The organism is Micromonospora sp. NPDC049891, from assembly GCF_040660295.1.
Classification (GTDB): domain Bacteria; phylum Actinomycetota; class Actinomycetes; order Mycobacteriales; family Micromonosporaceae; genus Micromonospora.
Genome location: NZ_JBFAML010000010.1, coordinates 56,518 through 157,815, shown reverse-complemented (window position 1 = coordinate 157,815; position 101,298 = coordinate 56,518). Strand labels below are relative to the sequence as shown.

162 protein-coding genes (2 of these 162 cut by a window edge) are annotated in these 101,298 nt (G+C 68.2%); 41 read left to right on the top strand and 121 right to left on the bottom strand.

The window, feature by feature from the left end; translation table 11 throughout:
- The 7 genes from AB0I71_RS15905 to AB0I71_RS15875 form a co-directional block, all read right to left on the bottom strand.
- Positions 1 to 105, bottom strand: partial view of a hypothetical protein gene (locus AB0I71_RS15905; RefSeq protein WP_357585135.1) — the 5' end (the start) only. Its footprint begins 240 nt before the window's first position; 105 of the gene's 345 nt are visible here — the first part of the coding sequence; the start codon lies at positions 103 to 105; its stop codon lies beyond the left edge, outside the window.
- Positions 102 to 389 (bottom strand): hypothetical protein, encoded by a 288-nt coding sequence (locus tag AB0I71_RS15900; protein WP_357585132.1) that lies wholly within the window; start codon positions 387 to 389, stop codon positions 102 to 104. Before AB0I71_RS15900 ends, AB0I71_RS15905 begins: the two co-directional genes overlap by 4 nt.
- Positions 390 to 411: 22 nt before the next feature.
- Entirely contained in the window at positions 412 to 939 is a 528-nt protein-coding gene (locus AB0I71_RS15895; protein ID WP_357585130.1) for a hypothetical protein, read from the bottom strand.
- Entirely contained in the window at positions 911 to 1,843 is a 933-nt protein-coding gene (locus tag AB0I71_RS15890; protein ID WP_357585128.1) for a hypothetical protein, read from the bottom strand. Before AB0I71_RS15890 ends, AB0I71_RS15895 begins: the two co-directional genes overlap by 29 nt.
- A gap of 39 nt (positions 1,844 to 1,882) precedes the next feature.
- A complete protein-coding gene (locus AB0I71_RS15885) occupies positions 1,883 to 3,223 on the bottom strand; it encodes a hypothetical protein (protein WP_357585126.1) in 1,341 nt (446 codons plus the stop codon).
- A gap of 228 nt (positions 3,224 to 3,451) precedes the next feature.
- Positions 3,452 to 4,066, bottom strand: a complete 615-nt coding sequence (locus AB0I71_RS15880) for a helix-turn-helix domain-containing protein (protein WP_357585124.1) — start codon at positions 4,064 to 4,066, stop codon at positions 3,452 to 3,454.
- A gap of 111 nt (positions 4,067 to 4,177) precedes the next feature.
- Positions 4,178 to 4,420, bottom strand: a complete 243-nt coding sequence (locus tag AB0I71_RS15875) for a hypothetical protein (protein ID WP_357585122.1) — start codon at positions 4,418 to 4,420, stop codon at positions 4,178 to 4,180.
- Between the two features lie 167 nt (positions 4,421 to 4,587).
- Here AB0I71_RS15875 and AB0I71_RS15870 point away from each other — a divergent pair, with 167 nt between their 5' ends.
- The 10 genes from AB0I71_RS15870 (at position 4,588) to AB0I71_RS15825 (ending at position 7,782) form a co-directional block, all read left to right on the top strand.
- Positions 4,588 to 5,100, top strand: coding sequence for a hypothetical protein (locus AB0I71_RS15870; RefSeq protein ID WP_357585120.1), 513 nt, complete (start codon positions 4,588 to 4,590; stop codon positions 5,098 to 5,100).
- On the top strand, positions 5,100 to 5,291 hold the full coding sequence (locus AB0I71_RS15865) for a hypothetical protein (protein WP_357585118.1): 192 nt from the start codon (positions 5,100 to 5,102) through the stop codon (positions 5,289 to 5,291). Before AB0I71_RS15870 ends, AB0I71_RS15865 begins: the two co-directional genes overlap by 1 nt.
- Before the next feature lie 203 nt (positions 5,292 to 5,494).
- A complete protein-coding gene (locus AB0I71_RS15860; protein ID WP_357585116.1) occupies positions 5,495 to 5,647 on the top strand; it encodes a hypothetical protein in 153 nt (50 codons plus the stop codon).
- Positions 5,647 to 5,904: a hypothetical protein gene (locus tag AB0I71_RS15855; RefSeq protein ID WP_357585114.1), complete on the top strand. Its 258-nt coding sequence runs from the start codon at positions 5,647 to 5,649 to the stop codon at positions 5,902 to 5,904. The genes AB0I71_RS15860 and AB0I71_RS15855 overlap by 1 nt, the downstream gene beginning before the upstream one ends.
- A gap of 91 nt (positions 5,905 to 5,995) precedes the next feature.
- The gene (locus AB0I71_RS15850; protein ID WP_357585112.1) at positions 5,996 to 6,187 is read left to right on the top strand and encodes a hypothetical protein; all 192 of its coding nucleotides are present in this window, start codon (positions 5,996 to 5,998) and stop codon (positions 6,185 to 6,187) included.
- Positions 6,188 to 6,287: 100 nt separating this feature from the next.
- Positions 6,288 to 6,662: a hypothetical protein gene (locus AB0I71_RS15845; protein ID WP_357585110.1), complete on the top strand. Its 375-nt coding sequence runs from the start codon at positions 6,288 to 6,290 to the stop codon at positions 6,660 to 6,662.
- Between the two features lie 128 nt (positions 6,663 to 6,790).
- A complete protein-coding gene (locus AB0I71_RS15840) occupies positions 6,791 to 6,991 on the top strand; it encodes a hypothetical protein (protein WP_357585108.1) in 201 nt (66 codons plus the stop codon).
- Positions 6,988 to 7,149, top strand: coding sequence for a hypothetical protein (locus AB0I71_RS15835; protein ID WP_357585106.1), 162 nt, complete (start codon positions 6,988 to 6,990; stop codon positions 7,147 to 7,149). Before AB0I71_RS15840 ends, AB0I71_RS15835 begins: the two co-directional genes overlap by 4 nt.
- Before the next feature lie 187 nt (positions 7,150 to 7,336).
- Complete coding sequence (locus AB0I71_RS15830) at positions 7,337 to 7,531, top strand: hypothetical protein (protein WP_357585104.1); 195 nt, start codon at positions 7,337 to 7,339, stop codon at positions 7,529 to 7,531.
- Positions 7,528 to 7,782 carry a hypothetical protein gene (locus AB0I71_RS15825; RefSeq protein ID WP_357585102.1) on the top strand — a complete coding sequence of 85 codons (255 nt, stop codon included), beginning with the start codon at positions 7,528 to 7,530 and terminating at the stop codon, positions 7,780 to 7,782. The genes AB0I71_RS15830 and AB0I71_RS15825 overlap by 4 nt, the downstream gene beginning before the upstream one ends.
- A gap of 64 nt (positions 7,783 to 7,846) precedes the next feature.
- Here AB0I71_RS15825 and AB0I71_RS15820 read toward each other — a convergent pair whose 3' ends face one another.
- The gene (locus tag AB0I71_RS15820) at positions 7,847 to 8,104 is read right to left on the bottom strand and encodes a hypothetical protein (protein WP_357585100.1); all 258 of its coding nucleotides are present in this window, start codon (positions 8,102 to 8,104) and stop codon (positions 7,847 to 7,849) included.
- Between the two features lie 101 nt (positions 8,105 to 8,205).
- Between AB0I71_RS15820 and AB0I71_RS15815 the strand changes: the two genes are divergently transcribed.
- The 11 genes from AB0I71_RS15815 to AB0I71_RS15765 all read left to right on the top strand — a co-directional run bounded on the left by AB0I71_RS15815 (position 8,206) and on the right by AB0I71_RS15765 (position 12,654).
- Positions 8,206 to 8,754: a hypothetical protein gene (locus tag AB0I71_RS15815; protein WP_357585098.1), complete on the top strand. Its 549-nt coding sequence runs from the start codon at positions 8,206 to 8,208 to the stop codon at positions 8,752 to 8,754.
- An 88-nt stretch (positions 8,755 to 8,842) separates the two neighbouring features.
- Positions 8,843 to 9,139, top strand: a complete 297-nt coding sequence (locus AB0I71_RS15810; RefSeq protein WP_357585095.1) for a hypothetical protein — start codon at positions 8,843 to 8,845, stop codon at positions 9,137 to 9,139.
- On the top strand, positions 9,132 to 9,491 hold the full coding sequence (locus AB0I71_RS15805; RefSeq protein ID WP_357585093.1) for a hypothetical protein: 360 nt from the start codon (positions 9,132 to 9,134) through the stop codon (positions 9,489 to 9,491). Before AB0I71_RS15810 ends, AB0I71_RS15805 begins: the two co-directional genes overlap by 8 nt.
- A 186-nt stretch (positions 9,492 to 9,677) precedes the next feature.
- Positions 9,678 to 10,364: a hypothetical protein gene (locus AB0I71_RS15800; protein WP_357585091.1), complete on the top strand. Its 687-nt coding sequence runs from the start codon at positions 9,678 to 9,680 to the stop codon at positions 10,362 to 10,364.
- Between the two features lie 124 nt (positions 10,365 to 10,488).
- Entirely contained in the window at positions 10,489 to 10,794 is a 306-nt protein-coding gene (locus AB0I71_RS15795) for a hypothetical protein (RefSeq protein ID WP_357585089.1), read from the top strand.
- Between the two features lie 2 nt (positions 10,795 to 10,796).
- Positions 10,797 to 11,168, top strand: coding sequence for a hypothetical protein (locus tag AB0I71_RS15790; protein WP_357585087.1), 372 nt, complete (start codon positions 10,797 to 10,799; stop codon positions 11,166 to 11,168).
- Positions 11,169 to 11,170: 2 nt separating this feature from the next.
- Positions 11,171 to 11,464 (top strand): hypothetical protein, encoded by a 294-nt coding sequence (locus AB0I71_RS15785; protein ID WP_357585085.1) that lies wholly within the window; start codon positions 11,171 to 11,173, stop codon positions 11,462 to 11,464.
- Between the two features lie 5 nt (positions 11,465 to 11,469).
- Positions 11,470 to 11,841 carry a hypothetical protein gene (locus AB0I71_RS15780; protein ID WP_357585083.1) on the top strand — a complete coding sequence of 124 codons (372 nt, stop codon included), beginning with the start codon at positions 11,470 to 11,472 and terminating at the stop codon, positions 11,839 to 11,841.
- A complete protein-coding gene (locus AB0I71_RS15775; RefSeq protein ID WP_357585081.1) occupies positions 11,838 to 12,095 on the top strand; it encodes a hypothetical protein in 258 nt (85 codons plus the stop codon). The genes AB0I71_RS15780 and AB0I71_RS15775 overlap by 4 nt, the downstream gene beginning before the upstream one ends.
- Positions 12,092 to 12,463 (top strand): hypothetical protein, encoded by a 372-nt coding sequence (locus AB0I71_RS15770; RefSeq protein WP_357585079.1) that lies wholly within the window; start codon positions 12,092 to 12,094, stop codon positions 12,461 to 12,463. The genes AB0I71_RS15775 and AB0I71_RS15770 overlap by 4 nt, the downstream gene beginning before the upstream one ends.
- 17 nt (positions 12,464 to 12,480) lie before the next feature.
- Positions 12,481 to 12,654, top strand: coding sequence for a hypothetical protein (locus AB0I71_RS15765; RefSeq protein WP_357585077.1), 174 nt, complete (start codon positions 12,481 to 12,483; stop codon positions 12,652 to 12,654).
- A gap of 112 nt (positions 12,655 to 12,766) precedes the next feature.
- On the opposite strand, the gene AB0I71_RS15760 is transcribed toward AB0I71_RS15765, so the two are convergent.
- The 4 genes from AB0I71_RS15760 to AB0I71_RS15745 form a co-directional block, all read right to left on the bottom strand.
- On the bottom strand, positions 12,767 to 13,582 hold the full coding sequence (locus AB0I71_RS15760) for a helix-turn-helix domain-containing protein (protein ID WP_357585075.1): 816 nt from the start codon (positions 13,580 to 13,582) through the stop codon (positions 12,767 to 12,769).
- A gap of 266 nt (positions 13,583 to 13,848) precedes the next feature.
- On the bottom strand, positions 13,849 to 14,025 hold the full coding sequence (locus AB0I71_RS15755) for a hypothetical protein (RefSeq protein ID WP_357585073.1): 177 nt from the start codon (positions 14,023 to 14,025) through the stop codon (positions 13,849 to 13,851).
- A 16-nt stretch (positions 14,026 to 14,041) separates the two neighbouring features.
- Positions 14,042 to 15,448, bottom strand: a complete 1,407-nt coding sequence (locus AB0I71_RS15750; protein WP_357585071.1) for a helix-turn-helix transcriptional regulator — start codon at positions 15,446 to 15,448, stop codon at positions 14,042 to 14,044.
- A 179-nt stretch (positions 15,449 to 15,627) separates the two neighbouring features.
- Positions 15,628 to 15,888 (bottom strand): hypothetical protein, encoded by a 261-nt coding sequence (locus tag AB0I71_RS15745; RefSeq protein WP_357585069.1) that lies wholly within the window; start codon positions 15,886 to 15,888, stop codon positions 15,628 to 15,630.
- A 195-nt stretch (positions 15,889 to 16,083) separates the two neighbouring features.
- Here AB0I71_RS15745 and AB0I71_RS15740 point away from each other — a divergent pair, with 195 nt between their 5' ends.
- The 10 genes from AB0I71_RS15740 to AB0I71_RS15695 all read left to right on the top strand — a co-directional run bounded on the left by AB0I71_RS15740 (position 16,084) and on the right by AB0I71_RS15695 (position 25,344).
- Positions 16,084 to 17,601 (top strand): hypothetical protein, encoded by a 1,518-nt coding sequence (locus tag AB0I71_RS15740; RefSeq protein WP_357585067.1) that lies wholly within the window; start codon positions 16,084 to 16,086, stop codon positions 17,599 to 17,601.
- On the top strand, positions 17,594 to 17,827 hold the full coding sequence (locus tag AB0I71_RS15735) for a hypothetical protein (protein WP_357585065.1): 234 nt from the start codon (positions 17,594 to 17,596) through the stop codon (positions 17,825 to 17,827). Before AB0I71_RS15740 ends, AB0I71_RS15735 begins: the two co-directional genes overlap by 8 nt.
- 3 nt (positions 17,828 to 17,830) lie before the next feature.
- Positions 17,831 to 18,016 (top strand): hypothetical protein, encoded by a 186-nt coding sequence (locus tag AB0I71_RS15730; protein ID WP_357585063.1) that lies wholly within the window; start codon positions 17,831 to 17,833, stop codon positions 18,014 to 18,016.
- Positions 18,017 to 18,092: 76 nt separating this feature from the next.
- Positions 18,093 to 18,305 (top strand): hypothetical protein, encoded by a 213-nt coding sequence (locus AB0I71_RS15725; protein ID WP_357585061.1) that lies wholly within the window; start codon positions 18,093 to 18,095, stop codon positions 18,303 to 18,305.
- 375 nt (positions 18,306 to 18,680) lie between these two features.
- Positions 18,681 to 18,938, top strand: coding sequence for a hypothetical protein (locus AB0I71_RS15720; protein ID WP_357585059.1), 258 nt, complete (start codon positions 18,681 to 18,683; stop codon positions 18,936 to 18,938).
- Positions 18,939 to 18,960: 22 nt separating this feature from the next.
- On the top strand, positions 18,961 to 19,341 hold the full coding sequence (locus AB0I71_RS15715; RefSeq protein ID WP_357585057.1) for a hypothetical protein: 381 nt from the start codon (positions 18,961 to 18,963) through the stop codon (positions 19,339 to 19,341).
- Between the two features lie 24 nt (positions 19,342 to 19,365).
- The gene (locus AB0I71_RS15710) at positions 19,366 to 21,207 is read left to right on the top strand and encodes a hypothetical protein (protein WP_357585055.1); all 1,842 of its coding nucleotides are present in this window, start codon (positions 19,366 to 19,368) and stop codon (positions 21,205 to 21,207) included.
- 244 nt (positions 21,208 to 21,451) lie between these two features.
- Complete coding sequence (locus AB0I71_RS15705) at positions 21,452 to 23,749, top strand: hypothetical protein (RefSeq protein ID WP_357585053.1); 2,298 nt, start codon at positions 21,452 to 21,454, stop codon at positions 23,747 to 23,749.
- The gene (locus AB0I71_RS15700; protein WP_357585050.1) at positions 23,746 to 24,483 is read left to right on the top strand and encodes a hypothetical protein; all 738 of its coding nucleotides are present in this window, start codon (positions 23,746 to 23,748) and stop codon (positions 24,481 to 24,483) included. Before AB0I71_RS15705 ends, AB0I71_RS15700 begins: the two co-directional genes overlap by 4 nt.
- A 654-nt stretch (positions 24,484 to 25,137) precedes the next feature.
- Positions 25,138 to 25,344 carry a hypothetical protein gene (locus AB0I71_RS15695; RefSeq protein ID WP_357585048.1) on the top strand — a complete coding sequence of 69 codons (207 nt, stop codon included), beginning with the start codon at positions 25,138 to 25,140 and terminating at the stop codon, positions 25,342 to 25,344.
- Positions 25,345 to 25,411: 67 nt separating this feature from the next.
- On the opposite strand, the gene AB0I71_RS15690 is transcribed toward AB0I71_RS15695, so the two are convergent.
- Positions 25,412 to 25,702 (bottom strand): hypothetical protein, encoded by a 291-nt coding sequence (locus tag AB0I71_RS15690; protein WP_357585046.1) that lies wholly within the window; start codon positions 25,700 to 25,702, stop codon positions 25,412 to 25,414.
- A complete protein-coding gene (locus AB0I71_RS15685) occupies positions 25,699 to 26,883 on the bottom strand; it encodes a helix-turn-helix transcriptional regulator (RefSeq protein WP_357585044.1) in 1,185 nt (394 codons plus the stop codon). Before AB0I71_RS15685 ends, AB0I71_RS15690 begins: the two co-directional genes overlap by 4 nt.
- 380 nt (positions 26,884 to 27,263) lie before the next feature.
- Here AB0I71_RS15685 and AB0I71_RS15680 point away from each other — a divergent pair, with 380 nt between their 5' ends.
- Entirely contained in the window at positions 27,264 to 27,524 is a 261-nt protein-coding gene (locus AB0I71_RS15680; RefSeq protein ID WP_357585042.1) for a hypothetical protein, read from the top strand.
- A 242-nt stretch (positions 27,525 to 27,766) separates the two neighbouring features.
- Entirely contained in the window at positions 27,767 to 27,964 is a 198-nt protein-coding gene (locus tag AB0I71_RS15675; RefSeq protein ID WP_357585040.1) for a DUF397 domain-containing protein, read from the top strand.
- Positions 27,965 to 28,210: 246 nt separating this feature from the next.
- Here the strand turns inward: AB0I71_RS15675 and AB0I71_RS15670 are convergent, their stop codons facing one another.
- The 3 genes from AB0I71_RS15670 to AB0I71_RS15660 form a co-directional block, all read right to left on the bottom strand.
- Positions 28,211 to 28,387, bottom strand: a complete 177-nt coding sequence (locus AB0I71_RS15670; RefSeq protein WP_357585038.1) for a hypothetical protein — start codon at positions 28,385 to 28,387, stop codon at positions 28,211 to 28,213.
- Between the two features lie 211 nt (positions 28,388 to 28,598).
- Positions 28,599 to 28,751 (bottom strand): hypothetical protein, encoded by a 153-nt coding sequence (locus AB0I71_RS15665; protein ID WP_357585036.1) that lies wholly within the window; start codon positions 28,749 to 28,751, stop codon positions 28,599 to 28,601.
- A 3-nt stretch (positions 28,752 to 28,754) separates the two neighbouring features.
- Entirely contained in the window at positions 28,755 to 29,138 is a 384-nt protein-coding gene (locus AB0I71_RS15660) for a hypothetical protein (protein WP_357585034.1), read from the bottom strand.
- Positions 29,139 to 29,235: 97 nt separating this feature from the next.
- On the opposite strand from AB0I71_RS15660, the gene AB0I71_RS15655 reads away from it, so the two are divergent.
- Positions 29,236 to 29,517, top strand: a complete 282-nt coding sequence (locus tag AB0I71_RS15655; protein WP_357585032.1) for a hypothetical protein — start codon at positions 29,236 to 29,238, stop codon at positions 29,515 to 29,517.
- On the opposite strand, the gene AB0I71_RS15650 is transcribed toward AB0I71_RS15655, so the two are convergent.
- From AB0I71_RS15650 to AB0I71_RS15370, 57 genes are all read right to left on the bottom strand, one after another.
- Complete coding sequence (locus AB0I71_RS15650; protein ID WP_357585030.1) at positions 29,514 to 29,921, bottom strand: hypothetical protein; 408 nt, start codon at positions 29,919 to 29,921, stop codon at positions 29,514 to 29,516. The genes AB0I71_RS15655 and AB0I71_RS15650 overlap by 4 nt on opposite strands.
- A complete protein-coding gene (locus tag AB0I71_RS15645; protein ID WP_357585028.1) occupies positions 29,900 to 30,277 on the bottom strand; it encodes a hypothetical protein in 378 nt (125 codons plus the stop codon). The genes AB0I71_RS15650 and AB0I71_RS15645 overlap by 22 nt, the downstream gene beginning before the upstream one ends.
- Positions 30,278 to 30,324: 47 nt before the next feature.
- Complete coding sequence (locus AB0I71_RS15640) at positions 30,325 to 31,431, bottom strand: hypothetical protein (protein ID WP_357585026.1); 1,107 nt, start codon at positions 31,429 to 31,431, stop codon at positions 30,325 to 30,327.
- On the bottom strand, positions 31,418 to 31,663 hold the full coding sequence (locus tag AB0I71_RS15635) for a hypothetical protein (protein ID WP_357585024.1): 246 nt from the start codon (positions 31,661 to 31,663) through the stop codon (positions 31,418 to 31,420). Before AB0I71_RS15635 ends, AB0I71_RS15640 begins: the two co-directional genes overlap by 14 nt.
- Entirely contained in the window at positions 31,660 to 31,971 is a 312-nt protein-coding gene (locus tag AB0I71_RS15630; RefSeq protein ID WP_357585022.1) for a hypothetical protein, read from the bottom strand. The genes AB0I71_RS15635 and AB0I71_RS15630 overlap by 4 nt, the downstream gene beginning before the upstream one ends.
- Positions 31,972 to 31,987: 16 nt before the next feature.
- The gene (locus AB0I71_RS15625; protein ID WP_357585020.1) at positions 31,988 to 33,919 is read right to left on the bottom strand and encodes an alkaline phosphatase D family protein; all 1,932 of its coding nucleotides are present in this window, start codon (positions 33,917 to 33,919) and stop codon (positions 31,988 to 31,990) included.
- Between the two features lie 18 nt (positions 33,920 to 33,937).
- Positions 33,938 to 34,621: a hypothetical protein gene (locus AB0I71_RS15620; RefSeq protein ID WP_357585018.1), complete on the bottom strand. Its 684-nt coding sequence runs from the start codon at positions 34,619 to 34,621 to the stop codon at positions 33,938 to 33,940.
- A 13-nt stretch (positions 34,622 to 34,634) separates the two neighbouring features.
- A complete protein-coding gene (locus AB0I71_RS15615) occupies positions 34,635 to 35,603 on the bottom strand; it encodes a hypothetical protein (RefSeq protein WP_357585016.1) in 969 nt (322 codons plus the stop codon).
- A 12-nt stretch (positions 35,604 to 35,615) separates the two neighbouring features.
- The gene (locus tag AB0I71_RS15610) at positions 35,616 to 36,806 is read right to left on the bottom strand and encodes a hypothetical protein (protein ID WP_357585014.1); all 1,191 of its coding nucleotides are present in this window, start codon (positions 36,804 to 36,806) and stop codon (positions 35,616 to 35,618) included.
- Between the two features lie 3 nt (positions 36,807 to 36,809).
- Positions 36,810 to 37,511 (bottom strand): hypothetical protein, encoded by a 702-nt coding sequence (locus AB0I71_RS15605; protein ID WP_357585012.1) that lies wholly within the window; start codon positions 37,509 to 37,511, stop codon positions 36,810 to 36,812.
- A gap of 289 nt (positions 37,512 to 37,800) precedes the next feature.
- Entirely contained in the window at positions 37,801 to 41,682 is a 3,882-nt protein-coding gene (locus AB0I71_RS15600) for a hypothetical protein (protein ID WP_357585010.1), read from the bottom strand.
- A gap of 21 nt (positions 41,683 to 41,703) precedes the next feature.
- On the bottom strand, positions 41,704 to 42,096 hold the full coding sequence (locus AB0I71_RS15595) for a hypothetical protein (RefSeq protein ID WP_357585008.1): 393 nt from the start codon (positions 42,094 to 42,096) through the stop codon (positions 41,704 to 41,706).
- A gap of 38 nt (positions 42,097 to 42,134) precedes the next feature.
- Positions 42,135 to 42,689: a hypothetical protein gene (locus AB0I71_RS15590; RefSeq protein ID WP_357585006.1), complete on the bottom strand. Its 555-nt coding sequence runs from the start codon at positions 42,687 to 42,689 to the stop codon at positions 42,135 to 42,137.
- 109 nt (positions 42,690 to 42,798) lie between these two features.
- Positions 42,799 to 43,314: a hypothetical protein gene (locus AB0I71_RS15585; protein ID WP_357585004.1), complete on the bottom strand. Its 516-nt coding sequence runs from the start codon at positions 43,312 to 43,314 to the stop codon at positions 42,799 to 42,801.
- Positions 43,311 to 43,631, bottom strand: coding sequence for a hypothetical protein (locus tag AB0I71_RS15580; RefSeq protein WP_357585002.1), 321 nt, complete (start codon positions 43,629 to 43,631; stop codon positions 43,311 to 43,313). Before AB0I71_RS15580 ends, AB0I71_RS15585 begins: the two co-directional genes overlap by 4 nt.
- A gap of 11 nt (positions 43,632 to 43,642) precedes the next feature.
- Positions 43,643 to 44,101, bottom strand: coding sequence for a hypothetical protein (locus tag AB0I71_RS15575; protein WP_357585000.1), 459 nt, complete (start codon positions 44,099 to 44,101; stop codon positions 43,643 to 43,645).
- 23 nt (positions 44,102 to 44,124) lie between these two features.
- A complete protein-coding gene (locus AB0I71_RS15570; RefSeq protein ID WP_357584998.1) occupies positions 44,125 to 44,499 on the bottom strand; it encodes an HK97-gp10 family putative phage morphogenesis protein in 375 nt (124 codons plus the stop codon).
- Positions 44,499 to 44,936, bottom strand: a complete 438-nt coding sequence (locus AB0I71_RS15565; RefSeq protein WP_357584996.1) for a DUF6093 family protein — start codon at positions 44,934 to 44,936, stop codon at positions 44,499 to 44,501. The genes AB0I71_RS15570 and AB0I71_RS15565 overlap by 1 nt, the downstream gene beginning before the upstream one ends.
- 6 nt (positions 44,937 to 44,942) lie before the next feature.
- The gene (locus tag AB0I71_RS15560) at positions 44,943 to 45,335 is read right to left on the bottom strand and encodes a hypothetical protein (RefSeq protein ID WP_357584994.1); all 393 of its coding nucleotides are present in this window, start codon (positions 45,333 to 45,335) and stop codon (positions 44,943 to 44,945) included.
- A gap of 174 nt (positions 45,336 to 45,509) precedes the next feature.
- Positions 45,510 to 47,081 (bottom strand): hypothetical protein, encoded by a 1,572-nt coding sequence (locus AB0I71_RS15555; RefSeq protein WP_357584992.1) that lies wholly within the window; start codon positions 47,079 to 47,081, stop codon positions 45,510 to 45,512.
- A 39-nt stretch (positions 47,082 to 47,120) separates the two neighbouring features.
- The gene (locus tag AB0I71_RS15550) at positions 47,121 to 47,543 is read right to left on the bottom strand and encodes a hypothetical protein (RefSeq protein WP_357584990.1); all 423 of its coding nucleotides are present in this window, start codon (positions 47,541 to 47,543) and stop codon (positions 47,121 to 47,123) included.
- Between the two features lie 20 nt (positions 47,544 to 47,563).
- On the bottom strand, positions 47,564 to 48,802 hold the full coding sequence (locus tag AB0I71_RS15545) for a Mu-like prophage major head subunit gpT family protein (RefSeq protein ID WP_357584988.1): 1,239 nt from the start codon (positions 48,800 to 48,802) through the stop codon (positions 47,564 to 47,566).
- 14 nt (positions 48,803 to 48,816) lie between these two features.
- Positions 48,817 to 49,173, bottom strand: coding sequence for a DUF2190 family protein (locus AB0I71_RS15540; RefSeq protein WP_357584986.1), 357 nt, complete (start codon positions 49,171 to 49,173; stop codon positions 48,817 to 48,819).
- A gap of 2 nt (positions 49,174 to 49,175) precedes the next feature.
- Positions 49,176 to 51,023, bottom strand: a complete 1,848-nt coding sequence (locus AB0I71_RS15535) for a hypothetical protein (protein ID WP_357584984.1) — start codon at positions 51,021 to 51,023, stop codon at positions 49,176 to 49,178.
- A gap of 92 nt (positions 51,024 to 51,115) precedes the next feature.
- Positions 51,116 to 52,066 carry a hypothetical protein gene (locus AB0I71_RS15530; RefSeq protein WP_357584982.1) on the bottom strand — a complete coding sequence of 317 codons (951 nt, stop codon included), beginning with the start codon at positions 52,064 to 52,066 and terminating at the stop codon, positions 51,116 to 51,118.
- A gap of 157 nt (positions 52,067 to 52,223) precedes the next feature.
- Entirely contained in the window at positions 52,224 to 52,457 is a 234-nt protein-coding gene (locus AB0I71_RS15525; protein WP_357584980.1) for a hypothetical protein, read from the bottom strand.
- A 193-nt stretch (positions 52,458 to 52,650) separates the two neighbouring features.
- Positions 52,651 to 53,058 (bottom strand): hypothetical protein, encoded by a 408-nt coding sequence (locus AB0I71_RS15520; RefSeq protein WP_357584977.1) that lies wholly within the window; start codon positions 53,056 to 53,058, stop codon positions 52,651 to 52,653.
- Between the two features lie 72 nt (positions 53,059 to 53,130).
- Positions 53,131 to 53,454: a hypothetical protein gene (locus AB0I71_RS15515; protein ID WP_357584975.1), complete on the bottom strand. Its 324-nt coding sequence runs from the start codon at positions 53,452 to 53,454 to the stop codon at positions 53,131 to 53,133.
- Between the two features lie 79 nt (positions 53,455 to 53,533).
- A complete protein-coding gene (locus AB0I71_RS15510; RefSeq protein ID WP_357584973.1) occupies positions 53,534 to 55,252 on the bottom strand; it encodes a hypothetical protein in 1,719 nt (572 codons plus the stop codon).
- A gap of 14 nt (positions 55,253 to 55,266) precedes the next feature.
- The gene (gene terL, locus AB0I71_RS15505) at positions 55,267 to 56,787 is read right to left on the bottom strand and encodes a phage terminase large subunit (RefSeq protein WP_357585249.1); all 1,521 of its coding nucleotides are present in this window, start codon (positions 56,785 to 56,787) and stop codon (positions 55,267 to 55,269) included.
- Positions 56,788 to 56,862: 75 nt separating this feature from the next.
- Entirely contained in the window at positions 56,863 to 57,330 is a 468-nt protein-coding gene (locus tag AB0I71_RS15500; protein WP_357584971.1) for a hypothetical protein, read from the bottom strand.
- A 187-nt stretch (positions 57,331 to 57,517) separates the two neighbouring features.
- Positions 57,518 to 57,742, bottom strand: coding sequence for a hypothetical protein (locus AB0I71_RS15495; protein WP_357584969.1), 225 nt, complete (start codon positions 57,740 to 57,742; stop codon positions 57,518 to 57,520).
- Entirely contained in the window at positions 57,739 to 57,912 is a 174-nt protein-coding gene (locus AB0I71_RS15490; protein WP_357584967.1) for a hypothetical protein, read from the bottom strand. The genes AB0I71_RS15495 and AB0I71_RS15490 overlap by 4 nt, the downstream gene beginning before the upstream one ends.
- A 113-nt stretch (positions 57,913 to 58,025) precedes the next feature.
- Entirely contained in the window at positions 58,026 to 58,418 is a 393-nt protein-coding gene (locus AB0I71_RS15485; RefSeq protein WP_357584966.1) for a hypothetical protein, read from the bottom strand.
- On the bottom strand, positions 58,415 to 59,152 hold the full coding sequence (locus AB0I71_RS15480) for a hypothetical protein (RefSeq protein WP_357584965.1): 738 nt from the start codon (positions 59,150 to 59,152) through the stop codon (positions 58,415 to 58,417). Before AB0I71_RS15480 ends, AB0I71_RS15485 begins: the two co-directional genes overlap by 4 nt.
- A gap of 114 nt (positions 59,153 to 59,266) precedes the next feature.
- Entirely contained in the window at positions 59,267 to 60,229 is a 963-nt protein-coding gene (locus AB0I71_RS15475) for a hypothetical protein (protein WP_357584964.1), read from the bottom strand.
- Entirely contained in the window at positions 60,226 to 60,435 is a 210-nt protein-coding gene (locus AB0I71_RS15470) for a hypothetical protein (protein WP_357584963.1), read from the bottom strand. The genes AB0I71_RS15475 and AB0I71_RS15470 overlap by 4 nt, the downstream gene beginning before the upstream one ends.
- Positions 60,435 to 60,632 carry a hypothetical protein gene (locus AB0I71_RS15465; protein ID WP_357584961.1) on the bottom strand — a complete coding sequence of 66 codons (198 nt, stop codon included), beginning with the start codon at positions 60,630 to 60,632 and terminating at the stop codon, positions 60,435 to 60,437. Before AB0I71_RS15465 ends, AB0I71_RS15470 begins: the two co-directional genes overlap by 1 nt.
- On the bottom strand, positions 60,629 to 60,976 hold the full coding sequence (locus AB0I71_RS15460; RefSeq protein WP_357584959.1) for a DUF6221 family protein: 348 nt from the start codon (positions 60,974 to 60,976) through the stop codon (positions 60,629 to 60,631). The genes AB0I71_RS15465 and AB0I71_RS15460 overlap by 4 nt, the downstream gene beginning before the upstream one ends.
- A complete protein-coding gene (locus AB0I71_RS15455; protein WP_357584957.1) occupies positions 60,973 to 61,257 on the bottom strand; it encodes a hypothetical protein in 285 nt (94 codons plus the stop codon). The genes AB0I71_RS15460 and AB0I71_RS15455 overlap by 4 nt, the downstream gene beginning before the upstream one ends.
- Complete coding sequence (locus AB0I71_RS15450; protein WP_357584955.1) at positions 61,254 to 61,511, bottom strand: hypothetical protein; 258 nt, start codon at positions 61,509 to 61,511, stop codon at positions 61,254 to 61,256. The genes AB0I71_RS15455 and AB0I71_RS15450 overlap by 4 nt, the downstream gene beginning before the upstream one ends.
- A 46-nt stretch (positions 61,512 to 61,557) precedes the next feature.
- A complete protein-coding gene (locus AB0I71_RS15445) occupies positions 61,558 to 61,800 on the bottom strand; it encodes a hypothetical protein (RefSeq protein ID WP_357584953.1) in 243 nt (80 codons plus the stop codon).
- A gap of 2 nt (positions 61,801 to 61,802) precedes the next feature.
- The gene (locus tag AB0I71_RS15440) at positions 61,803 to 62,048 is read right to left on the bottom strand and encodes a hypothetical protein (RefSeq protein ID WP_357584951.1); all 246 of its coding nucleotides are present in this window, start codon (positions 62,046 to 62,048) and stop codon (positions 61,803 to 61,805) included.
- On the bottom strand, positions 62,045 to 62,362 hold the full coding sequence (locus tag AB0I71_RS15435; protein WP_357584949.1) for a hypothetical protein: 318 nt from the start codon (positions 62,360 to 62,362) through the stop codon (positions 62,045 to 62,047). Before AB0I71_RS15435 ends, AB0I71_RS15440 begins: the two co-directional genes overlap by 4 nt.
- A gap of 14 nt (positions 62,363 to 62,376) precedes the next feature.
- Complete coding sequence (locus AB0I71_RS15430) at positions 62,377 to 62,562, bottom strand: hypothetical protein (protein WP_357584947.1); 186 nt, start codon at positions 62,560 to 62,562, stop codon at positions 62,377 to 62,379.
- Complete coding sequence (locus tag AB0I71_RS15425) at positions 62,559 to 62,765, bottom strand: hypothetical protein (RefSeq protein WP_357584945.1); 207 nt, start codon at positions 62,763 to 62,765, stop codon at positions 62,559 to 62,561. Before AB0I71_RS15425 ends, AB0I71_RS15430 begins: the two co-directional genes overlap by 4 nt.
- On the bottom strand, positions 62,762 to 63,199 hold the full coding sequence (locus AB0I71_RS15420) for a hypothetical protein (protein WP_357584943.1): 438 nt from the start codon (positions 63,197 to 63,199) through the stop codon (positions 62,762 to 62,764). The genes AB0I71_RS15425 and AB0I71_RS15420 overlap by 4 nt, the downstream gene beginning before the upstream one ends.
- Positions 63,196 to 63,447, bottom strand: coding sequence for a hypothetical protein (locus AB0I71_RS15415; RefSeq protein WP_357584941.1), 252 nt, complete (start codon positions 63,445 to 63,447; stop codon positions 63,196 to 63,198). The genes AB0I71_RS15420 and AB0I71_RS15415 overlap by 4 nt, the downstream gene beginning before the upstream one ends.
- A complete protein-coding gene (locus AB0I71_RS15410) occupies positions 63,444 to 63,806 on the bottom strand; it encodes a hypothetical protein (protein ID WP_357584939.1) in 363 nt (120 codons plus the stop codon). Before AB0I71_RS15410 ends, AB0I71_RS15415 begins: the two co-directional genes overlap by 4 nt.
- Positions 63,803 to 64,222 (bottom strand): hypothetical protein, encoded by a 420-nt coding sequence (locus tag AB0I71_RS15405; RefSeq protein WP_357584937.1) that lies wholly within the window; start codon positions 64,220 to 64,222, stop codon positions 63,803 to 63,805. The genes AB0I71_RS15410 and AB0I71_RS15405 overlap by 4 nt, the downstream gene beginning before the upstream one ends.
- Positions 64,223 to 64,232: 10 nt before the next feature.
- Complete coding sequence (locus AB0I71_RS15400) at positions 64,233 to 64,394, bottom strand: hypothetical protein (RefSeq protein ID WP_357584935.1); 162 nt, start codon at positions 64,392 to 64,394, stop codon at positions 64,233 to 64,235.
- A 234-nt stretch (positions 64,395 to 64,628) separates the two neighbouring features.
- Positions 64,629 to 65,018 carry a hypothetical protein gene (locus AB0I71_RS15395; RefSeq protein WP_357584933.1) on the bottom strand — a complete coding sequence of 130 codons (390 nt, stop codon included), beginning with the start codon at positions 65,016 to 65,018 and terminating at the stop codon, positions 64,629 to 64,631.
- A gap of 172 nt (positions 65,019 to 65,190) precedes the next feature.
- The gene (locus AB0I71_RS15390; protein WP_357584931.1) at positions 65,191 to 65,499 is read right to left on the bottom strand and encodes a hypothetical protein; all 309 of its coding nucleotides are present in this window, start codon (positions 65,497 to 65,499) and stop codon (positions 65,191 to 65,193) included.
- 205 nt (positions 65,500 to 65,704) lie between these two features.
- Positions 65,705 to 66,679 carry a site-specific DNA-methyltransferase gene (locus AB0I71_RS15385; RefSeq protein WP_357584929.1) on the bottom strand — a complete coding sequence of 325 codons (975 nt, stop codon included), beginning with the start codon at positions 66,677 to 66,679 and terminating at the stop codon, positions 65,705 to 65,707.
- Between the two features lie 254 nt (positions 66,680 to 66,933).
- On the bottom strand, positions 66,934 to 68,586 hold the full coding sequence (locus tag AB0I71_RS15380; protein ID WP_357584927.1) for an AAA family ATPase: 1,653 nt from the start codon (positions 68,584 to 68,586) through the stop codon (positions 66,934 to 66,936).
- The gene (locus AB0I71_RS15375; protein WP_357584925.1) at positions 68,586 to 69,449 is read right to left on the bottom strand and encodes a hypothetical protein; all 864 of its coding nucleotides are present in this window, start codon (positions 69,447 to 69,449) and stop codon (positions 68,586 to 68,588) included. Before AB0I71_RS15375 ends, AB0I71_RS15380 begins: the two co-directional genes overlap by 1 nt.
- A gap of 49 nt (positions 69,450 to 69,498) precedes the next feature.
- Positions 69,499 to 69,969: a hypothetical protein gene (locus AB0I71_RS15370; RefSeq protein ID WP_357584923.1), complete on the bottom strand. Its 471-nt coding sequence runs from the start codon at positions 69,967 to 69,969 to the stop codon at positions 69,499 to 69,501.
- 293 nt (positions 69,970 to 70,262) lie between these two features.
- On the opposite strand from AB0I71_RS15370, the gene AB0I71_RS15365 reads away from it, so the two are divergent.
- Positions 70,263 to 70,469, top strand: coding sequence for a hypothetical protein (locus AB0I71_RS15365; protein ID WP_357584921.1), 207 nt, complete (start codon positions 70,263 to 70,265; stop codon positions 70,467 to 70,469).
- A 331-nt stretch (positions 70,470 to 70,800) separates the two neighbouring features.
- Here AB0I71_RS15365 and AB0I71_RS15360 read toward each other — a convergent pair whose 3' ends face one another.
- The 27 genes from AB0I71_RS15360 to AB0I71_RS15230 form a co-directional block, all read right to left on the bottom strand.
- Positions 70,801 to 71,439 carry a WhiB family transcriptional regulator gene (locus AB0I71_RS15360; RefSeq protein ID WP_357584919.1) on the bottom strand — a complete coding sequence of 213 codons (639 nt, stop codon included), beginning with the start codon at positions 71,437 to 71,439 and terminating at the stop codon, positions 70,801 to 70,803.
- Positions 71,436 to 72,572: a DNA polymerase III subunit beta gene (gene dnaN / locus AB0I71_RS15355; RefSeq protein ID WP_357584917.1), complete on the bottom strand. Its 1,137-nt coding sequence runs from the start codon at positions 72,570 to 72,572 to the stop codon at positions 71,436 to 71,438. The genes AB0I71_RS15360 and dnaN overlap by 4 nt, the downstream gene beginning before the upstream one ends.
- Complete coding sequence (gene dcd / locus AB0I71_RS15350) at positions 72,569 to 73,183, bottom strand: dCTP deaminase (RefSeq protein ID WP_357584915.1); 615 nt, start codon at positions 73,181 to 73,183, stop codon at positions 72,569 to 72,571. The genes dnaN and dcd overlap by 4 nt, the downstream gene beginning before the upstream one ends.
- A complete protein-coding gene (gene thyX, locus AB0I71_RS15345; RefSeq protein WP_357584913.1) occupies positions 73,183 to 73,890 on the bottom strand; it encodes an FAD-dependent thymidylate synthase in 708 nt (235 codons plus the stop codon). The genes dcd and thyX overlap by 1 nt, the downstream gene beginning before the upstream one ends.
- On the bottom strand, positions 73,890 to 74,243 hold the full coding sequence (locus tag AB0I71_RS15340; protein WP_357584911.1) for a hypothetical protein: 354 nt from the start codon (positions 74,241 to 74,243) through the stop codon (positions 73,890 to 73,892). The genes thyX and AB0I71_RS15340 overlap by 1 nt, the downstream gene beginning before the upstream one ends.
- The gene (locus AB0I71_RS15335) at positions 74,240 to 74,536 is read right to left on the bottom strand and encodes a WhiB family transcriptional regulator (protein ID WP_357584909.1); all 297 of its coding nucleotides are present in this window, start codon (positions 74,534 to 74,536) and stop codon (positions 74,240 to 74,242) included. Before AB0I71_RS15335 ends, AB0I71_RS15340 begins: the two co-directional genes overlap by 4 nt.
- Positions 74,533 to 74,904, bottom strand: a complete 372-nt coding sequence (locus AB0I71_RS15330; RefSeq protein ID WP_357584907.1) for a DUF4326 domain-containing protein — start codon at positions 74,902 to 74,904, stop codon at positions 74,533 to 74,535. The genes AB0I71_RS15335 and AB0I71_RS15330 overlap by 4 nt, the downstream gene beginning before the upstream one ends.
- Positions 74,901 to 75,323, bottom strand: coding sequence for a hypothetical protein (locus AB0I71_RS15325; RefSeq protein WP_357584905.1), 423 nt, complete (start codon positions 75,321 to 75,323; stop codon positions 74,901 to 74,903). The genes AB0I71_RS15330 and AB0I71_RS15325 overlap by 4 nt, the downstream gene beginning before the upstream one ends.
- Positions 75,316 to 75,531, bottom strand: a complete 216-nt coding sequence (locus AB0I71_RS15320; protein ID WP_357584903.1) for a hypothetical protein — start codon at positions 75,529 to 75,531, stop codon at positions 75,316 to 75,318. The genes AB0I71_RS15325 and AB0I71_RS15320 overlap by 8 nt, the downstream gene beginning before the upstream one ends.
- Positions 75,532 to 75,538: 7 nt before the next feature.
- Entirely contained in the window at positions 75,539 to 75,733 is a 195-nt protein-coding gene (locus AB0I71_RS15315) for a hypothetical protein (RefSeq protein WP_357584901.1), read from the bottom strand.
- Positions 75,730 to 75,921, bottom strand: coding sequence for a hypothetical protein (locus AB0I71_RS15310; protein WP_357584899.1), 192 nt, complete (start codon positions 75,919 to 75,921; stop codon positions 75,730 to 75,732). Before AB0I71_RS15310 ends, AB0I71_RS15315 begins: the two co-directional genes overlap by 4 nt.
- The gene (locus AB0I71_RS15305; RefSeq protein WP_357584897.1) at positions 75,914 to 76,288 is read right to left on the bottom strand and encodes a hypothetical protein; all 375 of its coding nucleotides are present in this window, start codon (positions 76,286 to 76,288) and stop codon (positions 75,914 to 75,916) included. The genes AB0I71_RS15310 and AB0I71_RS15305 overlap by 8 nt, the downstream gene beginning before the upstream one ends.
- Positions 76,285 to 76,761, bottom strand: a complete 477-nt coding sequence (locus tag AB0I71_RS15300; RefSeq protein ID WP_357584895.1) for a hypothetical protein — start codon at positions 76,759 to 76,761, stop codon at positions 76,285 to 76,287. Before AB0I71_RS15300 ends, AB0I71_RS15305 begins: the two co-directional genes overlap by 4 nt.
- Complete coding sequence (locus AB0I71_RS15295; RefSeq protein WP_357584893.1) at positions 76,758 to 77,135, bottom strand: hypothetical protein; 378 nt, start codon at positions 77,133 to 77,135, stop codon at positions 76,758 to 76,760. Before AB0I71_RS15295 ends, AB0I71_RS15300 begins: the two co-directional genes overlap by 4 nt.
- Positions 77,132 to 77,362, bottom strand: coding sequence for a hypothetical protein (locus AB0I71_RS15290; RefSeq protein ID WP_357584891.1), 231 nt, complete (start codon positions 77,360 to 77,362; stop codon positions 77,132 to 77,134). Before AB0I71_RS15290 ends, AB0I71_RS15295 begins: the two co-directional genes overlap by 4 nt.
- On the bottom strand, positions 77,362 to 77,766 hold the full coding sequence (locus AB0I71_RS15285) for a hypothetical protein (protein ID WP_357584889.1): 405 nt from the start codon (positions 77,764 to 77,766) through the stop codon (positions 77,362 to 77,364). The genes AB0I71_RS15290 and AB0I71_RS15285 overlap by 1 nt, the downstream gene beginning before the upstream one ends.
- Complete coding sequence (locus AB0I71_RS15280) at positions 77,763 to 77,999, bottom strand: hypothetical protein (RefSeq protein ID WP_357584887.1); 237 nt, start codon at positions 77,997 to 77,999, stop codon at positions 77,763 to 77,765. The genes AB0I71_RS15285 and AB0I71_RS15280 overlap by 4 nt, the downstream gene beginning before the upstream one ends.
- Complete coding sequence (locus AB0I71_RS15275; protein ID WP_357584885.1) at positions 77,996 to 78,322, bottom strand: hypothetical protein; 327 nt, start codon at positions 78,320 to 78,322, stop codon at positions 77,996 to 77,998. The genes AB0I71_RS15280 and AB0I71_RS15275 overlap by 4 nt, the downstream gene beginning before the upstream one ends.
- A gap of 11 nt (positions 78,323 to 78,333) precedes the next feature.
- Positions 78,334 to 78,879, bottom strand: coding sequence for an HNH endonuclease (locus AB0I71_RS15270; protein WP_357584883.1), 546 nt, complete (start codon positions 78,877 to 78,879; stop codon positions 78,334 to 78,336).
- Positions 78,876 to 79,220 carry a hypothetical protein gene (locus AB0I71_RS15265; RefSeq protein WP_357584881.1) on the bottom strand — a complete coding sequence of 115 codons (345 nt, stop codon included), beginning with the start codon at positions 79,218 to 79,220 and terminating at the stop codon, positions 78,876 to 78,878. The genes AB0I71_RS15270 and AB0I71_RS15265 overlap by 4 nt, the downstream gene beginning before the upstream one ends.
- A 5-nt stretch (positions 79,221 to 79,225) precedes the next feature.
- Positions 79,226 to 80,107, bottom strand: a complete 882-nt coding sequence (locus tag AB0I71_RS15260) for an exonuclease domain-containing protein (RefSeq protein WP_357584879.1) — start codon at positions 80,105 to 80,107, stop codon at positions 79,226 to 79,228.
- Positions 80,104 to 81,195, bottom strand: a complete 1,092-nt coding sequence (locus AB0I71_RS15255) for a hypothetical protein (RefSeq protein ID WP_357584877.1) — start codon at positions 81,193 to 81,195, stop codon at positions 80,104 to 80,106. The genes AB0I71_RS15260 and AB0I71_RS15255 overlap by 4 nt, the downstream gene beginning before the upstream one ends.
- Complete coding sequence (locus AB0I71_RS15250) at positions 81,195 to 82,076, bottom strand: hypothetical protein (protein WP_357584875.1); 882 nt, start codon at positions 82,074 to 82,076, stop codon at positions 81,195 to 81,197. The genes AB0I71_RS15255 and AB0I71_RS15250 overlap by 1 nt, the downstream gene beginning before the upstream one ends.
- Positions 82,073 to 82,240: a hypothetical protein gene (locus AB0I71_RS15245; RefSeq protein WP_357584873.1), complete on the bottom strand. Its 168-nt coding sequence runs from the start codon at positions 82,238 to 82,240 to the stop codon at positions 82,073 to 82,075. Before AB0I71_RS15245 ends, AB0I71_RS15250 begins: the two co-directional genes overlap by 4 nt.
- A 103-nt stretch (positions 82,241 to 82,343) precedes the next feature.
- Positions 82,344 to 82,604: a hypothetical protein gene (locus AB0I71_RS15240; RefSeq protein ID WP_357584872.1), complete on the bottom strand. Its 261-nt coding sequence runs from the start codon at positions 82,602 to 82,604 to the stop codon at positions 82,344 to 82,346.
- A complete protein-coding gene (locus AB0I71_RS15235; RefSeq protein WP_357584870.1) occupies positions 82,604 to 82,867 on the bottom strand; it encodes a hypothetical protein in 264 nt (87 codons plus the stop codon). Before AB0I71_RS15235 ends, AB0I71_RS15240 begins: the two co-directional genes overlap by 1 nt.
- Positions 82,864 to 83,247: a hypothetical protein gene (locus AB0I71_RS15230; protein ID WP_357584868.1), complete on the bottom strand. Its 384-nt coding sequence runs from the start codon at positions 83,245 to 83,247 to the stop codon at positions 82,864 to 82,866. Before AB0I71_RS15230 ends, AB0I71_RS15235 begins: the two co-directional genes overlap by 4 nt.
- A 134-nt stretch (positions 83,248 to 83,381) precedes the next feature.
- On the opposite strand from AB0I71_RS15230, the gene AB0I71_RS15225 reads away from it, so the two are divergent.
- A complete protein-coding gene (locus tag AB0I71_RS15225) occupies positions 83,382 to 83,633 on the top strand; it encodes a DNA-binding protein (protein WP_357584866.1) in 252 nt (83 codons plus the stop codon).
- A 5-nt stretch (positions 83,634 to 83,638) separates the two neighbouring features.
- On the opposite strand, the gene AB0I71_RS15220 is transcribed toward AB0I71_RS15225, so the two are convergent.
- From AB0I71_RS15220 to AB0I71_RS15140, 17 genes are all read right to left on the bottom strand, one after another.
- Positions 83,639 to 83,908, bottom strand: coding sequence for a hypothetical protein (locus AB0I71_RS15220; protein WP_357584864.1), 270 nt, complete (start codon positions 83,906 to 83,908; stop codon positions 83,639 to 83,641).
- Positions 83,905 to 84,177, bottom strand: a complete 273-nt coding sequence (locus AB0I71_RS15215; RefSeq protein WP_357584862.1) for a hypothetical protein — start codon at positions 84,175 to 84,177, stop codon at positions 83,905 to 83,907. Before AB0I71_RS15215 ends, AB0I71_RS15220 begins: the two co-directional genes overlap by 4 nt.
- Positions 84,164 to 84,523: a hypothetical protein gene (locus AB0I71_RS15210; protein ID WP_357584860.1), complete on the bottom strand. Its 360-nt coding sequence runs from the start codon at positions 84,521 to 84,523 to the stop codon at positions 84,164 to 84,166. The genes AB0I71_RS15215 and AB0I71_RS15210 overlap by 14 nt, the downstream gene beginning before the upstream one ends.
- A gap of 34 nt (positions 84,524 to 84,557) precedes the next feature.
- Positions 84,558 to 84,833: a hypothetical protein gene (locus tag AB0I71_RS15205; protein ID WP_357584858.1), complete on the bottom strand. Its 276-nt coding sequence runs from the start codon at positions 84,831 to 84,833 to the stop codon at positions 84,558 to 84,560.
- The gene (locus AB0I71_RS15200) at positions 84,830 to 85,135 is read right to left on the bottom strand and encodes a hypothetical protein (RefSeq protein WP_357584856.1); all 306 of its coding nucleotides are present in this window, start codon (positions 85,133 to 85,135) and stop codon (positions 84,830 to 84,832) included. The genes AB0I71_RS15205 and AB0I71_RS15200 overlap by 4 nt, the downstream gene beginning before the upstream one ends.
- On the bottom strand, positions 85,122 to 85,508 hold the full coding sequence (locus AB0I71_RS15195; protein ID WP_357584854.1) for a hypothetical protein: 387 nt from the start codon (positions 85,506 to 85,508) through the stop codon (positions 85,122 to 85,124). Before AB0I71_RS15195 ends, AB0I71_RS15200 begins: the two co-directional genes overlap by 14 nt.
- A complete protein-coding gene (locus AB0I71_RS15190; RefSeq protein WP_357584852.1) occupies positions 85,505 to 86,008 on the bottom strand; it encodes a hypothetical protein in 504 nt (167 codons plus the stop codon). The genes AB0I71_RS15195 and AB0I71_RS15190 overlap by 4 nt, the downstream gene beginning before the upstream one ends.
- On the bottom strand, positions 86,005 to 86,283 hold the full coding sequence (locus AB0I71_RS15185) for a hypothetical protein (protein ID WP_357584850.1): 279 nt from the start codon (positions 86,281 to 86,283) through the stop codon (positions 86,005 to 86,007). Before AB0I71_RS15185 ends, AB0I71_RS15190 begins: the two co-directional genes overlap by 4 nt.
- A 49-nt stretch (positions 86,284 to 86,332) precedes the next feature.
- Complete coding sequence (locus AB0I71_RS15180) at positions 86,333 to 86,731, bottom strand: hypothetical protein (RefSeq protein ID WP_357584848.1); 399 nt, start codon at positions 86,729 to 86,731, stop codon at positions 86,333 to 86,335.
- A 229-nt stretch (positions 86,732 to 86,960) separates the two neighbouring features.
- Positions 86,961 to 87,140, bottom strand: a complete 180-nt coding sequence (locus AB0I71_RS15175) for a hypothetical protein (protein WP_357584846.1) — start codon at positions 87,138 to 87,140, stop codon at positions 86,961 to 86,963.
- Positions 87,137 to 88,180: a hypothetical protein gene (locus AB0I71_RS15170; RefSeq protein ID WP_357584844.1), complete on the bottom strand. Its 1,044-nt coding sequence runs from the start codon at positions 88,178 to 88,180 to the stop codon at positions 87,137 to 87,139. The genes AB0I71_RS15175 and AB0I71_RS15170 overlap by 4 nt, the downstream gene beginning before the upstream one ends.
- Positions 88,177 to 88,329, bottom strand: coding sequence for a hypothetical protein (locus tag AB0I71_RS15165; protein WP_357584842.1), 153 nt, complete (start codon positions 88,327 to 88,329; stop codon positions 88,177 to 88,179). Before AB0I71_RS15165 ends, AB0I71_RS15170 begins: the two co-directional genes overlap by 4 nt.
- Positions 88,326 to 88,622 (bottom strand): hypothetical protein, encoded by a 297-nt coding sequence (locus AB0I71_RS15160; RefSeq protein ID WP_357584840.1) that lies wholly within the window; start codon positions 88,620 to 88,622, stop codon positions 88,326 to 88,328. Before AB0I71_RS15160 ends, AB0I71_RS15165 begins: the two co-directional genes overlap by 4 nt.
- Positions 88,619 to 89,143: an HNH endonuclease signature motif containing protein gene (locus tag AB0I71_RS15155; RefSeq protein WP_357584838.1), complete on the bottom strand. Its 525-nt coding sequence runs from the start codon at positions 89,141 to 89,143 to the stop codon at positions 88,619 to 88,621. The genes AB0I71_RS15160 and AB0I71_RS15155 overlap by 4 nt, the downstream gene beginning before the upstream one ends.
- A 210-nt stretch (positions 89,144 to 89,353) precedes the next feature.
- Positions 89,354 to 89,542: a hypothetical protein gene (locus AB0I71_RS15150; RefSeq protein ID WP_357584836.1), complete on the bottom strand. Its 189-nt coding sequence runs from the start codon at positions 89,540 to 89,542 to the stop codon at positions 89,354 to 89,356.
- Positions 89,539 to 89,733, bottom strand: coding sequence for a hypothetical protein (locus AB0I71_RS15145; protein ID WP_357584834.1), 195 nt, complete (start codon positions 89,731 to 89,733; stop codon positions 89,539 to 89,541). The genes AB0I71_RS15150 and AB0I71_RS15145 overlap by 4 nt, the downstream gene beginning before the upstream one ends.
- On the bottom strand, positions 89,733 to 89,993 hold the full coding sequence (locus AB0I71_RS15140; protein ID WP_357584832.1) for a hypothetical protein: 261 nt from the start codon (positions 89,991 to 89,993) through the stop codon (positions 89,733 to 89,735). The genes AB0I71_RS15145 and AB0I71_RS15140 overlap by 1 nt, the downstream gene beginning before the upstream one ends.
- Positions 89,994 to 90,200: 207 nt before the next feature.
- Between AB0I71_RS15140 and AB0I71_RS15135 the strand changes: the two genes are divergently transcribed.
- The gene (locus AB0I71_RS15135) at positions 90,201 to 90,629 is read left to right on the top strand and encodes a helix-turn-helix domain-containing protein (RefSeq protein ID WP_357584830.1); all 429 of its coding nucleotides are present in this window, start codon (positions 90,201 to 90,203) and stop codon (positions 90,627 to 90,629) included.
- 12 nt (positions 90,630 to 90,641) lie between these two features.
- On the opposite strand, the gene AB0I71_RS15130 is transcribed toward AB0I71_RS15135, so the two are convergent.
- Both AB0I71_RS15130 and AB0I71_RS15125 read right to left on the bottom strand, forming a co-directional pair.
- Positions 90,642 to 91,292 carry an MBL fold metallo-hydrolase gene (locus AB0I71_RS15130; RefSeq protein WP_357584827.1) on the bottom strand — a complete coding sequence of 217 codons (651 nt, stop codon included), beginning with the start codon at positions 91,290 to 91,292 and terminating at the stop codon, positions 90,642 to 90,644.
- A 5-nt stretch (positions 91,293 to 91,297) separates the two neighbouring features.
- The gene (locus AB0I71_RS15125) at positions 91,298 to 92,014 is read right to left on the bottom strand and encodes a maleylpyruvate isomerase family mycothiol-dependent enzyme (protein WP_357584825.1); all 717 of its coding nucleotides are present in this window, start codon (positions 92,012 to 92,014) and stop codon (positions 91,298 to 91,300) included.
- Between the two features lie 257 nt (positions 92,015 to 92,271).
- Between AB0I71_RS15125 and rsgA the strand changes: the two genes are divergently transcribed.
- From rsgA to AB0I71_RS15110, 3 genes are all read left to right on the top strand, one after another.
- Positions 92,272 to 93,315, top strand: a complete 1,044-nt coding sequence (gene rsgA, locus AB0I71_RS15120; protein ID WP_357584823.1) for a ribosome small subunit-dependent GTPase A — start codon at positions 92,272 to 92,274, stop codon at positions 93,313 to 93,315.
- 328 nt (positions 93,316 to 93,643) lie between these two features.
- On the top strand, positions 93,644 to 96,583 hold the full coding sequence (gene uvrA, locus AB0I71_RS15115) for an excinuclease ABC subunit UvrA (protein WP_357584821.1): 2,940 nt from the start codon (positions 93,644 to 93,646) through the stop codon (positions 96,581 to 96,583).
- 140 nt (positions 96,584 to 96,723) lie between these two features.
- Positions 96,724 to 97,200: a Rieske (2Fe-2S) protein gene (locus tag AB0I71_RS15110; protein ID WP_357584819.1), complete on the top strand. Its 477-nt coding sequence runs from the start codon at positions 96,724 to 96,726 to the stop codon at positions 97,198 to 97,200.
- 103 nt (positions 97,201 to 97,303) lie between these two features.
- On the opposite strand, the gene AB0I71_RS15105 is transcribed toward AB0I71_RS15110, so the two are convergent.
- Complete coding sequence (locus AB0I71_RS15105; protein ID WP_357584817.1) at positions 97,304 to 100,552, bottom strand: penicillin acylase family protein; 3,249 nt, start codon at positions 100,550 to 100,552, stop codon at positions 97,304 to 97,306.
- A 192-nt stretch (positions 100,553 to 100,744) separates the two neighbouring features.
- Between AB0I71_RS15105 and uvrC the strand changes: the two genes are divergently transcribed.
- A protein-coding gene (gene uvrC / locus AB0I71_RS15100; protein WP_357584815.1) for an excinuclease ABC subunit UvrC crosses the window boundary here: on the top strand, positions 100,745 to 101,298 show its 5' portion. 1,525 nt of this gene lie beyond the right edge of the window; only the first 554 of its 2,079 coding nucleotides appear in the window; its start codon is at positions 100,745 to 100,747; its stop codon lies off the right edge, out of view.

The following is a 101,298-nucleotide window of genomic DNA, read 5'->3' as shown; positions in this document are numbered from 1 at the left end:
TGCTACGGCTCCGGTGATGTTGCCGTTTTGTCGGCATTCGTTGAGTGCGCTGTCGAGAAGTTCGCGGGTGCGGCTGGCTCGGGCTGCAAGCGTCGTGTCGGTCATGGTGTCCTCCGGCCGGGGTCGTCATCGAGCAGACTGAGCACCACATCCGACAGATGCTCCGTGGTGCCCGCGTGGCGGGCGATCTGCATCTCAGCCCAATCCAGCGCCGCGTACAGGCCGCCCTCCGACGGCAGGTCTTCGGTGTGTCCGGTGGCGGTGTTGCGGAGCACAAACAGGCGACGGCCGTCAGTGTTGGTGGTGGTGTGGACTTCCCAGTCGGGGAGCCGCTGGTAGCGGGACGGGCCGCCGTAGCCGTGCGGCAGAGCCCAGGGCGCATCGGTCATGGTGTCCTCCTAGGTGGTCGGGTCAGCCCCAGTACGAGCACAGCAGCCACCGAGCCCGATCCTGCTTCGGCGTCAAACCCAACGCCGTCAACGCGGCACGCAACTTCTCGTCGTAGCCACCCTCAACCGCCTCCCGGTTCAGGGCGTCAAGGTCAAGCACCTTGGCATCGCCCCGATGGGCAACGATCTCCTTCGCGGCGAGCACATACATCGGGTATTCGCCGGAGCAGTGCGTCACAACCTCAACACCCATGGCGGCCTTCGCTTCCCGCTGACGCTGGTAGAAGCCGTCCACCTGCCAGTCGGTTTCGGTGAAACCGTGGGCGGCGAGAAGCTTGACTTCGGCTGATTCGGCGAAGCCTTCGTCTTCGTTGTGCCAGTCGTGCGCTTCCCAGTCGTATTCGCCGTACTTTCCGGCTCCTTCGAGCTTCCATTCGTCGTCGCTGCCGAGGTCGTAGCCGTAGACAAGCATCGCGTTGGTTGAAGTTCCCATGGTGATCTCCTTCGTTGTCGTGATCGGGTCAGCCGCGCGAAACGGCGGCAGCAGCATCCTTGCGGGCAACCACGCCCGTGCCCTGGCAGTGCCAGCACGGGGCCGGCGTCAACGCCTCCGTGATCGTGTCCAGGATCGACTCCAACTCGGCATCCCACCGCGCCTTCGCGTCCGCCCGGTTTCGGCCCGGAATCACATCCGGCACCTGCACCGACACCTCAAGCCGCTTCGTCTCCGTCACCGTCCGACCCCGCTTCAACTTCTGCCCGTTACGGCCCGTGTCCCGCACAAACCGGGTGGTGTGCGGCTCGTACGGAACCTCCGTCGACACCCGAACCACCGTCGGCCGCTCCCGATCCACCCGCGCGCCGTCGAGGTAGCGGGAACCGACCACCGGCAGCGCCCCGGCCGCGTCCGCGACAGCCTGCCGGAACCCTTCAAGGTGGCCGGGGAACAGATGATGCAACGCCCGGTGCTGGCGCAGCTCGTCACGCAGGTTCGGCACCCACCGCAGACCATCCTCAGGCGGCGGTGCGCCCGCGTCGTCGGCAACGATCATGTCGGCGGCGGGGAACAGGCGGGTGACGATCGGCCCGTCCTCGTAGACGCCCTGGTAGAGGGCGGTGGCGGTGTCGTCGTCCACGCCGAGAGAGGCCAGCCCGCCAGCGGGGAGAGCGCCTGGAAACTTCGACGACTCGGCGTCGGGGTCACGCAGCCGATAGCCGGTGAGCTGCGACGGGCCAGGCTGAGAGGCGGTCAAATCCTGCACACCACCGGGAGCCTTGTGCCAGCCGCCATACGACTGGTTCGGCGTCGGGTTGACAGGGGTGAGGGTGTCGCCGGCTGCGGTGGTCCAGGTGGCTACACGCCGCCATCCGTCGCGGAACGGGTCGCGGGGCAGCAGGTAGTAGGTGACGTCGTCGTCGGGGAGGGCAACGATCTGGTGCTGCGGGTCGGTCATGGGTTCCTCCGGTTCACAGGTTGGGGGATGCAGGGCAAGTCAGCCGCGTGAGACGGCGGGGGCAAGCAAATCCATCCGGCCATGCTCGACCAGATACGCCACCAGGCGCTGACGGGCCTCAGGGGTGTCGTTGTGCTGCACGTTGAACAGGGGACGCTCCGCCTCGATCGCCGCCTTCTCTGCGGCCTCCGCCCCAGCGCGGGACGGAAATCGTCGGATCTTCGAGTGGTCGGCGAACTCTGCCCACGATGACCGCTTCGCATGGCTGGTCTGCCGCGTCGCCAGGTCGCCGGTGATGCCGATGTACAGCAGCACATCAGTAGCGTCGTACCAGAAGTAGAGGGCTGTTGGCGTCTCCCGTGCGTCCGGTATCCACGGGGTGTTAGGCGGGTAGAACCGGTCGGCATAGCTACGGGCGTGCATCGCGTGGCGGATGGCGATCTCAAGCTGCTCCGTTAAGAACCGGTAGATCCCGCTTGTCTGCTTGATGTACCGCTCAACCTCGGCGTCGCTGGCAAGACGACGTTTCGCCTCGACATCCTCCGGCAGCCCCGACGTTCCAGTGCGGCGAGGGTGATCGCGGGACGGCTTCCTGAACCAGTGAGGACTCCGCTCGATAAGCGAGACGTATGCGGCCACCATGTCCCGGAGAGCTTGCAGCGTTTCGGCTATGCCGATGGTTGACTCCATCAGCGCGGTTGCCGAGTCGGTCTGGTCATCTTCGAAGGTCGCCGAGATCGCTCCGGCAATCCCACCCAAGGCGTACATGGCAAAGACTCGGTCGCTCCGAGTGAGTTCGACCTTTCCCGCCCACGCCTGGGTTACGAGCGTGAGGCGTCGGATGAGCTGGTTGAGTTCGCTGCTGTCGGCAGGGTCGGGCAGCAAGAAGTAGCGGTCATCGGAGACGGCCGGGGTGACCTTCGTGGCACTGGCGTCCCCTGTCGTTGCATCCGCCGTGGACGCGGGCTTGTTGCGGCGCAGGTCCCGTAGGAAGTCATTGAGGGTCTGGCGCTGCATCCAGATCGGATCTGGGTGGCGGGGCTCAACACCGACAGGCTTGGGAAGGGCAAGCACATCATCGAGCGCAGCCAGGCTGACGTGCCCGGACAGCTCGCCTCTTAGTGCCTCGGCGGTGATGGCGACACCCTCTTCATGCATTCGGATCAGCGTCTCGCAGATCACGCGATGTTCGCCATCGAAGTGCGCGGGAATCAGGTCACCCCCGGCAGCCGCAAGCAGTGGCGATCCGCCGGCCACCAGCAACCGCAGCGCGATGCACTCGACGTTGTGTCGCCACTCGCGTCCCTCCGGCCGGTTGGCGTCCAGCTCGGGCACGTAGCCGAGGATGAGCGGCTGGTTCGAGTCGATCTGCTCCGTCATGCGCTGTCCTCGCTTCGTTGCCGCCCTTCGCGCCAGCGAAGGGGAGAGGTCTTATGAGTGATCTGATGAGTGGTTCTATGAGTGATGGGCGGAAGTGACTTCCGGTATCGCCGGAAGTGAGTTCCGGCATGTGGCGGAAGTGACTTCCGGCATGTGGCGGAAGTGACTTCCGGTATGCGCGGAAACCAGTTCCGGCACCGGAAGTGACTTCCGGTATCTCGGCGACCGTCACCACTCGTCTGCCCTCGCCTGCCGGAACAGCTTCCACGTGTCGTCGCCGAGCTGGTTCCACGTCCGCTCCCCGTCGTGCCGTTGCGACTCGTTCCACTCGGTGAGGCAGTCCAGGGCGTCCCGCCCTTTGGTGGCCCGTGGCGCGGGGCAGAACACCATCCGCCGAAGCTGGAAGGCGATCTTCTCTTTGTCGCCGTCGACCTTCACCGCGCAGTTGCCCTGCGGGGTGATCAGTTTCTGGCAGTACAGGCAGGTGAACTTGCGGACGTGCGGCCCGTAGATCGGCAGGCTCTGCCACCACTCCGGGATCACCAACTGGTACTCGTCGGCGAGCTTGCGGTGAGGTGACCCGTAGCCGACGCGCTCGGCCATGCCCAGCCCACGCAACACCTGCCAGGCGGTCCTGACGGTCCGCTCACTCAGCCCGGTTTCGCGTTCGATGCGTTCGTTGCTCGGATGGCAGGACGAGCCGTCATCGAAGTCGGCGAAGTCCATCGCGGAGCGGGCTACGGCTTTGACCGACGATTCCACGAGCAGGATGCGGACGAGCACGTTCCATCGGGCGATGAACGGCTTGTCCTCGTCGTCGGGGGCGTGTAGCCGGCGGCTCACGGGCGGGCCTCCCGTGCTCGCACACCAGTTCGCAAAGTAGTTTGCATTTAGCGGAGGTACCTCTCCGTCAGGGGCTGGGGTTCAGGCGTTGGCGCGCCTCCCGGCCCCGAACTATGTCCGGTTCTTGTCGGCCCGTCTGCGGCGTAGACGTTCGGCCTCGGCCTTGTTGAACGCCGCCCGCTGCTCGTCGGTCATAGCGTCACGGCGCAGCATCTCGCGGGTGCGGTTGATCGCCTTGGAGATCGCCACCTGCGGCACGCCGTCTGAGATGGCGGCTCGTAGCGTCTCGCGGTACCGCTCCTCAGCTCGGGCGATGTCGTTCCACGCGTCGATCACATCTTGCAAGTTGGTCACCTCCCTATGGTCTGGGCTGTCTACTGTCGTTCGCAACCTCGACTATGATCGTATGCCTGAATTACTTGACACGCAAGTCAGGTGGCGACTACTGTCGTAGACACAAGGAACACGGCACCGGGAAGCGCGCCAACGCCAACGGAGCCCCGATCGGGAGGTACCCCGAGATGCACGACGCTGCCATCAGCGTGCCCGTAACCCGCCTCTACGGCCGGTACGAGATCACCGCCCAGACCACCGTTGACGGTGGCTACAACATCACCACCATGACCGCCACCGGCGGCCACCCGGAAGACCTGCTCTGCTTCACCGTCGCCGACCGGGACGTGTACCGCACCATCTACGCGGTCATCCGCGAAGGCGGCCTCAACCACGTCGACCCGGCCGGTGTCCGTGACGCCATCCGTGACGCGCTCGGCCGCGACCTGCGGGCAATGCAGCGCCGCCACGACACGGCCAGCAAGGCACGCGCCGACTACCTCAACGACCTGCTGGACGGCTTCGAGTCGCCCGCTGAGACGGCCGAGGTTGACGCGCTGATCGCGTTCGCCGCGAAGGTCGGTGACGCGGTCGCCGCCGGTGTGGCGGATGTGGACCGTCCGCGCACGTTCGCCGAGCTGCGGGACTCGTTCCAGGCTGCCGCCGCCGCTGACCGTGCCGCCCGGAAGGCGGTGAAGTGATGTCGCCGCAGGCCAACAGCAACACGCCGAGTGCCGTGATCCGCCGGGTTCGTCGCCGTAACGACCGCCTCCACGTCACGTACGCGGACGGGCGGAAGGTCGATGTGCCGGCCGCTGTAAACAGCCGGTACGAGTCGCAGGTGTCGTACCGCTTCGAGCAGGGCGCCTGCCGGGCCGATCGGGTGTCGTGATGGGCAAGGTCACCGGTATCACCGACGTGAAGATCCTGCGTGAGGTCGAGAAGATCCGCGCCGACCTGGACAAGCCGGCCGCGAAGCCGCAGCCCAAGCCGAGCAAGTAGCAGACCGGGCGGCCCCGCGCCGTGCCCGTGTCGGGGCCGCCCACGAGGAACCACCCAACCCAAACGATCAACCCACACCATCTGGGAGAAGCCATGTACGCCAGCGCCACGATCGGTCACACCACCCGCGAGATCCGCTCCACCCGGCACCTGACCTTGGATGGGGAGCGTCGCACCATCCGGGTTCGTCCGGGCCGGTCGACTGCCCGCCGGGCCGCGATCAACGCCTCCGGCGGCTACCGCTGATGGCCGCCGTCGACCGTGCCGGGCGGCACGCACGCGCCGAGCGGGTCGCCAACATCGCCGGCTGGATCGCCAGCATCGCCGTGATCGTGCTGGCCGCCGGAACGGCAGCCCGCCTCGTGTGGCCGGGCAGTGTGTGGGGTGTTCTCGCCCCGCTCGGTGTGCTGCTGCTGGTGCCGTCTGCGGTGACCGCGATGGCGGCGGGAAGCCTCGCCGACCGGTGCAGCGTCCCGCCCACCGACGACACCACCGGCCGTTGACCGTCTGCACGTTTCCCTGCCGGGCTGGACCCAGTATTCCCAGCCCGCGCAGGGTCACCACAGACCAGCACCCGGCAGCAAGGAGCACAGCATGGCCAAGCACTACGACACCGTCACCAGTTGGAACACCAACAAGACAGTTGAGGTCACCACCAGCCCCGCAGGACGTCTCACCGGCACGTGCAGCGACTCCCGCTGCGAGCCGATGACGTCGGCGGGCGGCAACTCGGTGATGTCCGACGCCCGTGAGCATCTGCGTTGGCAGCACCAGGACCGCCTGTAGCCGCTGACCGCCCGCCCGTTGGGTGCCTGCCCGCCGCGAACCCGTGTCGTGGCGGGTGGAGAGACCACAACGGACCAGCAGCCAACCGGAGGAGAACCGCATGGCCCTACTCAGAATCGAAGACCCCAACGGCGTCATCCTCACCGTCGAGGAAGGCGACGACCGGCTACACATCACCGTCAACGGCAGCATCGAACTCGACGACACCGCGACCCGCCGGCTGGCGTCCGTGCTCCAAGGCGGCGCCGATCCGGACGCCCCGATTGTGTCCGGCCGCGAGTACCGGCTACTGCCGAACCCTCAGCGGTCCGACGGCCACGAACGGGCCGTCTCGTTCCTGCACGACGCAACCCGGGTCATGGCGTTGCGTGGCCCGAACCGGGGTGGTGACGTGCTGGTGATGGCCATCGACGGGCCGCACGCGGACGAGTCGGGTTTGGTGCACGCCCGGTTCCTCGCACCGCAGACCAACTGAGCGTGAGGGCGGCCTATGCCCTGGAAAAGCCGGCCGCCCTCACCTGATCCCCAGCCAAGAGGATCACCCCGCACACCGGATTGGAGCCGGGCGGGGTGGTCGACCACACCCCGAACGGAGGGCCGACCATGGGCCTATTCAAGCAGAAGGCAGACGCGTTCCTGCAAGCCCAGCAGGACGCCAAGACGAACCCGACCGCCACCAACCGGCAGCGGCTGGATGACGCCCGGAAGGCGCTCAAGGCGACGCCGGAGGTGAAGTCCGCGAGTGAGGGCATGGCCTGGAAGACGAGTTCGCGGGGTTCTTCGCCGGAGTGGCGGCAGCGGTGAGCAGTCTCGGCGACTTGGAGCGTGCCGGCATGGTGGCCGCTGCGATGGCTGCTGCCGTGCACGGTAAGCCGGTCACCTACGACCCGCGTGGCGGCTGGACCACCCGCCACGACCGCACTGACACGAAGACCGGCGGCGATCGGGACGGCGGCAAGTGAGCGGCGAGTTTCAGGTGGGGGTGGCGTCGTACGGGCGTCGCCCCCGCCGCGTCGACTACGAGCCGGCGTCCACGGTGTGCGTGTGCGGCACCGACACCGCCGTGGACGTGTGCCCACAAAACTGCCCCACCCGCGATGACAAGTTCCATTCACCCCCTCCCGCGCCTATCAACGACGGAGACGATCGATGACCCCTCACACCCTTGCCCTACTCCACGCCGTCATGCGCATGTCCGTACGACAGCAGGAAGCGATCACCGCCCACGACACGGCCACCGACCCCGACACGCAGGCCAAGACGTTGCGGGCGGTGCGGCGCCGCTACAAGGCGACGCTGCGGCTCGGACACGCGCTGGCGAACGCTCAGGCTGGTGCGGCATGACCCCGCCGAACGCGACCGCTGTTCCGGCCCGTGTCCACCGGCGTCGCATCCCGCCCACGGCCGGTAGTGCCCGCGCCGCCCAGGCCGCAGCGATCCGCGCCCAGCTCGCCGCCAACGAGCCTGTCACCGTCACGGTGGACGGGTTCGGGCGCGGCTGGTGGGTGTTGGAGGTGGGGGACGGCACGTACACGGTGATGCGGGACGGCAGCACGCTCACTGTGGCGTGGGCTGACGTTCCCCTCGGCCAGTAGGGGGATGAGATGACGGCTGGCGTGGTGACCTGTGTGGGGCACCTGCCAGCCGTCGCGGTGTCGGCTAGGACTGTTCGTTCTGCCGCTTCACCTTGGCCATGCCGCCCGAGCGTGCCGGCGGTACGTCATCGGGGCGGAACTTGCGGACGTGGGCCGTCGACCGTCCGACACGAATAGCGATCTCGGTCGGTGTCACTCGCGCCCGCCAAGCTGCCTCGATGGCGGCACGTTCCCGCTGGTCGAGCAGTTGGATGCGCTTGTCTAGCCTGCGGCGCTCGTTGGCGATGGCGTTGAGTTCTCGGCGGGCTTCGTCCGGTGTCATGTGAACAGATTAGCGCTACGGCGTTGCGCTTCGCTAGTCGCTCGGATAGAGTGGATTTACAAGCGCAACAGCAAAGCGCAACGGTTTAGCGAGGAGTCGACATGCAGGGCACGCGCCGCACCATCACTGACACCACCGCCCGACTCTGCCCCGGCGACCACATCCAGGCACCCGACGGGAAATGGATGCTCGTCGCCGACATCACCCACACCACCACCGACGGCGCACTCGGCGCACACGCCGTCCTGCTCGTCCACTCCGCACTCGGTGCGCACGGTGCCCGCCTGCTGATCCTCGGCTCCAACACCACCCTCGACATCCGCCGCGACTTCACCCGCATCCCCCGGCCCCACCTGGGAGAGCGCACCAAGGTCCGCCGCGCCGGCCTCGGCTACGAGGTATGGGACACCCGCGCACTGGAGTGGGTGTACCTCATCCCCGGCACGTGGCAGCACGACCTCGGCGGGGCGATGGAAGCCACCGAAGCGACGCTCGCCCACCTGTGCGAGGCCGCGCCCGCCGATGACCCGGAGGTACCACAACCAACCACAGCAACCCGAAGGAGCCCGGCATGGAAAGCATCGAGAAGGACAAGCCCAGCGTCTACCGCTGCGCCGACACGCCCTACCCGGACCTCGACGACACGATGACCGACCGTGAGATCGACGAACTGTTGGCGACCGGCGGCATGGTCACCAGCGTGCCCACCGGCGTCAGCAAGCGGAAGGGGTGGTGACCGTGGCTGACCGTGCGCCGATCGCAGACCGAATCCACGCCGTCATGCTCCGAGACATCGCCGCAGGCCGCGTCTGGCACTACCCCGCCGGAAACGGCAACGACCATCCGACCGACCGCATCGACGTCGGCGGGCGCATGATGGCCGTCCGGCCGAGCCACCGGATGGCGGTCATCGAGCAGCGGGGGCTTGCCTGCCACGAGTCGCCTACCGGCAGCGCCCGGGTGGCGTGGGTGTTGACCGATGCGGGTCGGGCGGTGCTCGCCGGAAACGGCATCGTGGAGGCTGGCCGTGGCTGACCCGGCCGACGTGAAGCGTCTCGCCGACGTCAACGACACCATCATCGGCGTGGTGGAGAACGGGCCGTGGGTGCTCATCGAAGACCCCACACTGCGGCGTGTGGTGGGTGAGTATGTGGCCGACGCTTGCCACACGATCGCCTCCGATGCTGGGCTGACGGAAGCGATGGAGTACGCACACGACGCGCTGCCGCTACGGCTCGACACCACCGCCCGGCTTGTCACCCCGGCCGCCCGTCACCGCCTAGCCCGGTACCTGCGGCACGCGGGTGACGGACCGTCGGGCAGCGCCGACGACTACCTGCGGGCCGCAGACCGGATCCTCAACGTCATCACCGGAACGGAGAACTGACATGTGCGAATGCGCCGGCCACACCGTGTGCGGCTACCACACTGAGGTCATAACCGACCTCATCGAGCGACTCGAACGGGCCGAAGCGTCAGGCGACGACACGGCGCGTAGGCTGCGCGGTCAACTCGCTGACTACGGGCTGAGGGCCGAGATCGTGCGCCACAAGATGCGGATGGAGGCGGCACGATGACCGCCAGCCCGGCCCGGATCCTCGCGATGCGCGAATGCTCGGCCATGGTCGCCCTCGACACCATGCCCCACCTCGTCACCCGGATACGGAACCTGCTCTCCCACGGGCGGCGTATCACCATGACGCAGCGGTACACGTACGTTGACCGGCCGCCCGAGGTCACCGCCGGGTTGACCGTCGACACCCGCGCCTACGACGGCGGTATCAGCGAACACCGCCGCGACGACGGACACCACTTCGGGGTGCGGCTACGGCCAGGCGCAGGCTCCGGTTTCGGCCTCTCCGCCTACGCCTGCGACGGCAACCGCACCGAAGCCGAAGCGTGGAAGCGGTATCACGCCGGTAAGGACGCCACCGACGTGTGGGCGCAGCGCCGCAACATGACCGTGGTGGAAATCGTTGGCGGTCTGCCCGGTGACGGTCCGGCCCGTGACGACAGGTTGATCGTCAGGGAGTGGAACGACTCCGGCGTCTGCGATGAGCGTGTGATCGTGTTCGACGGTGGGCCGCGTGACGCCGTGGATCGGGCTGCCGGCTGGTTGTGGGCGAACGCGCTCGGCCCCGCCCACGCGGAGGTGCGGTTGCGGGAGTGGGAGCGCGGGACTGTGCCGGACGATGAGGTGAAGGTGTGGGAGGGGCGGGCGGTCGAGCTGCTGGCTGTGGTCGCGGATGAGGGGCGTTGACTGACGTTCGAGGGGGAGCCCGTCGCCTGGTGGTGGCGGGCTTTCTTGTGTGTGGGCACGAACAGGGTTGTAATCGTGGCGGCGACATGTCATCATGGATGAGACAAGCCGAGTGGAGGACACCATGACCCACCTCAACATCACCACCCGCCGAGCCAACATCCTCAACGCCATCAACAACCCCAACACCGACGTCTACGCCTGCCTCGGCAGCATCAAAAACACCCACTGGCCCAGCGCCGACATCTGGTTGAAAGACGAAACCGGCATGACCTGGAAAGTCAACGCCGTCGTCACCGAACTGGAAGCAGCCGGCCTGGTGAAGCGCGCACCGCAAGGCGCACGGTTCCGCGAACCCCGCCACTACACGCTCACCGACGCCGGACGTGCCGCCCTCGACGCCTACAACCAGCAGAACCAGGAGGCGTGACCGTGACCCGGCGCGACCCCGTCATCATCGAACTCAACTGCGAAGCCCACCCCTCCACAGACACCGTCGAATACGACCGCGACCAGTGGAACAAGATGACACCCGCCGAGCGGGCATCCGCGCTGGACGAGATGGTGGACGAGCACATCAGCAACGCCGGTGGCGGCGGATGGCACATCGAAGACCCCGACGACTACAACACCGTCGGTAGCACCCCCACCAAGGTTGAGCTGCCGCTCGCCGACCACCCGGCCGTCGTGGCTGCGGTTGAGGCGTGGCTGTCTAACCCGCAGCGTCCGTCGGGGCCGGTGTACGCGTCGGCGCGTGACCTGCTGGCCCGTATCGACGCCGCCATCACCGGCAAGCAGGCGTGACCGTGGCAGCCCTGACCATCACCGCAGCCCGCGCCGAAGTCCTCCGCGCAGCAGCCAACGAGCAGCTACACAGCCAACGCCAGTTCAGCAACAAACGGTCCAACGAGAAGACCACCCACCGCATCGGCGGACCCAGCGGACGCAACGTCACCCGCATCAGCAACGACCTGTACAACGCCCACCTGATCCGCCCCGGACGCAAGCTCGGCCCGTCGATCTACTCGCCGCAGGTGTGGGAGTTGACCGACGCCGGCCGGCAGGCGCTCGCCGACCACGACGCCACCGAAAGGAGCTGACCGGCATGGCCTTCCACGACGACCTTCACACCCTCGCCCACCACGCCCGCACCAGCAGCGACCCCGACACCCGCGCCGCAGCCAACCGCCTTCTCACCGGCGCGCACGCCCTCCTACCCGAACCCGCCCGCGTCGACTGGGCCGAAGCGATCCTCTACACCGACGGCGAAACCCGGTACATCGAACGCCTCGACGAAGCCGACGCCCGCGAACACGCCACCTACCTTGACCGGCAGGTGCGGGAAGGCAAGCCGGGCCACAGCGACACGGCTCGCGCGTTCGTCGTGTTCCGTGAGGTGCGGATGCTGGTCGACGGCACCCAAATCAACGGCCCGTGGATGGCACCCGCCGACCAGTTCACCGAGAGGCAGCAGTGACCGACAAGCCCTCGAAGGCGGACCTGCTCGCCCAACTCGCCGCCATCCCCGCCGAACGCGCCCAAGCCGCCGCCAACTTCGACAAGCGGGAAACCGCCCTCGTAGCCGAACTGCGCGGACTCAACGCCACCTGGGAAGAAGTCGCCGACGCGTTGAAACTCGCCGGCCGGCAGTCCGCGCAACGCAAGTTCCGGCCACTGATCGAAGAGGTCCGCACCGTCCGCCCACGCCCCAACCCGAAGGAGACGCGATGACCAATCCGACCGCAACCACACTCAACGCCGGCCCCGGCTACACCTACACGTACATCGTCGCCGAAGAGGCGTACTGGTGGCACGCCCGACGCAAAGCCGACCCACGCCCCACCCTCATGGTCGCCAAGGCTGCCGACGGCGGCGGCGTCGCGTGGGAGTTCGCCGTCGTTCACAAGCAGTTCACCGTCGTAGACGAGGCCACCATTCAGGTGCGCGTGTTCAACGACGGGTTCGCCGCGTTCACCGAGATGCCCCCGTTCTTCGCCGCCCTCGCCGAGCAGAAGCCGGCCACCCTGGATGGGGTGCGGGCCATCCTCGACGGCCTGGGCGTGGTCGACGCAACCGAACGCACCGATCCGACCACCTGACCGCAGGGAGCCTGACCGTGGGACGCAAGACCGCCAAGCTCGACGTGACCGCCAAACTCTCCAACCACTTCGATGAGGATGACGAAGCTGACCGCGAGAAGTGGAACAAGCTGGTCGCCGAAGTGAAGGAGATCGTGAACCGGCCCGAGTATGAGGACATCGTCATCGACTTCAACACCTGGTACGAGTAGCCGGCCACCCTCACCGCGCTGCCGTGGGCCGCCCGACCGTGATGGTGGGCGGCCCTCACGTTTGCCCAGGTGGAATGGCTATCCGATAGGCAAAACCGCAACCAACGAATGGCTATCCCGACGGCTCGTCCACGAACTTGAACCCTTCGCGGAGCATCCAGTTCTCCAACGCCTCATCCGGCTTGTCCATCAGCGACGCCACGTAGCTGCCCGGACGGTCGATCTGGTTGTCCTTGCGCTGCCTGAGCGCGTCGTACACAGCCTCAGCGGGGAAGGTGCCCCGGTTCCAGTCCTTGACGCCTTTCGACTCGATCCGCTCACCCATGATCGATTGGAAGGTGTCGCGGTCGTCGAGCCACCACGAACCTGTCTCCTGGGGTGCCGGACGTCGCTGGTTCGGAAGTCGTTCGGTTTGTGAATCTCCATCACCCGCCCCGGAGGGAGCGAAGCGAGTGGAGGGGGAGCGGTTCGGTTCAATTCCCCATGGATCTGGTTCTTCTTCATCTAGTTGTGGTTCATCTAGTTCGGGTGTGCTGTCGGATACCACGGGTGGTATCCGGTTGATACCTAGGGTGGTATCCGGTTGAGCACTACCCCCGGCAGGCTGCTTCGGCCACGACACCATCAACAGCGTGTACCGGTTCGACTCGTTGACCTGACCGTTGCGCCGCCGCTCCTTCTCCACCAGCCCGGCGCCAACCAACTCATCCAGGTAGCGGTCAACGGCGCGCGAGTTCTTGAAGCCCATCCGCTTGGCGAGGGTTCCCCGCGAGGGCCACACGTGGGCGTCGCCGCGCCGGTAGTTGATGTGGGCGAGCAGCAGCCCGTACAGCCAGCCGGCGTGAAGGCTGATGGTGCCTGCGGCAACGAGATCCTGGATCTCAGCGGGCAGTCGCACGTGTGGTGTTTCGGTCGACGTGGCGGTCATCGCACTGCGCCGGTCGGTCGCACAGATGTGCGGGCAAGGTAGACTTGTACCTTGAGCATGGGTCGCCTCCTGCTAGGCGATCAAGGGCCCGGCCGGTGGTGGAACACCGCGATTCCGGGCCCGATTTTCGTTTGTCGTCCCCTATCTTACCGGTCGTCCGGATCATGCTGACCTCGGCCGATGCCCCACGACGCGGACACGAAAGAGCCCCGGCCGGTCATCCCGGTCCGGGGCTTAACGCAACTCTGCTGGCTACGCCACGCAGTCTAGTTGTAGTCGGGGTTGATCCCGTGGTGGTGGATCTTCGACAGTTCCTGCGAGATCGACAGCAAGGCTTTGATCTCCGCCACCTTCAACTGCTGATCCACCGTCAAGCCGTCGCCACGCTCGCTGGCTTCCAGGATCTCGGTCAACTCATCGAAGGCGTCCGCGAACAGGTTCACGTCTCTCTCCCCAGTCTCAGGCGAGCAGTAGTTGGTCTCGCCACTGCCACGCTAGATGCAGGCATCCGGCACCGGCGGGGGCGACACGCCCCGAGTCGAGCAGCCCTCGCACCCCGGCCTCGGTGAACGGGAACCGCTCCGCAACCACCGTGCCTTCGTCGTTGCGGTCCACAAAGTCGTACGCCAACTGGTCGAACACGTCGGCGTCGATGACGAGCACGGTCAGGATCTCGCCAACCAGGGTGAGCGCATCCAAGGCGACACCGAGACACGACACCCGCACCCGGCCCGCCTCACGCGACTGGTCGAGCAGCCCAAACGGACCTGAGGCGTAGTCGACCGGGCGCCCGTGCCCGTCCGCCTCCGGCATGCCCAACAGTTCCTCAGCAAGTTCGCGTTGGATGTTGCGCCAGATCGAAAAGTCGGCCTCGCGGGCGGCAGGCAGCAGGCTCGACGGCTGGAAGATGCCCGACGGGATCACCTGCAACATGCCCCCAGCCGCAGCCACGGCGCGAGGATCCCGGCGGTGCATCAGAAACTCGGCCGAGTCCCCGTCACGGCGGATCGTGAGTGTGGACACGGCCGGCATCACCGGACGCCGCCCCAAATCGAACGGGGAGCCGACCAGCCTGCGGAACGGAAGATCCCGCAGCGACGGATCCGCCCCCGCATTGCCGTCCGCATCCAGGGCAACGTACGCCAGCTCGTGGGCCAACGACTCGAAGACGTCCGCGCACTGGAAGTAGGTGGTGTCCCCGAACGCCAGCGTGCCCGCCGACCAGTCCACGCTTAACAACCGCCAGGCATGCCGGTCCTCAAACAGACGCGGCCGGGCAAGGTCACGCACGGCGGTCGTGTAGCGGGGGAACGGGCGGGCCAGCGACTGATCCGGCAGCAGGCGGGCCGCCTCACGCTCCGACCCATCCAACACGGGCAGCGGCGCATCCGGCCGCTCCACCAACTTAACCGCGCCCAGGTCGACCGGGCCGTCTGGTATCCAACCCGCACCGGCGATCAGGCCCGTGCCCGCTAGCCGCGCATCCGGATACAAGCCGGCCGCCGTCTGCGCCAACTGGTGCCGGTTCGCGTTCAACGCCTGCCGGGTGGCACGCCACCGGTCCTGCGACTCGACCACCCGCGAATCCTGCTCAACGTCTGCCATGAAGTCCTCTGCGCTCGACCTGACACGAGGGCGCGGCACCGACACGGCAGCAGGCAAACCCAGCTCGGCCACCTGAACACCGAACACACCCGCCAACAGCCGCTGATACCGCAACGACGGGACAACCTCGCCCCGCTCCCACCGACCCACATGCTTCTCCGTCACCGCCGACCCAAGCCGGTCAGCGACCTCCCGCTGCGTCAGCGGACACGCCTCCCGCAACTCACGCAGCCGATTCGTGACATCGATGGTGGTGGTCATCGTTTCCGCCCCCAGCAGGTCAGCGCAGCACCATCCACACACCAGCGTATGGGCAACCACACCCCAACCCGGCCTGGTTGATGCGTGGACGGCGTGCAGATGGCGTTCCGGAGGGCTGACGGCCGGACCACGCTCAACCCATCAGCACACCAACCGGCCGGTAGGGGAGCGGACATGGCTCAGCTCGGATCCTCGGACTCGCCGTGGAACTCGCGGCGGCGTTCCTCCAACAGACGCAGCACGTCCTTCGGGTTGCACTCGCGTTGCGGCTTCTGCGGGGCGCCGGGGATCTTCCGATGCCCAATCACGCCCTGCTTCACCAGCATGTGGACCTTGGTGCGGCCCAGGCCGAGCAGGACCGCGACTGGCCCGGTTTTCAACCACTCGCCGGCCCGCGCTCGGGCTTCAAGGTCGGCGACCTCATCGCGGTTGTCTCCCATCGCCCCTGCTCTCCGCCGTCGGAATTTGCGGTGAGCGTACCCACCGTTCCCGGTGTTCGCGATCACCGCCGTGTTCATAGATGCCCCTCTGCTTAAGCTCGTGCTACTGTTCGTAGTGTTCCAACTTGTCAAACTGTTCGCAGTGTGGCACAGTTCAGCCGAGAACGCGAACCCCAACCAAGGAGGTGTCGGCCGATGATCGAGCCGCTGATGTACCCCGACCCGGGAGTGCCGGTGTCCGCCGTGCCCTACACCCCGGCGCCGGACACACGCGGCTGGCTCGACACCGCCATCACCTGGGCCACCAACCCCGACAACACAATGACCGTCGTTGCCGTCATCCTCGGTCTGCTGCTCGCCGTCAAGGTGCTCCGCAGCCGCCGCAAGCCCGCCACCGGGCGCAACGCCGACGACATCACCGGCACCGACCGGGCACTCACCCGCATCAGCGCCACCATCGCCACCGTCGTCGTCGCCCTCGGCATGTGGCAGTTCTTCACCGACGTCATCAACATCCACTGGTCGCTGCGGCTCGTCCTGTTCGCGTTCATCGAAATCGGCATCGTTGACGCCGCCCGACGGGCAACCCGCCACCTGTACCGGCACGGCGACCTCGGCCGCGCCCACCGGGCCGTGTTCATCCTCGCCGGCATCTCCGCCAGCCTCTCCGCCGTCCACGCGGACAGCGTCGACCTGCGGTTGTTCCGAATCGCCGCAGCCGTCGTCGCCTCCTACATGTGGTACGAGAGCCTGATCGAGCAGCGGGACATCCTGCACCACCGCAACCCCGGCAAGTACCCGCCGCCGTCCAGCCGGGGGATTCCGTGGCGTCGTATCGCCGTCACCCTCGGCCTGGCTGAGCCGACCAGCATCAGCGTGTCCGAGGTCGCCACCCTGCGGCGCATGGACCGGCTGTCCCGTCTGCTCAACCACTTCCACAACGTCACCGCCACCCCGAAGCCGGGCCGGATCAAGCGCCTGTACACGGCGTGGCTGGGTTGGCGGGTGATGCGGCAGACGCAGGCCGCCTGCAAGTGGATCGACCTCGCCGAGAACCCCGAGGTTCGGGCGCGGCTGCTGCGCCGCCTGTCGATCGTGCGGGGCATCGTGGAGGCCACGAAGCCGGGCGCCGTCTCTGGTGACGCCTGGGCTGATGTGACGCAGATCGAGACGGGTGACGCCGACCGTCGCCGTCACATCATCGACGTTGAGGCGACGCCTGCCAGTGACGCACCCCGGCACACGCCGGCCGTCACCGTCGAGCAGACACCGACGCCCGTCACCCCCACCACGACGACGGTCACCACGGACGCCACCCAGCCGGCCACCACGACCGGAGACGTCACCGTCAAGCGGACCCGCACTGACGTCTCCGCCGTCCGTCCCCTCAGCCGCGATCTCATCGACGCGCGGTTCCGGGACTGGACGGTCGAGCAGGTCCGCGACTACGCCGCCAAAAAGGCCCGCCAGGTGGTCGACGGCGGCGGCAGTAAGCGCGAAGGCATGAAGGTGTTTCTGCTGCTCTGCATGGCTCTCGGTGTGGAACCGGCCGGCACATGGATGGCTGAGGCGGTGGAGGGCGCCGAGTCGGCGGCCCGCACCAACCGGCCGAAGTGGCTTGCCGAGTTGGCCGTCGCTGACGCCGAGCAGATCCTCCTGGCCGAGCACCGGCGCATCGTGTCCGAGCTGACGGCGGGTGACGGCCGTGACTGACGCCAACATGTGGCCCGTCATCCCGGCCCGCTGGGACCGTCACCCCCACGTCACCCTGCACGACCTCACCGCCACCGGTGTCGCCGCTGACACCGTCCTCACCGGCGGGGTGACGCTCCACCGGCAGCAGCGTCACATCCGCTACCGCGTTACCCGTGACGCCCACGCCGTCATGCGCGGTGTCCGTCACCTGATCGCCCACGACCGCCACTCCGAGGAGGACTGACCCATGACCACTCTGCCCGCCACTCGCGTTGCCGCCGCACCCGCCGTGCAGCCCAAGACGAAGGCCGCCAGCCGACCGACGTACCGGCCCAGCAAGGGAGACACCAGCCTCGGCCGCGTAGTCACCGTCATCTTCGTCGCCAACGGTGTCGCCGGCCTCGCCGGATACGCCCTGTCGCAGCTCACCTGACCAGCACAAACACCGAGAAAGGGAAGATCAGATGCCGAAGTGGTTCGAGTTGAGGGCATACCGAGGTGACCGGCCCGTGCGCGTCGCCGGCCGCATCCTCGACGCCATCGACCTCGACAACCCGCAGGAGGCGAAAGACCTACTCACGCGGCATCTGATCGCCGTCGCCGAACGCGACGGTGCCCGCCGCCGTGACGCGCACCTGTATCACCTGGACGTGCACGAGGTTCACGGTGAGCGGGTCGACCGGGATGTGTTTTTCCAGTTCAGCATGCCGGTGGAGGCGTGACATGTCGGTCAAATCGCTACGCGAGTCAGCCGACAACCGCACCGCCTGGAATGTCGGCCGGATCGCAGGGGCCGAATCACCGTACGAGCGTCTACGGCACGCCTTGGAGTGGGTGATGTCGGAAGCGCGAGCCATGCCACGAGCCGATGTTGACGGCGTCGTGGAGACGATCACGCGGGTTGCCCGCGACCTGAACGAAGGGAGCCGACCGTGACTGAGAGTGTTGTGACACTGGCAAATGTCAGTGGTGTCGGCGGGTCGGACAGTCCGCGCGCGTCTGCGCGCGCGAGAGTCAAGCCGAGTGTAACCCGCCGTGACCGTGTGAGGCGACTTGGGGCGTCCCGCCCGGTGGTCGCAGCGCGCCGTGTGGGCCGGGTGATGTACCTGGATGCGGCCGATTCGTGGATTGTCCGGGAGTCAACGCCGTCGATCCGGGTGGTGTGGTCCACGGATTACAGCGCGACGATGCCGGCCGATTTTGTGCCGTACCGGCGGTGGTGCCGCGCCTACCGCTACCCGGCTGTGTTCTTCGCCGCCGCGCTCGACGGCGTGAAGTGGCACCTGATCCACCCCGTGCGCGGCCCCTTGTTCCTCACTGCTGCCAGCGTCGGCGTCGCCGCCGCCATCCGCTAACCCCTTGAAGGAGGGAACCATCATGATGAAAGCTCTCGCGTGGATCGGGTTCATCGTCGCGATCATCGGCGGCGCCGGGCTGGTCGGTGTCGGCCTCGCCTCCGCCGTAATGATCATCGCCGTGTTGAGTGCCCTGATCATCATCGGTATCGACATCGCCAAGGACCGCAAGCCCGACCAGTACGCCGTCATCGGCGCGTTCGTCCTGCCGTCCCTGCTCGTGTCCATCGACGGGTCGTTCCCCGCCTGGATCAGCGACAAGCTCGGTGACCTGTGGGGCTGGGCGTCGAACCACATGGGCGACTGGGTGGGCACCAGCACCATCGGCCTGGCTTTGGCCGCCGTGGCGATCTCGTTCATCGTGTCGACCCGCACTGACGCGTCGGCGCGGATGGGCCGGTAACCGATGGAACTGATCCTTGGTGCGATGGTCGTCTCCCTGTGGGCGATGACCATCCCCGCCGCAGTCGCTGACGCGATCAGCACTATCAAGGCTGCGAAGGCAGGCGAGTGGGGGCTGATCGACAAGCAGCGTGACCGTAAGGACGCCCGGTCGAAGGCCCGCCGCGACGCCCTGTCGAAGGCGTGGCAGAACACCCGCGCCCGCCGCCACAAGCAGGCTGGTGGTGACGGCAAGTACCGGCCCGGTATGGGCGCCTACCTGTCGGATGTGTATCACGGGCTGTGGGAAGACAAGTTGGAGTCCCGGCAGGCGAAGCGGAAGGCCCGCCCGCCGGTCGGCCCCGACGGGAAGCGTCCGACCAGCCGGGTGGATGCCGCTGTGGAGCGGAAGGTGCAGCAGCGGCGCGACCAGTCGGGCATGTTGGGTCGGGCGGCGCGGGCGTTGATCGACCCGGTGGGGGAGTCCAGCCGTGCCGTCGACACCCCGCCGCCCCCGCCGCAGCCGGAGACGCCGGTTGCGGACGGGCCGCGTATCGCCTGCCCCGTCTGCGGTGACACCCTCCGCGAGCAGGACGGGACGTGGCGGCACCCATCCGAGTCGACCTGTGAGTCCGCTCGCCGCCCCGACGGCGGCCACCACGTGCCGTGGCGGGTGAAGCTCGCCGCAGGTGACGTGTACCGGCTCAACCGGGAGCAGGGCCGCAGCGGCGCGTTGGGGGAAACCCAAACCGCCCGCGACCTGCACGCCATGTTCGGTGACCAGTACCCGCCGCACGTGTACGCACAGGCCGCAGCCGACGCCACCCACAGTGCGCCGCCGCCCCGAGGGTGGATGCCCCAACACGATGAGGTGACGACGGCCGCCCTGGCTGCCCTCGCCGAGGCCGACCCTGCCGGGCAGCGGCGCCTAGCAGCCATGGACACCGCCCACGAAGCCGTGCAGCGCCAGTTCCCGAACATGCACCCCGAAGCTGTCGCCGAGGTGCTGGCCATCGCCGACCAGATGCCCGGCTGCCCCGTCTGCGGGCAGCGACGCGACGTCACCCCGCCGTGCGTACACCAGCAGGCCGCCGCCGACCGAACACGACGGACCGCAGCCCGCATCAACCCCGGCCAGACGGCCAGCACCCGGCACGCCGGAGGGTGCGCCCGCTGCCGCTCCAACCCGCCGAAGCCCGGAACGAACCACTGCCAAGGCTGCACCGAATCAATGCAGTCGCTTCGCAACATCGTTGGGGCCGCCTGGTTCCAGACCGCACCCGACGGCCAGTACACCCCCGCCAACGACGCCGCCGTAGCCGCGCTGGTGGCCGAAACCAGCGGCAGATGGACCGCCGAGGAGATCGCCGCCGAAGTGCGGGCCGCCCGCGAAACCGAAACCAGCCGAAACAACAACACCGGAGGAAACACCATGAGCACTGACACCATCGACCTGGTCGACTACAACCAGGCCGTCGCCTCTCACGAGGCTGCCCTGACGAAGCTTCGCGCTCAGCAGGCGGAGGCTGCCGCGTTCGAGCAGCACATCGCGGCCGTCGTCGCCGCCGTGGAGGCGATGGACGGCCAGCGGGACGAGGTTGCCGCCGCACTGGCGCCGCTCGCTGAGGGGTTGGAGGCGTCCCGGTACGGGGCGGACGCCACCCAGGGGTCGGCGGAAGCCACCTCCGCGTTGACGGCGGGGACGATCGCTGAGGTGCAGGAGCACATCGAGGCCGCCCGCGACCGCAACCAGCAGTGGAAGGCCGAGCTGGACGCTTCGGTCGAGTCGGTGCAGGCGTCGTTGCAGCACATCAAGTCGCAGTACGGGGAGGCTGCGGCGACGGTGCAGGAGACGGGTGTGGACGCGCGGGTGTTGGAGGAGCACTGAGCGTCCGGCGCCATCGGTGCAGGCCGGAGGTTTTTCACAGCTTCCGGCCTGTGCCGTGACCGCCGGAACTCGGCCGAACGAAGGGATGTGAGGGCTGATGATCAAGACTGAGGTGAGGCCGGTTCCGCTGCCGCCACGGCCTGCCGGGGGTGTGCGGATGCCGCCGCCGGAGGGTGCGTCGGGGTGGGCGCGGGTGTGGCTGGACGCGGACAGTGTTCCCCGCCAGTCTGCGTATCCGGTGCCGGTGGACGCCGACAATCGGCGCACCGCCCACGTACGGCACCGCTGTTCGCGTGGCCGCATCGAAACCATGGTCGACGCTGGTGACGGTAGGCCACCGACGATGCAGGTGGTGCCGTGCGACCGGATCCTGTGGCTGCTGCCCGGCGCTGCGACCCGGTTCTGCCCAGACCACGGCTGTGAGATGACCGCCGAGAGTGAGTCGAAGGCGCGTGGCGGGCTGCCGTGGCGGCGGGTGTGGGATGCCGCAGATGAACGGATTCGGGTCGCGGGGGCTGCTGTCGCCGTGGGCGTGACCGGGGCTGTCAACGACCGCGCCGATCTGCCGTGGTGGGCGGAACTCGCCGAATGGTCGCTGCTGCCCGGCGCCGCCTACGCGGCGTATCGGGTGACGAACTGGTGGCTGCTGCGCGACGACATCAAGAACAACCGGTTGGATCCGTCCGATGAGGTGGCCGGTAAGCGTCGCCGCCGGCTGGCCGCCCGCCGTGCCCGCACCGCCGCCTACGCTGCTGCTGCCGCTGTCGGGTGGGAGCGTGCCGCCGACATCGCCGACTGGACGTCGAGCCCCGGACAGTTCGCTGTGTTCGGTGGGCTGCTCGCCGGCCTGGCCGTCGTCGGCTCCCGCCCCTACCTGACGCATGCCGACTCGACACGGACCGCCGACAAGCCCGCCGAACAGCCCGCCGAGCAGCCACCACAGCAAGTGCAGGTCGTCGACCGCACCCCGCCCGGCGTCGCCGCCGCCCAACGCTGGGTGGCCGAAAACCCGAACGGCGCGGTCCGCGACACGATCCTGCTACCCGAGTCATACCGGAAGGTGGTCGGCGGGTGGGGCATCATCATCCGCGCCACCAGGCCAGGCGCGGTCGCCATCGACATGCTCACCGACGCCTCCGCGAAGGGGCACCTGCGGGTCATCGCAGGCACGTTCGGGGTGCACCGACGGTTCTTCAACTTCGTGGAGCAGGACGACCCCAACGATGTGCTGATGCTGGTGCAGCCGAACCCGCCGCTCGCCCAAGCGAAAGTATGGGCCGGACCAGACTCCATCGACGTTGAGCGTGGGGTGGCGTTGACCGGCTACTACATCGACGGCTCAGAAATGTGGGAGCCGTTCTACCGGTACGGGTGGGGTGCCCCGTCGAAAATCGTCACCGGAACCACCGGGTCCGGGAAGTCGGAGAACCTGCGCAAGCAGCTCATCATCGAACGGTACTTCGCGCACACCGACCCGCAGACCGGGCAGAAGCGTGGCCTGTTCGCGTCGTTCCTGCACGACTTCAAGCACTTCGAGTCGTACGGCGAGTTCCGGCGCGCCCTGCACGGCGCCGGGTCGACCGCCGACGACGCCTACCTGATGCGGGACGCCCTCATCCGGGAGATGGACCGCCGCTACCACATGCTGTCGTCCTATCAGTGGGTCGACAAGAAGGGCCGCCCCCGGGAGGGCGGCATCAAGTGGGATCCGCGTATCCACGGGCCGATCCTGTCGTGGACGCTCGACGAGTTCCACGAGATCGCCAAGGATCAGCAGTTCATCGGCCCGCTGGAACTGCTGGCGAGGAAGATGCGTGCCTGCGGTATCCGGGTGGTCATCGGCACCCACATGGGTACCCTCGGCGACACCGGCTCGCGTGGTCTGCGGGACATGCTGGCGGGCGGCTACGCCCTGCTGGGCCGGACCACCGACAGCCTCACCTCCGTGGTCACCGGCGGCACGTTGACCGCTGACCCGCGCCAGTTGCCGAAGCTGCCGGGCATGTGTCTGGTGGCGGATGGGGAGCAGCAGACGATGCACGCCCGCCAGTCGTACATTCCGTCCGACGAGGACGCCGACATGAACGTGTACGACCTGCTGTTCGACGACAACAACAATCCGATCGGCTATCCGGCCGTGCTGCCGCCGGAGACGTTGGAGGCGTTCGGACACGAGTGGGTGGAGTGGGCTGAGGCCGGTAAGCGTCAGGGCGGTCGTGCGGAGGGGCATTGGACGCCGCAGCCGGCCGCAGCCGCGCCTTCCGCTGGCGGTGCGGATGTGAAGGATGCGCGGGAGGCGGTGTCGTCGATCCTGCTCGCCAACGGTGGGCCAATGGACATTGAGGCCATCGATGGAGCGTTGAAGCCGATGCGCGCCCAGGGGTTGCGGTGTTCGATCTCGATGGCCCGTCAGGTGTTGAAGAAGTTGGTGGATGACGGGTTCGCGTTCAAGCCGAAGCACGGTTTCTACCAGGTGTGCGAGCACGTTCAGGAGGATCTGCTGTCTCAGTTGTCCGAGGGCGCTGAGGACGTGGAGCGGTGACTGTTCAGCGTCAACGTCCGCGTGGCGTTCCTCGGCCCCGCCCGGTGGGGGAACGTCGCCGCAGCGTCGTGTACGGCATCCCCACCCTGCCCGTCGACAAGCGCACCGGGAAGGTGATTCCTGGTGCACCGCCGGTCGTCGGCTACATCGGTAAGAGTGTGCAGACGGTGTGGGAGCGGCAGGAGCAGCACCGCACCGATCAGCCGTTCTCCGATCTGATCTGCGGCGGCTCCTGGCCGATCGAAGAGGGCTACTGGACTGCGGCCGAGTTGGACGCCCGCGAGCAGTGGTGGATTCGTAACGGTGCCGTGCTCGTGGCCGGTCAGCAGCCGCAGCGGCCCGTTTACAACTACGAGTTCAATACCGACAACCCGGACCGGATCGAGGTGTGGCGGGCCAAGGAGCACCGTCAAGCCCGGGAGCCGGGATGGCAGCCGGGCAAGAGCAGCCCCCGCGCGGCGGTCAGGTCGCAGCGACCGTGGGCGCAGGCGTGCGGCTGGGTGTGGTCTGCGGTCAAGTCTGCTGCGGCGAACCCTCGGCAGGTCAAGGCCGCCTTGTGGGTTGGACTGTGGCTGGCGGCCGCGTGGGTGGTCGGCCGTCAGGCAGCGGCCGGTCCGGTGGCTACGTGGGTTGACGGTGTCGTCTACGGGTCCGGGTTCGCCACCGTGCTGGTCGGTGTGCTGCTGCCCGGCAAGCGGCGTCGTCGGCGGCGTTGGCGATCTCGCCGCAGGTAGCCGCGAAACGTGTCGAGCCCCCGCCGGACCGATGCCCGCGCGGGGGCTCTTTCGTGCATTGCTAGCGCTGTAAGCTGACCGGTATGGCTGGCAAGGGTGGGGGCGAGCGGTTGACGGTGTCGCAGGCTGCGGCGCGGGCCGGTGTGTCGTCTTCGACGTGGCGGGCGTATGTGTCTCGCCGTCTGCCGCGCCACAATCCGGCCCCGCTGCGGGACGGCGAGTTTGATGCGCGTACGCCGTGGTGGTGGGAGTCGTCGGTGGATGAGTGGGTTGCTCGGCGTCCGTCAACCCCGCCGCGCGTTGGGTGACGCTGCGTACAGCTTGCGTGTTCCAGGGGCCGGGGCGCGCATGCCGGTCTTGCCCGGTTATGTTGTGGAGTGGGTCACAGCGTTTGGGTGACCTGCAGTTTCGCGTGTCGGGTGGGTGACAGCCGGATCCCATATCCGGACACACCGACACCCTGTGACGTGGGCCACGCGCTTGCGCGGTGACTGACCGTATCCCGCGCCCCGGAATGCCCCGATTCGCGCACTACCCGCCGAGCATGCGGCACCCCTCGAACGCAACCCGGCAGTGTTTGACCTGCTCACACGCGGTAGACCGTACAGCGCTAGCGCTGCACAATGGGTGGACCAACCACACGAGGGAGCCCCGATGAACGCCGCCGCCATCCGCACCGCCACCAACCCCGACACCGTCCGCGCCACCCTCATGAAGCTGACGGTCCCCCAGATCAACGCCGTCGCCGCCGACCTCGACATCACCGTCACCGGCACCAAAACGCAGCGGGCCGACACCATCACGTTCTTCGCCGTCGAACTTCCCCGCAGCCGAGCAGCCATCCAACGCGGCGGCCGGTAGCCCCCAGGCGCAGCGAAGCCCCACCCCAAGCCGAGGTGGGGCTTTTCCTTGCCCGCCTACGGCAGCGTCACCGCTCCCATGGCTGCGGACCGTCGTCCCGGCGAACGTAGCCGTGCTGCTCCGGCCGTGGCGGCGCCGCCGACGGATGCCCCACCGGCAGACCTGTACGCCGCCGATGCTCCGCCTCTTCCGGGGTGCCCCAGCAGGTGGGGCAGGTGCGGTCGTCGCACGGCGACCGGACGAGCCGGCCGGGTTCGTCGCGTGTCTCTTCCACCGCGTCGATCATCGGCCGTGCTTCGTCTCGGATCCGCCACGCCTCACGTGCCTGCTCCGGCTGGTGGCGGCGTGGTCTCGTCATGCCCCCAACGCTACCCACGGACCCGGTGTGGTGGCGGCGTGGGTGCGCAGCTCGTCCAGATCGGTGGAGCGGTGGGTGCGGGGAACCACCCGCAGCAGATCGGACACCGCGACGCTGACGGTGCGGACGGGTACGGGTAGCGCGGTGACTGCTTCGAGCGCGTAGGCGATGCCAGCCCCGACCTCGCCGCGCCTCACGAGGGACAGGCCGTAGTAGCACTGCGCTTCCCGCCACCAGACGGGGACAGGCCGTAGGAGCGGTTCGGCTTGCTCCCACATGCGGTCAGCGGATCGGGGGGTGCCGCACCTCGATTCGAGGTAGTGGGCGAACGAAACGGTGCGGGCGCTTGGTCCGTCTGGGCCGGTGTCGTCGAGCCGGTCGGCGACGTCGAGCATCCCGGCCAACGCTCGCCGCCCAGCGGCCAGGTCCAAGGTGAGGGCGTGGACGTGCACCAGGGCGGAATGGGCTTCCAACGCACCAAGTGAGGGCCGGTCGGAGATGGCGAGGGCGTCGCGGGCACGGCCGGCGGCCTCACCGAGTGTGTAGCCCTCGAAGATTCCCCTGCTGGCCGTCCTCGCGCGGCAGAAAACACGGGCCGGCGTGTCCCCCGACCGGTCGGCGAGAGTAGCGGCAGTCCGGTACCAGCCGTGCGCCTGCGGGATCTGATCCTGGTTGCCCTGCCACAGCCCATACAACTGGCCCAACAACGCGGCGGCCCGCAGCCGCTCCGCAGTCGGGCCCACATCCACGATCTGCTGCTTCGCCAACATGATCTGGCCGAGCAGGGCGGCACCGAACGCAGGCGACGGGTCGACGACCAAACGGCGGGAGTAGTCGGCGACCACCTGCCCCCAATCCTCCGCCTCCCCGGCCGAATCCAGGAGCCCTTGCCGGATCAACTCGGCGACAGCGGCGGCGCCAGAAACACCGGCGACACCGGTAGCGGATGCGAGGGTGGCGAGCAGAGCACGACGCTGCATGACGTGGTCCTCCCCATCGAGGGCGAGCAGAGTGGCCAGCAGCGGAGCCGTACCCAACGCCTCGTCGCACGCAGCCAAAAGGTCGTGTGATGGTCGGCGGCGGCCTGTCTCCACATGGCCGAGTGCCGCTTTGCTGTAGTGGGCGCGGTCCGCGAGGCCAGCGAGAGTAAGTCCCGCTGACTCGCGTAGTGATTGGAGCACCGCACCGATGGTGTGATCCACGGTGGTCGCCGATCTGTAGACGGGTGTAGACGCCCGGTACCTCCCCTGTTGACGGTAGGCGGGGTGAGGATGGGGTGCAAGAACCGTTCCGGCTGGTTGTGAGGTGTCGGGGCGGTTCGGATGTGGATGATCGCGCTGCTGGACGTGGACGGTCCCGGTCGCCCCGGCAGCCTTGCGTAGTCCCTTGGTTGTGGTGGTCGCGCCTGCCACCCGGCGTGCAATCCCCGAGCACGCGGTACGGCCACCACAACCCCACCATGGGGAGGGCACATGCGTCGTCACCGTAACGAGCGTCCGACACCGCCACCGGCCCGCGACCGGATCGCCGGCAACCTGCCCCGACCCCGCTGGTGGGTGCGGTGAGCATCATCGACCTGAACGTGCCTGAGGGAACCCGACTGCGGCTACGCGCGGGGGAGTGGGGCACCCGCAGACAGGCCGGCACCAACCAAAACGTCATCGTGTGGACCGTCCGCGTCTATCAGCAGGAGGTTGGCGGCACAGTGTGGGTGCGCGGGCACACGTGCGCGAACCCCGACCCCGACTGCGGCGGCGGCTGGTGCTTTGAGTCACCGGTGGCGTCGGCGGCGATCAGGCAGAACGTGGAGGGCACCCGGTGAGCCGCCTCGATGAGCCCACCGATCCGGGCAGTGTCCGCCGCTCGGCGCAGATGACTGTGACCGCGCACGATGAGGGCCGCCCCTGCTGTGTGGAGTGCCCCGGTGATGGGTGCGGGCAAGAGGATTGGGCGAGGGATGTGCTGCGGCGGGCTGGTCGGCCTGCGCTGCGTCTGGTGCCGCCCGAATAGGACCACCCCATTTGGTTGCCCGGCGGGTGTCGGGCTGTACAGGTAGGAGCACAGATGGCACAGCGTGGGTGGTTCAAGTCGTCCAAGAGTGGGCCGAACTGCGACAACTGCGTTGAGGTGAACGCGGACATGCCGGGTGTGGTCGGTGTGCGGGATTCGAAGGATCCGGACGGTCCGGTGCTGCTGGTCGCGCCGCTCGACTTCGCGGCGTTCGTGGGTGCGGCAGCCCGGGGTGAACTGACCTCGGCCTGACACGCAGAAAGCCGGCCCCACCTGCCCGTGATGGGCGGTGGGGCCGGTTCGTTTTCCCTGCTGAACGGGTACATCAGTGGGTGTGGATCGTGAGTATTGGCGGGTGCTCGCGGCACGGCACAGCCGATCCGATGAGGATGCCCGCCGATGCCGCGACTGCGGATACGCCTACTGGCCGTGTGTTTTCCGGCTGCGTGCTGACGTCGAGTTGGGGGAGCGGCTGTGGCCTATCCCCACACCTGCCGGCTAGGCGACTCTGCTGCCCTTCCCGCCCCGACGTCGGTTGCGGGCAACCACCTCAGTGGCGAGACGGCGCACACCCCGGCCCCGCTCGGCCCGCAGCGCATCGTCTCGGCCCGGCTTCGGCCGCCGTACCGCCTCCACCACGGCGCCCAGGAAGTCACGCCACACTGCGGCCCTCATCTGGTCCCCCCGAAAGCTTGCGTTACAGCAAGAGTCCACCTGCAACCTGCATGCGACCAGTGCCCGCACGGCCGGCATCCCACACCGGCAGGCCAACCCCGTGAACACGAAAGGTGGGGCCGCCCGCCCTACCTGCCCGCTGTGGCGGCAGAGCAGAGGGCGAGACGGCCCCGGGTGGCGTCGCCGCTGGGGAGCTGGAAACGACGCCAGATCAGGATCCGACCGCTTGCACGGCCGGGATGAGCAGCACGGCGGCGATCACACACGCGAAGGCGAGCCACCCGAAATCCACCCGGGCAGGCACACCGAACGCCTTGAGCAGAGCGAACGCCAACGCGGCGATCAGCAGGATGACAGCCAGCACAGGTCAGACCACCGGGTCGGTGTGACGGCCACCCTCGGGAGCGTCCTTCACCGGCCCGGAAGCGATGGCGGCCTGCTGCACACTCGTGTCCCGCAGCAGGCCGAAGTAGGCGGCCACCGCGATCCCGAAGTTCACGACGATCGCATAGCCGACCTCGACAGCGTTGAAGGCGGCTCCGGCGTTGACGGCGGCCAGCCACGCTTCCAGGAACGCCTTCACAGCAGCCAGGGCCAGCAGCACGAGGCCCTTCGGCCCGGCCGACCACGACTGCCGCATGAACAGGGCAGCCACCAGCGGCAGGAGGACGGTGAGGGCCAGCGACAGGACACCGGGAAGGTTGGGGGCGAACAGCCAGGTGGGCAGTTCGGGGAGGATGACAGAGTCCATGACCCCTCCTAAGGGGTGATGTTGGGATTCAAGGAAACGGCCCGAACCCTGAGTCCGGGCCGTGATCGTTTAAGGTTCGGCGGCGTACCGTGAGCCCATGCCAGGTCAGCCGCAGGTCCGCGCCGCATGGTGGCTGCACCTCGACGACAGCGGCATCCCCGCCGCGACGGTGCGAATCGAACAGCGGATGGACGGGTCAGGTAGGTGGATCGTGTTGCACAACGTGCCCGCCGAGAACCCAACCCGACGATCCGAGCACGGCAGCGAACACGAAGCGCACGCCGAAGCCCAGCGGCTCCGTGACTGGATCGACGGGCTCACCCGCTGGCAGCACGGCATCACCGGCACCTGGCGCATCAACGCCCGCGAACCCTACTAGCTGCGGCCATTCACACCCGGCGCCGACGGACGCCCCACCAGCCGGCGCAGCGCAGCCAAATCCGGTTCCGGCCGCCACACCTCCGCAGCCACCGACGTCAACGTGTCCGACAGACGCTCCACCAACTTGGTGGCATTCGCCAACCCGGACTCCAACTCGCTGACCTTGACCCGCAGACGCTCCACATCCGCATCCGCCTCATCCCGGATCCGCTCCGCGCGGTCCCGAGACTCCCGCGCCTCCCGACGCGCTTCCGCCTCACTCGCCCGCATCTGCTCAGCCCACGCCAACATCGCATTCGTGTTGTTGGCTCGGCCAGCGACTCGGCTCGTGATCACACTCGCTAACACTGCCGCCAACGCAGACAGGCCAGCAGCGATAATCACCCCAAGGGTGGTGTCCATGGTGGGCGTCCTTTTCCGTTGATCGGCTCGGGCCACCCGGCTATCAACCACACACACGCTGCGAATGCCGCCCACACACTGGCCGACACCCAACCCTCAGGCACATCCCCCAACAGCCAGCCCGAGAGGTACAGGCACGACCACAGCACTTTGATGCCGATGGCCGCCGCGAACGCCGCCTTGTCGCAGGTGGTACGCAACGCGCCGTGCGCGCACATGACCGCCACGAGCAGCCACGGCACCGCCCACAACCGCAGCGGGGCGCACTCGTGAAGCCACGAGTAGAAGCCCCGCTCGCCGGGGTCGACGGTGGCGAGGCGTGCCGCGTACACGATGTCGAGGGCCGCGAACACCATCAGTGCACGTCCGCGTCTCCCCAAACGCTCGTGCAGGGCTGCTGGTCTCATTGCTCCCGGCTGACCGATGTGAGGCGTTCCCCGATGAGCCGCACCACCTCGTCGGCGGCCAGATCCTCGGATTCGATGCGGGACAGGGCGTCCAGCAGGGCGGCGTCGCGGGCGCGTTCCTCGGCTGCGAGGTCGTCGATGCGCCGCAGCACCTGCGCCGTGTCGAGCCCTTGTATGGCGGCGAGGATGGCTGCCTGACCGGCGCGCACCGCCCGCACCTCGGCCAGCGTCTCGGCGGCGAGGGTGCTACCCGACCGGGACGCCTCCACCGCAGCCTGTAGCGCGTACCCGAGAGTCCACTGTTTGTTGCCGACCTTCGGGTCAGCCGGGTCGCCGTAGTCGGCGTTGTGGTGCGGTGGGCGGGCTGCGGGGACGGTGTCGGATCGGGTGACCTGCCGCCCGAGGGCGTTGTCACCCGCAGGCTTGAGTAGCGCGTCGAGGCTGCCGGCGAGGGTGCGCCCGTCGGGGGTCTTGTACTGCTCCATGATCGCCTTAGCGATCTCGGTGGCAGTTGCCATCGTGGTCTCCTTTCCGGGCGTTGTGGGCTGGGTGCGTTTCCGCCACGCGTCCAGGGTTTCGCCGAGCAGCACCGACAGGAGCCCATCCAGGGCGGCAGCATCAGCGGCGAACCGGCGGATGATGCTGATGTGCAGGTGCCACAGGTGCGACTTGTCGCGGCCCGGATCCGGACCGGCGTCCGCACCAACACCGAGCGGTTTACCGCCCACCAGCACGTAGCAGTAGACGGTCTTGCCGTCGAGCGTGCCGATGAACTCGCGGATGATCGGCCCGGCGGGCGTGTACAGGCGCGGATCCTTGGCGCGTGCAGCCTTATCGAGGCGGCCCGTGTAGCGGATCATCGCCGCCGTCGACATCGTCAAATCGACCGCCGACGCCAACTCGGCCGAACCCTGCTTATCGGCCGCCACATCACGGCCAGAGCTGTAGTCGGTGCCCGGCAGCCGCGACCGGTACGAGTGGTAGCCCGCCTTCAAGGCGAGGATTCCGCCCAGCAGAGCGGTCGGCTCGGCGGCCTCGAAGCGCAGCCACAACGTCCACAACGGGGCGCTGATCCGGGTAGGGGACGGGTTAGCGGTCGCCATCAGCCACCACCCCACCCGGCAGGGCGACCACATCCCAGTCCTCGCCCATCGCCGCATCCACAGCCCGCACCATGTCCAACACGCGCCGCTCATGGAAGTGGAACGCCCCGTCACGCCAGGCGTACAACCAGCACTGGCCGGACGGCTTGTCCGCCACCAGCAGCCCACACTGGCCGCGACTGACCACAGTCAGGCCGTGCATCGGCCCGCCGTGGCATACCCCTTCGATCATGTGCCCTCCCCAGCCTCAGGTGTAGCGACGTAGTAGGACGGGTTGTAAGGGTCCTGCTCGACCCGGTAGCCGACCGCCGTGAACGCGTTGAACACCGGCCCGTCAACCACATCCACGGCAGCGGACACCATCCGAACCTCACCGCCCGGCAGCGTCACCGACCCGGCAAACTCGACCGGCGCAACCACCAGCGGAGCCCCCTCCACCAGCACCTGAAAACGGATCGTGTCGCCGCGCCGATAGGCGGGCTGGTCGAACTCCACCCGCACCGTCGGCGGCGGGGTGGTGGATCCTGCGAACAGCGGCACCACACACCCCCGAACCTCAGCGCAGGTGAATGCCCCAGCGGGCCGGCAACACAGCAGCAGCAGGCACATCCACCGTCATCGACACCCGCACCACATCGTCAGCCGACGTGATCCCCGAATAGGCGACCGTGATACCGGCCCCCGAATCGGTGATGTCCAGCCATCCGTAGGCGCGCAGGTTCCCGCTCACGCTGTAGTAGCCGTGCGTCCACGTCTCGAACGCACCCGTGCTGCCCTGGTCGAAGGCGGCGCCGCCGACGTTCGGCCAGTAGGTGCCGCCGGACGGGCCGCCGGTGCCGTCGTCGGCGTACAAGGCGTGCCGGTCCCCGGAGACGACCAGCACTTTGCCGACCGCAGCGCCCTGGGCGGCAACCCAGTCCCGGAGTTCAGCCCACTCGGTTTGGTAGGAGCCCCACCGGTCGCCGTTGACGGCGTCACGCCGCCAGTAGATGCCACTGACCACGATTTTGAGGGGTTCGGGTTCCAGCAGTTGCGCTTTGAACCAGGTTTTCTGTTCGGTGCCGAGCATCGTTTTCGACGACGACTCCGCCAACGTCCGATCCGACCGTTGCGACCTCGTGTCGAGGGCGATGAACCGGACGCGGCCGATCACAAACGACTGGTGGATCGCCACCGACCCTGCCGTAGCCAAAGGGTAGTGGGGCACCACCTGCCGGTATGCGGCGGCCAGGAACGGTCCGGCCGGTGCTGCCGCGTTGCTGTCGGTGCCACCCCAGTCGTGGTTGTCCCACACATACGCGGTCGGCACCGTCGACAGCATCTGCACCATGTTGGGTGTGCCCAGGCTGGTCTTGTACTGGCTGGCCACATCGGCGGCCGTCGTGCCGGCCCCGAAATCCCGGTAGTGCAAGTCGCCTTCGTGGAGCATGCGGCGGGCTTTGCCGTACGGCCCCACCCGCTCGGCGATCTTCGCGAAGGTTTCGGCGTTGGAGTTGGTTTGCTGACACGACCCGAACGCGACACTGAACGACGTCGGGGTGCCCGGGGTCGGGTCGGTGCGGAACGAGCCACGGCCCGACGCGAGCAGCGCCCCGTCAGCCTCAACCCCGAAGTAGTGCAGCGTGTTCGTCGACAGGGAACCCCGCGACAGTTTCAGGAACCCGTCCGCGTTGGGGGCAATCGCAGACGAGTACACCGGCGACGACAAATCCTCCGACGTCGACACCACCAACCTTGCCGACCCGATATTCGACATGCCGTAAGACACGACCGCCGAGGTGTGGGTGACCGCCCCCACCCACACATGCCCCACCGTCGGGGTCGGCACCGCCGGACCCATCCACGCCGTCGTCGACCCGCCCACATAGCGGATGTGCACGCTCGTCGCCGACGCCGGGGACGCGGACGCACCCACGATGTAACGGATGGACGACACCGGCCCACCCAGCACCTGCGAGGTGAACGGCCCCAACGTTTCGACAGGGGTGGTGCCGTTGCCGGCGTAGATGCGGACCTCAATCTCACCGTTGCTGTTGTGGCCGGCAGCGGCCACCTCAATACGGTGATGCGTCCCCGTCGCCAACGCCGCAGACGCCGACCCGATCGTGCCGTTCGCGGCGTTACGGATCTGCACCGTCGCCGACGACGTCAACTCGATACGCCACCGCTGCGACGTGCCGGACATGCCCCGCACAATCGCCAACCCGGTGCCCGGATTCGCAGCGAAATCCAAACCGATCGACGCGTACAGCATCGCCGACGTCGCAGACGGGGTCAGCGACGTCGACCACTCCACATACGCGGGCTGACCCGACGACGCTCCGACAGTGACGTTCGCGCCGCCACCGGAGGCGATCGTCAACGTGTTACCGGCACCGACGGTCACCCCATCGAACGGGGTGCCGGCCGCACCATCACCGGAGGTGGCCGCCGACACGGCTGTGCCTGCGGACTGGCCGGTGGCGAACGTGTTCAGCAGCGTCGGCACAACCCACCCCCCATCCGGTTAGGAGCGGGTCACGAGGATCTGCACCACCAGATTCGCGGCGCCAGTCCCAGCAGAATCCACATCGACGGTCAGGTAGTCGTTGACACCCAGCTCGGTGACCTCAGCCAGCGTGTTTTTGCCCGACGTGGATGATCCGGATGCGATAGCGGGCCGGTTCGCCTGCGTCGGGAAGATGGTGGTCCCGTTACGGTTCACATCGACGACCACCGAACCGGACGATGACGGTGTGCCCACTGATGCGCGGACACCGGCAACCCGCAACACCACCGTCGTGTCGTTGTACAGGCGGTGAACGCCGGTGCCGACCGTCACCGTCCCCGACAGGGACAGCGGCGGCAGGATCGTCCCCGGGTCGGTGGTGATATCAGCGGCGTCCGTCGTCACCATCAGAGCACGCGGATTCGTGCCGGCCTGCGCCCACATGCGGGTCACACCGTCCGGACCGAACAGCGGCGGAATCTGACCTCGGGCGCGCACCCCAGTGCCGTCGGCCAGCGACACTGATGTGACGGGCAGGCTGTCCGAGTCGAGTAGGTCCGTGTACTGGGTGCCGCCCTGCTCATCCGACCAGAACGTCACCGCCACACCAGCCGACACCTGCGCGATGTGGTCGGTTCCGTCCACCGTGACGGTTCCGAAACCCCAGTCGGCGATGCCGCCACCAAACCGGTACCGGGCCATCAGCAACCCCCTGTCATGACGGCAGCCACCAGGTGATGTCGGCGCCGACGATCGTGTTGCCGGTGGACAGGCCGTTGTGGCTGGTCAACCACACCTGCCCGGCCCGGTCGGGATGGCCTGCGGAGAAGACGGTGATACCGCCGACTTTCCCGCCGGAGATGTACACGGTCATACGGCGGTCCCGGTCCGGGTAGCGGGCCGCTGTGGGGACGGTGCACGGTAGCCGCACATCCGAGCCTGCGGCGATGTTCCCGCCGGTGCGGGTCCACGACCCCAAGCGCACGTCGACGTAGTTGCCGGCTTGGGTGACGATCGAGTCGGTGCCGATCGACCAACCGGTGACGGTCGCGTTGGCGGTGGACACCGATGTGCCGGCCCCGGCGAGGATCCACTGCGCGCCCGTGGAGATCAGTGCCCGGCCGCTGGGGTGTTCCCAGATGCGGCGGCCCGCCTCATGCGGGGGCCGTGTTTCGGCGGTGCACCGGTACTGGCCGTCGGAGCCGACGTGCCAGCCCCGCATGGTGACCTGCGCCGGGTCGGTCAGGTTGTCGTTGTAGGGGATCGTCACCTCCGCCAACGGCATCTCCCACACCCCGGTTGCGGTGTTTCCGCCGTAGGTGGGTGACGGGGCGACCGGTGTTGCGGTGGCGGTGCCCTTCACAACGGCGGGTGCGACCTCCCACGGGTTGCGGGACATGCGCAGCACGATCAGGTCGATGCGGGTGGTGCCGGCGGTGGTGTTGGCGTCCAACGACAGTGATTCGTCGGTTGACCCGGAATGCCAGCGCAGCCCTCGCAGCAGCACCGTCCGGTTCGCGCGGATCTTCACCCCTCGGAGGCTGCTGTCGGCGTACACCAACGCCGGGTCGGTGGGGAAGCCGTAGATGCCGTCGCTGGTGTACGTGTGGGACAGATCCTCATACTCGCGGGGAGTGAGCGCCCGCGAGTTCCATGCGGTGGTGGGGAAGGCGTACCCGGCCACAACCACACCTCCTTACAGGGGGATTTCGACGAGGGCGCCACGCCGGCTGAGGGCGCGGAGAATGTCACGCTGGACGGCGGCGGCAGGGTTGAGCATCTGCGCCGACCCGACGCCGATCACCGGGCGGATCGTTTCCCCATCTGCGGGGTCAACCTCAACTTCGACAGCGGACACAATGTCCGGCACATCAGGTAGGCCGGGGACGGCTTCCACCGACACGATGTCGCCGAGCTGATAGTTGACGCCGTACCGTTGGCCGTCGATGTCGGCGGCGACGACAGCCAACCGTTGCACCTCGGCGTTGTTGGCGATCTCCTCATCGCCGAGCGCCTGCAACTCCGTCGAGTTGGCGGCCCCGGCCCCGTCCACGAACGTTTCGAGTCGCCACCAGTCGCCGACGTTGCTGCGTTCGAGGATGAGCCGGTTCACCCCGGCGTCCTGGCCGCCGCAGATCGCCACCGTCGCCTTCGGTGCCTCGGGTTCGTGTTTGATCGATAGGACGTTGCCGGCTGATCGGGAAATCCACATGGACCCGGTCCGGTCGGTGGGGGCGTACACCTGAAACTCGATGTCGGTGCCCACCTGCTGCGTTCTGAAACCGACCCGGCTGGGGGAGATGGCGGCTATGCCGCGCAGGTCGTCGGTGACCGGCTGGAAGCGGGTCGACCACGTGACGGAGCCGGTGATGCCTGCGGTGGCACCCAGGATGAGGCGGGGGATACGCCGGGCCGTCAACGCCCCCGGACCGCCGTTGTTGTTGACCAACGCCCGCATCAACACCTCAGGGGTGCCGGTGGACGTCCAACGGGCCGACGTTTGCGCGTTCGCCGCCTGCGCCGGGTTCGGATACGACAGGCGGCCGGCGACCAGGGCGAGGTCGTCGGCCCAGCGGACTGTCACGTCGCCGTTTCCGTCGTAGCCGTCCCGTTCCGCATCGAAATCGGTGGGCGTGTACTCGATCGGCCCCGCCAGCAGGATGGCGCCGTTGCGTTCCACCACTGCCCGCGCTTTGGGGGTGCGGACAGCGGCCATCAGTTCGGGGTGGGCGGGGGCGGTGAACTCGCCCGACGACACTTCGTTGAAGCGGAGGGTGATCGAGATGGCCGACCAGTCATCGACCTGCTCGTAGATGGGTGTCAGGTTGTGGTCGGTGATCCAGATGACGTATTCCGCTTCGACGGGGGCGGGGCCGTGGACGCCCACCGGTCAGGCCGTTTCGTAGCGCGGATAGAACGACATGCTGATCTTTGTTTCGGGGCCGGAGCCGGACACGGTGAAGGTGATGTCGTTCACCCCCGGCTCCAACCGCCACAGCGTCGACCCGGGCCGCACCAACGCACCGTTGATCGCCGTCCCACCGGAGGTGGCAACCCTGCCCGGCCTCGTGCTGATCGTGATCCACTGGCCTGCGGTCAGGGTGCGGTTGACGGTGAACGTCTTCCCCAGCGTGTTGTTCGTCGCCACTAACTGTGTTGCTGGGCCGTCGAGGCGCCACGTCGGCCACGCCTCCACCTGCCCAGGGTTCGTCATCTGCGTCGCGCCGATGACATCGCCGCTGCTGATGTTGGGGAACGGGTCGAGGAAGTCGCCGATCGTGCCGGTGCTGCGCGTCAACACGATCGGCTGCGAGTCCCGCCAAAACCCGTCCGGGCACAGCAGCGTCAGCGTCGGTGTGTCGTAGGTCCAGCCTTGGCCGGGCTCACCATCCCAACCCGACTGGTAGTAGGCCAAACACTCCCGCTCCGACCCGTCCGGCCGTCGCAGCCGAAACAGCCCCGGCCCTCTGCGTCGGGTCAGGGCGAACGCTGCCGCCACAGCACGCCAGCGGGTCAAAAACTCCATGTGGGTGCGGCCCCGAAGCCGCACCGGCCACACCAACGTGCGTGCCTGGGCCCGCACCCCGGTCACCGTGACACCGCCGCGAGGATCCGGCCTCGTGATCAAGTTGACGGGGGTGATGCCGTAGCCGCTGGTCGCGTTCATGGTGAAAAAGTCGGCACCGGGCGGGTTCAAAACCCACTCGACACCATCCGGGTCAATCCAGATCGGCACATACTCGCCCGGGTCGACCGGCTCGGGTCGGATGATCGGCGGCGGGCCGGGTGGGGTGACGACCGGTGGGGTGGTGACAGTGGTGCCGGTGTACAACGGCATCGACGATCACCACCCCTCCACCGTCGTGTGGTGGCCTGTCCGGTCAGCCTTTGCGGCCGACCCGCGCCTTCGCGTCCATCTGCCGCAGCGCGGTCTGCAGCTCGGGTAGGCCGATGCGCTGCTGCCCGCCGGTGACGGTCAGGTTGTTGGTGACCTGCGTTGACATGCCGCCTTCGGTGCGGGCCGAGGTGTATCGGCCGCCGTACCAGCCAGCGCCGATGGACAGCAGCCGTTCACCGCGAGCCCGATCACCCAACCTGGGCAGGAACAGTTCCCCGCCGGTGGCCGGTTCCGCGAAGCCGTAGAGGGTGCGGGCCGAGTTGTAGAGGCCGCCCTGCGACAGTCGCAGCGGACTACCACCCGGCCCGAACACGCCGCCGATCGCGTTGGGTTGCAACACGACCCGCCCATACGTTTTCAACAGACTGTCGATCTGCGACTTCGGCATGCCCGACCGGGAGAGCACCTGCCGCAGTTGCGCCACGTACTGCTCATAGACGGCGGTGGCCGTCTTTTTGTTGCCGGTCTGCTCCAGCACGGCCTGTGCCGCCCGCTCCGCCGACTTCAAGAATCCGAACAGTTCGGTCAGGTTCTCCCTGCCGGTCTCGTCCTTGATGTCCAACGTCGGCCGCACCAGCGAAAAATGGTCCGCCAGTTTGGACAGGGATTCCTCAGCCGCGATCCGGCCCTCCATCGCGGCAATGTTGCGTTCCGACCCGATGGGGGTTTTGGTCGGCTTGCCCGGCACATCGTAGGTGGGCCGCTGCGACATGCTGGCCAACAGCTTCTTGATCGTTGCCGCGTTCACGCCCTGCTGCTTGAGTGTGGCCCGCAGCCGTTTGATGTGCGAGTCGTAGGCCGCGTTCGCAGCCTTGACGCTGCCGGTTTCCTCATACTTGGCTTCGGCCGCCGCCTGGGCCGCGCGGATCGCCGACGACAGAGCGGACCGGTTCTCCCGACCCTTCGCCGTCGACAGACTGAACGACCGCCCGTTCTCCTTCAACGACTTGTTCAAGTCGACGACGGCGTCGCGGGCACGAATGTACGTGTCAATCGTGTCCAACCGTGACCCACGCTCACGCGGTGCCGCCACCGGAGTCGACGACGGCGCATAAGCCACCAAACCCGACTGGGCGGCCAGCACCCCACCAGAGGCCATCGGCACCACTGCCGCGTTGTTCCACGCCGCAGCCTCCGACAGGATCGACAGATTCCGTCGCCGGTCACCACGGCGGGGAATGTACGCCTCGCCGCCCGTTTCCGGCTCCGCCCACTGCACCAGCGGCGGATTCGACGCCGGATAGATGCCGGCCTGCATGATGCCACCGTCGGCCATCGCCGTCGGCGTCCACACCCCACCCCAGCGGCTGTTGCCCTTCAACACCCTGCCGCCGGGCACCCGCAGATCCCCGGTCGACGTCCACCGGACGGTGCCCGAGATGTAGACGTGCTTCGACTTGATGGCGTCGATGCGGGCCTTCAACACACGGACAGCGGCCTCAGCCTCGCTGGTGGTAGCCCAGAACGGCACCGTCTTGCTCGGCGGCACCGACTTGACGGCGAAATTGAAATCGTTCACCTTGCCGGTCGACTCAGACAGCCCCGGCGTCGTCACCGGAACCGCCTTCAAATCCGGCATCGCCGAGAACCGGCCAATCAGCACATCGATCTGCTCGGCCGTCAACTTTTTGCCGTCAAGAGCCTTCCGCAGCCGACCAATGTAGCCGTCGTACACGTCGGATGCCTGCTCGATCGACCCGGTTTCGTCGTAGGTTGCTTGCGCCGCGTCCGCCGCCGCCTTCACCAGGTCCAGGGTGAGTTGCAGGTTTTCGCGGCCTTTTTCGTTGTTGGTGTTGAATTCGCCGGTCTTCTTGTTGATCGCAAGACCGTTACGCTTCAACGCCTCCGACAGCCGGTCGACAGCATCCTCAGCTTTGATCTCCGCTTCGGCAGCGTTGATCGCCGCGCCGTTCAACTCCTCGAAAATGGAGATGAGGTCGCGGCCGTTACGGACCGCGTCCCGCAGGCCACCCGACAGCAGCTTCGTTCGTTCTTCGAGAGCCGCCACCGACCCGGCCCCGTTGTGTGCGGCAGCCTGTAGCCGCTCCAACTCCGACCACGTGGACGGCAGCAGCCGCGCCAACTCGGCCGTCGACAGGCCAGATTCGGACAGGACCCGCTGCCACGCCGCCGTCGTCCCGGCAGTGTCGCCGGTGGTGCGTGCATACTGGGCCATCGCCGCGTCGAGCGCCCGGAAGCGTTCGACGGAGCCGGTGAAGCTGCCGCCTTGGAAGATTTCGTTCAAAGATTTGACGTGCGGAAAGATCGATTCGAGGGAGCGGGCCGTTTTCGCGAAGAACCCGTCACCGGCAGCCGACGCGGCCTTGTTCAGCCCGTCCAGGTTTTCGCCGAAGATGCGGGTGAGTTCCCCGCCTTCCTCACCAGTCTTGGCGAACTTCGTCACCGCGTCGGTCAACCGGTCGACGTTCGCGGCGGCGGGCTCGAACTGCTCGAACACCACCCCGAGGAGCTGCAACGCGATCAGGGCAGTTACCGCTTTACCGGCGGCACCGGCCAAACCGGTGAGCCCCTTGCCTGCGGCAGCGCCAGCCCCACCGAGGGCGGTCAGTTTCGCCGCCGTACCGTGTGCCGCCAACCCGAGCGCAGTGACGGCGGTGGTCGTCTTCTGCGCCACCGCACCGAGCGCGATAGCGGCGATCACAACTGACTGCACCGGATCCGGCAGCGCACTGAACAGGTCGAACACGACGCGTAGTGCCTGTGATCCGGCGGCGAGGATGTCGAACATCGTCGCCAACCCGTCACGGGTGGCAGGGTCAGCCAAAGCATCCCGGGCGATCGACCCGAGCGGGCCCAACACATCGGCCATGCCCTCATACGAGGCAGTCAACGTGTCAACAATCCCCGCCACATCAGCAGCCGACCGGCCCGACTTGATGTAGGCGTCCAGCTTCGCGGCGGCCTCAACGAGGGAGCCGTTCTGTCGGTTCACCGCACCGACAACCTGGCCGCTGATGCGGAGGATGTCCCCGACAACAGACAGCAACGCCCCGCCGGTTTCCGCCCCGGCACGGAAAAACTCATCCAGGCTGCCGGTCTGCCGGGCCTTCTGCGCGGCCGTGTTCATGCGGTCGATGGCCCCGGCCAACCTGTCGCCGACCAGCCTGACGAGCGGATCGGCGGACATGGTGAGGATCGCCCACGACTGCGCCAGGGCTTGCGCCCTGACCGCCAACTGGTCCATGAACCGGGCCGTCGACCGGGACGCCACCGCCACACCGTCGAGGAACGTCGTGTCCGTGGCGGCGTCGGTGAGCCCAGTCCAGGTGCGGTCCCACGCCCGACCGAGCATGGTCGCCTCAGCGGTCAACCTTGGCAGGGTGGTGGTGGCCAGACGGTTGAAGTTCCCTGCCGCGCTACCGAGGACCGCGTCTTGGATGGTCTGCTGAAACGCCAGCAGCTCCGGCTTGAGCCGGCCCAGTTCGTTGACCAGCGCCTTGGCGGAGGGGGACAGCCGGCCGAACGGGTCGTCGGAGTCGAAGATTTCATCGAGCGCGTCAGACACACCGAGGGTCGCAACCTTGAGCGTGCCCAGGGATGCGGCGAGGCCGGTGAGCATGCCCGGCAGAACACTCGCCCCGGTGGCGGTCGCGGCCAGCAGCGGCGGCAGCAGCTTCAACGAGCCACCGGCCGCAGCCGCACCACCAGCAACCAGCAGCAGCCCGGTGGACGCTTTCCGGCTGTAGTCGTCGACCGCTTTCGCCGACTGGGTCAGATCCCGGGCGGTGCGCCGAGACTGGTTACCGAGGTCGGCTTGGGCGGCCCGCAGCCGGCGGGTGATCCGCTCCGCCTCCGTGCCGCCGGACGTGTAGTCCCGGACGAGTAGCCGCAGACGCACAGACACAGTGCGGTCCGTCACGAGGGGTCACCCCCTCCGCGCTGGCTGCCTTCGCTGCCGGTCGACCAGCACCGCGTTGTGGATCACAAACGGTGACGAGTCGGGATCCGCTTTGTGCCAGCGTTCCTCAGCCCGCACCAGCACCTTGCAGCTAAAGCATTCGGTGGGTTCCTCCGCCACGTACATGCGTTCGCTGGCCGGGTTGTCCGGATCATTGGTCGGGTCCGTGCACTCGGACAACGGCTGCCCGCACTTGCGGCACAGTGACGCCTCATACCAGTCGAGGGCGAGCATCCACGCCCGCTCCCGCACATCCCACTCCACCTCACGGCGCGTCACCCACCGTTTCGGGCGGCCCTGCTCATCCCACTCGACAACCTCAGTCGTCTCGGTGGGCTCCCAGCCGTCGAACCGTTTCAAACTCGCACCCACACTGCGGGCAGCGGTCAGCTTCCGCCTCAGGTCGGGGTGTCGGCTGATCCGCTCAGCGAGAAAGGGACATCATCCTCCACCTGGTTGAGCAGCCAGGCGGCGTTGGCGAGCTTGTTGAACTGTGCGTCCGACAGCCGCTTGTCCAGCTTCTCCCACCGGGCCGGCGTCATCTCCGGCTCGGCGATCGACTGCCGCACCAGCGACGGAAAGAAGCTGGTCGAGTTGACGCCGATCGTGTCCCGGGGATCCCTACGGCCGTCCTTGTCACGGCGGGGCGGATGCTGGGAGAACAGGTCGGCCCACTCCTGCCGGCCCAACGCCCGCAGCTTGAACGGAACGGTGTGAGCGCGCATCTTCTCAACCAGCGCATCCAACACCGGCTGCTCCGGGTCCGGCTCGGACTTCGGTACCCGGCTCGCCAGCCGGTCGTCACCATCCAGGCCGCCGCCGTCGGTGTCGCTGGCCCGTTCGTCGATGCGTGCCTTCACCTGCTCGTACTCAGCGCGCAGCTTCCCGTTCAAGCAGAGCGGCACCACCGTTTCACGCGGTGACGCCTCATCCAGCAGAAGATCAAAATCCATGGTTGCTCCCCAGCAGAAAGTCAGAAAAAGAGTGGGGGCGGGTCGGCTGCGACGCCCAGCCCAGACCCGACCCGCCCCCGATCAGGAAAGACAGAACGGAGAAGGCGGCTCAGCCGCCACCGGCGACGATCTCCACATCCCGACGCACCGGACCCGTGATGAACATCTTCTGCGTGATCCGGTGCACCCCGTTACGGGTCGGGGCGTTCTTCCGCTGCACCCCCGCCTCAACCGGGATCACGTCCACGATGTCGTCGGCAGCGAACGCGTCCTCCGAGTCGACGGCCCAGCGGGTCGTCAGGAATCCGGTGGTGCCGGGAGGCAGACCGATCCGCGCCTCATCATCCGACGGCGACGCCGGGTTGAACACGTAGGTGATCTCCAACGTGTCCGTGAAGTCGCCCCTGGCCTCGAAAATCTGCTTCGAACACAGACGCGGATCCTCCACCGTGTTCTCGCTGGTTTCGGCGTTGTAGCCGTCCCCGGTCAGGTAGCAGGACAGGTCGATCGACGACACCGCGTTGACTTCGGTGACCGTTGGGGCGGCCGGGTTCGCAATCGCCGTCACAAACTTGACGGCGACGGTGCCGTTGGTGGTCACCGCCGTGGGCATCGGCTGGGTCACTTGCTCGCCCCCTTCTGGATGGTGGACTTGCCGCCCACGTCAGCGGTGGTGGCGTCGGCGTCGGCTGCGGTCGTCACACCCGCACCACGAACCTGCGTGCCGCCGTCGCCGGCCAGGTCGGTGCGGTGCTTCGGCCGTCGAGGACGCCCCGTGTAGTTGGGTTCGTAGCCGGCGACGGGAGTCATGCCGGGCCGCACAGCGGTTTCCAGCACGTCGTAGCGGTGGCCGGTGGAGTCGTCCTCCACCCAGATGTAGGGGGTTCGGTTGGGGGTGGTGCGGGCTGCCCGCCCCCCGCCGAGACGTTCGTTCTCGGGCACGGTTGGTCCTTTCACGAGGTGTGCGGGCTGCTGTGCAGCAGGAAAAACAGGGCCGTGATGTACACCTGCCGGCCGTCGGGGCTGCGCGGTGTCGGGTCCGGTACCGGTGGGGGGACGGCGGCTTCGGGGTCTTGCTCGATGTCCCCGCACCTGCGGCCCGGGATGGTGGGCCGTCTGCGGTGCAGGGCACGGCGGGCGCGGTCAGCGGCGCCGATCACGTCGAGGGGTGTGAGGGCGACGCAGGTGATTTGGGTGCGGGTCCACACGTCCCCGCCGTCGCCGCGCATCCGCTGCAATCCGGGTGTGGCGGGGGCACCCCACAGCACGTAGTGGGGGAACGTCAGCTCATGGTCGGGTGGCTCCGGTGAGCCGATGTGCACAGCGAAGGCGGTGCCGGCGTCGAGTAGCGCGGCGATGGCCTCAACGTGGTCAACGGACGGTTCAACCGACGGCACCAGCGGGGCAGTCACGGCGACCACCCCCGACTGTTCAGTTAGTCGAGCGGATCAGAGATCGCCTCCACAGCGGCGAGAAATCCGGGCGTGACAGCGTCGAGGGACGGGCCAACGAACGGCTGAGGAGCCATGAAACGTGTGCCCAGCTCAACGAACCGGCTATACCTGGCCTCGGCACCCCACTCGCCTTCCATCGCCCCATGCCGGCCGTCTCCTGCGAATGAGTGGCCGATGGTCGACTTCATGTAGCCGGTCCGCACCGGCGCGCGTGCTTTGGCGATGGCCTCACCGGCGAGCGTCGACCGGCGCACCACCTGCGAGCCCCGCTGACCGATCCGGCCCCGGCTCGTGCGCAACTGGGCTTCAATGAACCCCAGCTCGGCTTGGCCGCCCTCAACCCAGATGTCGACCATTACGGCTCCCGACGGTTGATCGGCTGCTCCACATCACAGCCCACATTCCGCTGCCACGACAGGCCAGAGCGGGGCACATCCACCACCCGCAGCAGCATGCCGACCAGCGACGGATCCGACACCCCACCCAACAGATCGAAGTAGTCCCGCACCCGAGGTGTCGGCGCATCAGCCGGCAGGATCACCTGATAGGCGCCGACCGCCACCACCCGATCGGCCTGCACGGATGGGCTGGTACCAAGGTTGGAGCGGACCCGCGCCCGACCAGACCACACGGTTTGCGGCTCCGGAAACGTGGTCACCCCGGCAGCCTTGTCCCGGACGCCGCCCTCCACCGGCCGCATCAGCCGCACATCCACAGTCATCGCCGACTCAGACACCGGCCGATGATGGGCCTCGAACAGGGGATGCACTACACGTGAGCCTTGCAGCGGCATCGGCGGTCACCACCTGCGGTATGCGGCGTTCGGATCGAAGTCGATCACCGACACCGCCCAATCCTCAGCGGCAGCAGCCTCATCCCTCGCCTGATCCCGCAACGCCTTCGCCGACGCTCGCAGCTCAGCCGCCACGGCAGGCCCATCCGTCGACAAATCGTTGACCGTGATCCGCTTCGATATCAAAACCTCAGAGCGGGCGATCACCTCAAGCGCGGAAGCCGCCGCCAGTTTCACCCCACCCTCGACAGCCAGCAACGCCAACAACTGGGCATCCGTCAACAGCGGATCCGTCTCCGACAGATCGGTGATCAGCAGCCGCACCATGCCAACATCGGTGGTCGGGTCGACAGTGACCGTCGCCGGCACCTCAGGCAACGAACCTGCGGGCGCCGGCATCACACACCTGCCTGCGGGTCAGGCTCCGGACCGGTCTGACGCCGCATCTGATCGAGCAGCCTGCGCAGTTCGTCGGCCTCCGCGCGCGCCGCAGCAGCTTCCCGATGGGCAAGCCACAAGTCGAAGGTGAGTTGCCGGACGTCTTCGATCGTCAGATCGATGCCCTGGCGGTGATCAGGCCGGGGCGATGACGGTGACGGTCCCATTGCTCCCCCTCCACCTGAGGCTGCCACCCTCGGCGTACAGCACCCCACCACCAGACGGGTTCAGTGACGGCACCGTGCCGGCGTTGGCGATGGCCACCACCCCGACCCCACCGCCGAGGCTGGTCGTCCGCACCCGCAGCGACCCATCGACGTGGAAAGTGTCATCGGTCTTGAGGACATCGGCCGCCGACCGGTACAGGTTGACGTCCCGGGCCGCCGCACCCGACCCCCACTCGACCTTTCCGTCAACGAGGACAGCCAGACGCTTCACGGCGTCGCCAGCCACATCCGCCTGCAACGCCCGCGACTCGACATCAGGGCCGGTCGCGGACAGGGTGGTGCCGCCTGCCGCTGTGGTCGTGACCTGTACGGCCACCCCGGCGTTGCGGGCCACCGTCAGGCCACCGGTGGTGCCCGACGTGCCGCCGATACTCACCACACCGGTCGCCCGGCTCACGATGATCGGCGCGTCCACGAAGACACCCGCGTTGTCGTAGCGGCGCACCTGGAGGTCAGCGTCGGTGTCGGTGACCCGCAGGGCGATCCGCCGGTGTTCGTCCCGGCCGTCCGAATCCAGCGAAAACATTAGCTGCTTGGAGTGGGCGTTGGGAGCGGACAACCGCAATTCTTGCCCGTTGGTGCAGCGCACCACGAAGTCGGCCGCGTTGGTTTTGATGACACCCTTGTCCATGCCGTACTGGCCCGTGACCGGGTTCCAGATCGGAATTTCGAAGCGGGTTTGCAGCGCGCCGTTGGTGTCGGGGATCTCGCATGACCAGTGACCGTGCACGCTGCCGTGGTCGTTGGCCTCGTAATGGGCGCCCATCCAAAACCACGGCTTGTTCGAGCCGATGGGCGCGCGGGTGGCCATGTTGAAGCTGGTCGGCCCGTACCAGGCGATCATCTGCTTCGAGTCGGCGCGCCGGCTGTAGATGCGGATGACTTCGCCGTACGAGTAGAAATGTGCCCGCTGGTACGACTCAAGGTTCAGCCGGCCCGTCGAGTCGAACGTTCCCGGCTGCCCGGAGTCCTCACCGCCCGCGAACGACGACCGGACCGTCAGCGAGGTTGTCGCACCAGTCCCGGTGCCGACCGTCAACCCGCCGGACAGGGTGCCACCCGCCAGCGGCAGCCTGGCGGCGACCTCGCCGGCCAGCGCCTCCACCTCAGCCACTGTGGCGGCCTCGTGGTCCCCGCCCGGCAGCAGGCCGGTAACAGCGTCTTCCAGAACACGCAGACGCGGCTCCGGGACCGCAGCCACCCGGAAGATCGGCCCCCCGTCGACCGTCGCATACAGCACGTCCGTGTCGTCGGTCGGACCCCAGAACAGCAACTGCCCGCCGAACGCGTCGAGCCTGGTCTGCGAGTTTTCGAGAGCGTCCTCATCGGCGGGGGCGTCGGTGTTGCGGTACGCGTACACCGGTGCCCGGTACTGGCCTGCGGCATCCAGGTAGTAGACGATCAGCCCGTTCGACGCTTGGTCGCCGTTTGCTTTGAACACATACCGGCTGCCGTTGTCGGGGAAAAGCCTGGACGCCATCGGCGGCCTCCAATCCTGCTGGTGGCCGCCGACGGCCAATCAGTCGTGTTCGGGGATGACACCGGCCTCGATGCAGGCGGCGATGATGTCCGCCCGTCCCGCATCCGCCGGGTAGGTGACCTTGGCGACGTTGGCAAACGCCTGCCACGCATCAAGTCCCGAGCCCTTCCCGGAGCGCGGCGGCGGGGGCGGCAGGTCCGGGGTCGGCTCCGACACCTTCACCGGCTCGTCTTCATCATCGTCGGTATCCGGCTTGTCCGAGGCCGGCTCGGCCACGGGCCGTACCTCAGGTGACGGCGGCCGGTCGGGGTCGGGTTCCGACACGGGCACCGGGCCGCCCGGCCCCCCACCATCCGCTGTAGCGGGTTGGGGGAGCCGGGCATCCAGCATGTCGTACACGTCGCAGAGCACGGTGAGGATTTCCGCGAGGATCGGCCCGTCCATGCCGTACGGGGTCACCATCGGACGAGGACGGGCCACGATCAGCTACCCGCCCCGGTCGAGGCGACCGCGCTCTTGCTGTCCATCAGAGTCCCGCCCAAAACGTGACGAACCCGGTACTGGACGGCGTCGTGCTCGAAGTCGCCCTCCTCCGGCGCCACCGGGCCGCCACCGACCCGCATCGCGTTCGGCGACTTCACCCACAGTTCGGGGGTTTCGTGGCCGAGCAGGAACCCGATCTCCATCGCCGGGCGGCCCACGTTCGGGTCCGCGAACAGGTACCAGGCGGTGTTACCCGAGGTGGTGTTGACGATCGGCAGCCACGGATTCACCACAACCCGGACACGGTTCCGCATCCAGTTCGTCACCCGCAACTGGTCGTTCGCCGACCCGTTGCCGCCACCCGACGCCGCCTCGATCTCCGTGGCGTTGATGATGTTCATCGCCGGCACTTCCAGCGCCGGAGGCACCACCAACGTCACACCCTCCACGAAGATCGGCCCGCCGTCGGAGTCCTTCTGCTGGCCGAGCACCTGCATGGCCTGCTGCACCGCACCGATGGTCAGCGGCGGGTTCGCCGTCACCGTCGACCCGATCACCGTCGAGTTGATGATGTTCCGGTTCGCCGTGGAGAAGAACGTCGAGTTGGGGCCGGACGAGTCGGAGAACAGGGCGGCAGCGAACCGCTCCTCCGTACGGCGGGCCGCGTTCCCGAGCCGGGTCGGCAGGTCGGTGAGCGCATCCAGGTCGTCGTTGACGATGGTTTCCCACGACACGGCGATCTGGTCACCGAACTTCGCCACGCTGTACTCGTAGGCACCGTCGGTGACCTTCCGCACCTTGTACGGGGCCAGTTCCTTCACCTGGTTGAGAACAGCCTCGCCGCCGTCCAGGGTGAACCGCTTCACCGACCGGAAGTCACGGACCCGGCCACGCTTGGCGAACATGTTCCACTGCACAGGCCGGGTCTGGTAGGCGGCGAGAATCTGCCGGTCGATCACGTCGCCGAACAGGACGGTGAAGTCCGACCGGGACATGGCCTCCTGGAAGGCCAGCGCGGCACGCCGGTCGCCTTCCAGCATGTTGCGGTACAGGCGGGTGAGGCCGAGCAGCTTCTGCCGGTAGTCGCGGGACTCCTGGCGGCGCTGCCGCCGGTTCCCGGACAGCAGGGTGCCTTCGCTGCTGTAGATGCTGTTGGTGCCGGCACTGTCGGTGCCGGCCTGGTAGGTGTCGAGCTGGCCCAGCGTCGTGGTGCCAGCGTCGAGCAGTGCGGTAGTCATGTGCGCTGGACTCCTCAGTAGCCGACGCGAACGGGAATGGTGGTGGTCGCCCCGGACGACACGGCGGCGAGGGCGTAGCCGAACCTCACGCCGTTGGTGGCGTCAGCGTTGATCTTGTGGGGGGTGGCGGCCGAGTCGTAGTAGACGATCGCGCCGACGGCGATAGCCGCGTCAGTGGTCGTCTCACCCTTCACCGACAGCTCGAACACGCCGTCGAGTGCGACGGTGGTGACACCGTTGGAGTCCTCGGTGGTGAGGGCGACGCCGGGGATCTGCCCGCAGATGACCGGGTCACCGGACTGCGGGGTGGTCGGCTGGGAGCAGACGAGCGGCAGGCTCTTGGTCCACATGTACACGGTGTTCTCGGCCATGATCAGGCACGCCCCTTCGCGGCGATCTTCGACTGGGCCTCGGAAAGACCGAGCGCACCGAAGAACTCGGTCATCTCCTGCTCGAAGCCGTCATCCTTGGCCGACTCTTCGGCCCGCTGGCCGAGCCCGTACGGCTGGCCGACACCGGCGGCTTCCAGCGCCTCCGCGCGGGCCTGCCGCACGTAGGCGGCCTCATCGGCGACGACCTGGCCGATCCGCTCGTCGAGGGCGGTCGTGTCGACGACACCCTCAGCGGTGGTCGGAACAGCGTCGAGGATCCGGGCGGTCACCCGGCCGCCGATCTGCGCGGCGACGTCGGCGTGCTCGGGGGCACGCAGCGCCCGGCTCACGGCCTCGGTGGCGGCGGCACGGTTCCGCAGCGCCCGGTTCTCCGACTCCTGCGCGGTGAGGGCCTGCTGCACGGTGGCGAGCTGCTGGGTGACCGGGCCCAGGGCCTCGGTGAGTGCGGCAGTGACGAGCGCCTGCACATCCACACGCGGCGCAGCCTCGGCGGCGGGCGCGGTGGTGGCGGTGTCGACGACCGGTGCCGTCCCCGCCTCAACCGGCGGCGTGCCGGTCGTGGTTCCCGACATAGCGGGTTCCTCCTTAGTGGGTGGGTTGGGTGCGGTCGGCGGGGCGCCGTCCGTCACGTCATCAGGGGCCGACGTGATGTCGGCCGGTTCGGTGGGCGCCTCGGTGGGCGGGGTGTCGGCGGGTCCGGTGTCGGGTGCCGTCTCTTCCGTCTGTGCGGACGCCGGCTCGGGCGGGTTCTGCCACAGGCCACGCTCGAACAGTTGCGGCGCATCGGACTGCACCCGGGCAACCCACGCTTGTAGGGCATCCCCGATCGCAGCCGACAGTGCGATCCGCTCATCGCGGGTGAGACGACCGTCGCCGTACATCTCGTCACCCAGCTCGGTGAGCCGCAGATGCAGACGGGATTCCAGCCACTGCCCGACGTTCGCGGCCTCATCGGCGGGGATCCGATGGCCGACGGATTCGAGCACCGAAATGATGCCGCCCCCGGCTGCTGGCTTCGTCACGAAATCGACCGACCTTCCCGACTCGATGCGCTCGACGACGAAGCATTCGCGGCCCTCGTACTCGCCCCGGTCGCCGGTCACCCAGGCTCGGATGGACATGCCGATGTGTTCGGCCATGCTCGTCAACGTTTCGCGCCACGGGTGGAACAGTTGAACCTCAGCCACCAGCGACTGTGTTTCTTCGTCCCAGCGGGCGTCTTCGGTGAGCGCACCGGCCAGGTTTTTGATCGACCCGGAGGGGCGGGCGGCGTCCTCTTCATCGGTGGCGTGATCGACGAAGGTGAGGCAGCCCTTCGCCCAGGCGCGGTTTTCGGCGGCGGCACGCAGGACGTGGGCGGGGTAGGCGTTGCCGTTGAGGGAGACACCGGCGCGGATGAGGCGGACGAGCATGCGGCCGGTGCCGGTGACGGTCGCACCGCCGACGGTGGCCTCTTGGACGCTGGTCTGCGCGGGCTGGTCGGCGTCGTCCTCGCCTGCGCCGACGTTGCGCTTGTCCCCGGGAAACACCCCGGTCATGATCTTGTGCAGCTTTGCGCAGTAGGCGGCAGGATCGGCGACCTTGCCCGTCAGTGCCCTTTCGCACCGGCCATGATCACCCGGCGTATTCCAGCGGACAGTGACAGTCCCACCCTTACCAACCGTCCAGTACTTCAGACCACGGGCTGCAATCGTGTCCGCCTCGGTCATGGGCTCCTCATCGTCGGCGGCTTCCGCAGCCACGTCCGGCGGATCCTCGACCGGCGGCACCATCTCGGCCGTATCGGGCTCGACCGAATCCGGCGTCTCCACCTCCGGCTCGTCCAGCACAGCCGGAGCAGACTCGGCGACCGCACGGCGGAACGCCTCATCAGAGAAGCCGCGCACACGCACAGCAGTCATTTCGGGATCGCCTCCCGCAATCAGGGTTGTCGCCGCTGATCGGCGATCCGTTCGAGGTCAGAAACCGGGCGGGGCGTATACGAATCCCGCCATGCGGTGTTGGTGCGCAACACGGCCAGGTCGTCCCAACCGACGGCACCGGAGCGGAGCAGGGCGAGACGTCGGGTGCCCATCACCTGCCGCTGCTGCGCGGGCGAGAGGGCGTCCCACGCGGCTTGCCGGTCGGGGATGGCGTCGGCGGGCTCGTCCACGTCGAATCCGAGTTCGCGCCACGGCTTGACTCGCGGGGATCTCGCGCATCGGCCTTGGTTGTGGTCGAGAGGGCCCGGCGTGTCTAGTGGCCACACTGTGCCATGCATCGCCCAACAGCTAGAGCACGTCCGAGCCGCGCCTTTGCCATTGACTGTCGCCAGCCATTGCCAGCCATCCAAGACGTCCGCGTTGACGCTGTGGGCGTACCGCGATGCCGTCCGGTACGCATCCAACGTCTCTGTGCGGGCGATCACGGCAGCCCGGCTGCTGCCACCCTCGAACGCGCCTTGTACCGCTGCCACAGCACGCCGCGCCGCAACGGTCGGGTTGTCACCCAACCGCACCCCGCGCACCAACTCGCGTCGGATAGCGGCAGCAGCATCAGCACCCAGCGGGCGGGTTTGCGCGGTGATGGCCTGCCCGACCCGGACGCGGATCACATCCAGGGCCGACGGGAGGATCCGCTGTGCGACCCGCTGCCGCATGTCGTCCCGGTAGGCGGCCGGCACCTGCGACGCGATGACGTGTGGTTCCGCCTCGACGGTGGCGGCGATTGCGAGCCCGGCGGCTGCGGTGACCGTGACGATCGTTGCGGCAGTCAGGCCGTCCAACTCGGCCGTGGTCGCGTCGAGCGCGGCGGGGACTTGTTCGATGCGGCCGATCTCGACCGGGGTGGGCCAGCGACCGTGTTGGGCGGCCCACGCCACCAGCAGATCCACAGCCTCACGCCACGACGGGGCGATGCGCTGCCATGCTTGCGTCCACTGCTCAGCCAGGTCGCGTACGGCGTCGTCGGCGTGCTGCCCGACAGCGGTTCGCATGGCGCGCAGCAGTTGCAGGGTTCGGGAGGTGACAGCCACCGGTCACCCCCGGCTGCTACCGCTGCTCGCGTAGCGTCCGCTCGGCTGCGGCGAACCGTTCGTGCATGTCGTCGCCGTACTGCCACGGCTCGGATCCGTCGCCCATCAGCGACCAGCCGGTCACGTCACCGCCGTCATCGACATGTAGGGCGAGGGCGTAGCCGCGAGGGTGGAAGACGGCGGCGTTGATTAGCCACAGCAGGCCGGAATCTCTCAACTCGCCGAGCGGGCGCCCATTCTCGCCGGCCATCAGGTGCCGTCCGAGCGTTTGCCCCGCTTGCGGAACAGACTCAGGTCCAGTTGAGGGCGAGGCTGCTCAACCAGCGGGGGCAGCGGCGGCAGGCAGCCGGTGCAAGCGGCTACACGGCATGCCGGCCAGTGCAGGCTGTTGCCGTATTACTCCGGGGCCGTCGTGGTCACCCATTCGTCCCGAAGCATCCGGCTCACGTGGGCTCCCCATCGGGGCGTTCCAACGGCGCGGCGGGGTTCAGCGACGTTGAGGGCTGCTCGTAGCCGGACTCCATCCGCGTCTCCATCGTCTGCGTGCCGTGACGGAACGGGCTGATACCCGAACTGTCACCCGACCACAGTCGGGCCATCGCCGACCCGTCCGGGTTGCATTCGTCCATGCCGTGCCAGGTGCCGCCGCGCGGGGTGCGCCCGATCGCCGTGTCGTACTCGCATCCGCCGCTGCTGAGCGGGTGGAAGAACAGGCCGGTCGGGTTGACGACGCACAGGCCGAGCAGATGCTTGCTGCCGTGCTCGGTGACCGTCGCTGCACGGCACACCGACGGGAACTCACCACCGGGCGTTCCGAATGACACATAGTGCACGGTGTCGCCGATACGCATGTCAGTTGCTCCCCAGACTTGGTGTTGGGGTGGCCGACCTGTACGACCACCCCAACGCGACACGACCGGCCGTCAGATGCCGCCGCGCTCCCGGTCCTCCACCGAACCCGGAGCCGGCTCACCCTCCACACCCGGAACGGGGGCAGGCTCCACCACCGGCGGCTCGTAGCCGTCATCCGCAGCCGACGCGGCCTCACGCAGCGCATCCACGTCCGCCTTGATGGCGTCCACCAGCGCCTGCTGCTCCTCGTTCAGGTCACCGTCCTGCAACTCGCGTACCCGGTCCTCCAGACGGCCGATGGCGTCCCGCAGGTTGGTCGACGACGCGGCCTGAGCCTCCGCGAGCCCGTCGAGCCGCAGCCGCAGGTCGTTCATCTCGTCACCGAACTTGCCCATCCTGATCTCCTGCCTGTGCAGTGCTGTCAGCACCTCAGTGATTCCGAGGCGCCGCTGTACATGCCGCCACACGACTTGTTCACCCCCGCCTACGTCTGCCCTTGGGTGTCGCCGGCCCGGGGAGAGGCAACGCCAACTGCTCGACGGCGGCCTCTTCGACGGGCGGCTCATCCGGTTCGTCGTCGGGCACCATCGGGCCCGGACCGGACGTCGCCGGATCACCGCCCTGCCTCGTCGCAGCGGCCGGCGTGTTCAGTGGCGCAGGCTGCGGCCACAGGAACTCGCCGCCGTCACCCGTCAACCGCTCCATGATCTGGTCGACGCGGCGCACACCAAGTGCGGTCAGCAGCAGCCGCAACGTCACCTCAGGCGGCACCGTGCCCGTGCCGGACGCTTCCACGACCGCCGTGACGACCTTGCCCATGTCCACGTCATCCAGGCGCGGCCAGTCAATGTCGATCGTCGGATCCGTGTCACCGTCCAGACGGATGACCTGCTGACCCCAGTCATCCACGATCACCGCACCCTTGAGGCGTCCCTTGGGTGCCTCCACAGATGCGGCGATCACATAGCGGAACACCCGGTGCAGGACTTGCGCCCACACATCCCGCCGCTGCGTCATACCCCGCTCAAGCGGATCATCCAACGTCTCGGCGGTGGCACGTGCACCAGTCAAACCGGGATCGCCGAGCAGCATCGTCACCGGCAAACCGAAGGCAGCGGCAACCATCGCCGCCAACGGACGTCCAGAGTCCGAATCCAACGTGGCGCCGGACTTGGAGACCGCCTCCAACTGCACGTCAGGCGGCAGCACCGCCGTAGCCCCAGCATGGTTCGGTTCACCAGTCGCCGAATCACGGGACGGGGCGGCAGCAAGGCGGGTGCGGACGGCGGCGTTACGGCCACCCGGTGCGCTGGCCTTCCACGCATACCGGGACAGGGACCGCATCAAACGGGCCCAGTCTTCCAGGAACTCCTTGTACGCCTTCGCCCAATCCAACGCGGGGTAGGCGTCCGGGATGCCGCGCCGCCAACCCAACGGCTGGTTGACGGCAACATGCAGGACAGGTGACCACCAGTCGACCGGCGTACCGGCGTACATGGTGGGCTTCGATGCGGGCCGGTAGTCGATCGCCGGATACAGGCGCTTCCGAACCTCCCGCACCGGGTTACCGGAACCATCACGGCCAACATGGGTCCAGCGGCGCAGATAAAACCAGGGCGTGTCGGCGTCCTCCGGATCGCAAATGATCTCGGCGATTTCGTCGGCCGGCAACACCCGCGTTTGCACCCGACCAGTAGCCGGACGGGTGAACAAGGCCAGGAACACTTCGCCGTCGCAGCCCAGACCGAACGTCTCCAACTGGTCGCGTGCGTTGGCGCCGGTGAACGTCCGCTGATTGCTGGGGTCGTCGAGGAACGCCCGAACGACACCCTGCACATCCTGCTGCCCGTCCTCACGCCCATTCGCGCGGGCGGTGATCTCCACACCCTGACCCCACACATACGAGCTGCGCAGGTTCAACGCGTGGCGGATCAGCGGCGACTTGATAGCAAACAGGCGGCAGATCGCCCGCATCTGCACAAGCGCCTCAGGCGAAAACTCGTGCTCGCCCTGCGCCGTCAGATGAATCCAACCCGGCTCATACAGGGCCCGTTGCAGGTCCGCGACCGTTTCCTGTAGCAGCTCGTTGTTGTTGGCTTCCTGCTCAAGACGGGTCAGCAGGGTTTGCATCTTCGCCTGCAACTCGACCTCGGCAGACGGGGCAACCTCGGCGACAGCGGCAACCTCAGACACCAGCCACCCCCAGGTCACACGAGCGAGATGCTGAACCCGTCGTCCTCTTCATCCACGTACAGGTCATCGCCCGCCAGAATCGGGTTGATCAGTAGCCTGTTCAGGGCCTGCGACATCGCATCCACCTGATCGTCATGGGCGGCGTTCGGGAACCCGGCGGCCTCCTCGATCAGGCCGTCAACCCACGGGCACAGCTCCGGTGCCGGCAGGAACACGTTCCCCGCCTCAATCAGCGGCGACACAGCAGCAGCCCGAGCCGACTTCGACCCGTCCGGCTCCACCGGAATCAGCCCCGGCACCGAACGTTTCAGGAAGTTAATGACCGCCGTGCCGTTGGCCTTGTCCTCCACCAACTTCGCTGTCGCCTGAGGCCAGCGAGCCGCGAGCAGCCGCACCGCCTGCAACGTCTCCACGAACGTCATCCGCCGAGACACCTGGTCGAGCAGGTACGCGGACGCGCCGCGACGCCCCCACACCTGCCCGCACACGTAGTCCGCGCCGCCGGTGCCCTTGAACGCCATATCCCACGAAGCGATCAGCTCATCGAAGCCGTGCGCCCACCGCGCGCCATCACCACGGTCGGTCCACTGCGGGTTGTCGTAGAACTGCCACCAGTCGCGCCGCAGCATCCCACCCTCAGGCGGCGACGGGCGACCCTGATACAGGGCCTGCCAGTCGCGGGATCCGGCCTGAACCTTCACCTGCTCCCACTCGGTCACCGAGCGGGGCTGGCCGGTGTGCTCATTGATGCGCGCCGACCGCATGTACTCACCCGGCAGCCGGCCAAGCGGATCCGTTTCACCCCGGTCCGGGTTGTGGTCGGCCTGGGCTGGAATGTTGATGACCCGCCAGCGGTGGCCGTCTTCCCGACCGAGCAGCCACCCGGCGAGGTCGTCTTCATGCCAGCGGGTGAGGATCAGCACCACCGGTGCGCCGGGGGCAAGACGCGTCGAGCCGGTGGAGGTCCAGAAGCTTTTCGCCTGCCGCCGGTACGCCTCCGATTCGGCGCGTTCCCGGTTGGCAACCGGATCATCTATGAAAAGCCAGTCTGCGGGGCGTCCGGTAATTCCGCCGCTCAGGCCGATCGATCGGACCCCGCCACGACGTCCGGCGATTCTCCACGACGACACGGAGCCGTTGTCGGGTGCGATGCGCAGCCCGAGGTCAAGGGTGCCGTCTTCGCCTTGGTTGGCGGTGATGTGGCCCCGGATGTCGCGGCCGAACTCGTTGGCAAGGTCGGCGCTGTAGGAGACGACGACGATGCGCCGGTCAGGGTTGCGGGTCAACGCCCACAACGGCCCGATTTTAGTGACCCTGGTCGATTTGCCCTCTTGTGGGGGCATTGAAATGATCAGCCGGTCACATGCGCCGGCCTCCACATCCACCAACGCCGCATCAATCAGATCCAAGGCCGGCGTCTGCACCGTCGAAGGGTCGACAGCCCGCGCCAGCTCGCCCGGCGACGCCCACACCTGCCCCGGCTTCGGCGGCTCGAACATGCGGGCAGCGGCTTCCCACGGCGACACCGGAGCCATCGTCACAGCCATCACCTAGCCGATCAGTTGACTACCCGCCCAGACCACGAAGCCCGCCACACATCGGCCGAACGGTCAGCCGGAAACGGCCCGCAGATGCCGAGGCACCACCTCAGCCACACGCGCCGACTGCTCAGCGGAAAGATTCAGATCACCCAGAATGCGCCGGATCACCTCAGCCAGCATGGCGCCCTGCTGCTCAGCCAGCCGCACCTGCCGCTCAGCGATACCCGCCGCAACCGCTTTCGCCGCGAAACCGGCAGCACGGTCACGTTCGTCGGCTTCCAACTTGGTGATGGCCCGCACGTACTCGCCGGTCTTCACCGGATCACCCTCGGCGGTGACGGTGTACGTGTCACCGGTCAGCGCCTTACGCAGGTCGCCGTCCTTGTCGGCAACGATCCGTTCCAGCTCGGCCGCGTAGGCGGCAGCCCGAGTGGCGGACTGCGACACCAGCCGCAGTAGCAGCTCGCCGGGGTCTACGTGCGTGTCACCCAGACCCCATTCGACGACGGCTTCCCGAACGGCTTCCTGGGCGCGCACCGCAACGACCGCCCGACCCATGTGCTTGCGGCAGGCCGGCGGTTCGGTGCCCCGGACGGCGACTGCCCGGCATGGTTGCCGGTCTCGCTGCCGCAGCTTCGTGCAGCGTGGCGCGTTGTCGCGGCCGGTGGTGTCGGGGTTTGGGTTCGCCATAGGGGATCTTTTCGTTGAAGAGGGCCGCCCTTGTCTAGGCGTCGGGGTCGAGTGCGAGGGTGACGGTTTCGGTGGCAACTTCGCCGGGCCCGACCGTGTAGCTGTGGCCGTCATCGTCGAGCCTGTGTCGGACGACTTCGACTTTGCTTGGGCCGATGGTGACGCTGCGGAGGGTCGACGGGTCGACGGGATCCAGGCCGAGGTCGCGAAGGAAGTCGAGAACCTTGGCGAGGGGTACGCGGTGCGGGTCGCTGCTCACTGCGGCTCCTTGTGTTCGCGTCCGTCCAGCGAGTGGTGGATGTGCAGCCATCCGTCGGAGCCGTCCGCCCGGGTGACGCGCTCGGGGCGGGGTCCGCACAGGCAGGTGTCGTCGGTGGTGTGGTCGATGAGGTCACCGACGGGGGTGACGTGCAGGTCGTCGTAGGCCACTGTGAGCCTCCCGGAATGCCGAAAGCCCGCCGAGCGGTGAGGCTCAGGCGGGCTTTGGCGAAGTTCCGAATCTGACCGAAGAGACACTTCGGGATTCGCGCGCAGCGTAGCCCTTACGCCTCGACCTGCGCAACACCTGTGCGAGGCCGGTTCTGTTGGAGGTCTTTCAAATCGGCGACTCGGTATCGCCATCCGCTGGTGGTGTGTTCGCCGTTGAGTCGTCCGGCGAGACGTAGACGGCGGATGTTGGCGGTGGAGGTGCACAGGAAGTCGGCGGCGTCGGCGGGGTCTAGCAGGTCGTCGTCGTCGGCGGTGACGACTTTGGGGACGGCCCACGTTTCGCCGAACTGTTGGGCTGTGCGGTCGGCGTCGTCGCAGGCATCCGCGTCTAGTGCGCGGAGACGTGCCCGGTACATGTGGGCGATTTTGCGTGCGCGGACTAGGGGGTTGTCGCCGGGGTGGGGCCAGCGGTTGCGGCCGGGCTGCCGGTCAAGGTCGGGGTTCATGCCGCAGCCCGGCTGCGGGTGGGCCACACCAACTGGGTGACGTATTGCTGGTAGTCGTCGTGGGGCCAGGTGGTGTGGCATGCGGCGCAGTACACGTCGCAGGGGTCTTCTGCGTGGCGGGGTTCGTCGCGGTGCAACTGGTCTTGGCCGCAGCCTGAGCAGGTGCCGGGTAGGTGGGTGGTGCGGTGTGTGCGGCCGAGCATGCCCCGTGCCCGTTGGTGGAGGTGTTGGAGGTGGTGGATGGCTTCCCAGCCGGTGAGGGTGGTGGGGGTGTCTTCGCAGCCGGTGGGGTAGACGTCGGCGGCTTCGACGGAGGCGAGGGCGCGTAGGTGTGTGGTGAGGGTGGTGATGGCGGTTTGGAGTGCGGCGCCGGGCCGAATGGTTCCGCCGGGGCGGGGGGTGAGGTTGGTGTGGTCGCGGACGACGTCTTCCCATGTGGTGGCGACGTGCACGATTTCGGCTTGTAGGGCTTCGGCGGCCCCGTTGAGTGGCATGGGTGGGGCGGCTTTCCCGGCGGGCTGCATGTTGAGGGCTTGGGACAGGGTGGGGGCTTGTAGCTGTTCGAGGTCTACGTAGTCGTAGATGAGGTTGCGGATGTCCCGGTGGGCGGCGGTGAGGCACGGGTCGCACAACGGCAGGCTGGTGACGTCGGCTGGCTGTTTGGTGATGGTGTTGTATGCGCGGCAGCGGGTGTCGGATGTGCAGTGCCGGCCGCTGTCGGTGGTGTCGGTCATGATGGTGGTCCCCCCGGACGGTGCTGGTTAGGCTGGCGGGGAACCCTTCGCTTGGGGGCGGGGGTAGTTGGTGGGTGGCGGTCCGAACCTGGGGAGGGGTCGGGCCGCCACCGTCTAGGTGATGCTGGCGCGGAACAGTTCGCGCGGGTCCATGATCCGGCCTTCGATGTCGGCTATGACGCGGCTGCGGTAGGCGTCCAACGCCCGGATTTGGCCGAGCATTCGCACCTCTAAACGCTCGACGGTGCTTGGCAACGCCCTAACGATGCGGTCGACGTCGGATTCCGCTGCCGCCTGCAAGTGGGCGCGCGCTTGGCGGTACCCGGCGGCTTCGATCTGTACGCGTAGCCGCAGACGGGTGGGGCTGGCGAGGACGGTCAGGGTCAGCGGCGGGCCGGGGAACGGTGCCCGGCAGCCGGCGCACAGTTGGCAGTGTTCGATGTCGGCGTCGCCGGTGGCCCAAAGCTCGCTGGTCTGCGCGTACATGGCTGGGGTGGGGTGGAGGGTTGCGCGCCTGCCGTCAAGTGGGGGCCGACGTGTCCCGCATCGGGCGCAGCGGCGGCGGAGGGTCCAGGGGAACCGATGCCAGTCATTGGTGGTGGGTATGACGTCGGCCCACGGGTCGCTGTCGGGTTCGAGGTGGCGGCTGTTGCCCAGCTCGCGTTCCAACCGCTGCCACGTGCCGTGGATGCGGGCCGCCTGTTCGAGGGTGATGGGGTCTTGCCGGCCGCCCATGTCGGTGAGGTCGCAGCCAACGTAGCGGTGTCCGTCGTCTAGGCGGAGATGCCACACGGTGGGATCGGATGCCCGCTCGAAGATTTGCGCGTTGTGGCGGCCGGTGTAGCCGCACCGCTGCGAGCCGATCGGAATCAGGTCCGTGTCGTCGGTGGCGGTGACAAGGTCGGGCCGCCAGCGCATCGGGGTGGCGTAGTGGCCGGACTCGCGTGTGTCGGTGTCGGCGGCGTGGTGGGTGGGTTCGCAGTCGGGGCCGCAGTAGGGGGAGCCGGGGCGCGGGTCGGCACCGCAAGGGCACCGGCCGTCGATAGTTGAGTCGATGCGGCTCAGAATGTCGGTCATCGGTTCAACCGCCTCCCGCTCCCATCAGGTGATAGCCCGGCGCGGATGCGTTCCATGCGCAGTTGGTGGCGGGTTTCGTCGAGTTTGGTGGTGCCCTCCATGTAGCCGAACAGGGCGTAGAACAATGCCCCGATCGGGGTGAGGATGATCGCCCCGCCGATGAGTGCGGCAACCGCCCACAGCGCAACTTCAAGCCAGTAGGGCATTACAGCGCCTCCATGATTCGCCGCAGGGTGTCGTGTCCGTCCGCTTCCAACTGCTGTGGGCTGGGTGGTGTGACCGCATGCTGATGGTCGCCGGCAGGCCAGTTGTAGATCAGGTCGGGGTGGGGTTGGTTGAGCCGCCAGTCTTCGATCACGGTGTCGGGTTCGACACCACACCACCAGCAGCGGACGTCGGTCACTGCGGTCCCCATTCGGTGCGGTAGCCGGGCTGCGCGGCGTGCGGTGCGGCCATCTGCTGCTTGATCGGGCAGTCGTCCCCGGTGGCGAAGTCTCCGCCGTCGCAGCGGTGCACGTCCGCCGCGTGGTCGGCGAGGATCTGCCGCATCGCTGCGAGTTCGGCGAGCCGTTCCGTGCAGGCCCGTTCGACGGCGGGCCAGTGATACCAGCCGGGGATTTCTTTGCCCAGCAGCCTCGGTTCTTTGAGGGTGAGGATGGTTTGCTGCGCCCAGTACAGCAGTTCCCGTGTGCGTGTTTCGGCGTCGTCGATCTGCTTGGTAAGCCACGCCGTCAGCTCGTGGGTCACGGCATCCACACCTCCTGCTCGGCCCGCTCGACAAAGGTTTCGCCGCCTGCCCGCACCACCCGCCGGAACGCCTGCTTCTCTAGCAGACGCGTGTAGGCGGCGAGCACCTTGCGGGCTTTCCGGTTGGCTCGCTTGGCACCGAACACATGCCAACCGTTCCCGCTCGGCGCCCACCGGATGAGGCCGTGGCGCACGTACACCAGATGCCACCATCGGCCGGTCCGCTCGATAACCGCTTCGGGTTCGCCAGCCTCCCGCCACGGCCGGGATTCGCTGGTCACTCGCTGCCTCGTTTCCTGAGCGCGTCCACGATCACGTTCCGTTTTGCTCGGATACGTGCGGCGAGCCCGTCGATGGTGCGCGCTTCCGGATGCCGGCCTTGGCGGGCGTCGCGGATGGCGTTGTCGCGTTCCAGCATGACCAGCCGCAGCGTCTCGCGTCCGTTGGTGACGAATTCGTGGCATGCGGCTGCCCGCTGGACGGGGTCGGCGACCTTGCGTAGTGCGGTGAGGGTGGCGTTTTCGCTGGTCGGCACCTGTTTATTGTACGCGTTGTGTGCCGCATTCAGCATGCGCCTGACCTCACTGTGGAGCGCCTCTGGCGGGTGTCTCTTTGTCGTTTTCGGGCGGACATTCCTGCCAGTCGAACAGCGACGGACCATCCTGCGGCAAGATGTCCGGCATGCGTGGTGAGGTTGGTGGGGTGAGGCCGCGCTGCCGGGCGCACTCGATGCCGTAGCCGTCGATGACCGGGCCAACCGGAATGGGGCGGTGGCAGCCTCGGCAGTAGGCGGGTGGGTGGCCCGGCAGCAGCGGCAGCGTCATCGTCAGTCCAGCGGTGCCAGGTTGGCGAGGAACCGGCGCAGGTCATGGCCGTACACCACCGGACCGTGTGGGCCGCAGCCCGTCGGCTTGTGCGCCTTCGACTCGTAGTCGTATTCGATGCCGTCGCAGAAAGCCAACGTCTGCCCGCGCATCCACCGGCCGAAGGCGTCGGTCTGCCCGGCGAGGATCGCTTCCATTTGGTCGTAGGTGTAGCCCCGGCGGCAATCCGGGTCGGGCAGTGTGGTCACGGTTGGCCTTTCGGGTTGAGTGTGCGGTTGCGTTGCTGGTTGACGAGTTGGGCGGCCTGCTCGTACGGGACGGTGAGCGGCCACCTGCCGTCGCCGCGTTGCGCGCAGTCGACGTTGTGGGTTTGTCCGCCGGAGGTGCGCCAGTACCGGCAGCACACGAGCGGCGGCCTCGCCGTGTCGTAGCGGTCGATGACCTGCCCCAACTGGCGTGCGGCTTCCATTACGTCGGGTGTCTGGTTGCCTTGGTATAGGAGCGCGTTGAGCAGGGTGCGGCCTCTGGACACGACCTCGGCCACGGTCGGGCGGCCGGTCACAGCGGCACCGCCGTCTACGGGTCCAGGATTTCGCGACCGCCGGGCATCAGGGTGACTGTCTGCCGGGCGACCGTGCCGCCGTACAGGGCGGCTTCACGGCGCGCATCGGCTTCGCTGATGCCTTTCAGCGTGCCGTGGGGTAGTGCCACCTTCCACCGTTCGACGACGATCGGCACCACGATTCGGGGATTGTCGGTCACGGCGACTCCTGGGTTTGGTTGGTGCGGCCACAGTCGGGGGCGGTGCAGCGGGCAACATCGCCGTCCCACTCGACCGTCACCACCGGCCAGCCGTCGGGGCTGTTGCGGCGCGAGTGGCCGGAGATCGGGCATTTCCAGAACTTGATCCGCACGCCTGCGAACGCTTCCAACAGGTCGATGTCGCTGCCGTCTCGCCCGGTCACGGCTTCACCTCCACCGGCTCGAACGGGGTGGTGTGCTGGAAGCGTCGCACCAGCACCGCCCGACCCGGCCACGACGGATCCTCGGCCCGCTTCTGGTCATGCCAGTCGACGCGAGCTTGAGCGTGAGCACGGGTCTGCGCCGTGTCGGGTTCTTCCATGAGCGTGTCGCCACGGTAGAGGCGGGTGTTGAACTGCTCCACCGTGTCGGTACCGGCGGGCAGTAGCCGCCCGTCAAGGGCCGCGTTGTGCAGTTCGGCGATACGCTCCGCCAGTTCACGGGTGACCATGTCGGCGACCGTCACACCACCGTTCGCGGGTGTGAGGCCGTTGCAGGTCACACACCAGCCGCCGAGAGTGTCCTCAGGGACGGCAGTCCACCGTGAGGTGAGGACACTCGTGGTGTAGTCGTCGGCGGCGCGGGTCGTGTCGGTCACGACGTCGCCCCTGTCTCCCGGTCGTGGCATTCGCAGATGCAGGTGGATCCGTCGTTACGGCAGCCACCCTCAACATCGGCGTGCTGCGGCCAGTGCGCGCCACCCCACCCGCTGCACTTCATGCTGCGGCTGTTCTGGGCGATGTCCCGTTCCGCCTGGGCGAGCAGCCGTGCCCGGATTTCGGCGCGTTGGCGGGCCCGACCGGCGGAGTCGAGCGGGAACGGGCTTGTCACTGGTGTCGCGGTCACAGTCGGCCTCCCGTCAGCTTGCGCAGCATCGCGACCACCGCACCCAGCCGGGTTCGCCGGTAGGTGGCCTGGATCGCGTCGGGGCTGACGGCGTAGAACTCGCCCAGCCGTCCGCGCACAATCCGATGCCCGACCGGCACCGGAAACCAGTTCTGCTCTTGCTCGTTCCACACGTGGGCCTGCTCCCACTGCTCGGTGCTGTCTGCGGGCAGCAGGAACCGGCGTACACCGTCGTCGCGGCGGCCGGTCCACGCCTTGATGTGCCGGGCGCGTTCGGGGGTGCCGTCCCACAGCATCGTGTCAACGGCGGTGGAGATACGGCGGTACCGCTCCACCGGCAGGCCAGTCGCGGTAGTCATGCGGGCACCGCCGGAGCGAAATCGGCCGGATCCAAGTCAGGGTCGATGTCCGCCGGGTTGATGCCACGCCTCACCAGCACATCGGCAAGCCACTCCTCCCATTCGCCGTTGAACGCCCCTACCTCGGGGGTCAACCCCCAGATGACCTCGGGCGCGTAATCCTCGGTGTACATCAGCGCAGCAGCGGCGGCGGTGGCCGAGCTGCCAAGCAGCGCGAGGTAGCCGATGTCCGGACGGGAGCCCGGCTGCGGGTTGGGCGGCAAGTTGCGGCACTCGATGCGGTTCGTGGCGTACGCCGCCAATGCCAGGGCGGCGTAGTGGCGGATCCACGTGTCGGCGGTGACGTCGGCGCCGGTTTCGGGGGTGGGTGCGAGCGTGAGTGCCGCGTTCATGGGGTCGGTTTTCGTGTCGGTCATTGGTGCCTCCTCAGGCTTCGGTTTGGGTCAGGTCGGGCGGTTCCACCATCGGGAAACCAGCCCACAGTTCGGGGTCGGACCATCCGCCGTTGTCGGCGTCGCTCGGTTCACGTCCGGCGAAGAACCAGTCGTCGGCGGTACCGCAGTCGACCTCGCCCGGTTGCAGGCTCACAGGCCACCCCCGGCCATGTGGATGCCGTGCTGCGGACAATCAGCCTGTGTGGCGCGCACCGGGCCGTCGATCGCGGCTACGAGCACACATCGGCCGCAGCCGTCGTAGCGGTCCCACGGGCCGAGTCCGGCGGGTTCTGGGGGTGTGGTGGGGATGGGGTGGGAGTCCCAACCGCAGCCGGGGCACGGGCCACCGTCGGCGCTGTGCCACTCATGCCGGCAGTCGGGGTGCGGGTCAGGTGAGGCGGTCACAGCAGGCCACCTCCGCGCGGTCCGTGCTGATGCGCAGCCGGCCATCGATGCTGTCCACCCAGCACGCATACCGGCCCGCCACCGACGACGGCATCCCCGCCGACTCCTCAGCGGCGGCACTCACCCGGCAACCGAACTCGGCCAACTCGCAGCCGCGCGGGTGATGAACCGTCCAGCCGCCGTCCCGCACTTCGAGGATGTGGCGCGTCTTTTCGGCCCGGTCGGGTGGCTGCCAGCCGGCGGCGACCAGCGCATCCAGCGTGGCGGTCACGATGGTGCCGGCTTCGCCAGCGGAGATCGGCCAGCCGATACGGGCGCGAACCATGGCGGCGGTCTGCTCCACGTCGGCGTCGGTGTACGGCTTGTCGCTCACCTCGGCCTCCTGCTGATGCTCCAAGTCGCGCGCTGCGGAGTTGCGTCAGGCGAGAGGTAGAGAACAGGCCGCAGGCCATGCCGGCAGCTCAGCCCGATGGACAGCCATCCCCGGTTCGGCCATCCGGCGTCGATCTGCCAATGCCTCCACCACCTGAACAGGTGAACGCGGATCATCTCGTTGTCTCCTTCGTGGCCAGTTGGGCGGGCTTCGTAGCGGGGCCGGTGTGCAACTGCTCAGTCATCAGCGGCCCGTCCTCGGAACAGATGAACGGGGCAAGGTCGGTGGTGCCCAGCCACGCGAGCAGCCGAATCAAGTTGTCGGCCGACGGTCCGTGGCCCTGCCCCAGCCGGGTGAGCAGGCTCGGTCCGCCGATTCCGGCCTGCCGCAGCACCTCACGGTTACCGCGAATCCGGCGCTTGCGGCGTTCCCGGTCGATCGCTGTGTACAGGGCCTCGCAGTCGAGGTGAGCGCCGGTCATCGGTCGGCTCCTTCACTGGCCTGCTCGGGCTTGTCGTACCGGCACACGCTTGCGGTCGGAGCACCCCGCCAATAGGTGGGCGACGCCGGACACAACTGACACCCCGCAACATGCCCAGCCACACCAGACTTGGTCGGAAACGCACACGCCACCACGCCGGTCTGCGCCACGGGTTCAGTCACGGCCGGTTCTCCCTGCTGCGACATCACGCCGCATCCCCGAACATCAGCACGCCCTGCGCGAGACGCGTCCTCAGCGCAAGGTCGAGATACTTCGCCGACAAATCGATTCCCACGAACCGCCGCCCCAACTGGTTGGCGACCATACCGGTGGTGCAGCTCCCGGCAAATGGATCGAGCACGATGCCACCGGGCCGACCCCCAGCAGCAATGCAGCGGCGGGCCAGACCAGGCGACATGACGGCGAAGTGGGCACCGGAGAACGGTGCGGTAGGGATCAACCACACGTCACCAGGATTGCGGCCCAACGCATGGTGGCCGAGGCCGTCCGCGCCTGGTGTGCGCTGCTGAGTGCTACCGGGTTTGACAGCCTTCGCTGACCATTCACTGCCGCCGCGTGTCTTGAGAGTTGCCGGACGGTCTGCCGTGACGGCTGGTTCCCTAATGGCGTCGAGATCGAACCAGTAGCGCTGCGCCTTGGCGAAGAGGAACAGTTCTTCGCTTCGGCTTGACAGTCGGTCAGTGACGCTCTCGGGCATGGCGTTGGTCTTGTGCCAGACGATGCGGTTCCGCAGAATCCAGCCGTCGTCTTGAAGGGCGAACGCCACCCGCCACGGAATGCCGAGCAGGTTCTTCGGCGGCAAGGTACTGGCCAGTCGGGTCCGCCCGGTGTCCTGTCGCCGTGTCTGGGCGACCACGGCGTCAGGGCCGACACCCGAGGTTCCCCCGGTCGACGCGTACGAGTCGCCGATGTTCAGCCACAGTGTGCCGTCGTCTGCGAGCACCCGACGCACCTCGGAGAACACGTCGCGCATCCGCTCCACGTACGCGGCCGGAGTCTCTTCCAGCCCGTACTGGCCGGGCTCGCCGTAGTCGCGCAGCCCGTAGTAGGGCGGGGAGGTGACCACGCAGTTGACGGACCCGGATGCCATGGCACGGAGCACGTCGAGGGCGTCGCCGTGGTGCAGTGTGACACTGTCATCGCTGTAGTAGGGCTTCACGCCGCCTCCCCAATCGGCTCCGTGCGGTCCGGCAACGCCACAACCCGGGCGAGCCGCCGCCAATACTCGACATTCGTCCGAAACACCCGAACCGGCCCCGTCAACCCGACCTGGGCGCGAGCAGCAGGCAAATGCGGGTCACACACGTAGCGGGTCATGCCTTCGCCGGGGGCACCAGACGACACCTCCCACGAGGCGACAGCACCCGTAGCAAGGCCGCAGTAGTCACAGCACATCGACCGGCTCCTTCCACATCACGACCACCTCGAAGGGCCAGTCGGCTTGATAACCCCCGGCGTCACCGGCTCCTCAGCCGCACCAAACGACACCTTCCACGGCCAATCGCCCGGATCACCCCACGTCAAATAGCCCGGCCACTGCCGCTGATCCCGCATCCCACGCCAATGCCGAATCTCCACATCCATCACCGGCTGCCCCGGCGCCGGATCCTTACAAGGGGCGATACCGAAACCGAACTCCGGCCACCGCAGCAGCAGACTCGACCCGACCGGCCGCACCGACCGGTTCTTGCCCGCCTCGCCGTGGCCGGCGTGCGCCTCAATGAACAGGGCGCAGTCGACGGCCGTGCGCGCCTTATCCAGCACTGCCACCGTGCGGCGGGCCGCCATCTCGTCTTTGATGTCGGCGTTGTGCAGCCGGTAGAACGGGCCGATGAACAGCATGTCCGGCTGGTGGGCGGTCACCCGTTCCATCAGCCACTCCTCATGCTCAGGGTGGGTGAGGTCGATGCCTTCCGGCTTGTGGATGAGCCGCAGCATGCCCTCAGCGGGCCGGCAATCCTTCTTTACCGTCACGTCGGCGATCTGCCGGTACTTGCGGCGGCCCTGACGCTCCGAGTTTTCGCAGTCGATGACCAGCACCTTCACCGGCTCGATGCGCCGGTGGTGCAGGAACGGGTGCACCCCGGCAGCCATGGCCACGGCCATCTGCCGGGCAACCATGCTCTTGCCCAGCCCCTCGAATCCTGTGAAGAGGACACGGTCGCCGCGTTCCAGCAGGTCGGGGATCAGCCACTTGTACGGCTCATCCTCCACCGACAGGAACTCCCACAGATCAGGGGCGAGATCCGGCTTGGCGGGCTTCTGCGACCGCCACGTCACCTCCATGTCCGCGAGGTTGTGGCCGGCGTTCACATGGTCGGTGGCGTCCTTGCCGTCCTTCGCTTCCCAAATCTCGATCTCGGCGGCGACACCCAGCAGGTTGTCGCGGACCTGCCGGGCGTGAGCCTGACCGGGAGCGTCCTTGTCCGCGATGATGGTGACGACCGCTTCGCGGAAGAACTCGTTGTATTCCGGCTTCCACTTCCCGGCGCCACCCGGATTGCAGGTGGCCACCAGCCCGTGCTTTTCGAGGGTGTGAACGTCCTTCTCGCCCTCGCAGATGAACACGAGCTTGCCGTCTGCGACGGCTTCGATCACCTTCGGAAGCCGGTACGGAACGCGGCGGGTGTCACCAAGCCTGTAGGACCAGCCGTCACGGGCTGACGGGTCAGGCCGGCGTTGCAGGAACTTCTTATCGGGCGAGCGGCACACCTGGAACAGCAGGTTGCCGTCCTCGTTCACGTACTCGTAGACGGCGGCCCAGCGCGCCGACCCGGCTTGGACGAGCTGGCCGTTGCGGCGGCCCTGCCAGTTGTCGCGCTCGACCTTCTCGCGCGGCTTTGACAGATCCTCCCAACCGAGATCCATCTTGGCGAGAATGTCCTCAGGGGCGCACCCCGCGTGACAGTGGAGCAGGACGGGGTGTTCCTTGCCGCGTCCGAGGGACAGGCTGGCGGATCCGTCGTCGTGGGCGGGGCAGCGGGCCATGTAGCCGGAGCCGGACTTTTTGATGCCGTCCAGCTTCGGCAACACGATCTCGTAGAGGGCGTCCACGGTCTGGGTCATCAGTTCTCCCACCACGGGCGCGGACCGGCGGGGGCTGCCTCAGCCAGTTCGAGGAAGTCGTTGAACCGCTCACCGTTCAGCCAGGTGGTGGGGTGTGGCACGTATTTGATGTCCCGGGGTGTCTTCGGGTGGTTGCGGAACTGCAACGCGGCGTGTGTCAGACCTTCGGGGGTGGCGCCGTTACGCAGCGCCTTGAGCCACGCCTTGCGGGCGTGGCCCTTGTCGGTCTTGCGGGGGTACGCCTCCCAGAACGCCACCCAGTGTGGGTCGGTGTCGATCTGCTCGTTCGTCCATGACTTTTTCGGCGCGGACGACGGGGTCAGGTCGGGCTGCGGCTCGGTGTGCTCAGGATCGGGCGTGGCGAAGAGGGCGGCATTGTCTTCGTCCGTCGGCGTAGCCGATGAGGGAGATACATGCTCCATGCTCCCTGTCCCATAAAGAAGCGACGACTCATCCAGGTGCCGCGCGAACTCGTCCGAGCGGCGCGCAGACGAAACCGTGTCGTTCTCCGACTGCGGCTTGAGCAGTACAGATGACTCGTCGTCCGGTCCCGGCAGCTTCGTGGGAACCTTGTCCGGCTCCAACCTTTGGTGGTTCGCCAGCTTCGGCAGGTAAATGAACGTCCCGGCGGGGGTGCGGTACTGCACGACCTTCCCCGCCAACGTCAGCGAGCCGAGCAGCATGGCGATGGCGTCCGGCGTCAGGTCATCGTCGTACGGGAACAACTGACCCTTGATGTATCGGGGGTCGCCGCGCAGGCGGCTGTGCTCATCGGCCAGGTTCCACAGCCCGATGTAGAGCAGGCGGGCGTCCCGCGACACCTGCTCGGCAAGATCCTGGTCAGCCCAGTATTCGGGCTTCACAGACCTGATTCGTGCCACTGCTGCTCCTATGTGCTGGTGCGGAAGGGGGCTATGCAAGCTGGGGCGCCCGCGCGAATCGCGCCGACCGCGCGGCGCGGTAAGCGTCGAGAATTCGCGGGTTGTCGCCGCTGACGTACATGCGCTCGTCCTGGATGCGCGGGCACCCGCAGTGGATGCGCCCGCCGCGAGCCTGGAACTGGATGTCGAAATGCAGCCCGGTTGGGCAGGCGCACCAAGCGACATGCCAGTCAGCGAGAGTGACGATCGACTGGTCGTACCATTCGTCGGCCCGAGGCGGGCCGTAGTGGTCGACGGTGTCGGGGTTCGGGATGGGTCCGCAGAACATGGCGGTGCGTCCCCGGTCCCACTGCATGGCGACCATGCCGGCGAAGTGCTGCCACCGCTTGACCCCGGCGGGGTCGACGTGGTCGGGCATGGACGGTTTGATTTCGACGTACAGGCCAAGCTTGGGAAGGTGGAAATCCGGCAGGTAGTTGAACTCACCGTTGCCGTGCTTCACCTCGAACTCCGCCCGGTAGCCCTGGGACTCGTGTTCCCATGCGAGGCCGAGGTGATCGAAGAAGACGGCCCACCTTGCTTCTGTCCGGGAGCGGAACAGGCAGCCGGCGTACCGGGTTTCGATGGGCCGGAGTTGGCTCCTCACGGCGTCTGCCGTCCGGCGATGTTGACCTGTCGGAGCATGCGGTTCTCCTGCGTGAGAGGTGCTTGGCCAGCGTCGATGGGGACGGCTTGGCCTCCTGACCTTGGATAGCGTACGCTATGTACGTCACGTACGCCAGTTACCTTATGGACATGAAGGGCGTTGAAGTCATGGGGATCATGCAGTTGCGCAAGGCGCTCGGTCAGCGCATCGACGCCGCGTTCTTCCACGGCGAGCCGACCGTCATCAAGAACGAGAAGAAGGACGAGCCGCGCGCCGCGCTCATCCCGTACGACTGGCTTGTGGAGCTGTACGAGCGGCGGAAGCGTGACGCCAACTCCGAGCCGCCTGCCAGCTAGACGACGCTCACACCCACCAAGCCCGACGCCCCCGCAGCGTCGGGCTTTCCTGCTGCCCCCGTTCACCGCCGCCCCCGGTTTTTGGCCACGGTCCGCGTGTGCCAATGCCCCGCACACCGGTACGGTTCCTGCCGGTCGAACCCGTCACGCCGTGACGCGGTCGCGGCGGCCAATGCGGCGGCAACCCGATCCCGGTACCGGATTTTTTCGGGGGTGGGGCAAGTTCTCGGAGCGGCCATGGGTGTTCACCTCGATCGATGGCTGGTGGGGGATGGGTGAGGGCGCGGCCCGCCATCAGCAGGACCACGCCCCCGTCTATGCAGGTCAGCGACTACACCGCCACCGCCTGCCTCTCCGCCTTACGCTTCGCCGCGAAATCAGCAGCCCGGCGACGCTCCGACGCGGCGCACGCCTCATCCACCGGCTCATCACGTCGCTTATGCCGCCGGTAAGCGGCATTCGTTCCGCACGGCGCCAACTCGGACGGCTGCTTGCGATACCCGCCGCCGTTCGCATACCGGGACACGATGTTGTGCTTGCGGCGGCATTCCTTCACCTCCCACACCTTCCAGCCGAGACGGGCGGCGATCTCCGGGTCGGTGTGGCCGTCGGCTGCGAGTTGGGCAACGGCTTCTACTTCCTCATCCCGGTTGCGTCCGGTGCGCTGGTCGGCGCACCGGTCACAGGAGGCGTGCTGCGCGCGACGCGGGACGCACGGCAGCCGGCAGTGGTGGCAGGGCCGGGCAGTTCGGCCGGCGGCGATGCGTGCCCGCTCGACCGTGGTGAAACCACCCCACACACCCCACGGCTCGTCGGTTTGGAGAGCGAGTAGGAGACAGGTGTCGCGGGCGGGGCAGGTGGTGCATCCGGTTTTGGCCGCCTGCTCGCGGTCCGGGTCGTACCACTGCTCGGGGTCGGTTGAGCAGGGAAGTGTGGTGGTGCGGCGGCTGGGGAGGGTGGCGGTGGTCATCGCTGTACCCGGATGGGCATGATCAGGTATCGGTGGAGGTTGCCGTCCGACTCGGCCGGGCTGATGACGGCCGGCTTGTGGGCGTCTACGAACGTGAGCCGGGCGTCACCGCCAACCGTGGTCAGCCCGTCGATGAGGTACTGCGGGTTGAAGCCGATGGTCAGCGGCTCGCCGGCCTTGTAGTGGCCGATGGTCATCGTTTCGGAGGCGCGTGCCTCCTCAGCACCGCCTGCCTCCACCACGAGCGTGTCGGATCCGGGCGTGAACGTGAGCAGCACCGGCGTGGACCGTTCCGCGACCAGCGCGACCCGCTTCACCACCTGGACGAGGTCGTTTGCCGGGACGAGCGCCGACGCAGCGACGTCCTTGGGGAAAAGGCTGCGGACCGGCGGGTAGTTGCCGCCGTCCAGCAGCCGCGACGTGGTCTTCCGCCTGCCGTCGGCGAACCCGACCAAACCGTCACCGCCCGGCGCCGCAGACACTTCGATCGTGGATCCGGTCCAGGTCTTCGCCGTCTCGGTGAGCACCTGCGCCGGGATGAGCAGGTCTATGGACAGGTCCGGGTCGGTGGCGGTGAATGGGCATTCGACGACGGTGAGCCGGTAGCGGTCGGTGGCTAGCAGGGTCACCTTGCCGGGCCGGAACTCGGCGCGGACACCAGTCATCATCGGTAGGGCTTCGTCCCGGCTGGCTGCAACAGCAGCCCGATTGATGGCTGCCGCAAACGCGGCAGTGTCGACGGTGCCGATCGTCTCCGGCAGTGCGGGCAGGGTGGGGTAGTCCTCGACGGGCATGGTGGGCAACGTGAACCGGGCGGACCCGCACACGAGTTCGAGATGGGTGCCGGCTGATGCGAGTTCGACGGGCTTGTGGGGGAGTGCCTTCACCAGCGCGGACAGCAGACGACCGGACACCAAAGCGTCGCCGGGATCTTGGACGGCGCCGCGCGCCCACGACTCGTGTGACACTTCGTAGTCGAAACCGGACACGGTCACCCCGTTGTCGGTGGGACCGTTGTCGGCGGCCCGGAGCAGCAGCCCACCGAGGACAGGAACCGATGCCCGGTTGGGGAGAGCGCGGGCAGCGTCGAGGACAGCAGCAGCGAACGCGTCACGTTCTACGGTGGCTTTCATGCGGTGGTTCCTTCCGTCGGAGCGGTCGAGGTGGGCCAGGTGCGCCAGCCGACATGCGACCGCGAGGCGGTCGGGCCGCGCTGACCCTGGTAGTGAGACGACAGGCCAGCAGAGCCGTACGGGGCTTGGGCGGGGCCGGAGAGTGTGAACAGGCACAGTTGGCCGATCCGCATGCCCGGCCGCAGCAGCAGCGGACGCGGATTGTGGTTGACCAGTTCCAACGTGACATGGCCGGAGAAGCCCGGATCGATGAAGCCTGCGGTGATGTGAACCGCCAACCCCAACCGTCCGAGGCTGCTCTTGCCCTCGACGCGGGCCGCCAACGTGGCATCCAACGTGACCTGCTCGACCGTCGAGGCGAGCAGCATCTGACCGGGCAGCATCAGATACCCGCCGTCCGTCATAGCGATCGGCCGCATGTGCTGCGGTTGGGCGGGGTCCACGATGTCGCCGGGCATCCACGCATCGGGGTCGACTGCCGGCCACACAAGCAGATGCCGATCCAGGCGGACATCGATGCTGGACGGCTGTAGTAGGGCAGGCTCGTACGGGTCGACGCGGAGCCGGCCCGATTGGATGGCGGCGATGATGTCAAAGTCGCAGAGCAGCATCACTCACCGGTCCCGAACGGCTCGGCGGGGAAGTCCTGGAACACGTTCGGTGCCACCTCGCGCAGCTCGGCCAGCACGAGGCCAGCGAAACGGCGGATCTCGGCGTCGGCAGCCACATGCCAGCGGCGTCGCAGCACGTCACGCCATCCCCTGAGGTTGGCGGTGATGACGAACTGGGTTTCGGTCATGTTCGGCAGCACCGCACGGGCCGCCTCACGTGCCTGCTTACGCTTCATGCCTTCGCTGGTGAGGACGTTCACCATGCCCTCGTAGACGCTGCGGGCCGAGGCGGCGACACTGCTGAGGCCGGCGTTGGCTCCAAAGTGGTCGGCGACGGCAGGGGGCACCACCATGGCGGCGTTGGCTTCGTCCACGTACCGCTGCGAGACGACACTGAGTGAGATGTGCCGGTGGCGGCTGAGTTCCGTCAGCAGCGACCGGGACACGCCGGTCACGTAGAAGGTGGCGGTGGCGTGCTCGACCACGGATTCGTGCTGCTGGCGGAGGATGTTGGCGAGGTAACCGGCGTTGGTGGCGGTGGCCGGGTTCGGCTTCTGCCAGGACTTGAAGCAAAGCCTCCCGGCAGCCTCGGCGAGCGCCTGCCCGCCTTCGGCGTCAGTGGTCCATCCGGTGAGCTTGCGCATCAGTTCGGCGTTGAACGTGGTCCAGCCGATGAGGTGGACGGCAGGCTGCACGAATTCGGGCATCAGGCTGCCTTCCCGCTGTCGCTGAACACCGGAACCGGCGGCTTCGGCCCGTCCGGGTCGGGTTTGCGGGCACGCTTCCGTTCCCGCCCCAACCACTGCACGCCCGCGTCGGTGACCCTCATCCGGCCGCCCGGCAGCAGGGCAAGCCAGCCCTTGTCTTCGGCCGCGTACACGAGGTCGTTGACGTCGCGGCCGGTGCGCCGGTCGATGTAGTCGAGGCCGGGGGTGAGGTGGATGTGGCCGTTGTTGGCGGCAATCAAAATGCGTTCGAGGGCGCGGTAGTCCATGGGCTGTTCCTGGTGGGTGGGGCCCGCCCCGGGGGTGGGGCGGGCCATGCTGACAGTGGTGGTCATGCGGCGGTCACCTGACGGATGCCGCGACGGATCAGCGCTTCACGCTCCTGCTCGGTCATGCCTCCGGCGACGCCGTGACGCTGACCGGATTCGAGCGCCCAGTTGAGGCATTCCGTCCGGACGGGGCAGCGGCGGCACACGGCCTTGGCTGCTTCGGTCTGGGCGAGGGCGGGCCCGGACGTGCCGACCGGAAACCACGTCTCCGGGTCGTAGTCGCGGCAGACGGCCTGGTTGCGCCACTGGTCGCCGTGGTCGCTGCTGCGCCGGTCGACGGTGAAGTTGAGGCGGCTCACCGCACACCTGCCGGGATCCGGGCCGCGTACTCCAAAAGCACATCGGCGTGGCAGGGCTGCCCGGCAGGACACCAGCACGCGAGGTTCTTGCCCGCTAGGTCTCCGCGCAGCAGGGCCGCCTTGAGGGCAGCGTGGGCGTCGATCAACTCCCGGTCCCAGAACAGGGGGTGCAGGGTGTCGTGTGCCAGCCACTCGCGGAACATGGCGACCAGCTCGGTCGGGGTGTAGTAGCAGCGGATGGTGGGGCCGCAGAACTCCTGGCCTGCCTTGAACGGGTTTCCGTAGACGGTAGGGCGGCCGACATAGATCGTGTTCTCCGGCATCCGCCAGCCGGCGATGCGCTTGCGCTGGATCCGCTGCGGGCTCACGCGGCCACCACCACAACGGCGGCCGGCTCATCCACCGGCGGGAACATCGCCGCGATCCGCAGCGCAATCGCGGTGAACGGCGGCGGCGCACCCAGCGTGTAGTCAGCCGACTTGGCGGCCTGCTCCAAAAACGCGGCCACCTCGACCGCCACATCCGGATGCCACGCCGCCATGTGCGCCACATCCCCGGCGGTCGGCCGGGTGCAGTCGCCGCACAGCGTCTCCTCCTGGAAGTGGAAGATGATGCCGGTGCGGTAGCCGTCTTGGGTGGGGCCGCCGAACAGCATCGGCGAGTTGTCGTAGCCGACGGCACCGGACCAGCCGTGCGGCAGTGCGCCGGAGGGGGTGGCCGCGTCGGCGAGGTCGCGGATGCGTTGGGCGGCGTCGCGGAGGATCTGGGAGGGCTTCGGGTTAGGCATGGGCCACCTCCTGGGTGGGCGTCGGGGTGTGGTTGGGGTCGGTCACGTCGGTGCGGGTGGCCTGCTGCCAGGCGCGTAGCTGGTCGGCGGAACGGCGGGCAGCCTCGTGTTCCTGCACCGTGAGGGCGGGGAAGCCGCGCACGATCGCAGCCGTGGTGACGTCACGCTGGGCGTCACGGACCGCAAACCAGATGCTGTCGGGGGTCATCGCATGCTCACTTCTTGACGGCGACAACGGCCGCTGCCACCGCGAGGAAGAACAGGGCGACTCCGGTGGTGATCCACACCGGAGACAGGACCCACAGCCACGACCAGTCGATGAAGCCGGTCAGCTTGAGGGTGATGAAGACGATGGTCAGCAGGCCGACGAAGCCGACACCGCCGCTGTTGCTGCTTGAGCTGTTGTTCATCGCAGGGCTCCGTTCGTGTCGTTGACGGCCCGCGCCAACGCGGCCGACAGTTCGAGGGCTTCACGGCGGGTGAGTGGCCGGGCGTTGAGGTAGATGTCCCCGTTGTGGATGGCGACGGTGTAGCCGCCACGGCCGGTCGTGAACGGCAACGGCATACGAACCGCGTCCAGCTCGGCAAGGTCAGCCACGGGTCACCGCCATGCGTGCGACCGGGCGGCGGATCGCCTCCAACTCGGCCACGATCCGACCCGAATACCAGTCACGCGGCTTCCACACCGCCGCGTCCTGACCGGCCTCAGTCAGCCACCCGATCCACTGCCGCTGCTCCGGGGTGGTCGAGCCGGTCGCTGACTTGAGTTCGCGGAACAGGATGCCGCCGGGTCCGACAATGGTCAGGTCCAGCCAGCCTTTGCCGTCGCCGGACACTGCGGTACGCCAGTTACCGGATTGGGTGAGGCCGGGCCGGAAGTGGGCGGTGTGGACGGTGCCCATCTTCCGGCAGGCGTCGATGATGTGGCGGAGTAGCTGATCCTCGGAGATGGTGGGCGGCTTCACTGCGCCACCTCGATTTCGGTGTACTGCGCCTCAACCTCAGCCAGCACATCGGGGGAAGGCGTCCACAGCCCGAGCGCACCCCAACACGGCACCGGGCGCGGCAGCGGCCGAACATCAGCCAACACCAGATGCACAGCCCTGACCGTGCGAGTTGGGCCGTGATACCAGATTTCGCCCCACGGCTCGCAGCAGCCACCGGCAGCGGCGTGGTGGGCGTCGGCGAGGGTGGCGACGGCGATGACCGCACCAGCACCCGCAACCGTGTGGTCGTCTTGACCGGGGTCGAGTAGCGACACCACGCGCGGGTCCGCGTAGGCGTCGGCCTCAACCTTGGTGCCTTCGTGGATGAGCAGCGTGCCCCGGTGGTGGGTGAGGGCTCCCCGGTTCTCGACACGCTTCGCGCCCGGTGCGGTGGAGGCGATGCAGGGCGCCCATGGGCGGCGGATGGTTATGGCACGAACGGCGGCGGTCACGGCTTGGCCGCCTTGCGGGCCTGCTCGATCGCCTCAGCCCACGTGCCGCTGCTCTCGTACCAGCCGACCGCTTCGGCGTGCGCTTCGATCGCTGCGGCGGCTGCCTCTACTCCGGCGTTGAACGCGCCAGTGATAGCCGGGTCGTCGGCCCGGTACAGGCGCACCACCCGCAGATCCTCACCGTCCGCCCACTCCAGCACCTGCCGCCAGGTGCGTGCGGGCACACCGTCCACCGGGATCCAGTGGTCGACGGTGCCGCTTTCGGCGTCCTCGGTGTCGTCTCGTTCCAACACGACCGGCAGATCACGGCCGGCGGGGTCGAACAGTCCGACAAGGGCACGGTCCGGCGGCTCCGGCATCGTCACGGCGGTCACCGGCCCGCCTCCCGCACGTCGAACCGCAACACCACCTGCTCATCGACCGCATACACCCGCAGCCAACCGCCGTCATTCGGCATCTCGTCCTCAGACAGCCCGTGCACCCGCCGGTAGGTGGCGAGAGCGACCGCCCACGCCTTGTCGAACTCGGAGGCGGGGCAGCCGGTGGGAACAGCCCACTCGTAGGTACGGGTGGTGTACTCGCGGGCGTCGAAAATCGCCATCAGGCCACCGACCCGTCGACCTCGTGAAGGGTTCCCTCATCGGCCAGCAGCTCATGCCACTCCCGAGGCAACCCCGTGTCCAAGTCGGACTCCCACTTGCTCTTGCCCCACCGCTCCGTGCGCTGCCACACCCGGCCCGTCTTGCCGCCACGCACCCGGTTGATGTCCGGCTCCGAAACGGCCAGCCACGACCGTGCCCCGGCCGGCTGCACGTCGAGGAATCGGGCCACCTGCTGCCGGTCCGCGTCGTCGAGAACCACCGAATAGCCGTCCGAGGTGCCCGGCCGAGCAATCCACGCCGACACACGCCCGTCACTCGTGCGCTCGATGGTGAGGTGCGCGCCCCGCTCATCGCGGACCGTCAGCCCGGAAAAGTCGAACTCGATGACCGTGTCCGCGATCATGCGGGCACCTCCACCGGGGACGGCAGGCCGGTCGCCACCGTGTACGCCTGGGCGAGACTCCGCAGTGCTCCCTGGGTGGCTGCGTGGTCGTTGTGCAGTTGGTCGATCACGACCAGCAGCGTCCGCGCATCAGCGGCGAGCAGACCGGCCAGCCACGCCTTCTCACCACCCGGACCGGTTGCCTTCTCCCATTCGGCGACACGGCGGCGAATCGCCGTGATGTCGGCACTCATGCCGGCACCGCCGCCGCAGCGTTCAGCCCGGCCGCCATCGCCTGAGCCTGCGCGAACCGCACCGCAGCCGACTGCGACTCATCACCCTCACCGTCGATGTACGTCTCGAACTCGAACACCTGATCCCCGGACTGGTAGGTGCCCGGCAGTCGCAGGCCGCCGTCCCGCTCGGTGGGGGCCGCAGTGCCACGGGCGACACCGATCCGGACCTCCTCCTCCGGGCCGAGGTCTTCGGCTGCGTCCTCTGCGCTCTGGTACACCCAGCCGTCGGGGGAGGCCAGGTAGGCGATCCACGGGCTGTTGTTGCTGGTCTGGTTGGTCATGGTTTGCCTCCTCAGGCTGGGGTGAAGTCGTTGCGGTTGGGGGAGAGGAAAGTCAGAGAGCCGTCGGCGGCAAGCAGCACCCACCCGTGAACGGCATGATTGATAGGCGCCTCGGCCGGATCCTGGGCTTGACGCACCAGCCACCCGTTCGCGTACGCCTCAGCCCGGTTCTGCTCGACACGGCCGTGACATCCGGACACACCAGATCCGTGCAAAAGCACAAGATTCTGCGGACCGTTCGTGTCGGTGCGGCTACTGCCACCGGCAGCCCTCGGCCTGCGGTGATGCACAGAGAAGTCAACGCCCCGCACACCCGACACCGGCAGGCCGCAGACCGCGCACCCGTTGTGGTCGCGGGCGGCCACCGTCTCGACGGTGCTCTTGGCAGGGCCGGTGTCACGCGGACGCTTCGGCTTCGCATCCTTCACGGCGGCGACGCGGGACAGGCCGGCGCCGCTGTTCGTCAACGTCGACCACGGACGGGACACACCCTGCGCGGCCAGCTCAGCGGCACGCTTCGGCGACATCGGACGCAACGGCGAACGGCGCTCCATCACCGCTCACCAACCCCGGCCGTGGCATACATCGCCCGGATCGACGCCCCCACCGATTGGAGCGCACGAAGCTCGTTCTCCAACGCCTTCGCCTGCCGGTCCGCGTACCGGTACGCCGCATCCGCAACGTCCCGCGCCTCACGCTCCTTCACGGTGGCGATCTCAGCGGCGTACCTGCGCTCATGAGCAGCCCCTTGATGGGCCATGTAGGCGCGAGCGAACGCCGCGTCGTACTCCCGATCGGCGGCGAGGAACGCCCGATACCGGGTGTCGCACACCGTCACACCGTTGGCGATCCGGTTGGACACCTCACGGATGGCGTCCTCCACGGCAACCGGGTTCATGACGGTCACCGGGCACCGCCGTACGGGCGGATCGGCCAGTCGGTGGTGACATCCCCTGCGCGCTGCCGCAGATCCTTCGCGTCCGCCAACGCCGTCTCACGCTCGGCGTCGTCGGTGGCACGGGTCGCCCGGTGCTCCAACTCGTTCGCGGTCCGAAGCCAGTACTGGGCGAGCCCTTCGGCCTGCTCCGCATACCAGCCCACCTGCGCGGCGTGCACCTCGGCGAGGGTCAGCTTCCCGAACTCCTGAAACCCGCGCACAATCCGATCCGGGTAACGCCGATCCGCGTACACCTCGGCGACCGCGTACGGGTCGGCCAACGCCTGCTGCGCCCGCTGACCGATCCGGAATGCCACCCGGGCAGCAGCCAGAGCATCAGCCGTGCAGTCATGTGCCTCATCGATCCGCGCCCCATAGGTGGCGCACAGGTCGGTGAGCTTCCGCTTACCCGGCCGGTACCGGTCGAGGGCCTTGTCGATCACCATGGGGTCGATGACCGGGCCGATGGGCTGCCCGCCGAGCCGGTCGTTCAGCGTCGGCAGGCCGTGGCGGCGCAGTTCGCGGTCGAGCAGCGTCAGATCGTAGGGGGCGTTGGCGATCACCAGCGGGATACCTGCGGTGAGCGCAGCGGCCAGGTCGGCGGCGATCCACTCCAACTCGGCGGTCGGCTCCTTGCCCTCCGCTTGTACCCGCTCCGTCGTCCACCCGTGCACCTCGGCAGCAGCGGCAGGCACCTCCACGCCCGGGTTGATGACGGTGGAGCGGATCAGCGGGTGACAGGCTGGTTCGATCTTCACCACGGCTGCGGTGACGATCCGGTCCGACTCGACATCCACGCCGGTCGTCTCGCAGTCGTAGGTCAGCATCAGCCCCTTGTGCCAGGTCATGCCGCAGCCTTCGCCGTCTCGATCGCCGACAGGAACCGGCGCATGTCCTCCGCCGTAGCATCAGCCGACGACCGGCCCACCACCTCACAGAAATTCCGCCCCAACTCCTCAGCGGTGTCCCACGGCGACGCGGCGAGAATGTTCGCCCACAACTCGTTCAGGTCATCCCCAGCCGGCACCTCAGCGGGCGCGGCAGGGGCAGGCTGCGGCGGGGTGGGCTGCGCGGCGAGGATCGTCGCCCGCTTCGCCTCCAACACCGTCAGCAGATCCGCCGGGATCTCCCCACCGTGCTGCTGCTTGATCTGCTTCGCCACGTCGTACAGCGCCTCAACCGACCTGGCCGCATCGATCAACGCCGTGTAGTCAACGGCAGCGGCAATCGCCACCCGCACGTCACCAGCGACAGCGGCAGCATTGCGGGCTGCCACCAACTCCTGCACCCGACCCGACATCAACTGCTTCGGCGTCAACTCGTCCACATGCAAGGTCGGGACAGCGAAGTTGAACGTCTGCGGCTTCCCATCCACCTGCCGGGTCACCGTCCGCTGATCCAGCACCAGCCGTCCCGGGATCGCACCCTGCGCCATCGCCAACAACTGCGCGACACCGGGCAGCTCGACGGCGGCGTAGTAGGAGCCGGTGTCGACCCGCCACGCCCCCATACCGGGGATGTCTTCCAACATGACCCGCAGACGGGTGTGCATCTTGCAGTCGCGGGCGGCGGGGTCACACAAGCAGTTGTTCTTGCTGATCTTCTCCTGCTGGCCGTCGCAGCGCCGCAGGCAGCCACCCTTGGACCACATCTCGTACCACTGGGACTCGCCCGGATCCTGCGGCGGGATCAGCACCGGAACCTCGGCGGTGTCGGTGATGACCTGCCACTGCTGGGAGCCACGCGGCGGCTGCCACGGCTCCACCGTGCCCCCGTACTTGGCGGCAATCTGCTCGATCAGCACCTTGCGAGGAGAGGTGAAGCGAAGCCGATCGAGCTTCGTCGGCTTCTCGCGGCCGTTCGCGGCGCGAGCCTTCACGCCGAGGCGGATACGGCCAACTTCGGTTTGGCTCAGTTGGAGCCCCAAGATAGGCATCAGTCGGCCTCCTTCATGGTCACGGGGCGAGAAAGAACGCTGTTCAGGGGTGCGGCCAGGCCCTCGACGACGCGGCACATGTGCACGAAGTAGGCGAAGTTCGCGTCCGACAGGTGGACCTCGCGCATCTGCACCCGCTCGGGGCGGATGTGCACGATCAGGCCGCCCTTCACTTCGGGCATCGGCTGCTCGGTGCCGTCAGGCAGCAGTACGGCGTCGGCGTTGGCGTAGGCCACCACCTGCCAGCCGTTCGTCAGGTACACGCTGCGGCTGGCCTTGTAGTCGTCGACCAGCGGCAGCCCGGTCAGGTGGGCGAGCTGCTTCGGTAGCCGCGACTGCGCAGTGAAGCGGAGGATCGCGTCGAGAGTCCCGCCGAAGCCCCACTTGCGGGAGATCACGGTGATCTCGGTGGCCAGGAACTCGGGCCGGTACCGCTCATACCAGCGGTTCCACTGGTCAACCAGCGGCTTCGCGTCGTCATCGACGTGCACACCTGGCCCGTGCAGGACGGTGTGTTCGGCGGCGTCGTGCAGTTTCGTGCCACGCTCGGCGGCGGCGTCTCGTTCCTGGTTGTGCCGGTCGGCCAGCCAGAAGGTGACGCAGTCCCGGCAGTTGCCGCACGCGTCATCGGTGCGAGTGGAGTTGCACAGCGGGTGCCGTGATGCCCGGTTGAGCATGGGCAGGTTGTCGAATGCGGCGCGGGCTGCGAGGCCGGCAGCCCAGTCGGTGAGCCCGAACTTGGCGATGTGGCTGAGGACGGTGGTGACGGAGATGAACCGTTCACCGGTGACGGGGTGGATGTACCAGCGGTGCCCGGTGTCGGGGTTGGTGAGAGACGACGGCGGGCCGGGTTTGGTGTGTGGTTCGGCGGTGATGGTCACTGGTCGTACCTCGCGTCGTCGTCGAGAAAGGCGCGGATGCATTCCGGCCGCAGGCACAGGGCCAGCAGCCCCGGCAGCAGGTCACCGCACGTCGGACACGGCACCCCCAACCGCACAGGCGGGGCGGGCACGGGGGTCGGCGGGGTGGCGACGGCGGCGGTCACAGCGCGTCCCCGATGAACAGCCCGGACAGCGGCAAGTCATGCAGAACGCAGCCATCCGAGTCGGGGCCGTCAGCGGCTGGGAGGCAGGAGCACAGCGGATCGGTCATTGCTGCTCACCGGCCAAGTCGACGCCCTCACGCTTGAGGTATGCCGCAAGCTGGGCGGCGGTCGTGTTGTGCGCGAACGTGACCGTGGCCCCGCCAGGCATGACCGCCTCGAAGCGGTAGTCGTTCTCAGGCAGGTTCGGGGGCCCGAAGAGGTTGGCCGCAGCCTCTTCGCCGAACATCTGCCGCGCCTGCTCGGCTACGTCAATGAGGCGCACCGGTACGGGCAGCCGCCAGTCCTGCGGGTTCGTGTCGGCCATCACGGCACCTCCGGTCCGTCGCAGTCGCCGCAGTCCGGGCCGGTTGAACCCTCCGGGCCGCAGAACCGGCACTGCGTGGCCAGCCACGCGATCCGATCCCACTCCAACCCGTCCAGCAGCAGGCGGCCCGCGTCGGCCTGGCACTGCTGCTCGTAGGCGGCGATCAGAGCGAGGTCGCCGGGCTGGGCGGGTGCACCGTCATCGGCGCGGGCGAGAGCGTCAGCGGCGGCAGCCAGAGGGTGAACACGAACCGGGGCGGTCACAGTCGCTCCCCACCCGTCACGTTGCGCATCGTGCGGATGTCCTCTTCACGCGCCGACAGCATCAACCGCCAGTGGCCGTCGATCTCCGCGTGCAACTGGACGCGCGGCGCACCACCCTCGGCCGGCATGTCGAGTATCGAGCGGGTCATGGCCATGCCCCGGTGCGGGTACGTCACCTGATGGGCGGGGATCGTCTCGACGTGACCGGACATCCAGGTGATCTGGTACTGCTGGATCGGGCCGTAGTTGAACCAGGTGCGGCCGTCGGTGTCGCGGTGCTCGCCGTCGTGGTTCGGGGCGAGGATGCAGGGGGTTTCGTTGCGGGTGCTGCGGTGGTGGCCACACAGCAGGTCGGCAACGGTCAGATCGGTTCCGGGCATGACTCATCGCCTCCGGTGGCGGAAGGAGTTTGGGTTTGGGTGCTGGTCAACAGACCAGCTAGTCACTTCACTAGTGTGCACTGCCTTGCCCCCATAGTCAAGAGACAAGTAGTCTCGTCACTATGTTCGCGACCATGACGAAGCCGCTGATGGGGCAGTTCGAGATCGCCGAACGCCTCGGCATCAGCCGTCAGCGCGTTCAGCAGCTCGTTGCCCGCGCCGACTGGCCCAAGCCGTACGTCACCTTGGCCATGGGCAAGGTGTGGCACACCAAAGACATCGAGGCGTGGATCAGCCGGCACCGCCCGAACGACACCGGCCCCGAGGAAGACGAACGAGACACGCCGCCTGGCCGTCGACACGGGCGCACCAAGCACGACACCTGACCCGCTCACAGGTCACCTGCCGCCAGTTCGGCCGCCCAACCCGCCAGCACCCCGGCGCGTTCCGCCAGCCTGCCCACACACGGCGGACACCACGACAACCCAGCCGGCGGACTCGCTGGCATCGGATCCACGATGATCGGCTCCGAGTTGCGGACACCCCACCCGTGCACCCCGCACAAGGCGGACCGGCCCGGAAACTTGCCGTCCTCCCGCATGATGTGCAGCCGGGTCGTGCGGGCCAACTGGTAGCCCCGGTAGAAGGCGCGCGTCGTCACCGGCCACCGCCGACCGGCTCGTAGTGCACACCCGGGCAGCCCTCAGCGGCGTGAACGTCCCCCACCTCGGCGCAGCCCGCAACCGCGATCGACAGATGGTCGGTGCAGGTGTTGAGGAACACCCAACCCCAGCCCTCCGCCCGCCCGACGACGTGTTGGGTAGCGGGCTGTCCGCACGAGGGTTTGTCGAGGTCGGCGGAGTAAGTGCACTCGGTGGACCGATCTTCGGCGGTCGGAAGCCCCACGAACGGGCGCTTAGTCACGGCCATCAGCGTCACCTTGTGGCAGGCCGAACGAGCGGCAGCCGATCATCGACCCGCCCAAGCTGCGGACCGCCTCATCCGGCACCAGCAGATCCCGGCGGTCCCGATTCGCCAACCCCACCACCAGCGCCACCACAAACCACACGCCCGGCTCGGGCGGCGGCAGGTTAGACGACCCGTGATGGCGGACCACGTTGACCGGAATGTCCACACCGCCGTACGTGACAGGCCGCGAAGCGCGAACCCGGGTCTTGTCGAGCGGCGCACGCATCTCGGCAGGTGCGGGCGGGATCACGGCGATCGGCTCGACGCTGCCGGGCTCGATGCGGTCCGGACAGTCGGGCGGGTACACGTGCATGTCGTGCGGGGTCAGGTTGACGATGCGGTCAGCCACGGCGGCCGTCCCGCTGCTGCGGCACCACCGACGCCCGCCCCACCGCGAACCCGCGATACCGGCTGTCAGGGCGCGGCTCGCCCGTGCTCGGATGCCACTTGCCCTTCGGCACCCCATACGCGGCGCACACCGGCCCCACCTCGGCCACCAGCCGGCGGTACCGGCGACGGCGGATCGCCCGCACCAACATCCCCACACCGGCCGCGATCAGCAGCCCGCCGATCACGAAGCCGAACCTGCCCGGATCGACCCACTGGATGCCGTTCACCTCGGCACCTGCCGTGTGTCGATGACGGTGGTGATGTCGTCTGCCGTCTCGCGGCGATACCCGGCAGCGCACACGGTGCCGGTTGAGTGGGGCCGGTTGCGGCGCGGCAACTCGACCGTCTCCGCCGACTCCACCGGCTCCTCACCGCCACCAGCCTTGGTGTCGGGCAGCATCACCCACACCACCGCAGCCATCGCCAACACCACCAACGCCACGGCAACCCCGAACGCGGTCAAATAGTCCAGCGGCGTGATCGTGTACACCTCGATCGGCCGGAACGGGGGCGGGTTAGACAGCAGCATTCGGCGACTCCTCAACAGACGTGGGCGTGGTTCCGGGAATGGCGGGGGACAGAAGGGCACGCAACTCGGCCGCCCGACCGGTCGGCAGACAGTCAGACCAGCGGATCGCCGTCGACACCCGGTGCGCGATGCGGTTACCCCACACCCGCTCCGCTTCCAGGTCGCGGCGCTGCTGCTGATGTGCGGCATCCAACGCCTTCGCCTCCGCGCGCAGCGACGCGATCTGGTCACCCAGGCGGCCAACCTGCTCCACCCGCCGGGTTTCGGACTCGTGCAAGCCGCGCCGCAGCCGGGCACACTCGTGCCGCAGCGACTCCACCTCGGCGGCCAGGGCACGACGCGACGCCCACCACAAACTCAGACGACCGGTCACCGGCTGGCCTCCTGTACGGGCAGGAACGCGGTGTCCTCAAACCGCAGCCCTTCGTTCAGGGCACGCAGGGCTGCGGCATCGTCGCGGATCTTCCGGTCGAACGGCACCGACAGCGACGCCCGCCCGGCAGCCGGGTACGGCAGTTGCGCGAACGCCTCATCGACCGGCCGCATGTGATCCGACAACACGACCGGCGCCGACGCGACCAGCCGATCCGACTGCGGGCGAGGCATCGGGCGGGGCGGCAGCGTCAAGTGGTGCCACCAGCGCAGCCGATGCCTGGCCACACCGCGACGCTCACCCGAACCCAACGCGGGGACGGCACGAGCCCAGGCCAGTAGCCGCCCGTACTCGGCTTCGATCTGCTCGTTGTCGCGGGCCGGCACGATGATGTCCGACCAGACGAGACGGACGATCGCCGCCACCAACACCAGAACCGCGATGGCGATGACGGCGGCGTGGCCGTAGAAGATGATTTGGTCGATCAGTGCCGGCTTCACGCGACCACCCGCTGACGTGTGAACGCCTCCGGCATCTCGTTCTTGCCGTTCGGGGCCCGGTGCCGCACCACGCCCGGACGCGGTGAGTAACGGCCCTTGTTGACGCCCGGCTCGTTCGGCAGGGGGATGCGGACGGTGGGTCCGTCCACCTCGCGTGCCCGGTAGAGGCGGCTGCCGTCGGGTGTTGCGGCCCGCCCGGTGACCGCCTGGGAGGGCTGGACAGCGGCGGCTTGCCGATTACGGCCAGTGACGTACCGGATTGCGTTATGCAACATGCTTCGCGTTCGGGAGTAGTAGAGAGTCACGAGTCCCCCTCAGGACGGGTCAAGCAGCGGTGGTAGACGGACGCGGCGTGGTGGCGTCCGGAGAAGCAGCAGAGGCGGGCTTGCGGTCCAACTCGGACCAGTCGGGGCGGCGATCGGCAACCATGCGGGCCTCATCCGCCCACCGGTCTTCATGTGCGGCCGTCCACGCGTTGTCGCGGGCGTCCTCCAACGCCGTCACATACGGCATCAGCGCCCGCAGCTCGTCACGCAGCTCGGCGACCTCGGCCCGCAGGTCGGCGACGGTTTCATCTCGGTCGGTGCGCCGCATCCACCTGCCGGCGGCATAGGCGGGCGCCACCTGCAACGCCACCGCGATCAGCCAGAAGTCAGCGAGCGCACATCCGACCGACACGGCGAACGCAGCCACGGCGGCGGCAACACCAGCGCGGGCGTTCACGACGCCACCCCACAAGGCAAACCGTCACGGCGCCGGGCCTCACAGATCGCCTCCGACAGCCGATCCAACTGCCAACGCCGATCCTCAACCTCCGTAGCCGGCCGAACCCGCCACACCGGACGCTCCGACCGGCCCACACTCGGGGCGAACAGCGCTGCACCAACCAGCAGCGCACCCGCCGCTACCAGCAGCACAGCACGCACCAGCCCGATGTGCGCGGCCAGCCCGGTCACCGGGCACCCCCGGCGGGCAGGATTTCGACCCGGCGCACACCCGCCCGCACAAGCTCCAACTCGGCCAGCCGGTCACGCAGCCGCTCCACCTCGGGCATCTCGTCCTGCCCGAACGGCACCACCAACGGCGGACGACCCTCGGTGGCGGAGGTGAGACGCAGAAGCTGGGTAGTCACGCAGCCACCCCCGACCGGCATCCGTACGGCGAGCAGCCGTCCGGGTCGCCCAGTTCGGCGAGGGCGTCGAAGATGTCTGGCGACCGGTCGGCCCACTCCTTGCGGGTCACCCGGTCGATGGGTGCGATCGACAGTGGAATCCGACTGCGGTGAAGAAACGCCTCGCCGTCTAGCGGCAGCCCGCGCGCACCGCCCTTGCGGATCGCCTCATCGAAGGCGACGGCGTCAGCCCACTCGTCGGGGTGGTTGTCGCGGAGTTCGCGCCACTGAGCGTTGCCGTGGAACGGGCACCCGATGCAGGCACTCTTGGCGGTGTCACCCCACCCTCGGGCAGCAAGCCAGCGTTGACAGTCCTTGCGGGACATGCCTAGGTCGAGCAGCGGATACCGCTTCCGGATGTACGAGACGCCGTCCTTGTCGGACACGCGGCCGATCTCATCGGTGGAGAACCCGATCCACTGCTCAGCAACACGCCCCTTTGGTACCCGCCGAAAGTCAGGTGCGGCTGCACCCAGCAACTCACGGACCTTCCGCCCGATCGGGGCCAACTTGTACTCACTCGTGCACTGCCTGCGACCCATGCCAAGTGATCGGGTGGTGCCGTTGCAGAGAGGGCAGAGCGTCGTCGGGTTTTCCTCGGCCGGAGCCTCAGGCGACCACCACATCGGGTCTTCGCCCGGCATCGGCTGACCTTCGCCGGTCACCTCGCCCGGGTTGACACTCCCGGAGCCGTCGCAGCGGGTGCAGCTTCCGGTCGGGCCGAGCACGAAGTACGGCACCGACGCGTACCGGTGGGCGGGGTCGAGACTGTCGTGTCGCAGGTTGCCGTTGCTCACCCGGTACAGGGGGATGCCGGCCGCGTCGAGTACCTTGGCGAGCCGGTCAAGGTGGTCGTACACCTTGCGGGGCTCCCAACCGGTGTCGGCGAAGATCGCGCCGTCAACCTTGGGCAGAGTGCCGTCGGCGGCCATCAGGGCGAGCACGGTGGACTGCACCCCGGCGCCCAGGGACAGCAGGCGAAGGTCCGGAGACTCGGTCACCACAGCCACCACCCCGACAGTGCGCCGTGGTCGATCGCGTACACGCCGGCAGCCACCAGCACAGCGGCGGCAGTGCCAGCGACAGCCAGCAGACGGTTGGTGTACCGCTCATCGGCGCGGCGACGCTCCTGCGTACTCAGAACAGTCACGCCGCCACCTCGCGCCACGTCGTCTCCGACCCCGCCCACTCGCGGCGGTGATCGAAAACGTCCGGGCAATCGAACCGGCCACACGGGCAAGCCGTCGGCGGGCAGCGGTCACAGCCCGGCTGCGGGCGGGTGTGAATCTCTGTGTGCGGCGGCACCGGAACGCGGGCAATCTCAACGGCCACCAGCTCGGCCGTCCACGCGTCATCGTCAGACCACGACGGCAGGTGGCGCGGGTTGGCCCGGATCTCATCCAGCGTCCGAAGCGCAGGGAAGCCGCCGACAGGAGGCATCATGCGATCACCTCCGCGCAAAGGCGGCAGCCCGGCCGTGGCTCGTGATGCACCAGAAGGTGGGCGACTTTCTTGCGCTCTCGGCCGTCTCGCCTCGCCTGCCTGCGACGGTCTGCCGCGCATTGCCGACAGACCCTGACCTTGCTGTCCGGGTTGTTGGAGCGCCTGCGCACCTTCGTGTTCAAATCGTCGAACTCGTGGCCGTTGTCGCAGTGCGTTCGCATGGCGAACTTCGTGGATGCCGCGTTAGGGGCGCGTAGGGTGTTCTCCCGAGGCGTCACCACCTCTAGGTGATCGACCCAGTTGACGCAGTTGCGGTTACGGCAGCCCTTCGCCAACACATGGTCGAGATGCATGCCTGGGGGGATCGGGCCAACAAACTCTTCGTACGCAAAGCGGTGGGCTCCACGTCCAGCGAAGTAGCCGTAGCCCGCCGGGTTCAGTGGGCCAGTCCAAAGCCAGCACCCTGACGCATCCGGTCGAACTTGGGCAATGAAACGTTCTACGCGCGGAAGGTCCAGCATCCGGGCGGCGCGGTACTCGGGGGTGCGTAGGAGCGCTACGTAGCAGCTAGTGCACCTACCTCGACGCGGGGCTGGCGTCTCTTTTCCGCACTCATTACATGTGCGGTAACTTGTAGTAGTCATCGATCCGATGTCCTCTCGCTCAGGTATCGGTTGTGGTGGCGGCGCGTCAGACGCTCACCGGTGGGCCCCGGTGGGCGTCTCGCCGTTTCAGGAGCTGTTGGTGCGTTCGGCGCGCTGCTGCTTGAGGTGGAGTGCCTGCGCCCGCTCCCACAGCACCAGCCGGGCAGTGGCCCGATCCGGCACCCACAGCGGCCAGGCGTCGCCCATGTGCACGAGCAGGCCACCCGATGCCAGCGGCTCAGCGGTGCCGGCAGACATGCGCAGGGGAGTGGTCATGCGGCGGCCCGCCTCGACGACGGGACATGGGAGGCGACGGCGTTCCGGTCGGCGGTCGCGTTGGCGGCCGGCAGGATCCGCGCCAGCTTCGCCAAGGTCACGTCGGTGACCGGCCAGTCGGCGGCCTCTGCGGCGGCGAGCCGGTCCAGTTCCGTTTGCAGGGCGGGGTCGTCGAGCTGGTAGCGGGGCATCAGGCCGCCTCCGCCATGCCGCCGACGTTGAACAGTTCGTCGATGCCGATGCCGGTGCGGGCGCGGACCTGGAAGGCATGCCGCATCTCGCTGGTGGCGGGGTTGTCGAACAGTCGGTGCAGGGTGCGCAGGGGCACGCCGGTGATTTCGGCGACCTCTTCCTGTGTGGTTACGCCGAGGGCGTCTTTGACCCGCTCCCAGCGGAGCGCGGGCGACACCTCGGGTCCGGGGTGTGCATCGGGCCTGGAAACCTCGTACATAGGGGCCAGCATGTCACACGTGACATGCGCGGGGCAACAGAAACCCGACCGTGGCGAAAAGTTGTGTACATCGATGAGTGACGGCATGATTACACACAACACGCCCAGGCCACGCCGCAGCGACGGGGAGAAAACCCAATGCGTCACACACGACAGGCGTCACATACGAGTGGTGGAAATACGCACCAGTACGCCTATCGTGACCCCGTGGCGGCAGAACAAAACGAAAGCGGGAAACGCTTCGCGCGTCTACTCCGCGAATACCGGGCAAAAGCAGGACTACGACAAGAAGACGTAGCCGAACGGTCAGGCGTCAGCCTGTCCACCATTCAACGCTGGGAATCCGGCCAAGCACGCAACCCGAAACCAGACGAAGTACAAGCAGTCTGCCGGGTACTCGGCCTATCCACCGTCACCGCCGGTGTCGCCCTCGGCTACCTGTCACCCGCCGACGTCGAATACCTACCCCCACCACCCCGACCGCAAGACCCCACCGTCGGTGAGGCCATCAGCATCCTCGAAGACGACGCCATGCCCGACGAAGCACGTCGGGCCGCCCTGCACTACCTGCAATACCTGCGGTTCCAGCACAGCACGAAGCCCGACCCCGGCAGGCAAGGTCGGGCCGTGTCCTAGTCGTCTGGGGGGCTACCAGCCGCGTGCCCGCCACTCGCCCAGGTGCGGACGTTCCGCGCCGAGCGTCGAGTCGTTGCCGTGGCCGGGATAGAACCACGTGTCGTCCGGCAAACGGTCGAAGACCTTGCCCTCTAGGTCGCCCATAAGCTGCGTAAACGCGTCCGGATCTGTTGTCCGCCCAGCCCCACCGGGGAACAGGCTGTCTCCGGTGAAGAGGTGCGCGACGCCGGCCGGATCGCGGTAGAGCAGCGCTATCGACCCGGGGGTGTGGCCCCGGAGGTGGATGACCTCCAGAGCGCAGTCGCCGACCGGCACGACGTCGCCGTCGGTGAGGGTCTGCGCCTCGATCGGCAGCCCGTCGGCGTCGTCGGCGTGCACCAGCGCCCGGGCGCCGGTCTTGGCCACCACTTCCTCCAGACCCACCCAGTGGTCCATGTGCTGATGGGTGGTCACCACCGCGTCGAGCCCCGCGTCGCCGATCAGCTCCAGCAGGCGGGGTGCCTCGTTCGCGGCGTCGATCAGCACCTGCTCACCGGTGTCGGTGCAGCGCAGCAGGTACGCGTTGTTGTCCATCGGACCGACCGACACCTTGGTGATGGTCAGCCGGTCGAGTTCGCGTACCGCAGGCGGGCCGCCGGGGGTGACTTCTCCGCTGTAGGTCATGGCTCCTAGATCCATTCGGGCGGGCGGGGCAGTTGTCCGTCGGGGGTGACGGTCAGCGCGGTGCCGGGGTCACGGCCGGTCAGCCACGCGGCGAGTTCGGCCGCGGAGCCGGCGATGACCGGTGCCTGCGCCCGGTCGCCCAGCACCAGTTCGTGGCTGCTGCCGTCGAAGCGCAGCACCATCGCCGGTGCGTCGCCGCGGTCGGCGAAGCCGCTTGTCACCTCGTGCAGCAGGCGGTGACCGAAGTCCGGTGACCAGTCCGCGGGCCGGTACCCGGCCGCCAGGTCGACGTGGTGGATCTCCAGCTCCCGCAGCCGACCCCAGACGAGCAGGGCCGCCGGCCACGAGCCGTTCCGGGTCTCGACGGTGGCACCCCAGGCCGGCACCGGCATCGCGGCGACGGCCTCGGCGAACCGGTCCGCACTGCGCCGCAGGTCGTCCAACTGCTCCTCCGGGGTACGCACGGCGCCCGCCTCGATGTCGGCGGTCCGGGCCGCGGCGCTGGCGTACATCGGGATCCGCTCGCCGGTCCGTGCCGAGGTGAGCAGGTTGACGAAACCGTCGGCATTGCGGCAGACGTGGGCGAGCACGTGCCCTCGGCTCCACCCGGGCAGCAGGGACGGCGCGGCGAGGTCGGCGGCGTCGAAGGTGGCCGCCGTCCGCAGCAGGCGAGCCGTGGCGTCGGCCACGTCGCCGGTCAGCAGGAGCGGATCCATCGTCACGTTGCTGACCCTAGCGGCCCCGCGCCCACCGCGTCGCCGGGGAATTCACTTCCGGCGTGGCGTGACCCGACCTACCGTCTGTACCAGCGACTGCCTCGACCCGGGTCGCGCGGCGCGGACGCCTCGTCCGCCGCCTCGCGACCGGTGACCACCGAGGGAGCTCGACCAGGTTCGTGCGTGGCGCCGGAGCGGAGGAGGTGGTGGTCATGCCGGTCACCGCACCCGTGTATCACCCGCACCGACACTAACGAGGAGCCATGACCATCACGTTGACCGCCCTGGGCTGGGACACCGACCGGGCGGCCCATCTTCGACGTATCCGTACCGATCATCGTCCCGGCCGGGTGGCCCGCGTCGACCGTGGCGTCTGCACCGTGCTCACCGGGGACGGGCCGGTGCGCGCCTCGACCGGCGGAGCCGTGCTGGCCGCCGCCGTCGGCGACGCCACCCGGCTGCCCTGCGTCGGCGACTGGGTGCTGCTGGGTGCCTGGCCCGACGGGCGGGTGACGGTGGAGGCGGTGCTGCCCCGGCGTACCGCCCTGATCAGGCGCACCGCCGGCAAGGACGCCAGTGGTCAACTGCTGGCCGCCAACCTGGACGTGGCGGCCGTGGTGGAGCCGGTGCATCCGGCACCGGACGCCGCCCGGATCGAGCGGCTGCTCTCCCTGGTGCACGAGTCGGGTGCCCGGCCGCTGGTGGTGCTGACCAAGACCGATCTGGCGGCCGATCCGGCGGCGGTGGCGCGTCAACTCTCGGCCCTCGCGCCCGGCGTGCCGGTGCTGCCGGTGAGCGCCGAGCGTGGCACCGGACTGGCGCCGCTGCGCGCCGAGGTCGGCCCCGGCCGCACCCTCGGGCTGCTCGGACCCTCCGGTGCCGGCAAGTCGAGCCTGGTCAACGCGCTCGCTTCGGCGGTGGTGATGCCCACCCAGGCGATCCGTCGGGTCGATGGCAAGGGTCGGCACACCACCACCTGGCGGGCGCTGGTGCCGCTGCCCGGCGGGGGTGCCGTGGTGGACACCCCCGGGGTGCGGGCGGTCGGCCTGCTCGACGGCTCGACCGGGCTCGACCGTGCCTTCGCCGACATCGCCGAACTGGCCGCCGACTGCCGGTACGGCGACTGCGGACACGAGGCCGAACCGGGCTGCGCGGTGCGGGCGGCGCTGGGTTCCGGTGCGCTGACCGCCCGCCGCTGGGAGAGCTGGCGTCGGCTGCAACGGGAGATCGCCCACGAGACCCGCCGCCGCGCCACCCGGCCCACCCGCGTGTCCCGCGCCACCCGCCGCACCCCCCACCCCCACTGACCCACCCCCACCCCCACCCACCCACACCGCCCTCCCGCTTCGCGATCATGCAGTTGTGGTTGTTGTTATGCGATGGTTTGTTCGTTTCTGTGACGTGCCACAACTGCATGATCGGCGGTGAGCCCGGGGGTGAGCCGGGGGTGAGCCGGGGGTGTGGCGGGGGAGGGGGTGGGGGTGGTGGGGAGGGGTGGGATGCGCGGCTGGGGGAAGTTGTCGGAGGGCGGGTCTACAGTTGCCGGGGCGCACTCTCCGCGCTGGCACAACCGCTGGCTTCACCTCAAAAGCGGACAGATCTTCCTCTTCATTCTCACCCGGGAGTACACGGACCGTGGCCGACCGTTTGATCATCCGTGGCGCGCGCGAGCACAACCTGCGTGACGTCAGCCTCGACCTGCCCCGGGACGCCCTGATCGTGTTCACCGGGCTGTCCGGGTCGGGCAAGTCGAGCCTGGCCTTCGACACGATCTTCGCCGAGGGGCAACGCCGGTACGTCGAGTCGCTGTCGTCGTACGCCCGGCAGTTCCTCGGCCAGATGGACAAGCCGGACGTCGACTTCATCGAGGGCCTGAGCCCGGCGGTGTCCATCGACCAGAAGTCCACCTCGCGCAACCCGCGTTCCACAGTCGGCACGATCACCGAGGTCTACGACTACCTGCGGCTGCTCTTCGCCCGGGTCGGCGAACCGCACTGCCCGGTCTGCGGCGAGCGGATCTCCAAGCAGAGCCCGCAGCAGATCGTCGACCGGGTGCTGGCGATGGCCGAGGGGACGCGCTTCATGGTGCTCGCGCCGGTGGTGCGCGGGCGCAAGGGCGAGTATGTCGACCTCTTCTCCGAACTCCAGGCCAAGGGGTACGCCCGGGCCCGGGTCGACGGCGTGGTGCACCAGCTCACCGACCCGCCGAAGCTGAAGAAGCAGGAGAAGCACACGATCGAGGTGGTGATCGACCGGCTCAGCGTCAAGCCCAGTGCCAAGCAGCGGCTGACCGACTCGGTCGAGGCGGCCCTGGGCCTCTCCGGCGGCCTGGTGCTGCTCGACTTCGTCGACCTGGCCGAGGACGACCCCGATCGGGAGCGTCGCTACTCCGAGCATCTGGCCTGCCCCAACGACCACCCCCTGGCCATCGAGGACCTGGAGCCGCGGGTCTTCTCCTTCAACGCGCCCTACGGCGCCTGCCCGGAGTGCACCGGTCTCGGCACCAAGAAGGAGGTCGACCCGGAGCTTGTCGTCCCGGATCCGGAGCGCTCGCTGCGGGAGGGGGCGATCCAACCCTGGGCGACCGGCCACAACCTGGAGTACTTCCTCCGCCTGCTGGAGGCGCTCGGCGAGGCGGAGCACTTCGATGTCGACACGCCCTGGCGGGCGTTGCCGTCGCGAGCGCAGAAGACGATCCTGCACGGCTCCGACGACCAGGTGCACGTGCGGTACCGCAACAAGTACGGCCGGGAACGCTCGTACTACACCGGCTTCGAGGGTGTGGTGCAGTGGATCGAACGCCGGCACTCGGACACCGAGAGTGAGTGGTCGCGGGACAAGTACGAGGGCTACATGCGCGATGTGCCCTGTGCGGCCTGCGGCGGTGCCCGGCTCAAGCCCGAGGTGCTCGCGGTCACCCTGGCCGGACGCAGCATCGCCGAGGTCTGCAACCTGTCGGTAGGCGAATGCGCCGACCTGCTGGCCGGCATCGAGCTGACCGACCGGCAGAAGCTGATCGCGGAGCGGGTGCTCAAGGAGATCAACGCTCGGCTGCGCTTCCTGCTCGACGTCGGGTTGGACTACCTCTCCCTGGACCGTCCGGCCGGCACCCTCTCCGGCGGTGAGGCGCAGCGGATCCGGCTCGCCACCCAGATCGGCTCCGGCCTGGTCGGGGTGCTCTACGTGCTGGACGAGCCGTCGATCGGGTTGCACCAGCGGGACAACCACCGGCTGATCGAGACGCTGGTGCGACTGCGTGGCCTGGGCAACACGTTGATCGTGGTCGAGCACGACGAGGACACCATCCGTACCGCCGACTGGATCGTCGACATCGGTCCCGGCGCCGGGGAACACGGCGGTCGGATCGTGCACAGCGGCTCGGTGCCGGCGCTGCTGGAGAATCCGGAGTCACTGACCGGGGCGTACCTGTCCGGCCGGCGGGAGATCCCGACGCCCGCGGGACGTCGGCCGCAGACTCCGGGGCGGGAGCTGGTGGTGCACGGAGCCCGCGAGCACAACCTGCGCAACCTGACCGTGAGCTTCCCGCTCGGCCAGTTGATCGCCGTCACCGGGGTCAGCGGCTCGGGCAAGTCGACCCTGGTCAACGACATCCTCTACGCCGTGCTGGCCAACCAGATCAACGGCGCCCGGCTGGTGCCGGGCCGGCACACCCGGGTCTCCGGGCTGGAGCACGTCGACAAGGTCGTCGGCGTCGACCAGTCGCCGATCGGCCGTACCCCGCGCTCCAACCCGGCCACCTACACCGGCGTCTGGGACCACGTGCGCAAGCTGTTCGCCGAGACCACCGAGGCCAAGGTCCGCGGGTACGGCCCCGGGCGGTTCTCCTTCAACGTCAAGGGCGGCCGCTGCGAGGCGTGCTCCGGCGACGGCACCATCAAGATCGAGATGAACTTCCTGCCCGACGTGTACGTCCCCTGCGAGGTCTGCAAGGGCGCCCGGTACAACCGGGAGACCCTGGAGGTGCACTACAAGGGCAAGACCGTCTCCGACGTGCTGGAGATGCCGATCGAGGAGGCGGCCGAGTTCTTCTCCGCCATCCCGGCCATCCACCGGCACCTCAAGACGCTCGTCGACGTCGGCCTGGGCTACGTGCGACTGGGGCAGCCCGCGCCGACCCTCTCCGGCGGCGAGGCGCAGCGGGTCAAGCTCGCCTCGGAGTTGCAGAAGCGCTCGACCGGGCGGACGGTCTACGTGCTCGACGAGCCGACCACCGGCCTGCATTTCGAGGACATCCGCAAGCTGCTGCTGGTGCTGGAGGGCCTGGTCGACAAGGGCAACACGGTGATCACGATCGAGCACAACCTCGACGTGATCAAGAGCGCGGACTGGTTGATCGACATGGGCCCCGAGGGCGGACACCGGGGCGGCACGGTGCTGGCCACCGGCAGCCCGGAGGAGGTCGCCGAGGTCGCCGAGAGTCACACCGGGCAGTTCCTGCGTACCGTCCTCAAGCTCGACGGGGCGGCGAAGGGCGCGGTGGCCGCCACCACCCGGGCGGCGAAGGCCAACGGTGCCCGGGCCCGGGGCGGCCGGAAGGCCGCCGCCGCGCGCTGACGAACCCGACGGCGCGCTCGGGTGGCCGATCGGCTGAACCGCCAGGCAGAGTGGTGCGTGTAGTGGAGAGTAGCCACAGATCATGCACCGGGGTGACCGACGGAGGGGCGAGGCATGAGCGAGCGCGACGGAGGGCTGGCATGAGCGAGGATCACGGGCCGGCCGGGCCTGGAGTGCGTACCCGCCGGGCCATGCTCACGGGCGCGGGGGCGGTCGGCGCGGCTGTGGTGTTGGCCGCCTGCGGCGGTGAGGGCGACGACGGCGCGGCGCCGAGCCCCGGGCCGCAGGTCACCGACACCGGTGACGCTGGTGGCGGGGACCGTGAGGGGGCACAGTCACTGGCCCGGACGACCGACATTCCGGTCGGCGGGGGCGCGGTCTTCGCCGCCCAGGGCGTGGTGATCACCCAGCCCACCGCGGGTGAGTTCAAGGGTTTCGACCCGGTCTGCACCCACCAGGGCTGCCCGGTGTCGAACGTCGACGGCGGCACCATCAACTGCACCTGCCACGGCAGCAAGTTCTCCATCGAGGACGGCTCCGTCAAGGCCGGCCCGGCCACCACGCCGCTGCCGGCCAAGGACATCAAGGTCGACGGCGACCAGATCGCGCTGGCCTGAGTCGACCTGGCGCGCCCAGAGGATCGCCGGGCTGCGGCCTGTTGCCGGTCGCTTGCAGGCGGTCGCGGCCGGGACGACACCGTCCCGGCCGCGACCGTCGGCCTCACTGGGCGTAGACCGACATCTCCCACAGCGAGAAGCCGTAGGAGGTGGCCCGGGTCAGCCCGTACATCCGCACGTACCGGGTCTGCTGCGGAGCGAAGGTGACCACGTCGGTACCGCCGTCCCCGGCGGTGGTCGACCAGACCTGCCGCCAGGCGGCCCCGTCGGCGGAGACCTCCACCCGGTACGACCGGGCGTGGGCCGCCTCCCAGGCCAGGACCACCCGACCGACCTGGCGTACGGATCCGAGGTCCACCCGCAGCCACTGGTTGTCCGACCAGGAACTGGCCCAGCGGGTGCTCAGGTCGCCGTCGACGGCGCGGCCGGCACCGTTGAACAGCTGACTGCTGGAGGCGGTGACCGGGCGGCCGGTCGCCAGGTTCGTCAGGTCGTCGCCACGTCGGGCGGGGAACGAGACCACCTGCTGGTAGGTGGGACGGTTCTGCCAGGCGATGGTGGCGTGCTTGATGCCGCCCAGCGGCGACTGGATGATGGCGTCGGCGCACCACTGGTTGCCGGCGGCGCATGTCGAGTCACCCGGATAGGTCTGCGTGGCCGGGGTGGCCGCCGCCGTCCGCAGCGTGTCGAGCAGGATCTGCCGGCAGGCGCCCAGGTTTCCGCTGCCGCAGAAGGTACGCCCCGGCCCGCCGGCGACCGGGTCACCCAGGACGGCCCGCAGGTCCTTGTCGACCCAACCCCACCACCCGTACTGGAACGCCGAGCCCTTGTGCGTCTGGGCGCTGTTGGCTGACGACGGGAGGTTCGACACGTCGCCCTGCTGGTGGCCGGAGGGCGACTCGTTGACCTGGAGGGTGTTGACCAGGGACTGGTACAGCTCCGTGCCGAGCGGCTCCCGGAACATGCCGCGCACCAGCAGCGGCCACCAGGCGTCGAGGGTCCGGATCGCCTCGGCGTGCTGGTAGACCTTGCTGCCCTTGGCTGTCTCCACCCGCAGCGCGCCGGCCTGCCGCCACGCCTTCAGTCGGGCGATCTCGGCGGCCAGGGCGGTGTCGGTGACCGGCTGGCTCTCCAGCACCCGGATCAGCTCACCGAGCACTTCGGCGCCGCGCAGATCGGTGAGCCCGGCCCGCTGCACCAGCTCGGTCAACGTGGCCCGGTCGAATTTCCGACCCGCCGCGACGGCCGCCTTCACCGGCTTGTCCAGCAGGTCGCCGCGGTGCACGGCGCCGAAGCTGAAGTTGCCGTCGGCGCCACCGAAGTCCTTGGCCTGTTTGTTGTTCCAACTGACGTAGTAGTCCTGGTTGACCGACTGCGGGTGGGCCGACGCCGGCGCGTACCGGGCGGTGCCGGTGTCCGGGTTGAAGTCCTGCCACTCGTACGCCCGATCGGCCTTCATCGGCAGGCTCGGGTTGGCGCCGGCGGCCCGCACCGGGTTGAGCCCGGAGTTGAAGTACGCCGACTCGGTGGAGTTGACGTAGAACCAGTTGAACGCGTACTCGACGTTGTTCGCCGAGTTGAGGAAGGCCGTGGCGGAGCCCATCTGGGTCGGGTCGTTGTACATCTGGAAGCCGATCGCGGAGTCGGCCTCCCGACCGTAGGTGGAGCGCAGTTGGGTGAAGGCGTGCGGCACCCCGCCGACGGTGCCCCGCCACGCCACCAGGCCGAGCTTCGTACGCCAGGCGACCAGCTTGTACGACCCCGCCGCGGTGCTGTCGGCGACGGTCGGGCTCCACCTGTTGACGTGGGACAGCTCGTCCATCGCCAGGCACTGGCCACGGAACAGGTAGTGGTTGCTGCCCAGCGTCGGCGTGCCACCGCCGGGTACGCAGAGCGGCACCGCGTACGTGTCGGTGATGTCGTGCACGGAGGAGGTGGCGCTCCAGGCGTAGTCCTGGCCCCGGCCGAGCAGGACGTACAGGTTGAGTCCGGCGAAGGCGGCGCCCCGGGCGCTGATGCCCGGTCCCTGCAACTCCTGGACCATCAGCAGTTGGGGGGAGAAGTAGCCGGTCTGCGGCCCGAAGACCGCCACCGGGTGCCCGCTGGCGGAGTGTTCGGCGGAGATCACCGCCGCGTTGGACATGCCCCGGTGTGCCGGGTCGATGGTCAGCCCGGACAGCGCGGCGGCCAGCTCGGAGCTGCGGTTCGAGGTGGTGGCGGCGGTGGCGGAGCCGGTCGGGTCGGTGAAGACGGGCTCGACCCGGGCCGAGCCGGCGTCCGGCAGCACCACACTGGGTGCGTCGGGGGAGGCGGCGCCGTACGGGAAGCTCTGCCCGTCGTGCAGCGTCAGTACGGTCTCCGGGTCGTTCTGCCCCCGGAAGCCGTTCCACACCCGGTCACCCTCCACCGGGCCGAACTTGGCCCGGGCGGCGATGCGGACCAGCGCGGACTGCATCTCGGTGCCGCCCCCACCGCCGAACAGGCCGCCGACGACACCGGCGATGGCGACCAGGTCGGTCATGACGAACGGCTCGGGCCCGCCGGCGTTGGTGATCGCGTCGAGGTGCCCGGTGAGCACGTACTCCCCGGGGCAGTTGCGGTTGGCCATGCAGGTCCGGATGTAGGCGTTGACCCCGGCGATGTACTCCTGCACGTCGGTGTAGAGCTGCTCACCGCGGTCACCCTTGCGCCGCAGCGCGGCGACCTGCGCCGCCAGATCGGCTTCGGTGTACGGGGAGGTGCGCCAGACGCTCTGCTCCAGCGCCCGGTTGCCCGGGGCCCCGCCCGCGAACGGGGTCAGGGTGCCCCGGCCGACGTGGCGCAGCAGGTCCATGGTGAACAGCCGGTCCTCGGCTCCGGCGTAACCGGCGCCGAACATGGTGCCGGCGCGGGTGGTGCCGGTGACGTGCGGTACGCCGGTGGCCCGGTCGCGCAGGATGCGTACGTCCGAGCGGGGTGAGTAGTCGCGTTCCACCTGGTTGGGCGCGACGCCGAAGGAGGCGTCGTTGAAGAAGGTGCCGATCTGGTCCTCGCGCAGCCCGGCGTAGCCGTAGACGAGGTCGGCGTACTTGTCGAGCTGGTCGGCGGAGTGCCGGGGCAGGGTGCCGAGGGCCTGGTTGCCCAGGATCTCGACAAGGGTGGCGTTGCCGTTCTGGCCGGGCGGCAGGATCTCCGAGCATTCCCCGAGGCAGTAGTCGTCGGCGGCGAAGGCGCTGGCGACGTCGGCTGCGAGGGTGCTCGCTGTGCTGTCGGTGGCGGTGGCGGTGGTCGGGACGGCGACGAGGAGGGCGGCGACTGCCGCGGCGGTCGTGGCACCGGCGAGCAGCCGGCGGGTGGTGGTGTGACCGGTCATGGCGATCCTCTGTGGACGGGGGCCATCGGGCAGGATCATTACATGAAGAACATTCGGTTACTGGATGGTAGGCCGACCCGCTCGATATTGGAAGGAGTCGATCAGGACGTCGGGTAGCTCGGCCCCGACGAGGGCGAGAACGGGCGTCCGGGGATGATCCGGGCTGTCGGAGGCGGCGACTAGTCTCGGAGTGTGGCTGATCCGTCGACCTACCGTCCTGCGCCGGGCACGATTCCCGAGGCGCCGGGGGTGTACCGCTTCTACGACGGCACCGGCCGAGTGATCTACGTGGGCAAGGCGAAGAACCTGCGTAGTCGGCTCAACTCCTACTTCGCCGACCTGTGGGGGCTGCACCAGCGCACCCAGCAGATGGTCACCACGGCGGAGTCGGTCGACTGGGTCACCGTGGGCACCGAGGTCGAGGCGCTCCAGCTCGAATACCTCTGGATCAAGCAGTACGACCCGAGATTCAACGTCCGGTACCGCGACGACAAGTCCTACCCGTACCTGGCGGTGACCCTCGACGAGGAATATCCCCGGCTCCAGGTGATGCGCGGGTCCAAGCGCAAGGGGGTGCGCTACTTCGGTCCGTACTCACACGCCTGGGCGATCCGCGAGACGCTCGATCTGCTGCTGCGGGTCTTCCCGGCCCGCACCTGCTCCGCCGGGGTGTTCAAGCGGGCCGGCCAGGTCGGCCGCCCCTGCCTGCTGGGATACATCGGCAAGTGCTCGGCCCCCTGCGTCGG

Bases quoted from the DNA above. Each gene is read 5' to 3' on its own strand.
- AB0I71_RS15900 (WP_357585132.1), bottom strand. From the start codon at position 389: ATGACCGATGCGCCCTGGGCTCTGCCGCACGGCTACGGCGGCCCGTCC.
- AB0I71_RS15895 (WP_357585130.1), bottom strand. From the start codon at position 939: ATGCTGCTGCCGCCGTTTCGCGCGGCTGACCCGATCACGACAACGAAG.
- AB0I71_RS15890 (WP_357585128.1), bottom strand. From the start codon at position 1,843: ATGACCGACCCGCAGCACCAGATCGTTGCCCTCCCCGACGACGACGTC.
- AB0I71_RS15885 (WP_357585126.1), bottom strand. From the start codon at position 3,223: ATGACGGAGCAGATCGACTCGAACCAGCCGCTCATCCTCGGCTACGTG.
- AB0I71_RS15870 (WP_357585120.1), top strand. From the start codon at position 4,588: ATGCACGACGCTGCCATCAGCGTGCCCGTAACCCGCCTCTACGGCCGG.
- AB0I71_RS15865 (WP_357585118.1), top strand. From the start codon at position 5,100: ATGTCGCCGCAGGCCAACAGCAACACGCCGAGTGCCGTGATCCGCCGG.
- AB0I71_RS15860 (WP_357585116.1), top strand. From the start codon at position 5,495: ATGTACGCCAGCGCCACGATCGGTCACACCACCCGCGAGATCCGCTCC.
- AB0I71_RS15855 (WP_357585114.1), top strand. From the start codon at position 5,647: ATGGCCGCCGTCGACCGTGCCGGGCGGCACGCACGCGCCGAGCGGGTC.
- AB0I71_RS15850 (WP_357585112.1), top strand. From the start codon at position 5,996: ATGGCCAAGCACTACGACACCGTCACCAGTTGGAACACCAACAAGACA.
- AB0I71_RS15845 (WP_357585110.1), top strand. From the start codon at position 6,288: ATGGCCCTACTCAGAATCGAAGACCCCAACGGCGTCATCCTCACCGTC.
- AB0I71_RS15840 (WP_357585108.1), top strand. From the start codon at position 6,791: ATGGGCCTATTCAAGCAGAAGGCAGACGCGTTCCTGCAAGCCCAGCAG.
- AB0I71_RS15830 (WP_357585104.1), top strand. From the start codon at position 7,337: ATGACCCCTCACACCCTTGCCCTACTCCACGCCGTCATGCGCATGTCC.
- AB0I71_RS15825 (WP_357585102.1), top strand. From the start codon at position 7,528: ATGACCCCGCCGAACGCGACCGCTGTTCCGGCCCGTGTCCACCGGCGT.
- AB0I71_RS15820 (WP_357585100.1), bottom strand. From the start codon at position 8,104: ATGACACCGGACGAAGCCCGCCGAGAACTCAACGCCATCGCCAACGAG.
- AB0I71_RS15815 (WP_357585098.1), top strand. From the start codon at position 8,206: ATGCAGGGCACGCGCCGCACCATCACTGACACCACCGCCCGACTCTGC.
- AB0I71_RS15800 (WP_357585091.1), top strand. From the start codon at position 9,678: ATGACCGCCAGCCCGGCCCGGATCCTCGCGATGCGCGAATGCTCGGCC.
- AB0I71_RS15795 (WP_357585089.1), top strand. From the start codon at position 10,489: ATGACCCACCTCAACATCACCACCCGCCGAGCCAACATCCTCAACGCC.
- AB0I71_RS15780 (WP_357585083.1), top strand. From the start codon at position 11,470: ATGGCCTTCCACGACGACCTTCACACCCTCGCCCACCACGCCCGCACC.
- AB0I71_RS15770 (WP_357585079.1), top strand. From the start codon at position 12,092: ATGACCAATCCGACCGCAACCACACTCAACGCCGGCCCCGGCTACACC.
- AB0I71_RS15760 (WP_357585075.1), bottom strand. From the start codon at position 13,582: ATGACCGCCACGTCGACCGAAACACCACACGTGCGACTGCCCGCTGAG.
- AB0I71_RS15750 (WP_357585071.1), bottom strand. From the start codon at position 15,448: ATGACCACCACCATCGATGTCACGAATCGGCTGCGTGAGTTGCGGGAG.
- AB0I71_RS15745 (WP_357585069.1), bottom strand. From the start codon at position 15,888: ATGGGAGACAACCGCGATGAGGTCGCCGACCTTGAAGCCCGAGCGCGG.
- AB0I71_RS15740 (WP_357585067.1), top strand. From the start codon at position 16,084: ATGATCGAGCCGCTGATGTACCCCGACCCGGGAGTGCCGGTGTCCGCC.
- AB0I71_RS15730 (WP_357585063.1), top strand. From the start codon at position 17,831: ATGACCACTCTGCCCGCCACTCGCGTTGCCGCCGCACCCGCCGTGCAG.
- AB0I71_RS15715 (WP_357585057.1), top strand. From the start codon at position 18,961: ATGATGAAAGCTCTCGCGTGGATCGGGTTCATCGTCGCGATCATCGGC.
- AB0I71_RS15710 (WP_357585055.1), top strand. From the start codon at position 19,366: ATGGTCGTCTCCCTGTGGGCGATGACCATCCCCGCCGCAGTCGCTGAC.
- AB0I71_RS15695 (WP_357585048.1), top strand. From the start codon at position 25,138: ATGAACGCCGCCGCCATCCGCACCGCCACCAACCCCGACACCGTCCGC.
- AB0I71_RS15690 (WP_357585046.1), bottom strand. From the start codon at position 25,702: ATGACGAGACCACGCCGCCACCAGCCGGAGCAGGCACGTGAGGCGTGG.
- AB0I71_RS15675 (WP_357585040.1), top strand. From the start codon at position 27,767: ATGGCACAGCGTGGGTGGTTCAAGTCGTCCAAGAGTGGGCCGAACTGC.
- AB0I71_RS15670 (WP_357585038.1), bottom strand. From the start codon at position 28,387: ATGAGGGCCGCAGTGTGGCGTGACTTCCTGGGCGCCGTGGTGGAGGCG.
- AB0I71_RS15660 (WP_357585034.1), bottom strand. From the start codon at position 29,138: ATGGACTCTGTCATCCTCCCCGAACTGCCCACCTGGCTGTTCGCCCCC.
- AB0I71_RS15655 (WP_357585032.1), top strand. From the start codon at position 29,236: ATGCCAGGTCAGCCGCAGGTCCGCGCCGCATGGTGGCTGCACCTCGAC.
- AB0I71_RS15650 (WP_357585030.1), bottom strand. From the start codon at position 29,921: ATGGACACCACCCTTGGGGTGATTATCGCTGCTGGCCTGTCTGCGTTG.
- AB0I71_RS15645 (WP_357585028.1), bottom strand. From the start codon at position 30,277: ATGGTGTTCGCGGCCCTCGACATCGTGTACGCGGCACGCCTCGCCACC.
- AB0I71_RS15640 (WP_357585026.1), bottom strand. From the start codon at position 31,431: ATGGCGACCGCTAACCCGTCCCCTACCCGGATCAGCGCCCCGTTGTGG.
- AB0I71_RS15635 (WP_357585024.1), bottom strand. From the start codon at position 31,663: ATGATCGAAGGGGTATGCCACGGCGGGCCGATGCACGGCCTGACTGTG.
- AB0I71_RS15620 (WP_357585018.1), bottom strand. From the start codon at position 34,621: ATGGCCCGGTACCGGTTTGGTGGCGGCATCGCCGACTGGGGTTTCGGA.
- AB0I71_RS15590 (WP_357585006.1), bottom strand. From the start codon at position 42,689: ATGGATTTTGATCTTCTGCTGGATGAGGCGTCACCGCGTGAAACGGTG.
- AB0I71_RS15570 (WP_357584998.1), bottom strand. From the start codon at position 44,499: ATGGTCGACATCTGGGTTGAGGGCGGCCAAGCCGAGCTGGGGTTCATT.
- AB0I71_RS15565 (WP_357584996.1), bottom strand. From the start codon at position 44,936: ATGCCGCTGCAAGGCTCACGTGTAGTGCATCCCCTGTTCGAGGCCCAT.
- AB0I71_RS15560 (WP_357584994.1), bottom strand. From the start codon at position 45,335: ATGCCGGCGCCCGCAGGTTCGTTGCCTGAGGTGCCGGCGACGGTCACT.
- AB0I71_RS15555 (WP_357584992.1), bottom strand. From the start codon at position 47,081: ATGGCGTCCAGGCTTTTCCCCGACAACGGCAGCCGGTATGTGTTCAAA.
- AB0I71_RS15550 (WP_357584990.1), bottom strand. From the start codon at position 47,543: ATGGTGACCCCGTACGGCATGGACGGGCCGATCCTCGCGGAAATCCTC.
- AB0I71_RS15545 (WP_357584988.1), bottom strand. From the start codon at position 48,802: ATGACTACCGCACTGCTCGACGCTGGCACCACGACGCTGGGCCAGCTC.
- AB0I71_RS15540 (WP_357584986.1), bottom strand. From the start codon at position 49,173: ATGGCCGAGAACACCGTGTACATGTGGACCAAGAGCCTGCCGCTCGTC.
- AB0I71_RS15525 (WP_357584980.1), bottom strand. From the start codon at position 52,457: ATGGCCGGCGAGAATGGGCGCCCGCTCGGCGAGTTGAGAGATTCCGGC.
- AB0I71_RS15520 (WP_357584977.1), bottom strand. From the start codon at position 53,058: ATGCGTATCGGCGACACCGTGCACTATGTGTCATTCGGAACGCCCGGT.
- AB0I71_RS15515 (WP_357584975.1), bottom strand. From the start codon at position 53,454: ATGGGCAAGTTCGGTGACGAGATGAACGACCTGCGGCTGCGGCTCGAC.
- terL (WP_357585249.1), bottom strand. From the start codon at position 56,787: ATGGCTCCGGTGTCGCCGTGGGAAGCCGCTGCCCGCATGTTCGAGCCG.
- AB0I71_RS15485 (WP_357584966.1), bottom strand. From the start codon at position 58,418: ATGAACCCCGACCTTGACCGGCAGCCCGGCCGCAACCGCTGGCCCCAC.
- AB0I71_RS15480 (WP_357584965.1), bottom strand. From the start codon at position 59,152: ATGACCGACACCACCGACAGCGGCCGGCACTGCACATCCGACACCCGC.
- AB0I71_RS15475 (WP_357584964.1), bottom strand. From the start codon at position 60,229: ATGACCGACATTCTGAGCCGCATCGACTCAACTATCGACGGCCGGTGC.
- AB0I71_RS15470 (WP_357584963.1), bottom strand. From the start codon at position 60,435: ATGCCCTACTGGCTTGAAGTTGCGCTGTGGGCGGTTGCCGCACTCATC.
- AB0I71_RS15445 (WP_357584953.1), bottom strand. From the start codon at position 61,800: ATGACGCTGCCGCTGCTGCCGGGCCACCCACCCGCCTACTGCCGAGGC.
- AB0I71_RS15410 (WP_357584939.1), bottom strand. From the start codon at position 63,806: ATGACTACCGCGACTGGCCTGCCGGTGGAGCGGTACCGCCGTATCTCC.
- AB0I71_RS15405 (WP_357584937.1), bottom strand. From the start codon at position 64,222: ATGACCGACACGAAAACCGACCCCATGAACGCGGCACTCACGCTCGCA.
- AB0I71_RS15390 (WP_357584931.1), bottom strand. From the start codon at position 65,499: ATGACCGGCGCTCACCTCGACTGCGAGGCCCTGTACACAGCGATCGAC.
- AB0I71_RS15380 (WP_357584927.1), bottom strand. From the start codon at position 68,586: ATGACCCAGACCGTGGACGCCCTCTACGAGATCGTGTTGCCGAAGCTG.
- AB0I71_RS15365 (WP_357584921.1), top strand. From the start codon at position 70,263: ATGAAGGGCGTTGAAGTCATGGGGATCATGCAGTTGCGCAAGGCGCTC.
- AB0I71_RS15360 (WP_357584919.1), bottom strand. From the start codon at position 71,439: ATGACCACCGCCACCCTCCCCAGCCGCCGCACCACCACACTTCCCTGC.
- dnaN (WP_357584917.1), bottom strand. From the start codon at position 72,572: ATGAAAGCCACCGTAGAACGTGACGCGTTCGCTGCTGCTGTCCTCGAC.
- dcd (WP_357584915.1), bottom strand. From the start codon at position 73,183: ATGCTGCTCTGCGACTTTGACATCATCGCCGCCATCCAATCGGGCCGG.
- thyX (WP_357584913.1), bottom strand. From the start codon at position 73,890: ATGCCCGAATTCGTGCAGCCTGCCGTCCACCTCATCGGCTGGACCACG.
- AB0I71_RS15340 (WP_357584911.1), bottom strand. From the start codon at position 74,243: ATGACCACCACTGTCAGCATGGCCCGCCCCACCCCCGGGGCGGGCCCC.
- AB0I71_RS15325 (WP_357584905.1), bottom strand. From the start codon at position 75,323: ATGCCTAACCCGAAGCCCTCCCAGATCCTCCGCGACGCCGCCCAACGC.
- AB0I71_RS15320 (WP_357584903.1), bottom strand. From the start codon at position 75,531: ATGACCCCCGACAGCATCTGGTTTGCGGTCCGTGACGCCCAGCGTGAC.
- AB0I71_RS15315 (WP_357584901.1), bottom strand. From the start codon at position 75,733: ATGAACAACAGCTCAAGCAGCAACAGCGGCGGTGTCGGCTTCGTCGGC.
- AB0I71_RS15290 (WP_357584891.1), bottom strand. From the start codon at position 77,362: ATGGCGATTTTCGACGCCCGCGAGTACACCACCCGTACCTACGAGTGG.
- AB0I71_RS15285 (WP_357584889.1), bottom strand. From the start codon at position 77,766: ATGATCGCGGACACGGTCATCGAGTTCGACTTTTCCGGGCTGACGGTC.
- AB0I71_RS15280 (WP_357584887.1), bottom strand. From the start codon at position 77,999: ATGAGTGCCGACATCACGGCGATTCGCCGCCGTGTCGCCGAATGGGAG.
- AB0I71_RS15275 (WP_357584885.1), bottom strand. From the start codon at position 78,322: ATGACCAACCAGACCAGCAACAACAGCCCGTGGATCGCCTACCTGGCC.
- AB0I71_RS15265 (WP_357584881.1), bottom strand. From the start codon at position 79,220: ATGAACCCGGTTGCCGTGGAGGACGCCATCCGTGAGGTGTCCAACCGG.
- AB0I71_RS15260 (WP_357584879.1), bottom strand. From the start codon at position 80,107: ATGACCTGGCACAAGGGGCTGATGCTGACCTACGACTGCGAGACGACC.
- AB0I71_RS15255 (WP_357584877.1), bottom strand. From the start codon at position 81,195: ATGCCTATCTTGGGGCTCCAACTGAGCCAAACCGAAGTTGGCCGTATC.
- AB0I71_RS15240 (WP_357584872.1), bottom strand. From the start codon at position 82,604: ATGGCCGACACGAACCCGCAGGACTGGCGGCTGCCCGTACCGGTGCGC.
- AB0I71_RS15230 (WP_357584868.1), bottom strand. From the start codon at position 83,247: ATGCCCGGAACCGATCTGACCGTTGCCGACCTGCTGTGTGGCCACCAC.
- AB0I71_RS15225 (WP_357584866.1), top strand. From the start codon at position 83,382: ATGACGAAGCCGCTGATGGGGCAGTTCGAGATCGCCGAACGCCTCGGC.
- AB0I71_RS15215 (WP_357584862.1), bottom strand. From the start codon at position 84,177: ATGGCCGTGACTAAGCGCCCGTTCGTGGGGCTTCCGACCGCCGAAGAT.
- AB0I71_RS15200 (WP_357584856.1), bottom strand. From the start codon at position 85,135: ATGCTGCTGTCTAACCCGCCCCCGTTCCGGCCGATCGAGGTGTACACG.
- AB0I71_RS15185 (WP_357584850.1), bottom strand. From the start codon at position 86,283: ATGTTGCATAACGCAATCCGGTACGTCACTGGCCGTAATCGGCAAGCC.
- AB0I71_RS15160 (WP_357584840.1), bottom strand. From the start codon at position 88,622: ATGATGCCTCCTGTCGGCGGCTTCCCTGCGCTTCGGACGCTGGATGAG.
- AB0I71_RS15155 (WP_357584838.1), bottom strand. From the start codon at position 89,143: ATGCTGGACCTTCCGCGCGTAGAACGTTTCATTGCCCAAGTTCGACCG.
- AB0I71_RS15150 (WP_357584836.1), bottom strand. From the start codon at position 89,542: ATGACCACTCCCCTGCGCATGTCTGCCGGCACCGCTGAGCCGCTGGCA.
- AB0I71_RS15145 (WP_357584834.1), bottom strand. From the start codon at position 89,733: ATGCCCCGCTACCAGCTCGACGACCCCGCCCTGCAAACGGAACTGGAC.
- AB0I71_RS15140 (WP_357584832.1), bottom strand. From the start codon at position 89,993: ATGTACGAGGTTTCCAGGCCCGATGCACACCCCGGACCCGAGGTGTCG.
- AB0I71_RS15130 (WP_357584827.1), bottom strand. From the start codon at position 91,292: ATGACCTACAGCGGAGAAGTCACCCCCGGCGGCCCGCCTGCGGTACGC.
- rsgA (WP_357584823.1), top strand. From the start codon at position 92,272: ATGACCATCACGTTGACCGCCCTGGGCTGGGACACCGACCGGGCGGCC.
- AB0I71_RS15110 (WP_357584819.1), top strand. From the start codon at position 96,724: ATGAGCGAGGATCACGGGCCGGCCGGGCCTGGAGTGCGTACCCGCCGG.
- AB0I71_RS15105 (WP_357584817.1), bottom strand. From the start codon at position 100,552: ATGACCGGTCACACCACCACCCGCCGGCTGCTCGCCGGTGCCACGACC.